Annotated in this window: 117 protein-coding genes (1 of these 117 running past the window's edge); 72 read left to right on the forward strand and 45 right to left on the reverse strand. The window is 46.8% G+C overall.

The window, feature by feature from the left end:
- Window positions 1-217: 217 nt before the first annotated feature.
- Entirely contained in the window at window positions 218-1,279 is a 1,062-nt protein-coding gene (locus QTP81_RS15385) for an energy transducer TonB (RefSeq protein ID WP_289366724.1), read from the forward strand.
- A 51-nt stretch (window positions 1,280-1,330) separates the two neighbouring features.
- Here QTP81_RS15385 and QTP81_RS15390 read toward each other — a convergent pair whose 3' ends face one another.
- Complete coding sequence (locus tag QTP81_RS15390) at window positions 1,331-1,516, reverse strand: hypothetical protein (RefSeq protein ID WP_289366725.1); 186 nt, start codon at window positions 1,514-1,516, stop codon at window positions 1,331-1,333.
- A gap of 157 nt (window positions 1,517-1,673) precedes the next feature.
- Between QTP81_RS15390 and QTP81_RS15395 the strand changes: the two genes are divergently transcribed.
- On the forward strand, window positions 1,674-5,573 hold the full coding sequence (locus QTP81_RS15395) for an ATP-binding protein (protein ID WP_289366726.1): 3,900 nt from the start codon (window positions 1,674-1,676) through the stop codon (window positions 5,571-5,573).
- A gap of 77 nt (window positions 5,574-5,650) precedes the next feature.
- The gene (locus tag QTP81_RS15400) at window positions 5,651-6,703 is read left to right on the forward strand and encodes a serine hydrolase domain-containing protein (RefSeq protein ID WP_289366727.1); all 1,053 of its coding nucleotides are present in this window, start codon (window positions 5,651-5,653) and stop codon (window positions 6,701-6,703) included.
- Window positions 6,704-6,809: 106 nt separating this feature from the next.
- Here QTP81_RS15400 and QTP81_RS15405 read toward each other — a convergent pair whose 3' ends face one another.
- A complete protein-coding gene (locus QTP81_RS15405; RefSeq protein ID WP_289367205.1) occupies window positions 6,810-7,673 on the reverse strand; it encodes a YicC/YloC family endoribonuclease in 864 nt (287 codons plus the stop codon).
- Window positions 7,674-7,842: 169 nt separating this feature from the next.
- On the opposite strand from QTP81_RS15405, the gene QTP81_RS15410 reads away from it, so the two are divergent.
- The 4 genes from QTP81_RS15410 to tusA all read left to right on the forward strand — a co-directional run bounded on the left by QTP81_RS15410 (window position 7,843) and on the right by tusA (window position 11,511).
- Window positions 7,843-9,783, forward strand: a complete 1,941-nt coding sequence (locus QTP81_RS15410) for a S9 family peptidase (RefSeq protein WP_289366728.1) — start codon at window positions 7,843-7,845, stop codon at window positions 9,781-9,783.
- 117 nt (window positions 9,784-9,900) lie between these two features.
- Window positions 9,901-10,614, forward strand: a complete 714-nt coding sequence (gene rph, locus QTP81_RS15415; protein WP_289366729.1) for a ribonuclease PH — start codon at window positions 9,901-9,903, stop codon at window positions 10,612-10,614.
- 8 nt (window positions 10,615-10,622) lie between these two features.
- Window positions 10,623-11,261 (forward strand): orotate phosphoribosyltransferase, encoded by a 639-nt coding sequence (gene pyrE, locus QTP81_RS15420; protein WP_289366730.1) that lies wholly within the window; start codon window positions 10,623-10,625, stop codon window positions 11,259-11,261.
- Entirely contained in the window at window positions 11,251-11,511 is a 261-nt protein-coding gene (tusA, locus tag QTP81_RS15425; RefSeq protein WP_289366731.1) for a sulfurtransferase TusA, read from the forward strand. Before pyrE ends, tusA begins: the two co-directional genes overlap by 11 nt.
- A gap of 34 nt (window positions 11,512-11,545) precedes the next feature.
- Here tusA and QTP81_RS15430 read toward each other — a convergent pair whose 3' ends face one another.
- Window positions 11,546-12,319: a class I SAM-dependent methyltransferase gene (locus QTP81_RS15430; RefSeq protein ID WP_289366733.1), complete on the reverse strand. Its 774-nt coding sequence runs from the start codon at window positions 12,317-12,319 to the stop codon at window positions 11,546-11,548.
- A gap of 17 nt (window positions 12,320-12,336) precedes the next feature.
- Window positions 12,337-13,614 carry a metal-dependent hydrolase family protein gene (locus QTP81_RS15435; protein WP_289366734.1) on the reverse strand — a complete coding sequence of 426 codons (1,278 nt, stop codon included), beginning with the start codon at window positions 13,612-13,614 and terminating at the stop codon, window positions 12,337-12,339.
- Between the two features lie 128 nt (window positions 13,615-13,742).
- Between QTP81_RS15435 and QTP81_RS15440 the strand changes: the two genes are divergently transcribed.
- Window positions 13,743-15,290 carry a methyl-accepting chemotaxis protein gene (locus tag QTP81_RS15440; protein ID WP_289366736.1) on the forward strand — a complete coding sequence of 516 codons (1,548 nt, stop codon included), beginning with the start codon at window positions 13,743-13,745 and terminating at the stop codon, window positions 15,288-15,290.
- Here QTP81_RS15440 and QTP81_RS15445 read toward each other — a convergent pair.
- Together QTP81_RS15445 and QTP81_RS15450 are read right to left on the reverse strand one after the other, a co-directional pair.
- Window positions 15,287-15,826, reverse strand: coding sequence for a DUF1285 domain-containing protein (locus tag QTP81_RS15445; RefSeq protein ID WP_289366738.1), 540 nt, complete (start codon window positions 15,824-15,826; stop codon window positions 15,287-15,289). The two genes, QTP81_RS15440 and QTP81_RS15445, sit on opposite strands and share 4 nt — an antisense overlap.
- Window positions 15,813-16,691 (reverse strand): DUF3014 domain-containing protein, encoded by an 879-nt coding sequence (locus QTP81_RS15450; protein WP_289366739.1) that lies wholly within the window; start codon window positions 16,689-16,691, stop codon window positions 15,813-15,815. The genes QTP81_RS15445 and QTP81_RS15450 overlap by 14 nt, the downstream gene beginning before the upstream one ends.
- A gap of 176 nt (window positions 16,692-16,867) precedes the next feature.
- On the opposite strand from QTP81_RS15450, the gene QTP81_RS15455 reads away from it, so the two are divergent.
- Window positions 16,868-18,076, forward strand: a complete 1,209-nt coding sequence (locus QTP81_RS15455) for a sterol desaturase family protein (protein ID WP_289366740.1) — start codon at window positions 16,868-16,870, stop codon at window positions 18,074-18,076.
- A gap of 38 nt (window positions 18,077-18,114) precedes the next feature.
- Entirely contained in the window at window positions 18,115-18,417 is a 303-nt protein-coding gene (locus QTP81_RS15460) for a DUF6482 family protein (protein WP_289366741.1), read from the forward strand.
- 2 nt (window positions 18,418-18,419) lie between these two features.
- Here QTP81_RS15460 and QTP81_RS15465 read toward each other — a convergent pair whose 3' ends face one another.
- From QTP81_RS15465 to QTP81_RS15480, 4 genes are all read right to left on the reverse strand, one after another.
- Complete coding sequence (locus QTP81_RS15465; protein ID WP_289366742.1) at window positions 18,420-19,733, reverse strand: ABC1 kinase family protein; 1,314 nt, start codon at window positions 19,731-19,733, stop codon at window positions 18,420-18,422.
- Window positions 19,734-20,087, reverse strand: a complete 354-nt coding sequence (locus QTP81_RS15470; RefSeq protein WP_289366744.1) for a hypothetical protein — start codon at window positions 20,085-20,087, stop codon at window positions 19,734-19,736.
- 102 nt (window positions 20,088-20,189) lie between these two features.
- Window positions 20,190-20,675, reverse strand: a complete 486-nt coding sequence (locus QTP81_RS15475) for a DUF6702 family protein (RefSeq protein WP_289366745.1) — start codon at window positions 20,673-20,675, stop codon at window positions 20,190-20,192.
- Between the two features lie 22 nt (window positions 20,676-20,697).
- Window positions 20,698-23,139, reverse strand: a complete 2,442-nt coding sequence (locus QTP81_RS15480; RefSeq protein ID WP_289367207.1) for a M1 family metallopeptidase — start codon at window positions 23,137-23,139, stop codon at window positions 20,698-20,700.
- 251 nt (window positions 23,140-23,390) lie between these two features.
- Here QTP81_RS15480 and proB point away from each other — a divergent pair, with 251 nt between their 5' ends.
- The 8 genes from proB (at window position 23,391) to QTP81_RS15520 (ending at window position 31,396) form a co-directional block, all read left to right on the forward strand.
- The gene (gene proB / locus QTP81_RS15485; RefSeq protein ID WP_289366746.1) at window positions 23,391-24,491 is read left to right on the forward strand and encodes a glutamate 5-kinase; all 1,101 of its coding nucleotides are present in this window, start codon (window positions 23,391-23,393) and stop codon (window positions 24,489-24,491) included.
- A 24-nt stretch (window positions 24,492-24,515) separates the two neighbouring features.
- Window positions 24,516-25,775, forward strand: a complete 1,260-nt coding sequence (locus QTP81_RS15490; protein ID WP_289366749.1) for a glutamate-5-semialdehyde dehydrogenase — start codon at window positions 24,516-24,518, stop codon at window positions 25,773-25,775.
- A 21-nt stretch (window positions 25,776-25,796) separates the two neighbouring features.
- Complete coding sequence (locus QTP81_RS15495) at window positions 25,797-26,762, forward strand: D-2-hydroxyacid dehydrogenase (protein ID WP_289366750.1); 966 nt, start codon at window positions 25,797-25,799, stop codon at window positions 26,760-26,762.
- Window positions 26,759-27,646: a DMT family transporter gene (locus QTP81_RS15500; protein WP_289366751.1), complete on the forward strand. Its 888-nt coding sequence runs from the start codon at window positions 26,759-26,761 to the stop codon at window positions 27,644-27,646. Before QTP81_RS15495 ends, QTP81_RS15500 begins: the two co-directional genes overlap by 4 nt.
- A 131-nt stretch (window positions 27,647-27,777) precedes the next feature.
- Complete coding sequence (locus tag QTP81_RS15505; RefSeq protein WP_289366752.1) at window positions 27,778-28,965, forward strand: YjgN family protein; 1,188 nt, start codon at window positions 27,778-27,780, stop codon at window positions 28,963-28,965.
- 4 nt (window positions 28,966-28,969) lie between these two features.
- Window positions 28,970-29,992, forward strand: coding sequence for a M48 family metallopeptidase (locus tag QTP81_RS15510; protein WP_289366753.1), 1,023 nt, complete (start codon window positions 28,970-28,972; stop codon window positions 29,990-29,992).
- 14 nt (window positions 29,993-30,006) lie between these two features.
- A complete protein-coding gene (locus tag QTP81_RS15515; protein WP_289366754.1) occupies window positions 30,007-30,948 on the forward strand; it encodes an SPFH domain-containing protein in 942 nt (313 codons plus the stop codon).
- Window positions 30,949-30,952: 4 nt separating this feature from the next.
- On the forward strand, window positions 30,953-31,396 hold the full coding sequence (locus QTP81_RS15520) for an NfeD family protein (RefSeq protein WP_289366756.1): 444 nt from the start codon (window positions 30,953-30,955) through the stop codon (window positions 31,394-31,396).
- A 63-nt stretch (window positions 31,397-31,459) separates the two neighbouring features.
- Here the strand turns inward: QTP81_RS15520 and QTP81_RS15525 are convergent, their stop codons facing one another.
- Window positions 31,460-32,068 (reverse strand): hypothetical protein, encoded by a 609-nt coding sequence (locus QTP81_RS15525; protein WP_289366757.1) that lies wholly within the window; start codon window positions 32,066-32,068, stop codon window positions 31,460-31,462.
- 197 nt (window positions 32,069-32,265) lie between these two features.
- Between QTP81_RS15525 and QTP81_RS15530 the strand changes: the two genes are divergently transcribed.
- The 3 genes from QTP81_RS15530 to QTP81_RS15540 all read left to right on the forward strand — a co-directional run bounded on the left by QTP81_RS15530 (window position 32,266) and on the right by QTP81_RS15540 (window position 36,344).
- Window positions 32,266-33,468 (forward strand): ABC transporter substrate-binding protein, encoded by a 1,203-nt coding sequence (locus tag QTP81_RS15530; protein WP_289366758.1) that lies wholly within the window; start codon window positions 32,266-32,268, stop codon window positions 33,466-33,468.
- On the forward strand, window positions 33,465-33,752 hold the full coding sequence (locus tag QTP81_RS15535; RefSeq protein ID WP_289366759.1) for a hypothetical protein: 288 nt from the start codon (window positions 33,465-33,467) through the stop codon (window positions 33,750-33,752). The genes QTP81_RS15530 and QTP81_RS15535 overlap by 4 nt, the downstream gene beginning before the upstream one ends.
- 87 nt (window positions 33,753-33,839) lie before the next feature.
- Window positions 33,840-36,344 carry an ATP-binding protein gene (locus QTP81_RS15540; RefSeq protein WP_289366760.1) on the forward strand — a complete coding sequence of 835 codons (2,505 nt, stop codon included), beginning with the start codon at window positions 33,840-33,842 and terminating at the stop codon, window positions 36,342-36,344.
- A 20-nt stretch (window positions 36,345-36,364) separates the two neighbouring features.
- Here the strand turns inward: QTP81_RS15540 and QTP81_RS15545 are convergent, their stop codons facing one another.
- The 3 genes from QTP81_RS15545 to QTP81_RS15555 form a co-directional block, all read right to left on the reverse strand.
- On the reverse strand, window positions 36,365-37,894 hold the full coding sequence (locus QTP81_RS15545) for a general secretion pathway protein GspF (protein WP_289367209.1): 1,530 nt from the start codon (window positions 37,892-37,894) through the stop codon (window positions 36,365-36,367).
- Window positions 37,895-38,046: 152 nt separating this feature from the next.
- A complete protein-coding gene (locus QTP81_RS15550; RefSeq protein WP_289366761.1) occupies window positions 38,047-40,494 on the reverse strand; it encodes a LamG domain-containing protein in 2,448 nt (815 codons plus the stop codon).
- Between the two features lie 2 nt (window positions 40,495-40,496).
- A complete protein-coding gene (locus QTP81_RS15555) occupies window positions 40,497-41,729 on the reverse strand; it encodes a hypothetical protein (RefSeq protein ID WP_353059728.1) in 1,233 nt (410 codons plus the stop codon).
- Window positions 41,730-42,515: 786 nt separating this feature from the next.
- On the opposite strand from QTP81_RS15555, the gene QTP81_RS15560 reads away from it, so the two are divergent.
- The 15 genes from QTP81_RS15560 (at window position 42,516) to QTP81_RS15630 (ending at window position 58,244) form a co-directional block, all read left to right on the forward strand.
- Window positions 42,516-45,224 (forward strand): HzsA-related protein, encoded by a 2,709-nt coding sequence (locus QTP81_RS15560; RefSeq protein ID WP_289366762.1) that lies wholly within the window; start codon window positions 42,516-42,518, stop codon window positions 45,222-45,224.
- A 10-nt stretch (window positions 45,225-45,234) separates the two neighbouring features.
- Window positions 45,235-45,999: an SH3 domain-containing protein gene (locus QTP81_RS15565; RefSeq protein ID WP_289366763.1), complete on the forward strand. Its 765-nt coding sequence runs from the start codon at window positions 45,235-45,237 to the stop codon at window positions 45,997-45,999.
- Window positions 45,969-46,670 carry an outer membrane beta-barrel domain-containing protein gene (locus tag QTP81_RS15570; protein ID WP_289366764.1) on the forward strand — a complete coding sequence of 234 codons (702 nt, stop codon included), beginning with the start codon at window positions 45,969-45,971 and terminating at the stop codon, window positions 46,668-46,670. The genes QTP81_RS15565 and QTP81_RS15570 overlap by 31 nt, the downstream gene beginning before the upstream one ends.
- Window positions 46,671-46,680: 10 nt before the next feature.
- Window positions 46,681-47,208, forward strand: coding sequence for a TlpA disulfide reductase family protein (locus QTP81_RS15575; protein ID WP_289366766.1), 528 nt, complete (start codon window positions 46,681-46,683; stop codon window positions 47,206-47,208).
- A 4-nt stretch (window positions 47,209-47,212) separates the two neighbouring features.
- Window positions 47,213-47,464, forward strand: a complete 252-nt coding sequence (locus QTP81_RS15580; protein WP_289366768.1) for a DUF4266 domain-containing protein — start codon at window positions 47,213-47,215, stop codon at window positions 47,462-47,464.
- Entirely contained in the window at window positions 47,464-48,597 is a 1,134-nt protein-coding gene (locus tag QTP81_RS15585) for a DUF3570 domain-containing protein (protein WP_289366769.1), read from the forward strand. Before QTP81_RS15580 ends, QTP81_RS15585 begins: the two co-directional genes overlap by 1 nt.
- A gap of 33 nt (window positions 48,598-48,630) precedes the next feature.
- Window positions 48,631-49,221, forward strand: coding sequence for a hypothetical protein (locus QTP81_RS15590; protein WP_289366770.1), 591 nt, complete (start codon window positions 48,631-48,633; stop codon window positions 49,219-49,221).
- 9 nt (window positions 49,222-49,230) lie between these two features.
- A complete protein-coding gene (locus QTP81_RS15595) occupies window positions 49,231-51,243 on the forward strand; it encodes a coiled-coil domain-containing protein (protein WP_289366771.1) in 2,013 nt (670 codons plus the stop codon).
- A 5-nt stretch (window positions 51,244-51,248) separates the two neighbouring features.
- Window positions 51,249-54,305 (forward strand): tetratricopeptide repeat protein, encoded by a 3,057-nt coding sequence (locus tag QTP81_RS15600; protein WP_289366772.1) that lies wholly within the window; start codon window positions 51,249-51,251, stop codon window positions 54,303-54,305.
- Window positions 54,292-54,984 carry a tetratricopeptide repeat protein gene (locus tag QTP81_RS15605; RefSeq protein ID WP_289366773.1) on the forward strand — a complete coding sequence of 231 codons (693 nt, stop codon included), beginning with the start codon at window positions 54,292-54,294 and terminating at the stop codon, window positions 54,982-54,984. The genes QTP81_RS15600 and QTP81_RS15605 overlap by 14 nt, the downstream gene beginning before the upstream one ends.
- Complete coding sequence (locus QTP81_RS15610; RefSeq protein WP_289366774.1) at window positions 54,962-55,348, forward strand: hypothetical protein; 387 nt, start codon at window positions 54,962-54,964, stop codon at window positions 55,346-55,348. The genes QTP81_RS15605 and QTP81_RS15610 overlap by 23 nt, the downstream gene beginning before the upstream one ends.
- Before the next feature lie 106 nt (window positions 55,349-55,454).
- Window positions 55,455-56,126: a MotA/TolQ/ExbB proton channel family protein gene (locus QTP81_RS15615; RefSeq protein ID WP_289366775.1), complete on the forward strand. Its 672-nt coding sequence runs from the start codon at window positions 55,455-55,457 to the stop codon at window positions 56,124-56,126.
- Between the two features lie 5 nt (window positions 56,127-56,131).
- Window positions 56,132-56,683 carry a biopolymer transporter ExbD gene (locus tag QTP81_RS15620; RefSeq protein ID WP_289366777.1) on the forward strand — a complete coding sequence of 184 codons (552 nt, stop codon included), beginning with the start codon at window positions 56,132-56,134 and terminating at the stop codon, window positions 56,681-56,683.
- Window positions 56,680-57,222, forward strand: coding sequence for an ExbD/TolR family protein (locus QTP81_RS15625; RefSeq protein WP_289366778.1), 543 nt, complete (start codon window positions 56,680-56,682; stop codon window positions 57,220-57,222). The genes QTP81_RS15620 and QTP81_RS15625 overlap by 4 nt, the downstream gene beginning before the upstream one ends.
- On the forward strand, window positions 57,219-58,244 hold the full coding sequence (locus QTP81_RS15630; RefSeq protein WP_289366779.1) for an AgmX/PglI C-terminal domain-containing protein: 1,026 nt from the start codon (window positions 57,219-57,221) through the stop codon (window positions 58,242-58,244). The genes QTP81_RS15625 and QTP81_RS15630 overlap by 4 nt, the downstream gene beginning before the upstream one ends.
- Window positions 58,245-58,294: 50 nt before the next feature.
- Here the strand turns inward: QTP81_RS15630 and QTP81_RS15635 are convergent, their stop codons facing one another.
- Window positions 58,295-59,251: a glycine betaine ABC transporter substrate-binding protein gene (locus QTP81_RS15635; protein WP_289366781.1), complete on the reverse strand. Its 957-nt coding sequence runs from the start codon at window positions 59,249-59,251 to the stop codon at window positions 58,295-58,297.
- 87 nt (window positions 59,252-59,338) lie between these two features.
- Here QTP81_RS15635 and QTP81_RS15640 point away from each other — a divergent pair, with 87 nt between their 5' ends.
- The gene (locus QTP81_RS15640; RefSeq protein ID WP_289366782.1) at window positions 59,339-59,761 is read left to right on the forward strand and encodes a hypothetical protein; all 423 of its coding nucleotides are present in this window, start codon (window positions 59,339-59,341) and stop codon (window positions 59,759-59,761) included.
- A 16-nt stretch (window positions 59,762-59,777) separates the two neighbouring features.
- On the opposite strand, the gene QTP81_RS15645 is transcribed toward QTP81_RS15640, so the two are convergent.
- Window positions 59,778-60,191, reverse strand: a complete 414-nt coding sequence (locus tag QTP81_RS15645; protein ID WP_289366783.1) for a DUF2177 family protein — start codon at window positions 60,189-60,191, stop codon at window positions 59,778-59,780.
- A gap of 138 nt (window positions 60,192-60,329) precedes the next feature.
- Between QTP81_RS15645 and lexA the strand changes: the two genes are divergently transcribed.
- The 5 genes from lexA (at window position 60,330) to QTP81_RS15670 (ending at window position 65,704) form a co-directional block, all read left to right on the forward strand.
- On the forward strand, window positions 60,330-60,956 hold the full coding sequence (lexA, locus tag QTP81_RS15650) for a transcriptional repressor LexA (protein WP_289366785.1): 627 nt from the start codon (window positions 60,330-60,332) through the stop codon (window positions 60,954-60,956).
- A gap of 479 nt (window positions 60,957-61,435) precedes the next feature.
- The gene (gene coxB, locus QTP81_RS15655; protein ID WP_434533000.1) at window positions 61,436-62,557 is read left to right on the forward strand and encodes a cytochrome c oxidase subunit II; all 1,122 of its coding nucleotides are present in this window, start codon (window positions 61,436-61,438) and stop codon (window positions 62,555-62,557) included.
- A gap of 9 nt (window positions 62,558-62,566) precedes the next feature.
- Window positions 62,567-64,189, forward strand: a complete 1,623-nt coding sequence (gene ctaD, locus QTP81_RS15660; protein WP_289366787.1) for a cytochrome c oxidase subunit I — start codon at window positions 62,567-62,569, stop codon at window positions 64,187-64,189.
- Window positions 64,190-64,201: 12 nt separating this feature from the next.
- A complete protein-coding gene (locus QTP81_RS15665; RefSeq protein ID WP_289366788.1) occupies window positions 64,202-64,798 on the forward strand; it encodes a cytochrome c oxidase assembly protein in 597 nt (198 codons plus the stop codon).
- 12 nt (window positions 64,799-64,810) lie between these two features.
- Window positions 64,811-65,704, forward strand: coding sequence for a cytochrome c oxidase subunit 3 (locus QTP81_RS15670; protein WP_289366789.1), 894 nt, complete (start codon window positions 64,811-64,813; stop codon window positions 65,702-65,704).
- A gap of 41 nt (window positions 65,705-65,745) precedes the next feature.
- Here QTP81_RS15670 and QTP81_RS15675 read toward each other — a convergent pair whose 3' ends face one another.
- Window positions 65,746-65,955, reverse strand: coding sequence for a DUF2909 domain-containing protein (locus tag QTP81_RS15675; RefSeq protein ID WP_289366790.1), 210 nt, complete (start codon window positions 65,953-65,955; stop codon window positions 65,746-65,748).
- 18 nt (window positions 65,956-65,973) lie between these two features.
- Here QTP81_RS15675 and QTP81_RS15680 point away from each other — a divergent pair, with 18 nt between their 5' ends.
- Genes QTP81_RS15680 through QTP81_RS15705 form a run of 6 tightly spaced genes read left to right on the forward strand, consistent with a single transcriptional unit; the run spans window position 65,974 to window position 70,450 of the window.
- Window positions 65,974-66,693, forward strand: coding sequence for an SURF1 family protein (locus tag QTP81_RS15680; RefSeq protein ID WP_289366791.1), 720 nt, complete (start codon window positions 65,974-65,976; stop codon window positions 66,691-66,693).
- Window positions 66,680-67,234 (forward strand): redox-active disulfide-containing membrane protein, encoded by a 555-nt coding sequence (locus QTP81_RS15685; protein WP_289366793.1) that lies wholly within the window; start codon window positions 66,680-66,682, stop codon window positions 67,232-67,234. Before QTP81_RS15680 ends, QTP81_RS15685 begins: the two co-directional genes overlap by 14 nt.
- An 11-nt stretch (window positions 67,235-67,245) precedes the next feature.
- Window positions 67,246-68,223 (forward strand): COX15/CtaA family protein, encoded by a 978-nt coding sequence (locus QTP81_RS15690; protein ID WP_289366794.1) that lies wholly within the window; start codon window positions 67,246-67,248, stop codon window positions 68,221-68,223.
- 16 nt (window positions 68,224-68,239) lie between these two features.
- Window positions 68,240-69,166, forward strand: coding sequence for a heme o synthase (gene cyoE, locus QTP81_RS15695; protein ID WP_434532995.1), 927 nt, complete (start codon window positions 68,240-68,242; stop codon window positions 69,164-69,166).
- Window positions 69,163-69,834, forward strand: a complete 672-nt coding sequence (locus QTP81_RS15700; protein WP_289366795.1) for an SCO family protein — start codon at window positions 69,163-69,165, stop codon at window positions 69,832-69,834. The genes cyoE and QTP81_RS15700 overlap by 4 nt, the downstream gene beginning before the upstream one ends.
- A gap of 7 nt (window positions 69,835-69,841) precedes the next feature.
- Complete coding sequence (locus QTP81_RS15705; RefSeq protein ID WP_289366796.1) at window positions 69,842-70,450, forward strand: GNAT family N-acetyltransferase; 609 nt, start codon at window positions 69,842-69,844, stop codon at window positions 70,448-70,450.
- 4 nt (window positions 70,451-70,454) lie between these two features.
- On the opposite strand, the gene QTP81_RS15710 is transcribed toward QTP81_RS15705, so the two are convergent.
- Window positions 70,455-71,528 carry a polysaccharide deacetylase family protein gene (locus QTP81_RS15710; protein ID WP_289366797.1) on the reverse strand — a complete coding sequence of 358 codons (1,074 nt, stop codon included), beginning with the start codon at window positions 71,526-71,528 and terminating at the stop codon, window positions 70,455-70,457.
- 95 nt (window positions 71,529-71,623) lie between these two features.
- Between QTP81_RS15710 and QTP81_RS15715 the strand changes: the two genes are divergently transcribed.
- Entirely contained in the window at window positions 71,624-72,943 is a 1,320-nt protein-coding gene (locus QTP81_RS15715) for an MATE family efflux transporter (protein WP_289366799.1), read from the forward strand.
- Here the strand turns inward: QTP81_RS15715 and QTP81_RS15720 are convergent.
- Together QTP81_RS15720 and nfuA are read right to left on the reverse strand one after the other, a co-directional pair.
- The gene (locus QTP81_RS15720) at window positions 72,909-73,184 is read right to left on the reverse strand and encodes a hypothetical protein (protein WP_289366800.1); all 276 of its coding nucleotides are present in this window, start codon (window positions 73,182-73,184) and stop codon (window positions 72,909-72,911) included. The two genes, QTP81_RS15715 and QTP81_RS15720, sit on opposite strands and share 35 nt — an antisense overlap.
- A gap of 13 nt (window positions 73,185-73,197) precedes the next feature.
- The gene (gene nfuA / locus QTP81_RS15725; RefSeq protein WP_289366801.1) at window positions 73,198-73,776 is read right to left on the reverse strand and encodes a Fe-S biogenesis protein NfuA; all 579 of its coding nucleotides are present in this window, start codon (window positions 73,774-73,776) and stop codon (window positions 73,198-73,200) included.
- 169 nt (window positions 73,777-73,945) lie between these two features.
- On the opposite strand from nfuA, the gene QTP81_RS15730 reads away from it, so the two are divergent.
- The gene (locus QTP81_RS15730; RefSeq protein WP_289366803.1) at window positions 73,946-76,543 is read left to right on the forward strand and encodes a M14 metallopeptidase family protein; all 2,598 of its coding nucleotides are present in this window, start codon (window positions 73,946-73,948) and stop codon (window positions 76,541-76,543) included.
- Here QTP81_RS15730 and QTP81_RS15735 read toward each other — a convergent pair.
- Window positions 76,526-77,077 carry a ComF family protein gene (locus QTP81_RS15735; RefSeq protein ID WP_289366805.1) on the reverse strand — a complete coding sequence of 184 codons (552 nt, stop codon included), beginning with the start codon at window positions 77,075-77,077 and terminating at the stop codon, window positions 76,526-76,528. The two genes, QTP81_RS15730 and QTP81_RS15735, sit on opposite strands and share 18 nt — an antisense overlap.
- Before the next feature lie 178 nt (window positions 77,078-77,255).
- Between QTP81_RS15735 and bioH the strand changes: the two genes are divergently transcribed.
- From bioH to QTP81_RS15760, 5 genes are all read left to right on the forward strand, one after another.
- Window positions 77,256-78,077, forward strand: coding sequence for a pimeloyl-ACP methyl ester esterase BioH (gene bioH, locus QTP81_RS15740; protein ID WP_289366807.1), 822 nt, complete (start codon window positions 77,256-77,258; stop codon window positions 78,075-78,077).
- A gap of 126 nt (window positions 78,078-78,203) precedes the next feature.
- A complete protein-coding gene (locus QTP81_RS15745; protein WP_289366808.1) occupies window positions 78,204-78,536 on the forward strand; it encodes a hypothetical protein in 333 nt (110 codons plus the stop codon).
- 12 nt (window positions 78,537-78,548) lie between these two features.
- Window positions 78,549-79,517, forward strand: coding sequence for a putative metalloprotease CJM1_0395 family protein (locus tag QTP81_RS15750; RefSeq protein WP_289366809.1), 969 nt, complete (start codon window positions 78,549-78,551; stop codon window positions 79,515-79,517).
- Between the two features lie 78 nt (window positions 79,518-79,595).
- Window positions 79,596-79,919: a hypothetical protein gene (locus tag QTP81_RS15755; RefSeq protein WP_289366810.1), complete on the forward strand. Its 324-nt coding sequence runs from the start codon at window positions 79,596-79,598 to the stop codon at window positions 79,917-79,919.
- Window position 79,920: 1 nt separating this feature from the next.
- A complete protein-coding gene (locus QTP81_RS15760) occupies window positions 79,921-80,427 on the forward strand; it encodes an RNA methyltransferase (protein WP_289366811.1) in 507 nt (168 codons plus the stop codon).
- Between the two features lie 14 nt (window positions 80,428-80,441).
- On the opposite strand, the gene QTP81_RS15765 is transcribed toward QTP81_RS15760, so the two are convergent.
- The gene (locus QTP81_RS15765) at window positions 80,442-80,648 is read right to left on the reverse strand and encodes a YheV family putative zinc ribbon protein (RefSeq protein WP_289366812.1); all 207 of its coding nucleotides are present in this window, start codon (window positions 80,646-80,648) and stop codon (window positions 80,442-80,444) included.
- Between the two features lie 162 nt (window positions 80,649-80,810).
- Between QTP81_RS15765 and QTP81_RS15770 the strand changes: the two genes are divergently transcribed.
- The 6 genes from QTP81_RS15770 to QTP81_RS15795 all read left to right on the forward strand — a co-directional run bounded on the left by QTP81_RS15770 (window position 80,811) and on the right by QTP81_RS15795 (window position 85,820).
- A complete protein-coding gene (locus QTP81_RS15770; RefSeq protein WP_289366813.1) occupies window positions 80,811-81,461 on the forward strand; it encodes a DUF418 domain-containing protein in 651 nt (216 codons plus the stop codon).
- A 103-nt stretch (window positions 81,462-81,564) separates the two neighbouring features.
- Window positions 81,565-82,053, forward strand: coding sequence for a DUF418 domain-containing protein (locus QTP81_RS15775; protein ID WP_434532996.1), 489 nt, complete (start codon window positions 81,565-81,567; stop codon window positions 82,051-82,053).
- A 123-nt stretch (window positions 82,054-82,176) separates the two neighbouring features.
- Window positions 82,177-84,093 (forward strand): ATP-binding cassette domain-containing protein, encoded by a 1,917-nt coding sequence (locus QTP81_RS15780; protein ID WP_289366815.1) that lies wholly within the window; start codon window positions 82,177-82,179, stop codon window positions 84,091-84,093.
- Window positions 84,094-84,096: 3 nt separating this feature from the next.
- Complete coding sequence (locus QTP81_RS15785; RefSeq protein ID WP_289366816.1) at window positions 84,097-84,567, forward strand: TIGR02444 family protein; 471 nt, start codon at window positions 84,097-84,099, stop codon at window positions 84,565-84,567.
- 12 nt (window positions 84,568-84,579) lie between these two features.
- A complete protein-coding gene (locus QTP81_RS15790) occupies window positions 84,580-85,617 on the forward strand; it encodes a hydrolase (protein ID WP_434533001.1) in 1,038 nt (345 codons plus the stop codon).
- Window positions 85,614-85,820, forward strand: a complete 207-nt coding sequence (locus QTP81_RS15795) for a YheU family protein (RefSeq protein WP_289366817.1) — start codon at window positions 85,614-85,616, stop codon at window positions 85,818-85,820. The genes QTP81_RS15790 and QTP81_RS15795 overlap by 4 nt, the downstream gene beginning before the upstream one ends.
- Window positions 85,821-85,851: 31 nt before the next feature.
- Here the strand turns inward: QTP81_RS15795 and QTP81_RS15800 are convergent, their stop codons facing one another.
- The 3 genes from QTP81_RS15800 to nudE are packed head-to-tail and all read right to left on the reverse strand — an operon-like array spanning window position 85,852 to window position 87,821.
- The gene (locus QTP81_RS15800; RefSeq protein WP_289366818.1) at window positions 85,852-86,415 is read right to left on the reverse strand and encodes a YceI family protein; all 564 of its coding nucleotides are present in this window, start codon (window positions 86,413-86,415) and stop codon (window positions 85,852-85,854) included.
- Window positions 86,416-86,433: 18 nt separating this feature from the next.
- A complete protein-coding gene (gene cysQ, locus QTP81_RS15805; protein WP_289366819.1) occupies window positions 86,434-87,255 on the reverse strand; it encodes a 3'(2'),5'-bisphosphate nucleotidase CysQ in 822 nt (273 codons plus the stop codon).
- A complete protein-coding gene (gene nudE / locus QTP81_RS15810) occupies window positions 87,255-87,821 on the reverse strand; it encodes an ADP compounds hydrolase NudE (RefSeq protein WP_289366820.1) in 567 nt (188 codons plus the stop codon). The genes cysQ and nudE overlap by 1 nt, the downstream gene beginning before the upstream one ends.
- Window positions 87,822-87,936: 115 nt before the next feature.
- Here nudE and yrfG point away from each other — a divergent pair, with 115 nt between their 5' ends.
- Both yrfG and yjjX read left to right on the forward strand, forming a co-directional pair.
- Window positions 87,937-88,623: a GMP/IMP nucleotidase gene (gene yrfG / locus QTP81_RS15815; protein WP_289366821.1), complete on the forward strand. Its 687-nt coding sequence runs from the start codon at window positions 87,937-87,939 to the stop codon at window positions 88,621-88,623.
- Window positions 88,624-88,641: 18 nt separating this feature from the next.
- The gene (yjjX, locus tag QTP81_RS15820; RefSeq protein WP_289366822.1) at window positions 88,642-89,169 is read left to right on the forward strand and encodes an inosine/xanthosine triphosphatase; all 528 of its coding nucleotides are present in this window, start codon (window positions 88,642-88,644) and stop codon (window positions 89,167-89,169) included.
- 9 nt (window positions 89,170-89,178) lie between these two features.
- Here the strand turns inward: yjjX and QTP81_RS15825 are convergent, their stop codons facing one another.
- From QTP81_RS15825 to gspC, 12 genes are read right to left on the reverse strand one after another with little or no spacing between them, the layout of a single operon-like run.
- Window positions 89,179-89,934 carry a type II secretion system protein N gene (locus QTP81_RS15825; protein ID WP_289366823.1) on the reverse strand — a complete coding sequence of 252 codons (756 nt, stop codon included), beginning with the start codon at window positions 89,932-89,934 and terminating at the stop codon, window positions 89,179-89,181.
- Window positions 89,931-90,410 (reverse strand): type II secretion system protein M, encoded by a 480-nt coding sequence (locus tag QTP81_RS15830; RefSeq protein ID WP_289366824.1) that lies wholly within the window; start codon window positions 90,408-90,410, stop codon window positions 89,931-89,933. Before QTP81_RS15830 ends, QTP81_RS15825 begins: the two co-directional genes overlap by 4 nt.
- Window positions 90,411-90,416: 6 nt before the next feature.
- Window positions 90,417-91,610: a type II secretion system protein GspL gene (gspL, locus tag QTP81_RS15835; protein WP_289366825.1), complete on the reverse strand. Its 1,194-nt coding sequence runs from the start codon at window positions 91,608-91,610 to the stop codon at window positions 90,417-90,419.
- The gene (gene gspK / locus QTP81_RS15840; protein WP_289366826.1) at window positions 91,611-92,612 is read right to left on the reverse strand and encodes a type II secretion system minor pseudopilin GspK; all 1,002 of its coding nucleotides are present in this window, start codon (window positions 92,610-92,612) and stop codon (window positions 91,611-91,613) included.
- The gene (gspJ, locus tag QTP81_RS15845) at window positions 92,602-93,243 is read right to left on the reverse strand and encodes a type II secretion system minor pseudopilin GspJ (protein WP_289366827.1); all 642 of its coding nucleotides are present in this window, start codon (window positions 93,241-93,243) and stop codon (window positions 92,602-92,604) included. Before gspJ ends, gspK begins: the two co-directional genes overlap by 11 nt.
- Window positions 93,236-93,607 (reverse strand): type II secretion system minor pseudopilin GspI, encoded by a 372-nt coding sequence (gene gspI, locus QTP81_RS15850; RefSeq protein WP_289366828.1) that lies wholly within the window; start codon window positions 93,605-93,607, stop codon window positions 93,236-93,238. Before gspI ends, gspJ begins: the two co-directional genes overlap by 8 nt.
- Window positions 93,604-94,221 carry a type II secretion system minor pseudopilin GspH gene (gene gspH / locus QTP81_RS15855; protein ID WP_289367213.1) on the reverse strand — a complete coding sequence of 206 codons (618 nt, stop codon included), beginning with the start codon at window positions 94,219-94,221 and terminating at the stop codon, window positions 93,604-93,606. The genes gspI and gspH overlap by 4 nt, the downstream gene beginning before the upstream one ends.
- Window positions 94,222-94,242: 21 nt before the next feature.
- Complete coding sequence (gspG, locus tag QTP81_RS15860; RefSeq protein ID WP_289366829.1) at window positions 94,243-94,668, reverse strand: type II secretion system major pseudopilin GspG; 426 nt, start codon at window positions 94,666-94,668, stop codon at window positions 94,243-94,245.
- A 13-nt stretch (window positions 94,669-94,681) separates the two neighbouring features.
- A complete protein-coding gene (gspF, locus tag QTP81_RS15865) occupies window positions 94,682-95,902 on the reverse strand; it encodes a type II secretion system inner membrane protein GspF (RefSeq protein ID WP_289366830.1) in 1,221 nt (406 codons plus the stop codon).
- A gap of 1 nt (window position 95,903) precedes the next feature.
- Window positions 95,904-97,463 carry a type II secretion system ATPase GspE gene (gene gspE / locus QTP81_RS15870; protein ID WP_289366831.1) on the reverse strand — a complete coding sequence of 520 codons (1,560 nt, stop codon included), beginning with the start codon at window positions 97,461-97,463 and terminating at the stop codon, window positions 95,904-95,906.
- On the reverse strand, window positions 97,463-99,514 hold the full coding sequence (gene gspD / locus QTP81_RS15875) for a type II secretion system secretin GspD (RefSeq protein WP_289366832.1): 2,052 nt from the start codon (window positions 99,512-99,514) through the stop codon (window positions 97,463-97,465). Before gspD ends, gspE begins: the two co-directional genes overlap by 1 nt.
- Before the next feature lie 10 nt (window positions 99,515-99,524).
- On the reverse strand, window positions 99,525-100,433 hold the full coding sequence (gspC, locus tag QTP81_RS15880) for a type II secretion system protein GspC (RefSeq protein ID WP_289366833.1): 909 nt from the start codon (window positions 100,431-100,433) through the stop codon (window positions 99,525-99,527).
- Window positions 100,434-100,634: 201 nt separating this feature from the next.
- Between gspC and hslR the strand changes: the two genes are divergently transcribed.
- The 6 genes from hslR (at window position 100,635) to QTP81_RS15910 (ending at window position 106,080) form a co-directional block, all read left to right on the forward strand.
- The gene (gene hslR / locus QTP81_RS15885; protein ID WP_289366834.1) at window positions 100,635-101,024 is read left to right on the forward strand and encodes a ribosome-associated heat shock protein Hsp15; all 390 of its coding nucleotides are present in this window, start codon (window positions 100,635-100,637) and stop codon (window positions 101,022-101,024) included.
- A 34-nt stretch (window positions 101,025-101,058) separates the two neighbouring features.
- Window positions 101,059-101,970: an Hsp33 family molecular chaperone HslO gene (gene hslO / locus QTP81_RS15890; protein WP_289366835.1), complete on the forward strand. Its 912-nt coding sequence runs from the start codon at window positions 101,059-101,061 to the stop codon at window positions 101,968-101,970.
- Window positions 101,971-102,485: 515 nt separating this feature from the next.
- A complete protein-coding gene (locus QTP81_RS15895) occupies window positions 102,486-104,072 on the forward strand; it encodes a phosphoenolpyruvate carboxykinase (RefSeq protein WP_289366837.1) in 1,587 nt (528 codons plus the stop codon).
- Between the two features lie 129 nt (window positions 104,073-104,201).
- Window positions 104,202-104,462 (forward strand): Rho-binding antiterminator, encoded by a 261-nt coding sequence (locus QTP81_RS15900; protein ID WP_289366838.1) that lies wholly within the window; start codon window positions 104,202-104,204, stop codon window positions 104,460-104,462.
- A gap of 68 nt (window positions 104,463-104,530) precedes the next feature.
- On the forward strand, window positions 104,531-105,772 hold the full coding sequence (locus QTP81_RS15905) for a hypothetical protein (RefSeq protein ID WP_289366839.1): 1,242 nt from the start codon (window positions 104,531-104,533) through the stop codon (window positions 105,770-105,772).
- Window positions 105,769-106,080 (forward strand): helix-turn-helix transcriptional regulator, encoded by a 312-nt coding sequence (locus QTP81_RS15910; protein WP_289366840.1) that lies wholly within the window; start codon window positions 105,769-105,771, stop codon window positions 106,078-106,080. Before QTP81_RS15905 ends, QTP81_RS15910 begins: the two co-directional genes overlap by 4 nt.
- On the opposite strand, the gene QTP81_RS15915 is transcribed toward QTP81_RS15910, so the two are convergent.
- Window positions 106,077-107,294, reverse strand: coding sequence for a cyclic di-GMP phosphodiesterase (locus tag QTP81_RS15915; RefSeq protein ID WP_289366841.1), 1,218 nt, complete (start codon window positions 107,292-107,294; stop codon window positions 106,077-106,079). The genes QTP81_RS15910 and QTP81_RS15915 overlap by 4 nt on opposite strands.
- An 86-nt stretch (window positions 107,295-107,380) precedes the next feature.
- On the reverse strand, window positions 107,381-107,722 hold the full coding sequence (locus QTP81_RS15920; protein ID WP_289366842.1) for an MGMT family protein: 342 nt from the start codon (window positions 107,720-107,722) through the stop codon (window positions 107,381-107,383).
- Between the two features lie 186 nt (window positions 107,723-107,908).
- Here QTP81_RS15920 and QTP81_RS15925 point away from each other — a divergent pair, with 186 nt between their 5' ends.
- Both QTP81_RS15925 and QTP81_RS15930 read left to right on the forward strand, forming a co-directional pair.
- Window positions 107,909-108,439 carry an outer membrane protein gene (locus QTP81_RS15925; protein WP_289366843.1) on the forward strand — a complete coding sequence of 177 codons (531 nt, stop codon included), beginning with the start codon at window positions 107,909-107,911 and terminating at the stop codon, window positions 108,437-108,439.
- A gap of 120 nt (window positions 108,440-108,559) precedes the next feature.
- A complete protein-coding gene (locus tag QTP81_RS15930) occupies window positions 108,560-109,669 on the forward strand; it encodes an SMP-30/gluconolactonase/LRE family protein (protein WP_289366844.1) in 1,110 nt (369 codons plus the stop codon).
- Here QTP81_RS15930 and QTP81_RS15935 read toward each other — a convergent pair.
- Together QTP81_RS15935 and QTP81_RS15940 are read right to left on the reverse strand one after the other, a co-directional pair.
- Window positions 109,666-110,055: a DUF1801 domain-containing protein gene (locus QTP81_RS15935; RefSeq protein WP_289366845.1), complete on the reverse strand. Its 390-nt coding sequence runs from the start codon at window positions 110,053-110,055 to the stop codon at window positions 109,666-109,668. The two genes, QTP81_RS15930 and QTP81_RS15935, sit on opposite strands and share 4 nt — an antisense overlap.
- Before the next feature lie 14 nt (window positions 110,056-110,069).
- The gene (locus QTP81_RS15940; RefSeq protein ID WP_289366846.1) at window positions 110,070-110,585 is read right to left on the reverse strand and encodes an HAD family hydrolase; all 516 of its coding nucleotides are present in this window, start codon (window positions 110,583-110,585) and stop codon (window positions 110,070-110,072) included.
- An 85-nt stretch (window positions 110,586-110,670) separates the two neighbouring features.
- Between QTP81_RS15940 and QTP81_RS15945 the strand changes: the two genes are divergently transcribed.
- Window positions 110,671-110,964 (forward strand): YebG family protein, encoded by a 294-nt coding sequence (locus QTP81_RS15945; protein WP_289366848.1) that lies wholly within the window; start codon window positions 110,671-110,673, stop codon window positions 110,962-110,964.
- A gap of 8 nt (window positions 110,965-110,972) precedes the next feature.
- On the opposite strand, the gene QTP81_RS15950 is transcribed toward QTP81_RS15945, so the two are convergent.
- From QTP81_RS15950 to QTP81_RS15965, 4 genes are all read right to left on the reverse strand, one after another.
- Window positions 110,973-112,913 carry a sensor histidine kinase gene (locus tag QTP81_RS15950; protein ID WP_289366849.1) on the reverse strand — a complete coding sequence of 647 codons (1,941 nt, stop codon included), beginning with the start codon at window positions 112,911-112,913 and terminating at the stop codon, window positions 110,973-110,975.
- Entirely contained in the window at window positions 112,906-114,084 is a 1,179-nt protein-coding gene (locus tag QTP81_RS15955; protein WP_289366850.1) for a sugar ABC transporter substrate-binding protein, read from the reverse strand. The genes QTP81_RS15950 and QTP81_RS15955 overlap by 8 nt, the downstream gene beginning before the upstream one ends.
- A gap of 177 nt (window positions 114,085-114,261) precedes the next feature.
- A complete protein-coding gene (locus tag QTP81_RS15960; protein ID WP_289366851.1) occupies window positions 114,262-115,269 on the reverse strand; it encodes a fumarylacetoacetate hydrolase family protein in 1,008 nt (335 codons plus the stop codon).
- On the reverse strand, window positions 115,266-115,343 hold the 3' end of the coding sequence (locus QTP81_RS15965; protein WP_289366852.1) for a VOC family protein. It continues 471 nt past the right edge of the window; 78 of the gene's 549 nt are visible here — the last part of the coding sequence; the start codon falls outside the window, past its right edge; it ends in the stop codon at window positions 115,266-115,268. The genes QTP81_RS15960 and QTP81_RS15965 overlap by 4 nt, the downstream gene beginning before the upstream one ends.

The following is a 115,343-nucleotide window of genomic DNA, read 5'->3' on the forward strand; positions in this document are numbered from 1 at the left end:
GCGGCGATGGTAGTGTGGGGCTTCCCCATGTGAGAGTAGCACATCGCCAGACTCCCAATTCGAAGAAGGGCTATCCGGGTGGATAGCCCTTTTTTATTGTCTTGAAGAAAGTTCAAATGAAAGACGATGATTTGTCATTGACACTCAGACAAGAAACGGCAAACTAATCGCGAATGTCTTAATGGAATACTTCTGAAGTTAGTAAGGAACACTATCAGTGAACATTATTGCGCAAATCCTCCAACTATTAGTTATTTCAATATCCCTATTTTTAGCTTCTGTAGTTAAGTGCGAATCAAATGATGAACCTTATGAATTCGTCGCGTCAAAGTTAATAAGCTATAACGATGACCCGGTATCTCGTATTGCTTACACTGACTTAGAGGGCTGGACTTGGGTTAACTATGCGATTGATATCGACGGCAAGGTCAAAGATATATTGCTGATTGATCACAGTGAGAGAACGCGTTTCCTCGACGAAGCTATCGAGTACATTGAACAATTTGAGTTTACACCCGCAACTCTTAATGGTCACCCAGTCGAGTCCAATCGATTCCTTTTTCTGCGACACATGAGTAATACGGGGATGGATCAAAATAAAAAAGCGGGTGAAACTTTTGCTGAAGAATACGGTGAAGCGCTTGGTTTGATTGCGCGTAATGACTTGGTGGAAGCAGCGCAAGCTATAAACGATTTAAAGGATGATTTTAGTTTCAACTTAGCCAGACAAGCTTGGGTTTCTTGGTTGAGTGCGATGCTTAACTATCGCCATAAAAACTACCCCGAGTATCTGCGTCAATTGACAATCGGTTTCCATCTTGCAGATGCGCATTTGAGTAACAACGTCGCAGCAAAACTTTACATGAATCTGTTTGAGATGCAGATGTATGCCAACCTCTATGTCGATGCTAACGAAACACTAGAAAGTATGATTGAGTCGGATAAAGTTGAGATAGGTGACGAATTAATAGGACTACTCTCCAGCCGAATCGATGAGAAATTTGCAAGCGCTACACCTTATTCTGTCGAGTTAACACTAAGAGAAGGTAAGTGGCAGTTTTACCGGCTACTCGATCACGCATTTGAGATCCAATTTTCACCTGGTACGTTACAAGGCCTCAATCTTCGCTGTGAGGGATCTAATACCGACTACACGACGCGCATTGATAGCACAACAGAGAAATTAAAGGTCGAAACCGATGATGTGGTTTGTACATTGTTTGTAAAAGGTGATGAAGGTGCTACCGCTACATTGTTGATTACACCGGACTTATTGTAATAGATTAAGGTGTCCCGCAGTGTATGCGGGAACCACATCACGCATAGTCTCTCAGCCCCGGGGTCTGGTCTTTTTATTCTTTGGATCAGGCTGCAAATGCCATTCTCCATGGTAGGCATATTTATCGTAGTCTTGATCGTTCATATCTTCTTCAGAATCGTCATTTCCACCAAAGACTTGATGCGTTTCTTCTAAACTCAGTTGTCGAATCGTGTTTTTTTGTATTTGACTTTTCATAATACATCCTAGTAATAATTAAAAAGGCAGATTAATTTCTGCACAATTTCAAGTTACTAGTTGCTGTTTATAAACAGTATTAGAAAAAGGACATTCGTTCATAGATATGGGACATCTAAGAAGCATACTGTTAGTTATTTACATGCTAGGCTCAAGCGTGACAGGGAAGCCGCTAGAGGGTGAGTTGCCGCGCATAAGTACTGCTGACGATCAGTCGTTGGGTATCATTCACAGTTTGTTTCAAGGTCGTGATAAGTTATGGATCGGCAGTGAGAATGGGCTTTATTACGTTGCCGGTGATCAGATCGAACGCTCACAAATTCTACCGAAAGAAATATCCGTTCCAATTACGGCAATCGCGGAAACTACCGATAGTTTAGTTGTTGCGACTCTTGGGCAAGGGCTACATCTATATAATTATGAGACTCAACGTATACAGCGCTTTGATACTAGTCAGGGCTTAACATCAGATTTTATCTATGACTTTGCGAAACTACCTAGCGGTGAGTGGGTGGCTGCAACCTTTGACGGGGTGGATTTAATAGACTTTAATCTTCTGCCTGCTGGAAAAGTAACACCTATTCTGGCCAGCAAGAACGTCTTTAATGTGGTTACCCAACAAAATCAAATTTTGTTTACGTCAGATGAAGGACTTTTTCTGATTGACGTAACGGGCCGACAAATTGCGTCAACTTTATTACCTATACCTCCCAACAAAGCCAGTTTAATAATCAATGATGTCGATTTGATTACACCAAGCGAGATCGCTGTTGCAACGGATCAAGGCTTATATCTATATGAGCTTGAGCAACAGGTTTTTAAATTGAGGGCTCACCTTTACGCCGCAGAAAATGTAACAACAGCCGTATCTTTTGACTCTGAATCGATATTGGTATCCGGAACGAGAACGCGATTTTTGTCAATAAGCACTTTGCAGCCAATGACGAACCATCCTCAACAGGATTATTTCGACCTACACCGTATCGCACATATCGAGGATATCGCGAGAACGCCTTCTAATCACATAGTGTTCTCAACCCCCCTCGTGGGAATGTCATGGTTAAACAATTTGGGTCATGCGGTAGATAGGATGGAGGTTGTTGCCGCTGACGGCCTGCGTCAGCGGGTTGATAAGATGATTGACTTAAATACTTCTGTATTGGCGATATCCAATCACACTCTTTATTTGAAGAAAGGTTACGGCACAGAGCCATTCATCCCGGTATTTGAGGCATTTGAGCCTATAGAACATGTGGTAGCAATTGGTGAGCAAATGATACTTGCTTCAACTGGCAACATACTTCATGTGTTAGACGTCGTTGCAGAGCAAGTCGTGACCACATTGTCTATTCAGGCCGACGTTCAGCAATTAACTGTTATTAATCGAAAGCCAGTGGTACTAGATGCGAGCAATGGCCTTTATGTCATCACTGATGATTTTCGCGTCCAGCCTCTGCCAACGCATTTTAACGCTGATTATATTACCGCAACGGCTAATCGTCTTTTCGCAGTGGACTACTACAACGGCGTATTTAGCTCAAGAGAGGGTCAAAGTTGGCAGGCGCATGATCATTCGCTCCTGTCAGAGGACATTCCAATTGATTGCGTTGCACAATCTCAGACTGACGCCTATTACTTCTGTACGAGTGGCAATGGGATAATGGTAACTGACCCAGAAACTGCGCGACTAGTTCCGTCTAAATTAAACGATTTACTTAACGCAAACTACATTCGCTCAATGGCCGCCGATGCAAGTGGTCATCTTTGGATTGCGAGTAACATCGGACTATATCGCGCGCACCCGAGTGAGTTATGGATCCAAAGAGTTGACGCTCGTTTTGGCATTCTCGACAGAGACTTTGAATACGATGGGCTTTCAATGGACATGATTGGAAGCACGCTCAACTTAGTTGGAGATAGCTACGCCTATCAGCTCTACTTGCCATCTCTAAACGCGTTACTTGACCAGCAGCTAAACCAGTCGGCTCGCGTCCAATTTGATAATATCACCAGTTACATTGGCAGCGGACAAGACCAACGTACAGAAATTTCATCGACGATAGAGGGCGGTGTGCGGAGTTATTTTGTGCCAAATTCTGCATATTTGTCGGAGTTCTCGTTTTCTGCAACTGACATTATCGATCACCAGTACCTGAGTTTTGAATACCGATTATTGGGTTTAACTGAAACATGGAAGACTCAGCCTCACGGGTTTTCCAAAGCAATTTTCTCGGCGTTGCCCTACGGAGAGTATCGATTTCAAGTTCGCGCAGTGAATAACCTGTCTAACCTTGAACAGCCAATTACTGAAGTGGCAATCAATGTTCTACCGCCGTGGTATATGAGTTATCAAGCCTTTATTGCTTACTTCTTAAGCGCGTTAGCCCTGTACTTCAGTTTCCGCTATTGGCAGCAATATCGAGCCGAGGTTAGACGTCAACAGCTTGAGGCATTTGCTGCTGAGAAAACTAACGCACTGCAGCGTGAATATGAGGCGATCAAGCAGCGGCTAGATAAGACAAAAGGTTTGTTCACCAACATTTCTCACGAAATTCGTACGCCGTTAACCCTAATCATTGCTTGGCTAAATGAAGTCGCCAATAGTGACGCTTCAGAGCGAGATGGAAGGAAAATCCAAGCGGCGTTAAATAATACTCAACGCTTACGGTTATTGGTTGACCAGTTATTAGAGTTAGAAAACCTTGAGTATAAAGAGGCCGCCGAGAGAGAACATATTGATGTCGTTGCATCACTGAGGCAACTCGTGGATTCGCTACAACCACTATTCAAACACAAGCGCATAGAGCCAGTCCTAACAGGAAGAGAGAAGATATACGTGGACGTGATCCCTGACAGCTTTGATAAAATCTTTTCGAATATCATCGTTAACGCAATTAAATACTCTGCAACTGATTCAGAAGTAAGGATGCGCGTGCGAGTAAAAGGACATTGTGTGGAAATAACGATTGAAGATAGTGGAGAAGGTATAGCCGAAGATGATGTTGCAACCATATTTAAGCGATTTTCGCGTTTGAAAGAACATCAAAATACTCAAGGAAGCGGTGTAGGTTTAGCTATTGTAAAAGAGTTTGTTGAGCGCAACAGAGGTGATATTAATGTCAAAAGTCGCAAGCGACACGGCACAGTCTTTACAATTTCATTGCCATTGAGCAAGGAGAGCCAGCAAAGTACCGCAAGAATTAATCTCGATGAGCAATCGTTCAACGCCGCTGCAGTAGACAAGTTACAGGCGAACACCGGTCGGAAAACCGTGCTAGTGGTTGAAGATGTCGAAGAAATGCGACGCTTCATTGTGTCTCTGTTAGCGAATGAATATCACTGCTTGCGCGCGGCCAATGGCAAAGAAGGTTTAGAAATGGCGTTAAAGTTACAACCAGATGCCATTGTTGCTGATGTTAACCTCCCTTTTAAAAACGGGATTGAATTGACCCAAGTTGTTCGCGCTAATCAGCAAACTGCACATATTCCAATTATTTTAATTTCCGCAATGGCAGACGAAGCCTCTAAGATCGCGGGTCTAAAGGCTCAAGCCAACGACTACATAGCAAAGCCGTTTAATCCTGAAGAACTTAAGTTTAAGCTCGCGCGATACACAGCAGTGGAGCCTACTACTGACAGTACCGTCGAAGGTAGTGAAGTACACGCAAAAATAGATTTGATTGATATAGAGTTACCAGAGTTTAGCAGCGAAAAAGATCATCGGTTTATGATGAAGTTGTTACTCACTACGCAAAAACACTATCAAAGTGAAACATATAATCGCGAAATTGCCGCAACAGCGCTAAACTGCACGGACCGTCAATTAAACCGCAAATTGAATCAGCTAATAGGTAAGAGTTTTACGGCTTTTTTACGTCTATATCGACTTAAGAAGGCAAAGCGTTTGTTGCTCGAATCTAGTAATATTACCCATGTAGCATTTGATGTTGGATTTACTTCAGCTTCTTATTTTGGCTCCTGCTTCAAAGAAGAGTTTGGCATGACACCCAGTGAATATATAGAAAGCGCTAAACAACCTTTTTCAGAGCCAGTTTAACTCAATTAAAAAAGTAACGGTTTAGGTTTATGATTCACCTACCCTCTGTTTTAATTTAACCCTAATCGACGAGTAAAATGGCGCATTTAAAGTACGATAAAAAGTTGTTGTTGAGACTAGCGGTGTTGGCCATTGGTGTGTATGCCACCATTGTGTTGCCACCTTGGCGCCTTACATTTTTGCAGATAACACCTCTACCAGATTCACTGGGAGAGCAAGTAAAGAGCATCACAGAATACGGCTTTGACAGCGCCATTGTGTATATCCAGCAAGGAGATGATGTCGCTGAATTTTACACCGCTGGGCAACAAGAGCGCCGTTCCACCACTGCGGTAAAGCCCGGTGCTTTATTTAAGATTGCCAGTATCGGCAAGCTTTACGATGTGGTTGCAGTGACAAAATTGGCTGCTGATGGTCGATTGTCCTTGGATAAGACCTTGGCTGAATATTTACCAGAATTGGCAGCCTCAATTGCCAATGCCGAATCCATCACGTTGCGAATGATGGTTCAACATCGAAGTGGTATTCCGAATTTTACCAATGCAGCCGGGTTTTGGGGGGGGCCAAGCACAACGACGGCTGAAGCTCTTGCCTTGATTGCTGGTCTCCCTGCTACATTTGAGCCGAATCAGGGCTATGAATACTCGAATACCAACTACTTACTTATCGCTGAAATTATCAAAGCAGCTACGGGTTTGGACAAGCGACAAATCATTAGCGATGAGATTCTGTTACCTTTAAACCTCAGCAATACATTTTTTCACTTAGCTGACATTGATGTAAATGCACTGGTCAGTGGTTATCATGTAAACACACCTGGTGATATGAAAACAGTAAACTACGGGTCGATGATTGCTACCGCACAGGACTTGGGTAAGTTTATACGCGCTTTAAATACAGGGCAGATACTCGATTCAAAAGAGGATGAAATCTACACAACGCTCTACCCACGCAGCCATACAGGACTTATTCCAGGATATCAGAGTATTGCCCGGTATCACGCAGAAAGTGACAGCGTGATTGTTATATTCGTAAACACAACAGATTTTGCCGATTATCAGCACTGGGCCATCTTTGAGGCACTGTATAGCCGCATTCTAACCTTACACACACAACGAATAGATACATAAAACCCTACGTGTGAACGTTGGTTGTCGACCTTAAACTCACGGCCTAAATTTGGCTGAAACTACGGCAGCCTCGGATCATTCTTAACGAATTAGTACAGTAGCGAAATTACTCAATATTCTGGATCTGCTCGCGCATTTGCTCGATTAGGACTTTAAGCTCTACCGCAGATTGGGTGATTTCAGCATTTATCGACTTACTGCCAAGGGTGTTTGACTCGCGATTAAACTCTTGCATCATAAAGTCTAAGCGTCGCCCCACAGCGCCACCTTTATTGAGAATTTTTTGTGTTTCGCTAACGTGAGAGTGTAAGCGATCCAGTTCTTCCGCAACATCAATACGCTGAGCCAGCATGACCATTTCCTGTTCGACCCGAGAGGCATCTAACTCGACTTGCGCTTCTGCAAAGCGCGTTTTAATGCGCTCTCTTTGCCACTCAATTATGTTTGGCATTTGAGTGGCAACTTTATCAACTTCAACGGTGATCGCACTCAGCCGCTGCTCGATCATCACTTTAAGATTTTTACCTTCAGTTGCACGCGAGTCTTTAAACTCCTTGAGGGTTTTATCGAACCCCTCTAACAGAGCTGATTGAATAGAGTCCATATCGGCTTCTTCCGCAGCAATCACACCTGGCCAACGTAGAATATCCACAGGGTTCACACCCGTAGATTGACCATGGGATTGCACCCAGTCAGCAGCGTGGAGCAATTGTTTCGCAAGCTCTTCATTAAGCGCTAATTTTCCAACCGCTGCGTCGTTGGCGGTATAGCGTAAATTGCATTCAACTTTGCCGCGCTGGAGCGATTTGCGAAATCGTTCACGTAGAACAGGCTCTAGGCCTCTAAATTGCTCCGGTAAACGAAAAAATGTTTCTAGGAAGCGCTGATTGACCGAACGGATCTCCCATACAGCAGTGCCCCATTCGCCTTTAATCTCTTGGCGTGCGAAACCTGTCATACTGTAAATCATCACTGTTCTCCTGCTGTTCTTGGGTGTTGCGCAATAGTTATCGGGGGAGTTTACCTTATTTTGTGTATCGACCCGAGCAGCAATTTCATCTATGCTGAGCATCGCAGTTTTATTTGTAAGCAAATATTACAGATAAGTTGGATAAAAAAATAACAAACGGATTGAGAAGATGTTGAAGTACCTCGCACTCGTACTACTGATCTCAGTAGTGCCTCACTTTTCCTATGCAGAATCTATTTCACCGGCAGAATTCGCAAAGAATGACATTTATGATACTGCTGAGCTTTCACCCGACGGCTCAAAGCTAGCTGTGCGAATTATCGTTGATGGAAAGCGACAACTCGCAGTTTTCGATGTGAATACATTTGAAACAATTGGCGGTGCTCGCCTTGGCGGCAATAATGAGGTGGGACGATTTTTTTGGGCCAATGATGAACGCATTGTTATGCAAATATGGCAAAGTCGTTCTTGGTCACCACAACCTGGTTATTACGGCGAGCTTTTTGTCGTTGATTTTGATGGTGACAATCAAGAATTGATCTATGGCTATCGAGCCGGAGAAAATCAAGTTGGCTCCAAGGTAAAACGCAAGGAATACGTTCGCGGATGGGCGCGTATCATTAGTACTTTACCCGAAGATGATGAGCACATTTTAATTGAAAGCGAGCCATGGTCGGACGGCGGTGAGAAAATCTCAACGGTGCACAAGTTAAATATTTATAACGGCCGTATGTCTAGAGAGATAACCAAGGCGCCAATTAATTACAGTACTTTCATTGCGGACCGCCAAGGCGACTTGCAGTTCGTAACCGGTACTGACGAGTCAAATACACAACGCACTTTTCGATATGTTGATGAGGAATGGGTCGAAATCTCGAGTCAATTGGGCGATGCATTTCAACCTATCGCAATGAATAATGCTGGAACAGAACTTATCTTTGTAGATGACTATGAACAAGACAAAGAGGGTTTGTTTGCCTTTAATCTTGAGACCGGCGACCGTCGATTAATTTATACCGATGAGAACGTCGATATTACTAGCGTGTCGCTCAATAGTGATCGTTCAAGCGCTTATGCTTTGCGTTTGGATGATGGCTATCCAACCTATGCAATTTTTGACGGCGAAAGCGAAGAGGCACAGATTTTTAAGGCGCTACTGGGGACTTTTACGGGTTACAGTCTTAATATTTTAACGCGTGCTGACAAAGGTCGATTATGGTTGCTCTACGCATACAACGACATCGATTCCGGTACTTTTTACTTGTACGATAGAGAAGCCAATAAACTACAATCATTATTCAGTAATTTTACGCATGTTCCCAGAAGTGCGATGTCTGAATCGATCCCTATCTCCTTTGCTGCTCGAGACGGTTACCAGGTCAGTGGATATATTACTTACCCAGTAAGTGTGCCTGAAACGCAAAATGTGCCGCTGATCACTCTGGTTCACGGCGGCCCGATTGCACGCGACTATTGGGTATTTGATCGCGAGGTGCAAATGCTTGCAGCCCAAGGCTATGCTGTCTTGCGCGTAAATTTTAGAGGTTCAAGCGGTTACGGGAAGGCGCATCGTAACGCCGGTTATAAACGCTGGGGCGATCTGATCCAACACGATATCATTGATGCGACCAAGTACGTTATTTCCCAAGGCGGTATTGCCGCGGATAAAGTGTGTATTATGGGTGCAAGCTTTGGCGGATATTCTGCAGTAATGTCGGCAACCATTGAGCCCGATTTATTTAAGTGTGCCGTTGCAACTGTTGGCGTTTACGATCTTGAGATGATGCACTCTGAAGGTGATATCCCTGAAGCACTTTGGGGCAAGAGCTTTGTCGATATGGCCATCGGCTCTGATCCAGAGTTGTTGCATGCTTTTTCACCCGTCAATAATGTCAGTAAACTCAAGGCGCCTGTTTTGATCGCTCATGGTGAGGAAGACAGACGTGTACCTTTTGAGCATGCGGAAGCTCTCAGGGCGGCCATGGAAGCAAACGGAAAAGAATATGAGTGGTTTGTTGAGTCAACCGAAGCCCACGGGTTCTATAAAGAGGAAAGTCGCGCGCGTTATTACGAAACCGTAGCCGCTTTCCTTGCTAAACATTTGCAATAGTAATCTTTGAAGAGAGGCTAAATCAGCACACAGATTTAGCTTACCTCTCCCTTAACAGCGCGCAGTCATGTATACTGCGCGCTTTCATTTACGCTACCGTAAGTTTAGGAGAGCCGCATGCGTCCAAGCGGAAGAACCGCCAGTCAAATCAGACCTGTAACCATCACTCGTCAATTCACATGCCACGCTGAAGGCTCAGTGTTAATTGAGTTTGGCAATACAAAAGTCATTTGTAACGCCACTGTAGAAGAAGGTGTTCCGCGCTTTATGAAAGGACAAGGAAAGGGTTGGATAACCGCTGAATACAGCATGTTACCGCGCGCGACTCATACTCGCTCTGCGCGTGAGGCAGCGCGTGGCAAGCAAGGTGGTCGCACACTTGAAATTCAGCGTTTAATTGCCCGCTCATTGCGGGCTGCGGTCGATCTGAGTATTTTGGGTGAGAACACTATTACGGTTGATTGCGATGTTATCCAAGCGGACGGTGGTACGCGTACGGCGTCTATCACCGGTGCGTGCGTTGCCTTAGTTGACGCACTTACGCATATGCGCAGCAAGGGTATTATTAAAGCGAACCCCCTAAAGCACATGATTGCCGCATTGTCGGTTGGTATCTATGAAGGCAGCGCGATTGCGGATTTAGAATACGTAGAAGACTCTGCTGCCGAAACAGACATGAATGTGGTGATGACAGAAACCGGTCAGTTGATTGAAGTGCAAGGTACCGCAGAAGGCGAGCCTTTCAGTTTCGATGAACTTAACGAAATGATGACGATCGCCAAGGCTGGCTTAATGGAGCTATTTGAAGCGCAGAAATTGGCGCTAAGCTAGGTTAAAAAATGCAAGATTATCAACGTCAATTTATTCAATTTGCCATTGCGCGCGGCGTCCTTAAATTCGGTGAGTTCACGTTAAAGTCAGGTCGCGTGAGCCCTTATTTTTTCAATGCTGGCTTGTTCAACAGTGGGGGCGACCTAGCCCAGCTTGGACGTTTTTATGCCAGCGCGCTGGTGGCCGCTAATATCGATTTTGACTTGCTGTTTGGTCCCGCGTACAAGGGCATTCCGATTGCGACAACAACGGCCGTAGCACTCGCCAATGACCACCAACGCGATGTCCCTTATTGCTTCAACCGAAAAGAGGCCAAAACTCATGGTGAAGGCGGCAATTTGGTGGGTAGTGAACTCAAAGGCAAAGTCATGTTGGTTGACGACGTGATTACCGCTGGCACTGCGATCCGCGAATCCATGCAACTTATTGCTGCGCACAACGCTGAGTTAAGTGGCGTATTGATTGCCTTAGACCGCCAAGAAAAAGGTCAAGGCGAATTATCTGCAATTCAGGAAGTTGAGCGTGATTTCAATACTCAGGTAGTCGCTATTGTTACATTAAATGATGTGGTTGAGTATTTAGTAGAGCAAGGCGAAGATGACGCTGTTGCCAAAATAAACGACTATCGCGAGCAGTATGGCATCTGATTTTGACACCGAATTTGCCAAAACTGACGTGGCGTTAGACGCAATAGGTTTACGCTGCCCAGAGCCGGTGATGATGGTGCGATTAAACATCCGCAAAATGGCTGATGGTGAGACGTTAGGCGTCGTTGCCGATGATCATTCCACAACGCGTGATATTCCGAGTTTTTGCCGGTTTATGCATCACACGCTGGTTGCCAGTGACATACAAAAAGCCCCTTACCGATATATCATCCGGAAGGGGCTCGAATAAGTTCTTGAATAGTTTCTGGTTAGTATTGTGAAGCTTATGGCTTCACAAACTTGAGTGTCCAACGGTCAGAGTTGCCACGGACACTTTTGGTACCTACTTCATATTCCAACTCGTCATCCTCGCGATAATGGATAGGCGAGTAATCCACCAAGACAAATCCTGCAGCTTGGATCTCTAAGATTGCTTTAACTGGGTCGAAGCGGCGACGATTTGAATCATTTAGTGGTTCCATATGTCGTGCAGTATGATCAACAACGGCATATATGCCCCCTGATTTAAGTGCCTCAAACGCGGCTTTATTCATAGCTGCGCGGCCGTCCTCGGCAAAGTTGTGATAGTTTCTAAACGTTAACACCATGTCTACATCAGACACGCCAAGTGAATTCAATTTCATCGAATAAAAGCGCGAGCCGTCTTCGCGCCACAATTCGGCATCTTCAGCAACAATATTCATACTTTCAAAGCCCGGCTCACCACCTAGCGTGCGTTTGACCGTTCCAGTGCCGATCGCTGCGTAATATTCACCGTGTTCCGCGACAGTTGGTACCAATAACTTGGTATACCATCCTCCGCCCGGCAACAACTCCACGATTTTCATATCGTGCTCTAGGCCGAAAAACGCCAATGTCTCAACCGGACGGCGGTTGCGGTCACGCTCTTTTTCAGCGTCGGAGCGAATATCGGCCTGCATCGCAGCTTTAATCTTGTCTTCTGTCGTGTGATCAGCGTGTTCATGCGCGACAGCGCTGGTTGCTGATAAACCAAGCACTAGCGTCGACGCTAGTATGGCAGAGTATAGTTTTTTCATTGTCGTTCCTTTGGGGGCTATTGTTTAAATACCTGACCGTCTTTCATGACGAATTGTACGTTCTCTAACAAACTAATATCGCTCAATGGATCGCCTTCAACGGCAACAATATCAGCCTTTTTGCCAACGCTTACCGTGCCAAGTTCATCGCTAACATTGAGTAAGTCAGCAGCGTTTTTGGTCGCGCTGATTATGGCGTCAATAGGCGCCATACCGGCCTCGACCATATAGCCGAATTCTTTGCCATTATCGCCATGAGCAGATACACCTGAGTCAGTCCCAAACGCAATTTTTACCCCAGCTGCCTGCGCGCGTGCGAATGTATCTTGTATAAGTGGACCAATGGCGGCTGCTTTGGGCCTAACTAGAGCCGGGAAATAACCGTCAATCGCGGATTTTTCTGCCACAAACTTTCCTGCCAGGATGGTTGGTACGTAATAGGTTCCGTATTCCTTCATCAGTGCGATAGTCTCTTCAGTCATGTAGGTACCGTGTTCGATCGAGTCTACACCTGCTCGAATGGCGCGCTGCATACCTTCAGTTCCGTGCGCATGCACTGCTACCGTCATTTCATAGTCCTTGGCTGTCGCAACGATCGCTTCTAGCTCGTCAACCATAAATTGTGGGTTTTGACCGTTCTTTGCGACACTTAAAACGCCGCCAGTCGCGGTTATTTTGATAAGATCTGCGCCGTCTTTGTAACGCTGCCGAACGGCTTTACGCGCTTCATCAGGACCATTAATTACGCCATCTTTCGGACCTGGGTCACCGCTTAACGTGGCGTTGAAGCCATTAGTCGGGTCCGCGTGACCACCGGTGGTCGCGATCGACTTGGCGGATGTGTATATACGTGGGCCAATAAAGCGGCCACTATTTATAGCATTCCTAAGTGCGACTGTTTCGTTGTAGCCGTCGCCGAGATTTCGCACAGTAGTGAAACCTGACAATAATGTGGTTTCTGCGTATTTGGCCGCTGCCAGTGCATAGTCGGCTTCGTTTTGAGTAAAGCGCTGCAAATATGTCGCCGGTCCACCGTGCTGCATGGAAAGGTGAACATGCATATCCATAAAGCCAGGCATTACCGTAGAATCGCGTAAATCAATGACAGTATCGCTCGCATCACCTGATTGATAGCCAGCTTGGATGGCAACAATCCTACCTTCATCTATCACGATGGTTTGCTGTTTGAGAACATCCTTGTCTTCAGCGGTTATGAGATTGCCTGCGTGGATCAAAGTCTTGGCGTTAGCCGCCGATACACAAAGCAGACTTAACATTATTATTGTTCTAATCATAGTTACTTCCGACGTCGTAAGGAGCTATCACCTTAGTAGAAGTCTAATATATTGGCAACAACCCTAGTCGCTTGAAAACAGCAATTCATGGGCTAGGCTTAACAAGCGAGTATTATCACGAGAAGCATATGCGTAGAAATCAATCCGTAACCAACAATGAAGTGACATTTGCCGCTAACGAGGAACTAGTCTCAACCACGGATAAACGCGGTGTTATTACCTATGCAAATGAGGTTTTTTGTCGCGTTGCCGGTTTTGATAGTGATGAGTTACTCGGTAAAAATCATAACATTGTGCGCCATCCCGATATGCCCAAGGCGGCGTTTAAAGACATGTGGGACCATCTTGAGCGCGGCAATGCATGGCGCGGGATAGTAAAGAATCGCTGCAAAGATGGCAGTTTTTATTGGGTTGACGCATTTGTCACTCCCATATTTAAACATGGCCAGTTAACGGGTTATCAGTCGGTGAGAGTAAAGCCCGATGCCGCAGCTGTTGCTCGTGCTGAAAAACTCTATGCGCAAATTAATGCAGGCAAATTAGGTGGATTAAATGAGCACTCGTTTACGCTGCGCCTAAATGTATTTTTAGCTGTGTTAGTGATTGCTTTATTGAGCATCGGTTTTACTGCTGGTTGGGTGTATGCCTTAGCTGTTGCACTAATCGCTGCCAGCGGTTTTTGGCTATTTAAAAACGAGCTGGTGGATTTTCCTAAACAAGCCCAACAGTTGCGCGAGGGTCTGGATAGTGTGAGCCGGTTTGTACTTTATGGGCGTGGTACGAAAAGCGTATTCGATTTCCACTTGGGTATGCAAAAAGCAATGCAACGAACAATCCTCGGGCGCATATTAGATGCGACCGGCGAGCTCCAAGCGATAGCCGAACAATCATTGCACAGTGTCGAGCGAACGACCCATGAGATCGCATTGCAAAAGCAAAAGGTGCACAGTATCTCAGTGGCTATTGAACAAATGGCACTTTCTAACCACGCTGTTCTGTCAAGCGTTGATCAAACGTCAGATAAGATCACACAAACAAACGAAAAGTGTGGTGATGCCAAACAATTAATTATCAAAGGCCGCGACAGCGTTAGTCAGCTTTCAGGGTTCGTTACACAGGCTGCTGCAACAGCAGATGACCTTATGGAAGCAGCTGATAAGGTATCTTCAACGATGGGCGAAATCGAAGCGATTGCGGAACAAACGAATTTGCTTGCGCTTAATGCTGCAATAGAAGCCGCGCGGGCAGGAGAGAGCGGACGTGGCTTTGCTGTTGTTGCCGATGAAGTTCGCGCGCTTTCAACCAGAACTCAGCAGTCTGCGGGCAACATCGTTGAAAGCCTTACACTGATGCGTTCAACCTTAGAGCAGTGGGTGAGCACGATGCACTCCTCTAGTGAAAGTGCGCAACTGAGTGTCGATCAAGCGAACGAATCAGCGGCAATCATTGAAGCAATCTACACCATGATTGCTGATATCAATGAAAACTCCAGCAGTATTGCCAACGCTATTAAAGAACAGGAACAAGCCTGTGGTGATATTGACAGTAGCGCAAGAGAAATCGAGGCGGCGGCGGAACAAAATACGCAGCTGGCTAACGATATGACAGCCTCGAGTCAAAAGCTGACCGACAGCGTGGTTAATATTGCAGGCTTAAGTGATACGTTTAAACGTTAAACAGAACCTATCGAAAAGGTGTAGTCACCGCTGTGCATGACCGCTGATTCGGTGCCGTTAAACTGGGTAATTTCAGCCTCTTGTGCCCATTGATAAAATACATTTTGATGCACGCGCCCCCAAAGATTTCGGCGTACCTTTACATAGGGTATGAACGAATCACTTATTGCGTCGTGACGAAGCTCTACGGGGTGATTTTGACCGAGTAGAACCCAGTCATCAGTTTGAGTTTTGACTTTTATAACGCCAGACACCCGTTGCCACTGCGTGATAACGAAGGGCACATCGTCAACGCAGATCCCCACTTTTTCGACCGGCGTTACTAAGTAATACTTATCGTTTTCGAATTTAATAATACTCGCAAATAGCCTCACCAACGCAGCACGACCAATTGGCGAACCATTATAAAACCAGTCACCATTGCGCTTAATATGAATATCAATATCACCACAAAAAGCAGGGTCCCACTGTTCTACAGGTGGGATTTTAGTGGCCGATGAGTCGACCAGTGATGCTTGGAGTTTATTCAGATCCATTGGCTAAGCTATCTCGCAATGCACGCAATTTAGCTTTCACTCTGCGCATGTTGTCTGGCCCCAAACGCAGCATTTGCTTTTGTGGCAAACTCAATGCTTCAAGTCTTTCGTCACTGTACTTGTACATCACACTGTCCCGATATACTTCAACTGGCGTTGGTACTTCTGGCGTGTTGAGCAACACATCAATGGCATCGATAAGCGCACGGTCGAAGGATTGACCTGGTAGTGCAATTTCGGCAAATGTGGCATCAATTTCATCTTCATATAATTGATACAACTCTAAAAGATCGTCATTACTCATCGTTTCTAACGCATCTACATAAGTGGTGTAGCGCTTATAACTAGCCGCATCTATCCATTCACGGTCGGCTTGACGGTAGACTTTAAAGCTTTGCGACGGAGGATTAACCAGTTGATGGTTTGGTGCTATATCTTCGTCCGCTAGGTTGGAAACTGTAACGACAAAGCGTTGTAGCAAACTATCGTTAACTAATAATCGTCCGACAACAGGCGTTTTAGCAATTTCAAGCAGAGCACTGGTAATAGCCGCGTCTGAGGTATCAACCATTACCTCTGGCTCGACGGGTGAAACTACTTGCGGTTCTGGCTCTTCAACAGGGTCTATAACCACTTCTTGGATTTCCGGTGGTGGCGTAAACGCTTGAGGCTCGGGCTCTTCAATTTCGGGCTCGGTTGTGACAGGAGCAACCATTTCCACTTCAGGCAGGGTGACTGGCTGAGGCTTCGGAGGCTCAGGTTCACTTGAAGGCCACAACAACACCACAGCGATAATAATAATAAAAATCACTGCTAATATAATATGGGGCTTCAAGTTCTTCGCGGTTGCCTCTTCACTACTCATATTCGATCCTATTTACGAAACACACGTTATATACAACGACATAGTTACAAGCCTATGAAAATCAAGAGTCCGAAGATACAAATTAGTTCAGTTTATTATCACTGTCAGATTGGCAAACTTTGAGTTTCAAGTGTGCTTGCATTAGGATTGAGTGCAAAGGTTTACGATAGTTTTCGATGCAAATAATACTCTACGCGATACCGGGGTTCTTTATTTTGATGGCGCTTGAACTCGCTATCGATCTGAAGCGTAAGACCGGCTACTACCGATTAAATGATGCCATAGCGAGTTTGAGCATTGGTATGTTAAGTCGTGTCGTTACGGTGATTAAAACTCTGATCCCATTGAGTATTTACGGGATTTTGGTCGAAGATGTCGCTGTGTATAGCTGGCCAGACTCTTGGCTGTTCTGGGTCGGTGCCTTCGTTTTATACGATTTTCTCTATTATTGGAATCACCGTTTAGGCCACGAAATGAGTGTGCTGTGGGCAGCCCATGTAGTGCATCACAGCAGTGAAGAATACAACTTAACCACCGCACTGCGTCAGACCAGTGGGTCTGTTTTAAATTGGTTGTTTTTCATTCCCTTGGCCTTTTTAGGAATTCCGTTGGAGTTGATGTTGTCTATCGCCGCGCTGAACCTGGTGTATCAATTCTGGGTGCACACCCGGCATGTAGGTCGCCTGGGTATACTTGATGGTATACTTGTAACGCCTTCCAACCATCGGGTTCACCATGCGCAAAATGATATCTATATTGATAAAAATTACGGTGGCGTGTTTATTATTTGGGACCGCATGTTTGGCACCTTTCAACCGGAATTAGATGAGCAGCCACCCATTTATGGGATCCGTACGCCCTTGCGCAGTTGGAACCCAATCTGGAGTAATTGGCATGTGTATCGCCAACTGATAAGCGATAGTCGCGCAACGGTTCATTGGCGTGACAAACTCAAAGTGTGGTTTGGTCGCACGGGTTGGCGCCCTGATGACGTGTTAGCTAAGCTGCCACCGAAAAAGCCATTTAATCCAGATACCTTTAGCAAATTTGATGTTTCACTCTCATTCACAACAAAGGGCTATGCCTTGCTGCAGTTAGCGCTAGCGATTTGTTTAACCTTGAGTTTACTCACGCAATTCACAGTGATGAGCTTTATCGAACAGTTGTTCGCTTGTTTAGCCTTGGTTGTAACCTTATCTGCGCTAGGGGGCATATTGGAAAACAAAAGCTGGGCGTTCAGTGGTGAAGTATTCAAATGGTTTATGGTATTGGCAATGAGTGTTTTGTTGCCTGTAGAGGCTTGGGCCCAGTGGTCCATCATTGGATTGCTGCTTACCAGTTTACTCTGGCTTGGTACTCGCAGAGGCGATCCAATCGACGCCTAATCACGTAAATTAAGGCTACATTAATGAAGAGGCCGGCCATGAAGTTTATCTACTCAAAACTCTCTACGGAAACACTGATAGATTTACTCGAAGTGCATTCTTTTGAGATGAATGTTTATCTTGTTCAGCTCAATATTGGTAGCGAGCAAGGTATGGTCTATGATAACAGCGACAAGCCAATGCGTTTTTACAGCTCTCAACAGATCCGTGAGTTGTTCGCTGAGTTTGATGTGGAGCAGGCTGTAATGGTGCACGACACACCCTATGATGAAATGATCGGCAATCCGCCGAAGGCTAATGAGCGAATGGCGTTGCCTTTCTCAATGGTGCAGCCGTACTAAACTTAGTCGTTGACGTGTCGACTGGCGATGGAGTGAACATCGACGCGCGCTTTTAGATTACTGGCAAGTAAAAAAATGCCACCCAACTTGCGATGCAAAAAGACTGAGTTTGCTGGTGGTACATGCCAAAATGCTTCATTGTTGCTAAGTGACATCCCTTTTTCTTGCAGCCGCTTACCTAAATCTGAGGTACCGAAGTCGTATTCACCGGCGGTAACTAATGGCTCACAAGCGTCGAAACACATACTCACAATAAAGTCCTGTAACTCTGGTGCTAAGTCTTTACTCATTAACCCGATATTGAGCACAGCGGTACGTACACGTTCGGGGTCCGAATGAACAACACCGGACATCAACTCTCGGTATAAATGGATAAAATCTCGGGAGTATTCGCGCGTAGCGCCGAAATCAAGTAGCACAACCTTGTCATCTTGTGGGTCATAGCGATAGTTGGCGAAATTCGGGTCTGTTTGGATCAGATGATGCTCAAATGTCTCGGTAAAAAATAGTTCAAACAATGCTGATGCAATGTTATCGCGAGTGGTTTGATCGGCATCGAGCTGAGACTCTATTGGCTCACTGGGCATAAAAGTCATAGCCAAAACGTTATCACGGGTGAACTCTCGATAAACATCGGGCACCGCAAAGCGCTTATCTTCAGCGACGAGCGCTTTATACCGCTCTAGCATATCGGCTTCAGCAATGTAATCGGCTTCAGTGTGAAGCTGGCGTTTGGCTTCATCGAGCAGGGGTTTAAAGTCCACCCCTTTAGGCAGCAGGCCGGTGATAGAGAGTAGTGTGGCCACGTTATCAACATCGCTATCGATACTTTGTTTTACGCCGGGGTACTGAATTTTCAGCGCCAGCATTTCGCCAGTTGGAAGAATTACTTTATGTACCTGACCAATAGACGCGGCGGCGATCGGCGCATAACTGAAGTAAAGAAATTGGTCAGCCCAATCAGCACCGAGTGCTTTCGATAATACGTCATTGACTTGCTGTTTGGGCATGGGATCGGCGTCGCTGCGCAAGCGAGACAGAATTTCCGCCAATGGGGGTGGAAGAATATCACCTGCATCCATGGACATCAGCTGACCTACTTTCATCGCTGCGCCGCGCATATTGGCAAGCTGGTCTGCAATACGACCGACATTCCCGGGGGTTAACAAGAGATCTTTGAGAACTGGCTTTTCGCCTTTTAACAGCTGTCCTGCGCCACTGGTCAACATGTTACCGGCAACGCGAGTTGCCAGAGAGCCGAGCATTCCAAACCGGGTAAAACGTCCGGTGGGAACCGCGCGATGTTTCTTGTCCATTTAAATGATGCTCGCCAGGATATTTAACAACACGCCGAGCACACTGCCTATGGCAAAACCCAGCCAGCCATTTTTGTTTAGGTAACGGGCCAATGCTGCGCCAAAAATGCCTACCCAAAGCATCGCACTATACACTGACGTCAAACTACCTAAGGCAACTACACCGGGCATAAACTGCGAAGTCATTACCGTAATAGCCATGCCAGCAGCGAGAATCACCCACAAGATATTCTTGCGATTTTCAAACGAGTCTGTGCTGTCAGCTTCCGGGTTGTCAGTCGAATCTTGGCCCAGTTCAGCGTCCGCTTGTTTGGCTTTTTGTGAGGCTTTTTGTTTGGTGCGTTGTTGGCGCATAGCGTTCTTTCTGCAGCAGTTGCGTATGCACTTATCATTGCCGTTTAACCCGCTTAGGTCAAACCCAAAGAGCGACAAAAAGGTGTATTTATACGGCCGACTTTAGTCGAATCTAATCGATTTTGCGCCGTCACCAGCATTGAATGTCAGGGTGCGCAGTGGCCCTCGCCCCTCGATATTGACTGTATTGGTTTGCTTCGGCCAAATCTCTTGCATTGCTGCATGAATGAGCGTTAGACCTGTCAGTGACTCTGGGATAGGCGTTTCTTGATAGACCCACAGGTGTTTACCGTCGATTTCGAAACCAACAGTCGTTAGCTGTAGTTGTCTTTGTTCTAAATCGCCTATAGCGAAGCGAGACAATACGTATGTAACAAACGCTTGTTGAGTATCGGCATCAGTATGTATATCGCCCGCCTCAGGCAGTAAACGTTTGGCGGCGTGCTCGGCATCATGCAAGATGAAACGGTGCATAAGTTCGATATTACCGGTGCGCTCATTGAACAACACTGTGCTGATGGCAGCCTTTTGTTGGTGAGCACTTACACCCATTGGGGGAATTGCAATCAAGGCTAACACTACAAGCATTAGCCTTGATTGTAGGATTGTACTATTCAGTCTCATCATCACCTTCAGCAACGTTCAGCTCGGTCTTGCTGTCGTGCATGATATCGCGATAAACCTTACCTTCACGCGGCTTAGACTTGTAGGCTTCTATCCGCGACGGGATAATTTGACGTGGATAGTGATTGTTGTGTACATCGGTATCAGCTGTTTCCCAGTATGGGTCAACCGTGACCGAGGCAAGCTCTTTGTCTTTGTCGGTTATGATCAGCTTACTCACTGCTTTTGGCGAGCGACGCCAGATTTCAGCGGGGATGCGCATCATTTCAGTACTGCCATCAACAAACGTCAGCTCTAAGATGATAGGCATTACTAAGCCGCCAAGATTAGAAAACTCAAGTACATAATAGTTTTTGTCTTCTTCGACGGCACGCTCAAACGCAACGCGCTCATGCGGCTTTAAGCTGGCCATATAATCTTGATAGGCATTGCGCTCTTTATTCGTGACAGTAAAGCGATCGTTCTCATCGTAGTAATCGGTGATATCCGGGAAGCGCTCAACCCACAGCTGCATACCTTCGTCGCGATTGCGCGTATCCGTTAGGGACACCGGCTTATCCGCTTCAGCCTGACGCTCTCTGGCGAAATCTATATCGGGGTTTTCCGTGTCCAAACGAAGCTTATAGATGCGGTCTAACGAAATATCGACATGATCGGTTGAATAAAACCAGCCGCGCCAGAACCAGTCGAGATCGACACCACTGGCTTCTTCCATGGTGCGGAAGAAGTCGGCCGGCGTCGGACGCTTGTATTTCCAACGCTGCGAATATTCTCGGAATGCAAAGTCGAATAATTCACGGCCAAGAATCGTTTCACGCAGAATATTCAGTGCTGCGGCTGGCTTGGTATAGGCGTTCGGACCAAGACTCAATACAGAGTCAGATTGGGTCATGATTGGTACCTGAGTTTCTGACTTCATGTAATCAACGATGTCGCGTGGCTCTACTCCCCAAGGAATACTTGGATCCCATTCACGCCCTGCAACGCCGTCCAAGAAGCTGTTCAGGCCTTCATCCATCCAAGTCCATTGACGTTCGTCTGAATTCACGATCATTGGGAAGTAAATATGGCCGATTTCGTGGATAACGACGCCAATTAGGAAACGCTTTTCCGCTTGTGAATACGTGCGACTACCATCATCGCGCAATTCAGTTCGCGGTCCGTTGAAGGTGATCATTGGATATTCCATGCCGCCGACAGGGCCGTTAACCGATTGCGCAACAGGGTATGGATAATCAAACGAAAAGCGCGAGTAGACTTCCATCGTGTGGATCACAGATTCAGTTGAATACTTCTTCCACAAGTCGCCGCCTTCTTTGGGATAGAATGACATGGCCATGACTAATGGTTGGTCATCACCACCTTGGTGATAGCCGCGCGCATCCCACATAAATTTGCGCGATGATGCCCAGGCAAAATCACGCACATTTTCCGCTTTAAAACGCCAAGTTTTAAGCTCGTCTGTACCTTCTTTTTCGTTCTCGAGCGCTTCTTCTTCGGTCACGATAAAGACAATACGCTCGGCATCTTCCGCTTCTTTAAGCCGATTGCGTTGCTCTTTGGTCAGCACATCGCGAGGATTATCCAAGACACCTGTAGAAGAAACAATGTGGTCAGCAGGAACCGTGATGCTAACATCGTAGTTACCGAATTCTAGAGTGAATTCACCGCGGCCAATAAACTCTTTATTCGTCCATGCCTCGTAATCGGTGTAAGCGGCTAAACGAGGAAACCACTGAGCGAGTAAGAAGATATCATTACCGCCTTCACGCGCATCATCGGGGAAGTGTTCATAACCCGCACGGGCAGATACAGCATCTTCTTCGACGATATTGAAGCCAAAGTCGATATCGAATTCAAAGCTTTTTCCCGGTTTTAATGGCGTGGGCAAGTCAACCCGCATCAAGGTACCTACAATGACGTATTCAAGTGCATTACCACGTGAATCTTCGACCGCTTTGATTTGGTAACCCAGCTCATTGTCGTCGACAAATTGCTGACGACGCAACGCCGCAATACTCATTTGCGCAGGTTGTGAACCACTGGCAGATTGCGTTGCTGGGCCTCGATTGCCAATGCCACCAAAGGTGGTGGTCAATGCTGACATGGAGTCTTCGCGGAACTTGTTTTGATCCAATTGGATCCACAAATACTTCAGCGTATCAGGTGAGTTGTTGGTATAAACGATCGACTGCTCTGCATCGAGTCGGCGCAGCGCTTCATTCAAGCGAACGTCAATTTGATAGTCGACTTGTTGTTGCCAATATTCATGGCCGGGTTCGCCCGCGGCATTGCGATAAACGTTCGGTGTGGGTAACACTTCATCTAATTGACGAAATTTATCTTCAAAATCACCTTTTGTTTGTTGAATGGCTGCTTGTAATGGCATTACAAGGCCGAAAAGGGCTGCTGCGAGAACGGGGCGCATTATTTTTTTCATCATTAACCTGCTCAATTCCAGTTAAATTTTCGAGTTAACTTGGAATTTTGGTGCGTTTTTGCGGAATAAGCATTATAAACAGTTTTTCTGCAAACTAACCAGTGATTGGTCTGACCGATTCAGCCATCCAACTTTACTGGCTGTTTAATAATCGAGCTAGCTAAGTTAGTTGATTCAGTTCTTGAGTATTAGCTAATTATTCGTATGCTCAGGGTTTTAGTCTGGGAATTCCACAAATCATGAGTGCCTTTGAATGGCAGCGCGCCGTAATAAAAGTTGGCAGTGCTTTAGTTGCGCCTGATGGTGAGCGCTGTAGTGCCGAGTTTTTATTGCCGTTGGCCCGGTTTATTAGCGCGAGTCGTCAACGTGGCAAAGAAGTGATCGTAGTCTCTTCAGGTAGTGTGGCGGCTGGGCGCAAAGCCGTGCCTGTCACTCATACGCCGAGTATTGCCGAAAAGCAGGCTATGGCAGCGATAGGGCAGACACAAATGATGGCCAATTGGGCGCGTTTCTTTGATTTTCCCTGTGCACAGGTGTTACTCACCGCCGATGATTTGCGCGACCGAGTGCGGTTTATCAACATACAAAACACATTGCGAGAGTTACTTAAGCATGGCGCGTTACCGATTGTGAACGAAAATGACACGGTGGCGACCGCTGAGCTCAAAGTCGGCGACAACGACAACCTAGGCGCCTATGCTGCTTTGGTCGCCCAAGCTGATACCTTGATCATGTGTTCCGATATTGACGGATTATTTACTGCCGATCCGCGCAAAGAACCAGATGCGAAGCTGATCCCTGAGGTAAACAAGATTGATAACACCATACATCAATTGGCAGGTGGCGCTGGCACTGCAGTAGGAACTGGTGGTATGAAAACCAAGATCCAAGCTGCTGAAAAGTGTGTGCAAAGCGGTATTCAAACCCTAATTGTGAATGGCCGTAAAGGTGAGGTGTTTGATGCACTTGCGAGTGGTCACTGTCCGGGAACTTTGTTTCGTCCATTAGTCACCGCGCAAAAAGCCCGTGCACATTGGTTAAAACACACATTGTTGGCGAAAGGGCGTATCACTGTTGACGATGGTGCTATGCGGGCGCTAACTGAACGCAATGCGTCTTTACTACCAACCGGTATTATCAGCATCGAAGGGCAGTTCAGTGCCGGGGATGCTGTAACGATCTGCTTCGCTGACAGACCGATAGCCCAAGGTATTGCTCAGTATGCCAGTCACGAATTGGCACAAATCAAGGGCTTACAGAGTCAACAAATTGAAGAGTTATTGGGTTACAGCTCGGGTGACGTTGCCGTCCACCGCGATGACTTAGTAACGCTAAATTAAGTTTTTATAAAAGGGATAGACCCAATGTCTACAGCCGAATTTTCGATTTCACTTGCTGCCCAGCAGGCTAAAAAAGTTGCTCCGGTGATTGCTCAATTACAGCATAAAGAGAAGCGCAATGTGCTATTGGCTGTGGCGGAACAACTCAGGGAGCGAGAAGAAGCAGTGTTGTCTGCCAATGCTATTGATATGCAAAACGCTAAAGACAGCGGCCTAGATGCTGCCATGTGCGACCGACTGTTACTCGATCCCCAGCGCTTAGAGTCGCTGGCTCAAGCTGTAGAGGTCATCGCAAATCAGCCAGATCCGGTAGGAAGCATGAGTGCCAGTGAAACTATGGCGAGCGGTATTCAAGTCGCGAAGATGCGTATTCCATTGGGCGTTATTGCGATGATTTACGAGTCGCGACCGAATGTGACAATTGACGCAGCAGCCTTGTGTTTTAAAGCCGGAAATGCGGTTATTTTGCGCGGTGGTAAAGAGGCATTGCATTCCAACTTAGCGTTGGCTGAATGTTTTCATGCCGCGCTCGCCAGCTTTGATTTGCCAGACCAAGCGGTTACCGTTATCCCTGATCCTGACCGCGCAATTATGAATGAGCTTTTGACCTTGAACGATTCCATCGACTTAGTTATTCCACGCGGTGGCGAGGGGCTGATTCGATTTGTTTCTGAGCATAGTCGGATCCCTGTTATCCAGCACTTCAATGGGGTGTGTCACTTATTTGTGGATCGCGATGCTGACTTGAGTAAAGCGCTTAACATCTTAGAAAATGGTAAAACCCAGCGAGTAGGCGTGTGCAATGCGCTCGAGACATTACTGGTGGATAAAGCGATTGCCGCTGAATTTTTACCGCGCGTGCAAGCCCTGTTTGCGCAACATTCGGTCCGCGTGCACGCCTGTGAACAGTCATTGCCTTACTTTCCCGAGGCAGAAGCCGCTACCGAGCATGACTGGCATGCGGAGTATCTCGCTATGGAGATCGCAGTTCGGGTCGTAGATGACATGCAAGCCGCAATTGCTCACATTAGCACTTATGGATCAGGCCATACTGAGGTCATCGTAACTGAGCATTTATCGCGTGCGCAGCAGTTTATACGGGTAGTGGATTCGTCAGTTGTTATGGTTAACGCATCATCGCGTTTCTCTGATGGTGGCGAATTAGGGCTAGGTGCAGAAATCGGTATATCAACCAGTAAACTACACGCTTATGGGCCTATGGGCGCGGCAAGCCTTACAACGGAAAAGTTTGTTGTAACCGGTTCGGGCCATATTCGGGCCTAGTCAACACATCAGGGTGCGCATATGCAAAAGCTGCAAGGTGTAATTCTCGATCTCGACTCGATGGGGCCGGAATCACTGGATCTAAGCTGCTTACTCAATATTGCTGAAATCGATTGGCAAATCTTTGATGCAACTACAGCGCAGCAGGCCGCGCTGCGGGTCGCGGATGCTGATATCGTATTAACGAACAAAGTCGCATTAGACCGCGAGATAATCGCTTATGCTAAAAATTTGCGTTACATCGGCGTATTAGCCACTGGTGTGAACAATATTGATATGCATGCATGTGAACAGGCGGGGATTACGGTTAAAAATGTTTCTCGCTATGGAACTGCTTCGGTCGCTCAGCATACCCTAATGCTAATGCTGATGCTGGCCACATCGGTCAATCATTACAACAAAGCGGTGAAACAGGGGGCTTGGCAACAATCCGAACAGTTTTGTTTGCTCGACTACCCGATCATGGAGTTAGCCGGCAAACACCTAGTAATTGTCGGCTATGGAACCTTAGGCAAGGCAGTGGCTAAACTCGCCGAAGCCTTCGATATGCGCGTTACTGTTGCGTTACGGCCAGGCGATACAAGAGCCGGAACTCAAAGCCGACGGCCTGCGTTAGAGGATGTGCTACCTCGTGCCGACTTCGTGTCTTTGCATTGTGCTTTATCGCCAGACACTGCGCAGATGATTAACGCTGAGCGTTTAGCATTAATGCGATCATCAGCTTTTCTTATTAACACTGCGCGCGGTGGCTTAGTCGATGAAGATGCGCTGCTTCACGCGCTGGAGCATAAGCAAATCGCTGGCGCAGCCTTGGATGTGGTAAGCACTGAGCCACCGCCACAATCATTAGCCATAGTAAAAGCGCAATTGCCCAACTTGTTGATAACTCCTCATGTGGCTTGGGCAGCCACTGAAGCGCGACAGCGGCTATTAAACATTGCTGCATCGCATTTAGACGCATTCATTCAGCAGTCTAAACCACAATGAACGCGCTATTATTTATCGTTTGCGTCATTATTTGGGGTTCAACGTGGATAGGTATCACCTTTCAAGTCGGTCACGTTGAGCCTGTGGTTGCAGTCGCATGGCGATTTAGTATTGCGGTAGTTTGTATCGGTTTGTGGATGCTGGCGACACGACGTTCATTCCGCATGCCAGCGCACATGCACGTTAAAGCGCTCAGTGTCGGTCTGATTTTGTACACCTTGGATTATTCATTTCTGTACGCTGCCCAGCAGTACATTGTCAGTGCCTTATTAGCAGTACTCAGTTCCAGTGTTATTTATTTTACAGTGCTGTTCCGGCGCGTTTTCCTGAATAAACCGCTGCGCCGCGAAGTACTTGTTGGGGCCACCTTGGGTCTACTCGGGATAGTGTTGATCTTCTCGCCAGAATTTACGCAAATGACTGCTCAGCAGGGGTTAGTGCTCGGTTTACTATTTGCTCTTGTGAGTTTCGTCAGTGCTGCCATTGGAAATATTCTCTCGGAAAACATGCTGGATGAAGGTGTGCCTGTTATGCAAATGAACTTTTATGCAATGGGGTACGGCTTATTCTTTATGTACGGCTATGGTTTTATGTCAGGGGCGTCCTTTACCTATCCTGATCATTTGGAGTTTACCCTTGCGCTGCTTTACTTGGCACTGTTTGGGTCGGTACTTGCCTTTGGCGCCTACATGAAGCTTTTGCAGCGCATAGGGTCGGATAAATCCACTTATGTTGTCTTGGTCTATCCGATTGTGGCCTTGGGCTTGTCGACATTATTTGAAGGCTATCAATGGACGCTTGCTGCAGTATTTGGCGTTATTTTGGTTCTAATAGGCAATGCTATCGCCATGGGAAAGCTCAATCGACAACTGAAGATTTCATAGCAACTCACTTAATGTCCGTGTGAACTAAAGAAAGTTATTCGTCGTTAAAGATTGCTCAATTGTCGATTTTCTCGTATGTTGGCGTGGCGAAAAAGTCGCATGGATTAGAAGGGATAGTATTACGAGGGCTTATGGAATCTACAATCGATTATTCAAACTACTCTTTAGATGAACTCATTCAGGCACGTCAAACGATTGATACTGATACATATCCAGCACGCGCTGCTGAGTTAGATCGTCTTATCGCTGAGCGACAAGCAATCGTCGCCACTACAACTGCTGAAACTCAAGCACAAGAATTGCGTCGAGTTGGTGTAAGGTTTCATGGTAACGCAAAAGAGTTTTTCTCAATTTGGATTGTTAACTTGTTACTTACATTGGTGACGTTGGGCATCTATTCGGCATGGGCGAAAGTGCGCACCAACCGCTATTTTTATGGCAACACTGAAATTGATGGACATCGATTTGCGTATTTGGCCGAACCATTGCAAATCTTAAAAGGGCGAATTATTGCGGCAATTGCGTTTGCAGCCTTTGCTGTCTTGCAAATGATCAACCCTGTTTTCGCATTAATCCTTATGCTTGTATTCGCAGCATTTACACCTTTAATCGTTGTATTGGGATTGCGTTTTAAAATGCGAATGACCGCTTATCGCAATGTTCGATTCCAGTTTCACGGTAGCTATGGTGACGCGTTTTTAGTCTTCGTTGTTTGGCCATTTTTGAGCATTTTCACATTCTATTTACTGATGCCTTGGGTGCTAAAAAAGATTGACCAGTACATCATTGACAACACCAGCTTCGGTGACAGAAGTTTCGACACCGGAATTAAAACCAGTGAATATTATGCTAACTCTATAAGTGCCAGTCTTCTGTTCGTTCTGGTTTTTATCGTTGGCGCCTTAGTGTCTGCGTTTGTCCTTGCTCCCTTGAGTGCTGTCGAGGGATTCGATTTGTCCGTATTAGGTATTCTTGCTTCTTATTTAATAGGTTTTGCGGTCGCTTCCAGCTTCTATCAGGCGCGCATTCGCAATCACTTGTTTGGCAAGACTAAAATAGATAGTGTTGCGAGGCTTAGCTCTCAGGTGGAAACTTTTGGCCTAGTAAAGTTGCGGGTTGTAAATACATTAGCGATCGTGTTTACCCTTGGCTTGGCAATTCCTTGGGCCAAGATTCGTGCCGCTAAGTTTTTCGCTGATGCCACCCAAATCACGGTTTTATCTGGCATTAACGAAGTTCTCGCAGGAGATAACGGTACTGTGGGAGCAACGGCTGAAGAAGCCGCAACATTATTTGACGTTGACTTAGCTGTAGGTTAGCGCCGTGTGGTCAGCACAATTTTACCATGACGGGGGCTCCAAAGCCTCCGCTGTAATGATCTCCCTGGAAGGTGATAAGCTCATAGTCACCAGTCCAGAAAGCGAGTTTGAATCGCTTAGTTTTGACAAAGATTTGATTCAGGTAAAGTCCAAATTAGGGGGGCTTCCGCGTGAGATAATTCTCCCCACCAAAGATTTGATCATCGTCGATGGCGATAGAGAGTTAGACGCTTGGCTTGACGGTGATTTTGGCGGCCGCCTGAATAAGTGGGAGACCAATCGTCGCTGGTTGATCACAAGCGTCCTTGGCGTCCCCATTCTGGTCTACTTGGTCTTCGGATTTGGTATTCCGTGGTTTGCCGTCCACCTTGCTGATTATGTCCCGCAATCGGTGAAGGCTATTAGTTCAGAGCGCACCTTAAGTGCTTTAGATTATTCGGTATTAGAGCCGTCAGCTTTATCAGAAGATACTCAACTGTCGATTCAACAGGGTTTTCGCGAGGTCGTGCGCGCTATCGATACTGACCTTGATTCTTACAATGTACAGTTTCGACAGTCCGAGACGTTTGGGCCTAACGCATTTGCATTACCCGATGGCACTATTGTTTTCACTGATGCGCTCGTTGACTTGTTAGAGCGAGAGCAACGCCTATTGGATGCAATCTTTCTCCACGAAATCGGTCATGTGGAACAGAATCATTCAATGCAGATGGTCGCTGAATCAATTGTAGCTACTATTGCGATCAGCTATTTTGTTGGTGACGTAAGCGGTGCAGTAGAGGCGTTTATGGGGGTTGGCAGTAGTGTTTTGCAAAACAGATTCTCCCAAGCACACGAGTGGCAAGCAGATGATTACGCCATTATGCAGTTGCGAGCAATGGGCCGTAGTCCTCAGGATTTTGCCGACGCCATGTTGGCATTTGCTGAGTTTGTTCCGGCGAGTCCTGACGTGGTATCGTGGTTTGAAACGCATCCGGGCACAACTGACCGGATTGAAAATGCTGAACGCGCAGCAGAGCAACAATAATAGGAAGTTAATAGATGGAAGTTTTACTCGATTATATCTTTACCGCACAAACATTCTTGTTGATTTTTGTTTTGGTACTTATCAAGCAATCTGTGAAGTTTGTCCCGCAGAACCGTGCTTTTATTATCGAGCGATTCGGTAAATATACGCGCACTTTGGAAGCGGGCTTGAACTTTATTGTACCTTTTATTGATAGTGTTGCGGCGGATCGCTCGCTCAAAGAACAAGCGGGAGACGTGCCAGAACAAGCGGCTATTACACGTGACAACATTACATTAAGTGTTGACGGTGTTTTGTATTTTCGGGTTGTTGACCCCTACAAAGCCACTTATGGGGTAGAGGAGTACGTGTTCGCCGTTACTCAGTTGGCGCAAACCACGATGCGTTCTGAGCTCGGTAAGATGGAGCTTGATAAAACCTTTGAAGAACGTGACCAATTGAACGTGAATATTGTTTCATCGCTCAACGAAGCTGCAGCGCCTTGGGGCGTACAGGTTTTACGTTATGAGTTAAAAGACATTAAACCGCCAGTGAGTGTTTTGGATGCGATGGAGCAACAGATGAAGGCTGAGCGGGTCAAGCGTGCTCAGATCTTAGAGTCTGAAGGTGATAGACAAGCCGCTATTAACCGTGCAGAAGGTGAAAAGGCTGCTGTCGTGCTTGCTGCCCAAGCAGAAAAAGAAGAACAAATTTTGAAAGCCGAAGGTGAAGCTCGGGCGCTCATCCAAGTCGCCGAAGCGCAAGCAGAAGCCATCCGTAAAGTCGGTGAGGCAGCGGCTACCAGTGAAGGTCAAAAAGCCGTGCAGCTCGAATTGGCGAAAGGTGCAATCACTGCTAAAGAGAAAATTGCCAAAGAGTCTTCAGTTGTATTACTACCAGATGGCAATACCGAAATAGGTTCTGTTGTGGCACAGGCAATGAGTATTATGGACAAGTTCTCCAACAAAGCGGGATAACGCAATGGATACAATGTTGAACAATATGCCGCACTTCCTGCTGGGAATCGGTATAGCTCTTTTGATTGTGGAAATATTGCTGGGCTTCACGACAATCCTACTTTTCACGCTCGGCATTTCGTTTATATTGACCTCGGGCTTGATGTACTTCGGCATCATTGACGAGCAAATGCTCGACGCGTTTATCGCCGTGGCCGTTTTAGATACTATCTTTACTGCATTGCTTTGGCGCCCGATGCGCAAATTACAAAAAAACGTGGATTCAACGCCGGTCACTTCAGATCTAGTCGGTATGACCTTTAACTTGGAATCTGATGTAGCACCTGGTATTGACGGTGAAACGCGATACTCGGGAATTACCTGGAAGGTTAAGTCAGCACAGTCACTTAAAGCCGGCACTGAAGTCAAAGTGGTGCGCGTTGAGGTGGGTGTATTGTTTGTTGAGTAAACAGTCGGGTCAGCCCAATAATACTGTGCTGACCCAACTTTTGCTTTTCGTTGTCGATTTTTTCTAAGCCGCAATAAACGTCTCTATTGGCACGCGAACAAGTTTTCCTTCCTGCTGCATTTCCTGAATAAAGTTTAGCAAGACTTGTTCAACAATCACGCCAAATGCCGATGCTGGAGACATAGGCTCAGCATTCTCAAACGGCGCATCTTTATTGCCGATAGTGGTGTGTAACGCGTGTTTGTATTCCTTGGTGGTCAGTTCACCGTCTTCGTCGGTATAGGTGATAAACACTTCGTAGTAATCAGTTACCAGCGTACCGACTGCGCCAAACGTTAACCCTGTGCCAAAACCTTTAGCTGCAGCGTCACCTAAGTCAGCAACATTGTTTACCGTTACCTTAATGCGCTTTGTAGTGCCATCGGTTGCTGGCGCGATCACGCCGCTGGCTCTCAACGTGCGCTCAACATGCGAGCGAACTTCCGCGTTTGCATCAGGGAACGCTTCACCGTTGCGCTGAAACTCGATATCCACCAACATGGCGTGTTGGTCGTCCACTTTTTGAATGTCATCATAGGTCGCTTTACCAAAGCTGGGATCGACATAGGATTTCGACGAGATACAGCCGGTCATAAAAAGTACTGCAAATGCGGGCAATAATAGTTTTTTCATACTTGTTCCAATTGTTATATTTTTTTCCTAAGTAATTGATACTCAATGTACCAAACACGCTCCAGCATAACGTAAAAAGTTGCTTTGTGGTAAGCGGTTTTTATACCTAAGAACTCATCCAAATTAAGCAAAAAACGTATAAATCTTCTACACTTATTTTGCCCCGCTTAGTCGTGTGCACGATCGAGAGATTCAATATGCAAAAATCACTGTTTCGCATGTCTCTATTTGCTTTTAGTTTCTGTCTAGGAGCGGCTTTTCTTGTGCATGCGGAACAACAAGAACCCTTCATCATTGGTCTCGACGCTGACATGTCTGCAGTAGCGGCAGAAGGTGGAACCGCAATATTCCGCGGTGCCTCATTAGCCATTGAAGAGATTAACCAAGCCGGTGGCCTATTGGGGCGGCAGATATCATTGGTCGTGAAAGATCATCGTGGCAATCCGGCTAGAGGCTTGCGCAACTTAGCGCAGTTAAGCGAAGAACCAAACTTACTAGCGGTGATTGGCGGTGTACATACGCCGGTGGTATTGCAAGAGTTAGATTTGATTCATCAAAAACCCCTGATTTTTTTAGTTCCTTGGGCAGCAGGAACTGCAATTATCGATAACGGTTTTGAACCCAACTACGTATTTAGAGTTTCTGTTCGAGACTCAGAAGCCGCATCAGTGATTTTAAGCAATATCAAACGACGGGGCGTTAAGCGTGTTGCATTAATACTGGAGCGCACTGGCTGGGGGCGTTCGAATGAAAAGTCTATGGAGCAGGTCGCCGCAAAACTCGGCATTGATATAGTTGCCACAGAATGGATAAATTGGCGCCAGCAAGCGTTCGATGAGGCGGTAACGAGAATCGCTGACTCTGATGCAGAGGCAGTGGTAATGGTTGCCAATGCGCCAGAGGGTGCGGTTGCTGCAACCAGCCTATTTAACAACAGAAAAACTCAGCAGTTGCCGATCGTATCTCATTGGGGGATAGCGGGTGGAAAATTTGCCGAGTTACTGGGCTTAGATATTCTCACGCAACTGGACTTAAGCGTTCTGCAAACCTTCCATTTCCAGCAAGCCAACAATCCTCAGCTAGCGGAAAGTCTGCTAGCGCGTTATAGGAGTAGTTTTGATGCTGAAGCATCGCCCAAAAGTATCAAAGGGCAAGTCGGCTTAGCCCATGCTTATGATCTAATTCACATGCTCGCGCAGGCTGTGGAAACTGCTCAAAGTTCAGAGCCTAAAGCGGTGAGGGATGCTTTGCAGAGTCTTCAAGAACATCAAGGGTTGATTAAAACTTATGTTCAACCTTTTGTGGAAAATCAAGACGCGCTGTGGGCTTCGGACTATATTCTAACGACGTATGATGTACAAGGCGATCTCATACCAAGACCAAGGAACGAAGCTGAATGAGTCAGTATTTTAGCCTCAAACAGTATTTGTTTCGGCGCGCATTACCAAGTCAGTTAGTCATCTTAATCTTACTCTCAGTATTATTGTCGGCGTTGTTTTATATTTATTCCAAGCCACAGATTGATCAAAGGCATCAAAACAACGCAGAACACTTGGTCGCTTCTGTGGAAAGTGGTGTTGGAGATATTATTGAGCAATTGAATAATCTTGCGGCCAATGACTTTGTAACCAATAGTTTGATAGATAAACGCCAACAGCAATATTATTTACCACTATTCTTTTAATCGTTCCGTATCAGTGGCGTCGAGAAAGCATCGATTGGTCTATTCAGTTTTGATGCACAAGTAATTTCCGGTAGAAATCTCAAGCCGATGAACGCCATCTTAGACACTCACCAATGGCAGCAAATAGTACTCGAAGAGGGACAGGTCTATACTGAAATTCGAGACGATGGCGTGACCATCGCTGTGCCGGTTTTTTTCTCTCCGGGATTTGTAGAAGGCGCTATTGTGTTCTATTCGCAGTCGTTGAGCGCTATCATTCGATTATACGAAACGAACTCGCATTTGTTGCTACTTGATAGTAAGCGCAGAGTCATATTTGCTTCTGACGACTCCCCGTTTACGCCTGGTCAACGAATAGTCGAGCATGAATTCGATGACTGGGTTCACAAGACCATAGTAAAGTCGGGTCTAGCCTATGTCAGTTTTGAGTCCTACCGAGATGCGTATTCAACCGTTTTGTATCTGCTGCCATTTATTTTCTTAACCCTATTTTTAACTCTTTTTGCTTTATATCTAAGCACTAACTTAATCGCTGATCGCGGTTCAGAAACCTTATCGCAATTAGCGAATCAATTGTGGTCAGGTTTCACCGGGCCGACAAACGACAACACTGCTCACTCCATCAAAGAGCTTAGTGATATCAGGCAGGCGTTTAATAATCTTCGGGAACAAGTCGACACTTTATCGTTGTCAAATGCTCGAGTGAATAATGTCATCAATGCCCTGTATGAATACTTGATCGTGCTTGATGCGAATTACGCGCCTCTGATTGTGAATCAAGCAAGCCGAGATTTTATGCACAGAGCGAATTTTAGCGAACATCAACTTGAGCAATTGGTGAGCGATTTACAGAAGTTTGCCAAAAGCGGCTCGAATCTAGAGCGATTTGAAGCGACATACATTGATTCAGAAACCGAAGATACGCTTTTTGTTTCTTGGTATACAACACCATTGACAGATGAGGCGGGTGAACAGGCTGGCTTGGTTATCGTCGGCGAAGACCAAACGCGACGTAAGTATTTAGAGTCGCAATTACGCTTGAAAACACAAGCTGTCGATCGCGCTAGCACATCAATCCTTATCTCCGATATCACTCAACCGGGTGAGCCGATTATCTACACCAATAGTGCATGCGAGCAATTAACGGGATACAAGGTAGAGGACTTCTTAGGTAATAATTGCCGATTTCTTCAAGGTCCTGACACAGACAAACGGGATACGCGTCGGATCCGTGACGCAATAAACAAGCGCGAACCAGTTGATGTCACCTTAGTTAATTACAAAAAGGATGGTTCACCGTTCTACAATCACTTAACCCTTACACCTATTATCAGTGATAGCGGTGAAGTCACTCATTATTTGGGAATACAACAGGACGTCACTGCCGCGAAGGAAGCCGCAGAGTACTTAGAACAGGCTCGTGTTAAAGCTGAAGAATCGTCGCGAATGAAAACCGATTTTTTAGCCAACATGAGTCATGAAATTAGAACACCCATAAATGGGATTTATGGATTTTTGCAGTTGCTTAATGAAACAGGTTTGAATAAGAAGCAGCGTCAGTTTGTTGAAATGGCGTCAACAAGTACACAAAACCTATTGCACATCATTAATGATATTTTGGACTTGTCGAAAATTGAAGCGGGCAAATTGAGTATAGAGAAAATTTATTTTGACCCGCTGGCATTTTTTGAAGAAATTATAAGCACTTACCAGACGCATGCGCAAAGCAAGGACCTCGATTTTGAAGCCAAGATAGATATACCTGACGAATTATTACTGAATAGCGATCCGACACGTATTAGACAAGTAATTGTTAATTTGCTCAGTAACGCGATCAAATTCACCGAGCATGGCAAAGTCAGGCTCTCTGCTGCTATCAAGTCAGTGGATGATGTTTACATATTGACCGTTGCCGTTAAAGACACCGGCGTGGGGATTTCCCCTGATAAGCAGGCCGCAATATTCGAACAGTTCTCGCAAGAAGATGTTTCGACTACTCGTGAGTTCGGAGGGACAGGTCTTGGACTTTCTATTTCTCAACAACTGTGTCAATTGTTAGGGGGGGAGATAAAGGTTGTCAGCCAAAAAGGTCAAGGCAGTCAATTTCGCGCAACCTTCGCGATTACAACAGCACTGCGCAGCGAACAACCTATACAAAAAGTTGAGCAACACACGTCCGTTGACCTTTCTGAACATCGAGAATGCAAGGTGTTACTCGTAGAAGACAATCATATCAATCAAGTTGTTGCACAAAATCAACTTGACGAGCATCGGGTCGAGATTGCCGATAATGGTCTAAAGGCAATTGAGCACTTGCGCGACTCAACTGCGCATTACGATGTAATTTTAATGGATTGCCAAATGCCTGTTATGGACGGTTTTGAGGCGTCTGAACGAATTAGGGCCGGAGATGCAGGTAATGCAAATCGCAAAATACCGATCATTGCATTAACCGCAAACGCAATGAAAGGTGATAGGGAACGCTGCTTGGCTGCCGGCATGAACGATTACATTAGCAAACCATTCGACGCCACCGTGCTCAATCAAAAAGTACGCTTTTGGGCCGGAAAAAACGAAGTGGTGGCAGAGTAAGTGTACTCTACCCCACTGCTCTAACCTATCGTGCCGTTAACAATCGGCTCGAACGCGGTTAACGTATCCATTAATGACGCATTACCCAATCCGTGCGCTGGGAATAGTTCTTCAAATCGGCTTTGCTCACCGTGTAACGCTAGATAATTTAAGATCACCGTTTCTACCAACAAATTGACGTTGTTTGCCGCTGGTGTAGCGGCTGTTTCTACCGAGCCGTCGCGACGCATAAAGCCAAGCTGCTGATGACGCGCCTGTTGCTCTGGTGTTGCGCCAATCAATTGCGGCGTTCCGCCTGGGTTATATACCAAGAAGAATGAGCCCGCGGTTGAGGAATTATCGCCCGTCCAAACACCTTTGCCGCGACCATTCACTGAATCGTCAATCATGCCGTTACTAAATACCGAGCCATCACTGTAGACATACATCATTAATGGCATACCAACACGCGCCGCGTACTCCAAACACGCGCCCATGCAGCGTCCGGCGCGTAAGTCACGGACTTCACCTGTTGCGCGGTTGCCAACGTGATAATCATAACCACCCATGGTAATGGTGCCGGCACCTGCGAAGCCGTTAATCACAAGCTTCATGACTGACGCGGTTTTCTGGAATTCACGATCGCTGTCAAACTCTTCTTGCGTGAAAATGCCGTTCGGACCGACAATATCAGGATCGAGAGTGGGGTCTAATGTGCTTGGGTCGCCGAAGCGGTCAGTGATATCGGCACTTTTCACATAACCACAGCGAACGAGATCTTTTAGTACTTCATCAGAGGTGATTTGCGTATCTACTTGGCCGAGTTTCATATCGCTGATGCGCTGGATAGATTCCATTACAGCTACCGAATCTTGTTGGCTTAACAAGCCAACTAAATCACCGGTATCCACCAAGCCAGTTACATCCGAAGGTCGGTCGACTTTCGTTGGGCGCACCGCTGGGTCAATCATATTGAATGGTGCCATTGAATTTGCGCCTGAGTCACTGGTGCGCGATCCAATTAAGCTCAACAACGAGCCATCAGCACCGCCTTTAAAGATCCCATACATCGGGTTGTGCGGATTGTTGCCGGTATCGTTTTCCGATCGAGCGGGGATGACAGCACCATTGATGTTGGCGCGATTAGTCACATTAACCTTATCTAAAATGCCGCGTAAGAATGCACTATCAGAATGGAAGGCAAGGCCCAACTCATTGTTAATGAAATCACTTAAGCCAGTATCTGGGTTGGCAATACTCGGTAGCATATCGCCGGGCAAGCCTTGACGGTTGTAGCCCTGAGTACTCAAGAAATCGAGCTGGCCACCTTGGCCACCAATTAACACGTTTGAACCGGCAATATTGGCACCACCGGCTAGGTCAAATACGATAAATGGAATTTTGCCGGCCCCTTGAGTGGCAATACCGCATTGCGATTTCAATGCTTCTAGATCGGACGATAAGTCTGCATGCGCCTGGCGCGGTGCGGCAAACATACTGAGCAGCGAGGTACCTACCACGGTGCCGACACCAGCGGTAAAGCCTTGCGAAATAAAGTCGCGACGCGTCATTGGCTTGGCGTGATCGTTAAGTTTAAGCGGCGCATCGCAATCGAGCGGCGCATCTAAGGGGTCAACTTTGCTCGTGGTGCGGCGCGCGAAGCTGTAAGTAGTTGTCGATTGTTTTGGCTTAAATGGATTCATCTTGTTCTACTCCTTAACGCCTATTGGATTGCCACTACAGCACTGCCGAGCACCGCTGCACAGCTGGCTTTTGCGACATTGCGCGTGGTGCTCGCTGAACAACTATTCGTCTGTGTACATTGGGTCAATCGGTCAACCAAATTGTTTAATTCAGTCGTGACATTAGTGGTACTTGGTTGCGAGCCAATATTATTGCCTAGCATGCGAGTGGTAAGCGGTGAAAACAGCGCATTGCGCCCCGCGCTATCAAACGCTGATTGTGGTGCCAGAGCAAAATCGAAATCTGGGAAATATGCACTGCGCAGTGAATTATCTTCAACTAGCGCATCACAGTATTTGATTGCTAACTGGGTAATTGCCATTTGATTTGATGCCAGGAAGCTACTCATATCGGTGACGCTAGGCAACTGTTGACGTAGTTGATCAAAGGTTGCTTTTACGCCTGATTGGTTCGCCGCAACTGTAGTCAAGGCTGCCATGCTGGCATTGATTTCAGCAAAGTTGCGGATACCAATCTCTGGCTGCGGCTCCAAATCGATCGGCGCAGCCGGCGTAGGTGGCTCTGCTGGAACGCGAACATACTGTTCATCACCGAGTCGGTCGAAGGTCAGGAAGAACTCATCTTGCTCTGGACCTTTTTCAAGACCAATAATCGTACCTTGCGATGATAATTGCTGGCCCAAATCAGGCACGTATTGAGCGCCAACAATCTCGGTAACCAGTGGTGCGAACACTTGTCCGCCTTGCGCTTCTCGGCCATTGATACCAATACGCATGCCTTCTATAGCAATGCCGTCGACATTGACTCCTTCGGCAAGGCTAACAAAGAATGGCTCACTGAATAGGTAGCTGTAGCTGTCAAATTGACTAACTTCAAACACGACATAGGCTTCAGGGACGTTAATAATGTCAGATATCGCGAACAGCAAGAAGAACTTCTGGCCCACACCAACATCGAAGTTTTGCATGATTTGCTCGGGTGACAAAATTCGATTGTGTACCGCGACCATACGAATCGTTCCGGCCCACGGCACATCACCTGACGCTTCATTGCCTAACACAAATGCAAAGCTTGGATCCCACTCATTGAGGTTGCCCGGAGCAACATCATCAAAGTCATCAGTGAACACACCATTTACGTAGATTTGACGTCCATTTACCGCGTCGTAGTTAAACACGACATGTTGCAATGCGGCTTGTAAATCTTCGTCGGCATCGGCTGTGGAAAGGGCAGGCATACCATTGCCATCAGTATTATTGGTGCGCAATAGCGCATCATAGTTGTACAAGGTTTGCCCTAAGGTGAAGTTACGACGATCGCGCCCCCCCGAATAGCTTACTATACGTGCAGGCCCTTCTTGGGTGACATTTGCTGGCGCGACCCAAGCTTCAATACTGAACTCACCAGTGGCAGTAATCAGATCGTGCATTTTTCGACTAGCACTCGTCGAGCCTTGGGCTTTGCCGTTGCGCAATTGCACACCCCAGCCACCAACCCAGTCAAACTGACCGCTCAGCGTGAGATCCAGCGCAGGTTCAATACCACTGGTATCAAATGCAATGTTGCCAAAACCGGTTTTAAACTCCCATTTACCGATCAGGTTGGTCTCAAAGCGACCGCCGCCACTGGCCAAAGTACCTTCGAATAAAGTTGTGGCCGCCGAGTTGATTAAATCACCATCGAGCTGAGTCGCTTCAATCGTGTCAGAGAATGCTTGTATAGCATTGGTCAATTGCAACGCATCGGCTTGGCAATCTGACCAGCAATTGTGAAACTCATCGCGGATCCGAGCGACCAAACGAGAGTCACTTGGTGTGTCTAAATTAATTCGGCCTTTCGATGCTTGGTAGGCTTCATCCACATCGTCCGACGCAAAATACGGTGCAATCGGAATTGCCGCTGAGCTGGTATGGCAATCTGCACAGTACTGGTTCACGATAGGGTGTACGGTGTTGGCAAACTCTGTTGCATCAGCGGGAAAGTTTTTGTTCGCGCCAGGCTCGCGTAGGGCTGGTGCTTGGAGCTGAATGGTCGTCGCTTCCTGTTCTTGATTGGCCCAGTTACCAATCCACGTCGTCATAATGTCGGTACACGCGGAAGTACTGCTTAGCCAACAGTTGTGACCACCAGCGACTTTGCTGATTAGCTCTGAATCACTGGGTTGTGAGAAGTCGATATACGGGTTGATATCTGCATAAGCTAAGTTGATATCATCGTTGCGGGCAAAGGCTGGAGATTGCTGTCCTTGGACGTGACACGCGCCGCAGCGATCAGCGGTAGCTAAATTGTCCCATACCGATAATTTGAAGTTTTGTACATCGGCTGTTGCAGGTGCAGGGCCGTTGTAATTGATTACGGGTTGCTCAAGCGGCGGTGGTAAAGGCGTTTGCTCAACTACAGTGTCGCTGCCGCCACCACACGCACTCAACAGTACTACCGAAAATGAAGTTAGGAGGAATTTTTGCATGATTATTCTCCCATACAATATTCGGCTGTTTGCGCGAATACTTGTTTTAAACGATAACCGTCTTGTTGAAAGTCTGCGGTGATTTCATCGATTATTGCGCGATCATCGGCATCTTGTGGAGCGCGTAAACAGACATTTTCAAAGACTTTTTTAACTTGACAGGTGGCAAATGTCTGACTTGAGGCTAGCTCTTCTCCCATAGACTTAGCGCCATAGCCAAAGCCGTCGAGTTGCTCAGACCAACCGAGGAGCTGATTGCTGCCATGTCGCCAATAGTTATCCCATCGGTCGTCTTGGGTGACATAGCCATATGGGAAATTACCTGAGTTGATCCAATACTTAGCCTGAACGCGCAAACCGGTCTGCGCATCAGTTTCACCCACTCGGTTATACACGATTTGACCGTTCTCTCCTTCAGGGTCGGCATCAACATTGTATTCGTAGTTATAGTAAGCGAAAGATTGCGCAAGTGGGTCCATACCGGAATGACAACCAACACAACTGTTGATAAATATTCGTGAATCACCGCCGGGGCTGCGGCTTAAGTCTTGACGAATGCGATCAGGCGGCAAACTGGTATCTTTTAACCCTTCTAAATCAGTACACATATGATTCATTAACGTGAAGCGCAACATGGCGCGATTCGTACCGTCTTTAAAGAAGGATTTGGCTGCTGCGCGGGTGGTCATAACCCCAGCGGTAGCATCCGCGGGTAAACCAATGACCTGCGATTGCGAGGTGGCAACTAGCGCCGAGCTTAAATCAACCCCTTGCGCTTCCATCGCTTCATAATGCGCATTGTTGGTGTTCTGATAAGCGGGCAAACCAAGACCGCTATCGCCCACGTAGAGTATGTCGCCAGATAGTACCAAGCGAAAATCAACATCATCACGTACCATGCCGATCACCGTCGCGGTGTAATCATTCAATGGCGCAAACACGTCAAATTCCTCGTTGGTCCAGGGGGTAACAAATTGCTTGAGTGTGACATTGTAAAACGCTGGATTCTGCATCGCGATTTCGGCGGCACCTTGAGCATCACCGGCTTCAATCAGGGCGCTCATTTGTTGCAATGTCTGCGCATCACCTGGGACACCAGCGAGCCGGTCATGCATGCGCTTGCTTTGTTCTAGGGGGCCCGCATAAACTGAAGGACTGCTCAATAGTATTGTGACTGCAGCCATTGCTATTAGCGGTTTACAGCCACTGCGATTGTTATTGTGTATTAACCGCATATTCTCTCCTTTAATACGTCAATGAAGAGTGTGAAAAGACGTATTCTGCCGAAACTATAGAAAGCGTTTAGTGATCAATAAATAGTCACTCACGTGTTTGCGTCTAATTTTTCATACCAAAGCATTGTTGCTACTTTGCGAAAACGATATCCATTATGTTGACAACTATCCGATTAGATTGCAGGTGACCAATTTCGATAAATGACGCTAAAGCAGCGCATTTCATTTTTCGTGCCTACATAGAAAAAAACTAAGAAATCAGACGGTTAGTAATTGGAAGGAAATAGTTCACCAGACTGACTATTATTATAGATGCCAATTCCGTTCCCAATCAAAGACATTCTGTGTTTTACCACCGTTTAGTAATCAGTCTTTAAGGTTTTACTAATTCAGTTAAAACCGAGTTTTCGTAAGGAATTGCACGTAAGGTTATAGATAAATGAGAAGTGTGGTTTTAAGTCTACATAGCTAATAAACCAGAAGCGATGGGAAAAAATATCTAAATTTTTTCTGTACTGAAATCAGTAATATAAGATACTTGAACGGATACCTTAAACCACTGCTTAAGGTATGGTTTTTTATTACTTTGTTCAAAAAATAACATTGCTGCTCGCGCGAGGGTGTGTGATTTTCCGCTACCTGTGGTATTGCCATGTACTTTTATGGCACCTGACTTACGAGTCAAATACGAGTGATTGTCGATACATTGAGACACTTTCACAATTTATTGAGCAGAGTATTCTTGTTCGACACGATTAACATACGCAAGTAACAACCGAGGCCTGTATGAACGCACAACTTAACATGCAGATAAACACCGCGAAGATTCGCCTAGGGGTTGTGATCGTGTCTACACTGGCGCTATTTTCCTGTGGCGAAGACGTTTTACCAAGCGAAGAAAATCAAGCACCTGATCCGGTTGTTGTTGATGTTCCTGTGGCGTTTATTAAACGCGATTTGACCGTGGTAAATGAAGACAATATGGCCAGTGTTCGAGACCTTTCGCGACCTGCTCAGTTCGTCCCGGGTAGCGCACTGTACATAAAGTCTCGGGCATCGACGTCCGCGGAAGAACGCAACCTCACGGACAGTTTATTTATTCCCGCTGATGTTGAAGATCCCACGGCTGTAGAAATAGCTCCCTATGATGTTAAAGACTTAAGCGCTTCTTACGATGGAACTCGACTCATCTTCGCTTTGCGTGCACCAGAAACGGAAGAAAACCCGGACCCAACTTGGGATATTTACGAGTACTCTCGTGAGACTGATGAAATCCGACGTGTAATCAGTTCCGACATCGTTGCTAACGCGGGGGATGATACGGGGCCGGTGTATTTGCCGGACGGTCGCATTTTATTTAGTTCCACCCGCCAGCGCGCCAATCAAGCAATTCTATTGGATGAAGGTAAGCCACAGTATGCAGGCCTTGAAGAAGGGCTAGATGTGCAAGCTTCGGTGTTGCACGTTATGAATAGCGATGGCAGCGAAATTCAGCAAATTTCGTTTAACCAAAGCCACGATCTCGACCCAATCGTTGCGCCGAATGGCAAGGTCGTATTTAGCCGCTGGGACCAAGCTGTTGGTGACAAAGGCGTGCATCTATATCAAATGAATTCAGATGGCAGTGATTTAGAAATCCTCTACGGGAGGCACAGTCATAATCAGGGCGGTCGCGAAGTGCAGTTCACGCAAACGCGGATTACGCCTGATGAACGGATGTTGGTGGCACTTACTGAATTTGAACCCGAGCGCCTCGGAGGCGACTTCACCATCGTCGACGCACAAGGTTTCTCTGATTTGGACGTGCCAACAATAGGTAATCCTGGTGGCAGTGGTGCCGCGCAAACGCAAGCGCTGTTTGACAATGTTGATGCGAGTGCAGAGTTTTCTTTAGGCGGATTATTCGGGACATTGTATCCATTGTGGGACGGTACGGGGCGATACATTTATACTTGGAGTCAATGCCGCGCACTGGAACCGTTACCGGAGGGAAGTGCTGAAGGTACGCCTCAGCGCGTGGTTCCATGTAGTGAAGAAATTATTGCCGACCCCGCTTATTCGCCAGCCCCACCGTTATTTGGTTTGTGGTTTTACGATCCTAATGACAATACGCAATTGCCGCTGACCGTACCAGAAGAAAATGTTGCATATATGGAAGTTGTCGCGATGGAATCACGCCCCTTTCCCGCTAATCCTGAATTACCAGAGCTAATCCCCGAGCTAGTTGACGAAAACCTAGGCGTTGTCCATATCCGCAGCATTTACGACTTCGCTGGTAGCGATGCCAGTGCTCAGGGCATAGATGCTATGGCTAATCCTACGCTGGTACCCATCAATGGACGCGCGGAACGCTTTTTGCGAGTCATTAAAAGTGTTTCCATCCCCAATGAGGATACATTGGAGTTTGATAATAGTGCGTTTGGCCGTAGCCGCGCTAACCTAATGCGCGAGGTGCTCGGGTATACGCCAATTCAACCGGATGGCTCAGTCATGGTAACCGTGCCCGCCAATGTACCATTTGCGATCACTATTTTAGATGAGAACGGCCGCCGCATATCACCACAACACAATAATTGGTTGCAAGTGATTCCCGGTGAAGTCAAAACCTGTAATGGGTGTCACACGAATGGCAGTACCGCACCTCATGGACGCATGGAGGCCGAAGCTGCCTCAATTAATTTGGGCGCTCCAACGAATGGCGGAGCATTCCCCGGCGCAAATCCTGCGATGTTTACTGACATCGGCGAGACCATGGCACAAACTTATGCTCGCGTTTTAGGGCTGCCTCGTCTAACCCCTGATCTGGTCTTTGCCGACGTATGGAGTGATCCAGCAACAACGCCACTGGCACCTGCGATTAATGTGCAATATGCCGATATGGGCACACCATTACCTATCTCGCAAGCGTGTGCACAAAACTGGACGTCATTGTGCCGAATTGAAATCAATTATCCTGAGCACATTCAGCCAATTTTTGAGCGCGTGCGCCAGACGTTAGATAGCGATGGCATGCTGCTTACTGACAATACCTGTGTAAGTTGCCATACCAATACCGACGCCGAAGGCATGACTCAAGTACCCGCGGGACAGCTTGAACTCACTGCGCAGGCGTCGCTTGATGACCCGGATGTGATGACCAGTTACCGTGAATTGTTTTTTGGTGACAATGCCCAAGAGTTAGTTGAAGGCGTATTGGTTGATATCTTGGAATTAGTGTTCGATGAAAATGGTGATCCGGTATTTTTGCGAGACGAAGACGGGGAGCTGATTTTAGACCCCAACGGTAACCCCATTCAGTTAACCGAAACCGTACCGGTTCAATCGACTATGCGGGTCCGGGGAGCCGTCGCGAGTGACCGATTCTTTGAAATATTTAACAATCCAGAGTCGAGCCATTACTTATGGTTAGAACCGGTCGAACAAAAATTGATTGCAGAGTGGCTTGATGTGGGCGCGCAATACTACAATAATCCGTTTGCCATCCCACAAAATTAACATGGTAGTTATGTCCAAATACCGGCTTAGGTTGCCCGTTTATCAATCAATTGTCAGTGCGACGCTGTTCTGGCTTGTATGTTTCACTACTGCTGCAGATGAATTGCCGGTGGTTATTGCAGAGCCTTTTGTGGAGTTACACACGGGCCCAGCATCTGAATACCCAGTGTTTCACGTTGCGGAAAAGGGTGAGCAAATAGTGATTTTGAAGTCGCGCGCAGGTTGGTACAAAGCGCGCACTCGCAAAGGTATAGAGGGCTGGATTTCAGCGGATGCGTTGAATCAAACCTTGCATTTAGACGGTGAGGCTGTACAGGTGTTTACCGGCACCTTTGAAGATTATGCTCAGCGCGATTGGGAAATGGGAGTGAGTGTCGGCTTGCTCGAAGATGTTACCGCGATGAGTGCTTCAGTGGCGTGGGTTGCCACACCGAACTTGGTCACCGAGTTAACTTACTCACAGGCGCTGGGTGACTTTGCAGAAAACAAATATTGGACAGCTCGTATCGTACACTACACCTTCCCAGAATGGCGATTAACGCCTTACTTGTCGATTGGTGCAGGGCAGTTGCGGACTAACCCGCGAGCAAACTTGGTCGCCTCAGGCGACGACTCTCGAACCAGTGACATTTATGAAATTGGTGGCGGGCTACGCTATTACCTCAGTGGGAATATGGTGATGCGTTTGGAATACAAAAGCGTACTGGCTTTAACCCAGCGCGATGATCAAGAGGAGTTGGAAGAGTGGAAACTCGGCGTCACAGTGTTTTTCTAAGCAAATTGTTGGGTATTCGCCAGCAATGGATAGGTTGTGTAATGTTGTGCGCAGGCATCAGTCTGACGATTGCACCAGCGGCACATGCGCAACAAGTCGGTGCAGCGCAAAATACCCCACCGCCTATTATTGATCCGAATGTACAGCGTCGTACTGTTGACGAATCTGATATAGATTCGGAAAACTTTGAAATCACGCCGTTTGCCGGTTTCCAAACCATTGAAGACTTTGGCAACGACGTGGTTTACGGCGTCCGCTTAGGTTATCACGTGTCAGAGAGTTTCTTTGTTGAAGCGGCCTATGGGGCGGCTACGGCGGGCACTACGAGTTTTGAAGAACTGTCGGGCGGCGCCCCGTTTTTAACTGACGAAGAACGCGATTTTGTGGTTTACGATTTATCCCTGGGTTACAACTTTAATGGCGAAATCTTCTTTGCCGATGGTGTAGCCTTCAATACCGATTTTTACGTCTTGGCAGGTGGTGGCGGTACCGACTTTGGAGGCGATGAGCGCTTCACACTGACATTAGGGGCCGGTTACCGCGTGCTCCTAACCGATTATTTATCGCTACGTTTGGACGTGCGCGATCATATCTTCAATAGCGATTTGATTGGCGAAGAAAAATCCACGCATAACATGGCATATACGCTCGGCGTGAGCGTATTTTTCTAGGAGTTCGATTATGCAACCTAAATACAATATTTTTACTGACTTCCCCAAATTAGCCATGCTTTTAGCATTGTTATTGGTGCTAACTACTCTGACAACGGAAACTCAGGCAAACACCGCAAGTAGCGAGGCGCCAGATTTCACGTTGCCGAGCCGCGATGGCGATAATCGACGACTCGCTGAAGAGCGCGGCAATATCGTGCTAGTTAACTTCTGGGCGAGTTGGTGTGGTCCGTGCCGTGAAGAGCTCCCAGAAATGGAGGCTCTACAACAAAAATACGAAGACATGGGCTTTACCGTATTGGCTGTTAATGTAGACGACAAACCAGAGAAGGCTGACGTGCTTCTGGATGATATTGAAGTGACGTTCCCCGTATTGTTTGATACCCAAGGTGAAGTCAGTGAGCTTTACGATGTAAGTGCAATGCCCACGACGGTTATTGTTGACCGCAATGGTATTGCTCGGCTAACTCACAAAGGCTATACCGCGGGCGACGAAAAGAAATACGAAAAAGCGATCAAAATCCTAATGCGGGAATAATGTTATGCGTAAATTGATTCGACTACTCTGTGCGGCAACCGTTGTCGCATTAACGACGGGCTGTGTTTCTACTGATGAATACGCCTTTAACATTGAGCCTTGGGTGAAACCCTATGAACGTTCAAATTTGGCAGACCCAATTATGAGTATGAACCGCAATCCAATAGCGCGTTCATATGCCAAGCACGTGTTTGAGTCACGCGAGGGAGCTCGTGGGGCAGACGGTGGTGCTGGTGGCGGCTGCGGATGCAACTGATGGCTAATTGTCGGCTATTTATAACGGGTGTTTTACTGCTGCTAAGCACGTCTAGTTGGGCGGCAGTATTACCCGAAGACCGCTCAGATGTGATGTATCACTATTACTCTGGCGATGGTGTAACTATCGATGGACCGTCTATCTTACTGCGCAAAAAAATTGGTAATCGCGTTTCATTATCTGCCAATTATTATTTGGACACGGTGTCTGGTGCGTCAATTGATGTGCGTGCGACAGCGAGTCCGTATGTTGAAGAGCGTGAAGAAACGACATTGGGTGCAGACTTTCTGCACAATAAAACGCTAGTGAGTATGAGTTACACCAACAGCAGCGAAAATGACTTTGAAGCAAGCTCTGCATACATCGGAATTAGTCAGGATTTTTTTGGTGACCTGACCAATATCAGCTTGAGCTACGCTAAAGGCTGGGATGAAGTTGGCCGTCGCGGTGATGAGAATTTCTTAGAGGAAGCCGACCGCAACAAGTACGGAATAGGCATTACCCAGATTGTTACGAAAAGTATGATCGTGGGGTTTTCCGCTGAACACATTTCTGACGAAGGCTATTTGAATAATCCGTATCGCTCGGTGCGTTTCTTAGATGACAGTGCCGCGCGCGGCTTTAGTTTTGCAACCGAGATCTATCCTGAAACTCGCTCGAGTAACGCGGTATCACTCAACGCCAACTATTACTTGCCTTATCGAGCCGCAATATACGCTGATGTGCGCTGGTACAATGACACCTGGGGAATTACCGCGAGTAACGGTAAGTTAGGGTATATCCACACCATCGGTGACGATTGGATCATTGATGTCTACGCGCGCTACTACAGCCAAGAAAGCGCCGATTTCTATCAAGATTTATTTGGTCGTCCGAATGAATTTAATTTTATGGCCCGCGACAAGGAAATGAGCACCTACAGCAATTTCACTGCTGGGATTAGCGTGGCTTACGAATGGCAGTTTTCAGCGAGCGCCATGATCAAGAAATCCAGTATTCAGTTCGAATACGACTACATGCAGTTTGATTACGATAATTTTCGGGATGTGACCGCCGATGCCCCCGTCGGGGAAGAGCCGTTATTTGGGTTCTCGGCCAATGTTATCAAAGTTTACGCATCCATTTGGTATTAAGTACTGATGCAAGCGGTGCAAAGGAGTTTTCATATGTGGCAAGAATTTAAACGCGTAGGATGGGCCAACGTAGTGATGTTGGTATTACTGTGTGTCGCTGCGGGCTTGTCTTTTGTCGCGCGAGCGCAAGATAGTGACGTAGATGATTTGGGGTTGCTAGCGCCGCCTCCGGCTGCCACTGAGAGTGAATTAGCGGAACAAATCGAAACCCTGCAACAGTCATTGGTCAAGTTGAATCGCGACCTGTTTATTTTGGAAGAGGATTTACTTTTCCCGTCGAGCACACAAGTCGTGGTGTACCTGTCCATGGATGTCGGCACTTATTTCGATTTAGATTCGGTCGAGATTAAAATTGGCGATGAGACCGTGACCCATTATTTGTATACCGCGAAACAAGTTGATGCACTTGTTCGCGGCGGAGTGCACCGCGTCTATATTGGTAATATTGGCCAAGGTGAGCACGAGTTGAGCGCCTTTTTCCATGGCACTGGCCCAGAGGAGCGTCCGTATAAGCGCGGTGTAACCTTGGCGTTTGAAAAAACCGATGACCCAAGCGCAATAGAGCTACAAATCGTCGATTCGACTATGGCGCAACAACCCGAATTCATAGCCACTGCGCTGTAGGGAACACGCGTGAAACTCAAATACTTTCCATTAAAACTTGGGCTGGTTTTAGTGCTTATCGCATTGGTGCTGGCTGTGACTACGCCTTTGCAAGCACAAGACGAGCAGGACGTGCCCTCGCGGCTTGAGCAGTTGCGATTTGGCCAAGTTTTATATGAATACTTTCAGCAGCAGCCTTTGGCCACTTTGCATGCCATCGAGTTAGCCAAGCATAATGGTTACCCGGCAGATGAGCAGGCGCGCTTGCAATTGATCGAAGGCGGAGCGAACTTGCAGCTAGGGATGACCCGCGCAGCAACACAGCACCTCGAAGCGCTGTTAGCAGAAACACAGCCACCGGAAATTCAGGCGCAAGCCTGGTATTGGTTGGCGAAAACCGCCTTTCAGCAAGGTGCCTACCAAGTGAGTGAACAGGCGCACACCTTATTGCAAGACGAAACCCTCGAAGATTATATTGAACTCAGCCAGCGCAATGAATTGGAGTACCAGTCTGCGTACTATCAATTACAAACCAACCCACAGGCGTGGCAGCAAACGCTGGGCGTTATTGACACAAACAGTATTTGGTTTCCTTACCTTGTCGCTAATGCCGGTATCCAAGCATTCAACAGTGGCGACTATGAACTCGCGACAGAGCTATTTGTTGATGCGATAAAATCTGCGAGCACACCACGACAAAACGCCTGGGACTGGTCATTTGATTGGTTTAAAGTGCCGACCGTTTCGTGGTGGCCTTGGTCTGAACCCGAAGCGCAAACACCGCAGATAGATACCGAAACCTATGAGCGCAATGTTTTATTAGACCGCCTTTATTTGCTATTAGGCCAAGCCTTTGTTCAACAGAACAACTTCCCTGCTGCCTTTAATGCGTTTAAGCAAATCCAAGCCGACAGTTTATACGCCGAACAGGGTTTGTTGGCCTATGGTTGGGCGTTAGCCAATGATTCGCGTTGGTCTGAAGCTATGGCAATTTGGCAATATTTACAGCAATCCGGTAAAGGACTTCCAGCATTACAGGCGACGCATGCCTTGGCCTATGGTTATGAGCAGCAAACAGATTATCAACAAGCGTTTGCGATGTTAGGCACGTCTTTAGAGCAATTAGAATCGGCGCGGATAAGTTTGAACGCGATCGTCGAAAACTCAGCATATACCGAGTTTTTCTATCGCTTGGCGACTGAAGAGCAAATTGAGTCGAGTAAGCAATGGCCGCGGATCCATCAAGATTTGTTGGTTGATTTACTCAGCGGTGACAATCAAACCAACACTGCAAAACAGTTGAACGGCGTATTGCAGTTACTTGATGTCAATCGCTTGATTGCACAGCAACAACAAACGTTGAACTACTTAGAGCAATTGCTCGATGAACGCACAGAGGCTCTAACTGGGCGCGCAGCGCAATTACAACTAGCTGCTACAGAGCTTACGATCAGTGAGAGTGAACAGCAGTTACAGCAATACAGCGAGCGAGTTGCTGATGCCGCAGTAAACCCGCAAAACCTAGCTAATGCAGAGCAGCGAGAACAACTGGAGCGGGTGGAAGCGGCACTTAAGCGCCTCAGCAGCATTCGCTCAAATCCTGATTTACCCGCACGCAGGGCTGCGCGTATCGACCAGCGCTTGCAGCGCCTGCGTGGCATCCTCATGTGGGATTTACAAGAACAGCAAACAACGAGTCAGTTTGCCCATGAAGCCAAAATTGCCCAAACACGTGCAATCCTTGATGAAACGCTCGCGCGTTTTAACGCGCTTCAAGGGCTGACGGGCGACCGCCAGGCATTAACGGCAACTGTAGGCGAGCAGTATAAGCGTTTGTTTGCGCTACGCGAACGCTTCAGCACCAAATTAGAGGAAACAATGGCATTGCAGCAACAGCTTATTGCGTCGTTGCGCAATCACTTAATGGTAGCTGTGGCACAGCGCGATGCAGTGTTGCTCGAACAAATAACGGCTACTCGGCTCGCCATGCTGCGGATGCAGGATATCAGCTACTCTCGTCAACAACAGCGAGGGGGTGACTAATGTCTATGCGTCTTAGAAAAGTAGCGGTTGCGGTTAGTTGTATGTGCGCTTTAAGCGCGTGTAGTTGGAATCGCGCTGAGGTAGTTTTAGCGCCATCAAACAAAGTCGCAGCTGATAGCACGACCCGAGACAATGCACTGGTTAACCTAACATTGGAGCCGATCCAGGCTGAGCCTTCGACGTTGCCAGCGACTACTTTGAGTGATTTGCGCGACCAGTATCACGCGTTGATGCCAATGGTTGAAACGTTGACTGAACAACCAAGTACTGAGTTGGCTTGGCAGGGCGAGCTGAGTCAAGATATTCGCAATCGACTAGCCGATATTGAAATGCTCCTTGCTGAAGAGGCTCAGGCCGAAGGGACAACTCAACCTGCAGACGGTAATTATTACACCGTTGCGATTGAAGCCTACGAAGCGTTGTTAGCAACCGAACAAAGCGCAGCAACGCCACTATCGCCTTTGGCCAAAGAAAATGTGCTGTATCAGCTCGCGCGGGCTTATGCGTTGCAGGGTGACGATCAACAAGCCGTGCAATATTCAAAGCGTCTATTAAAGCAATTTCCCCACAGCGACTTTGCTGGGGAATTATATTTCCGCGAGGGCGAGTACCATTACAACAATGGTAACTATCCAGCAGCCATCACTGCCTACGAAAAAGTATTACAAGCCAAAGGTGAGGTAACTTACGCATACGCCCTAGAAAATGACACCTTCTACGCCATGTCAGCGTACATGAAGGCTTGGAGTCACTTTAAATTAGAACAATATTCGCGCTCGATAGACGCCTTTATCACGATGCTAGAGGCAACGTTAGCGACGCAAACGTATGCACAGGCACACAAACCCATTGATGAGCTGGGTTTGAGCGAGCAAAAGCTGGTGGAGGATGCATTGTCGATGACGGCTTTAATGTTCCGTTCACAAGGCAGCGCTGATGCTATTGTTGATTATTTTCGCTTTGCCGGTGAAAAACCGTTTACCTATCTTGTTTACGATACGCTCGCGCAAAAACTGCTGGACGACAGTCAGTATCGCGACTCTGCGCGTGTGTATTTAGCATTTGCCCAAGAGTATCCGCTGCATGAAAGTGCCATTGACTCGTTCATTAAACACATTGATGTGTACATTATTGGCGACTTCCCCTCGGACGTGTTACCGGCCAAACAGCGCTTTATTGAAGCCTACGGTATTAACGGGCCACACTGGCAAGGGTTTACTGCCGAGCAGTTTACTCGAGCAACGCCATACCTGGAACAGTATCTACAGGAGCTTGCGCAGTTCGAGCATTCACTCGGTCAGCAAAGCATCGCAGCATTAACTGAGCTGCAAGCTGAAGCGACTGTTGATGCAGAGCGCCAAACCTATTTAATCGAGACGCGCGACCAAGCCTACGCGTTGGCCGAGCGCTGGTATCGCGAATTTATCGCGACCTTTGGGCCAGGGGAGAAGGTGGCAGATACGCAGTTTTTCTTGGCTGAGAGCTTGTATGAGATTGGTCGTTATGCCGCGGCTGTGGCTGAATATGAAGCCTTTGCATACACCTTTATTGATCATCCACAGGCGTCTGATGCGGCTTACACGGCATTGTTAAGTTTGACCGAGCTGGCAAAGGAGCCAGCGTCGTTAGCGCTAAACGATCAAGCTAGCGCTATGGCATTCACGCCATTGCAGCGCAGTCAAGCGCGGTTTTTGCAGTACTTTGGTGACGATCCAAGAGCGAACAAGATCGGCATGAGTTTGGCGCAATCATTATTTGATGCCCAGCAATACCTCGATGCGATGACGTGGGCGCAGTGGTTATTGGCGCGTGATATCGAACCAGATGCACAGCAAACTGCGCGTCTGGTGTTGGCTCAAAGCCAGTTTGAAGTTGAAGATTACGCCGCTGCACAGGGCAACTATCAAATACTGTTAACCTTACTTAATAGTCAAGACCCTTTGCATGGCGAGTTAACCGATAAGCTCGCAGCGACTTTTTATCAACAAGCACAACAGGCACTAGCCAGTGCTCCCGTTCAGTCAGATCCGTCAATGCCAATCAGTCCAGAGCGCGCACAAGCGCTGCGAAGTGCGGTAAGCCAGCTGTTACAGGTAATTGAACAAACGCCAAGCTCAGCAATAGCCGTAAACGCGCAATACGATGCCGCGAGCTATTTGATGCTGTTATCAGATTGGCAGCCAGCGATTGATTTGTTGGTCGATTTTGAGCAGCGTTACCCGCAACACGAACTAACCCGTTCAATACCCGAGCGACTCATTGTGGCTTATGAAAATAGCCAGCAATGGTTAGCGGCTTCAGCGCGACTCATCACCCTATGGCAAAGCGATAAAGCCAGTGAGAAAGGGCGTGAGGCGCTATATCTAGCTGCTGAGTATGCGGACAAGGCCGGTGCTGTAGATATAGCCTTACCGCATTTTAGAACCTATGCGCATAGTTATCCTTCACCATTAGCACAAGCCAATGCTGCGCGTTATACACTGAGTGAGTACTATCGCGAAAGTGGAGAGGACAGTAAGCGACGTTTTTGGCTCAACAAGTTGATCGAAGCAGATGCCCAAGCAGGCAGCGAACGCAGTAACCGCTCGCGCTATCTTGCGGCGATGGCCTCGAGCGTGTTCGCCGATGATGCCTTTTATGCTTTCAAACGCATTCAATTGACCTTGCCTTTGCAAGATAGCATTCAGCAAAAACGCGATGCAATGCAGGCCGTAATAAAAGCTAATCAGAATATCATTGATTATAAGGTCGCTGAGTTCACGACTAAAGCCGGTTACCGTTTAGCCGATGCATACGCTTCATTAGCGCAAGCCTTGTACGATTCAGAGCGCCCAGAAGGCCTTGATGCGCTTGCCTTGGAGCAATATGACATTCTCTTGGAAGAGCAGGCTTATCCGTTTGAGGAACAGGCCATTGCCATCCATGAGTCTAACGCCCAACGCAGTTGGCAAGGTCTATACGACGAATGGGTCGCACAGAGTTTTGCTGCTTTGGCGCGATTAATGCCTGCGCAGTACAACAAGCAAGAGCAGCAAACGGAGGTCGATTATGGCGAATTCTAAAATCGTATTTAAGTATTGCGCCTTAGTGATATACCTCGCTGTACTTTCAGGTTGTGCGACTGTCGAGCAGTGGTTGCCACAGACTGAAGACGTCGCCGAAGTGCCAACCGCTGAAACATCATCCACATCGCCAGAGCCAACTGTGGTGAATCGTTTTCGCAGCAGTGCTAGAGCGCTATCAACGCAGCAAAAGGCTTGGGTAGGCACGTTAAAATCCCAATTGGATAGTGATGATCACGCGGGCATCAGTGCGACATTGCGAATCATGGCTGATAGCTTAGGCGCAGGACAGAATGAACCGTCGATGTTGCTAGTTGCAATGGGCGATGGAGCACAGCGTATTGGCGAGCAACAAGATGCTTTAGCTTATTGGCAACGTGCGGTAGAAATAAATTCAGATAATTATTTTGCCCACGATCGTTTGGCAACCCATTACCGAACGACAGGCGATTTTGACCTAGCGAAAACCCATTACGGCCAAGCCCTGTCTGCATGGCCTGGGTTCACCAATGCCTACCGTAATCGCGGTATTTTGTTCGACCTATACATGGGCGACAAGGCTGCGGCGCTTAACGATTACGTGCGCTACAAACAATTATTGGAGCAAGACGGACAACCTACCAAAGAAGTTGACCGCTGGATAAGGGAGATGCAACGTGCAATTGAACAAAATGCTTAAAGGGCGCCGCCAATTTCGACGGGGTCGTAAACTCATTACGGCTTATTTGGTCGTTACTGCGTCGGCTGTCATGATTGCTGATGTGAAAGCGCAACAAAACGCTGCCGATACCGACGGGGTTATCCGCCTTGAAGAGACTATTCGCGGTGATCAGCAACAACCTCGAGTGTTGTCGATTGTGCCGTGGGATTCACCTGCTCACAAGCGTATTGGCCGAGTTGCATTGACCGGCGATAGAACGGCGTTTATGGAACCCCTCGAACGGTCAGCGTTTTTACAGCGTGTTGCGCTTCACCAGGCTTTGCTTGGTGCTGCTACATCTGAAAATACACAAGATAGCGCAGCCAACGAAAATAATAAGTAGGGATAAGTACTAATACTCAACAGCAGTTTTTTTTCTGTACACTGCTTCACTCATATCAATCAATCTGTGGCTGAGCACAGCTAAAACGCATAATTCGGAGACCATTATGGATGTTATGCAAACTATCGTTCGTTTCTTTCAAGAAGGCGGACCTTTCATGTTCCCCATTTCTATAGTGCTCGCACTTGGCGTCGCCGTAGCACTCGAGCGCTACGTGTTCTTGTCGATGGCCAAGCGCACCAATAAAAGCGCTTTTGCACAGATTGAACCTTTGCTCGCGTCGAGCCGATTTGACCAAATCTTAGAAATTGGCAAAAGCAGCAGCGCACCCATCGCCCGCGTAGTTGCGGCCGGTGTTGCACGTTTGAGCATTAGCCCACGTCGTGAAGATATCGAATATGCAATGGAAGAGGGTTTAATGGAGTCTATTCCTCGCTTAGAAAAACGCACGGGCTATTTAGGTACGCTGGCAAATATCTCAACGTTGTTGGGATTACTAGGTACGATTATCGGCCTGATCGCCGCTTTCTCAGCGGTAGCAAATGCCGACCCAGCAGAAAAAGCCAGTTTGCTTTCACAAAGTATTTCGGTAGCGATGAACACGACAGCCTTCGGTTTGATTGCTGCTATTCCGCTGCTAGCATTTCACTCGGTGTTGCAAACCAAAACTACCGAGATCATCGATAGTATGGAAATGGCTGGCGTTAAGTGTTTAAACACTCTGGTAGCCAGCAACAACATCCGTCCGCAAACTCGCTCTTCAGATAACAGAGATTAATCACTATGTTAGGCCGTCGCGGGCGACATAAACACACCAAGGCTGATGCTGAGCTCGACATCACGTCATTTATGAATTTGATGATCGTACTTGTACCTGTGCTGTTGATGATGATGGTATTTTCTCGAATCACGGTAGTCGAGTTACAACTACCGGGCTTGAGTGAAGCCATTGCCAACAATGAGCCGGTCGAAAATCAGAAGCTAGAAGTGTTGGTCACGAATACACAGCTTGAAGTGTATTTCCCACAAGGTTACTTGGTGAAAGAAATACCTATGATAACCAGTGGTGAAGAAGAGCGTTATGTGCACGATTATGCGTCGTTGCAAACGACACTCAAGCAAGTTAAACAAACCCTGTTAGCTAAAGAAATTGAAAAAGACGACCTCATCCTGTTGTTGGACGACGATGTGCCTTATCAAACCATCGTCACCTTAATAGATACGGTAAGAGCTTACCCCGAAGTGGTGGCAGCATCGGTAGTCCCAGCTGAGTTGTTCCCTAACGTTTCAATGGCTGATGCGCCGTTGCGCCGTCAAACTGGAGGCTCACAATGAAGCAATCAGTTCGCGCCAAGCGTATGGCTCGCAATCATCGTCGTAACTCTGCGCAAGGCAAGCTAAGTCTAGTATCCCTGATGGATATCTTCACCATATTGGTATTTTTTTTAATGTTAAATGCCTCTGATGTCCAGGTACTGCAAAACGACAAATCACTAACGCTACCAAAATCATCGACAGAAACCGCCGCTGAAGAGCAGCTGTTAATGACGGTTAGTCAGCAGCGCATTTTAGTTGACGGCAAATTAATCATGACCATTGATGATGTCTTAGCTGACCAAGATGGTGAATTAGATGCACTGGCCAACGAGCTGCGCTTGCGCAATCAATTCCGCGCAGCAAATCTAAGTCCAAGAGATAGCGAAGACGGCGTGTCAGACGCATTTGCCATAACCATCATGGGTGATCATGAAATTGAGTATCAAGCGCTTAAGAAGATAATGAAGACTTGCGCGCAGTTGGGGTATACCAACATTTCACTCGCGGTTGAATTTGTTGAAGGTGAGTCGCCGTTACCTGCTGAGGGGGCATTATGATTGCGGTGACGCCTTACTACTTTTCGACCCTGCCGTGGTCAAGTGGTGAAGATGAAAATCGCCGCTTTAAACGCTTTGTTCTGATCACGCTGATCCTTACCGTGGTGTTAACGGCCTTGGTATTCTTCATCGACGTACCAGAGCAGACCCGTGAAGAAAAAGCCAAAATTCCGCCGCAGTTAGCAAAAATCCTTGAGGCCGAAGAGCCGCCAGTGGTTGAGCTACCAGAGCCGGAACATGAGCCAGACCCAGTGGTTGAAGAACCTGAACCCGAGCCGGAACCTGAGCCAGAGCCAGAGCCAGAGCCAGAGCCAGAGCCAGAGCCAGAGCCAGAGCCAGAACCTGAGCCAGTAGTGGAAGAGACGCCACCACAACCTGAAGTGCCTGAAGTAACTGATGAACAACGCATCGAAGAAGCACGTGAAACGGCCTCACAAGCAGGTGTAATGAATTTTGCGGATGATTTAGCGAGCCTTCGCGATTCGGTTGATGTAGGCAATTTGGCTGATACTGATCTCACCGAGGGTGCCGGAGAGCAAGAGCAAACCCAGCGCAATCTGATTGGGCAGGTGGTTGATCAAACCAGCGGTGGTATCGATTTAGGTGAATTATCTACCAATGTAGGTGCGAGAGGATCACTTGAAGGGCGCAAAACCACTGAGTTTAATGCGCCTACCGAGGGGACTGCTGCATTGGCTACGCAGCGCGTCAATAGTGAACCGACAGTGGTGGGTGATCGCAGTGTCGAAGAGATTCGCAAGATCATGTCGCAGAACAATGGGGGATTGTACTCATTGTATCGCCGTGCTTTGCGCAGCGAGCCTGAGTTGCAAGGTAAACTTACTGTTCGATTGGTCATTGAGCCAAACGGTCAATTGAGTGCCGTAACATTAGTGGGTACAGACCTTGACTCAACTGAATTAGTGGAGCGTCTACTGGCGCGGATCAGATTAATCAGTTTTGGTGCACAAGACGTCACAACTACGGAAATCGAATATACTTATAACTTCTTCCCATTTTAGTTGCTTTGCATCACGCAGGGCTGGCACTCCGGTCAGCCCTGACTTTATTCTCAATGTTGGGCTAAACAACTCGCATTAATCCATCGGTTTATTTCATTTGCGTATTTGAGTCGCCACATTTGTGCCGCCTGATCTTCGTCCAATCCGTCAATAAATACCATCGCTGGGGTGTCGATTAGCATTTCTTCGGTGAAGCTTACTTGCTTCAAGAATTGATAAATGCACGGTTGCTCATCTACCAATTTAGGCCAAATTATCTTTTGTATCCAAACACCTAGTCGGTTTGCACAATCGTGCGTCATTTCTTTATTCAGTCCCCAATTTGGGTTGGTTTCGCATTCAGGCTGAAATGCGGGGAATTGAACGAAGCTTCCGGGTATATGCTTGTCTGTCCAATTGGGCGTCCAATTGTGTAAAACGATAGGTATTTTATGCTCGGAAAATAGCCTTAACGTTGACCAAAGCTCATTTGAGTCAGAAACGCGTTCTATTTTGAAATTTAATCCCAGAGAGCGAATGATTTCGGCTTCATGATTATCCCACCCGGCACTAAAAAACGTTCCGATTGGTGCCGGACCATCGGAGTCCACGTCTTTAACGAATATGCTCGAACACAAATTAAATGCCTGCCAATCGGGTAGGCCCGGGCATAGCTCCTCGACGTAACTTGGATACCACCACTCTTCTCTGGCTTGGACTTGGTGCCGACCAATAATCAATATTTGTTCCGCTTGTACTAATCGGTCAAAAGTCTCCGATCGGTCTGGCTCCCATGCTTCAATCTGTACGTGCGCCAGCCCTGTTCTCAACGCTCCAAACTGCTCGGCATATCCCAATTCAGCATATTCGACTTCAAAACCATATTCTTCTAACACTTGAGCAACGACTTTTGTATGGACGCGCTGTGAGGCCCAGTCATTCAACACAAAAACGATAGGTTCAGCCTTTACAAGAGACATGCTTGTTGAGAGATAGACGCTAACAATAAACAGTACAAACTTCGTCATATTTTGATTCGCAATTGAACTACAAAAACTAGGTGTTTTTCTAAAAGATAGTATATTCTCAAGATAAAACCTCCTCAGCCATTGCTTATGTATACAGCCAAAACTAAGCACTATCAGATTTGGTGCGAAAACAATGTCTTGATCGCAGTGATTCGCGGCCAATGGGATGCCATTGAAGCTGAAGCCTACGTTCAAGACTTTCAAGCAGTCGCTCGAAAACTAATTAACGAGCCGTGGGCTCATATCACCTACTTAGATGATTGGCGGCTTTCTACGCCAGACGCGTCAGGACCTATACAAGAACTAGAACGCTGGTGCATGAACAACAATCTGCACTGCGACGCTGTTGTGTACGCTGAGCATGCAATAAAAGATTATGTTTTAGAGAATGCCTTACAAAACACTAGTCGTAATCCCGATGTTTACCGCCACTTCACATCTTCAAAAGAAGCCATCGACTGGATTACCCGGAAGGGATTTTTGCCTACCAGTGAAAGAATTGTCGGATAAACAGGCGCCGTGCACTTTAGTCTGACTGTTGCATCCACTTACTGTAAAACACTCGGTAGCCGCAGTAACTAATCGCGCCAGAGACGAAGGTTCCCCATACCCAGTCTTTGATGGTAATACCGATAGGCCAAGTGGCTAAAATGGCGTAATTGGTCATGTTGTAGGCGCCGTAAGCGGCCAATCCCAACAGACAACCATGCAGGGCGGCCCTAATAGCGGCGTTTGGGGGCAACACTGAGATAATTATCTTCACGACAACGGCTGAATACATGAGATAGAACATTGCCCAAGGCCAAACGGGGAAATTGTCGCGCATTAAATGGCCGATCGCGGCCTGGTAGGCCTGTAGTGAAACTAAGCCTAGCCAAATGTAATCAAGCAGCAAATAACTTAATAGAGTGGCTAAATACGCGAAAATATAACGCTTCATCGTGTAAACTCGTGATTGATGTGTGACTGTATTACGCTGCCATACGCCTTTCAGATTGACAAATTCACAGTAAAGTTCTTGTTTCCAACGAATAACTGTATATACTCACAGTTAACTGTATAGAAAAACAGGCTGGTTATGCGTCCACTAACACAACGACAAGAAGAAGTCCTTACACTGGTAAAGAACACCATGGCGGCAACTGGAATGCCTCCGACGCGGGCAGAAATTGCCCGTGAGTTGGGCTTTAAGTCTGCTAATGCTGCTGAAGAGCACCTCAAAGCGCTAGCACGCAAAGGGGTAATCGATATTCTGCCAGGCACATCACGGGGTATTAAGCTCAATATTCCACTCGATGAAACGGTTGAAGAGGACTTGGGTTTGCCTTTGGTCGGTCGTGTTGCAGCTGGTGAGCCCATTCTTGCTCAAGAGCACGTTGAGTCTCATTACAAAGTCGACCCAGCCTTGTTCCACCCACAAGCTGACTTTCTGCTGAGAGTTAACGGTATGAGTATGAAAGATATCGGCATATTAGATGGCGACTTACTCGCAGTGCATCGCACTAGCGATGTTCACAATGGTCAGGTTGTCGTGGCTCGCGTAGATGAAGACGTCACGGTTAAACGCCTAGAAAAGCGCGGCCGCGAAGTGCTATTGCATGCAGAGAACGAAGAGTTTCAACCGATCAAAGTGGATTTAGCGTCACAGCCTTTCGCAATCGAAGGTATCGCTGTTGGGGTTATTCGCAACGCTGATTGGATATAGGCAGTAATACAACCAGATACAAAAAGCCGTGTTTAACACGGCTTTTTTGTTGCAAACGATTCGCTCATTTCTCTTTGTCATACTTTTCGGTTTTTCGCGTAATCAAAGCGTTAATCTATTTGGCATCACTACACAACCGCATTATCTGATATAGATTTCTATCGATACTCACTCGCTGTGAATTGCAGTTTTTTAATGTTTAGTTAGTCAATCATCAATGATCGTCACTGAAATGTTTAAAAAACAACCTATTGGTAAAAAAAAATTGAGAAAACACTAGACTAAGCCTACCTATCCGAGTAATTCTTATACACTTCTTAACAAAAGAATAACAATAACTTGCAGGGCCATTTACAACAGGTGCGCTATTATCCCTTTTCGGGGACGGTATTCATCTGCTTTTTTTGCGCCTAAAGCATTATTCAGGACTAGCACGGAGGTGTTGAGTGAAACCGCTCTTCAAAAAGGCTGTCGCCGCTATCAGCCTATTTGCATCAGGCGCTGCATACGCAGAGACCGCAAGTAAAGGCGATCCTTACCAGCTTAATTTGACTAACGGTGTTACTGATATTAGTAACCAAGTGTATGACTTACACATGTTGATGTTTGGCATTTGTGTAGTCATAGCCGTGTTGGTGTTCGGGGTCATGTTTATCTCAATGTATTTACACCGCAAATCTCGCGGTGTAAAGCCCGCTACTTTTCACGAGAGTTTGAAGGTTGAGATCGCATGGACAGTTGTCCCTTTCTTGATCCTCATCGGTATGGCAATCCCCGCAGCGAATACCCTTATCGCGATGGAAGATACCAGTGAAGCGGATATGACGGTCTTGGTGACCGGCTCACAGTGGAAATGGCATTACAAGTATATGGATCGCGAAGTTGAGTATTTCTCGTTGCTTGCAACCCCACAAACACAAATTACTAACCGCTATGAGAAGGGCGAAAACTACCTGCTCGAAGTGGATCGTCCGTTGGTTATTCCAACCGGTCAAAAAGTGCGCTTCCTGATCACATCTGACGATGTCATTCATTCATGGTGGGTACCTGATTTCGCTGTGAAAAAGGATGCCAACCCGGGCTTTATCAACGAAGCGTGGACGCAAGTTGATGTACCGGGGATCTACCGCGGTCAATGCGCGGAGTTGTGCGGTAAAGATCACGGCTACATGCCAGTTGTGGTCATCGCAAAAGAGCCAGCAGAGTACGAAGCATGGATCACTGAACAAGAAACGGCGCAACGCATTGCAAAAGAAGAAGAACAGCGCCTTCTAGCACTGAGCATGAGCATGGAAGAGTTAATGGCTGAAGGTGAACGTGTTTACATGGCAGCTTGTGCTGCTTGCCACATGCCTAACGGTGAAGGTATTCCGGGTGTATTCCCTGCACTTAAGGGCAGCCCCATGGCATTGAATGATATTCCAGCCCACATTGATATTGTATTGAACGGTAAAACCGGAACAGCGATGCAAGCCTTTGATAAACAGTTGACGCTATCTGAAATCGCAGCGGTAGTGACTTACGAGCGTAATGCTTGGGGTAACAATACTGGCGAAATGGTTCAGGCTAAAGACGTCAACGACATCGCAACTGGTCAATAGGAGAGAGTTATGAGTTCTGCAACTGAACATGCGACTACAGATGTCGCGCATGGCCATGATGAGCATGCACATGACGATCATCATCATGCCATACCGACCGGTATAAAGCGCTGGTTGTTTACCACAAACCACAAAGACATCGGAACATTGTACCTGTGGTTTGCATTTATTATGTTCTTGGTTGGCGGCGCCATGGCGATGGTTATTCGCGCGGAGTTGTTCCAGCCAGGTTTACAAATAGTTGATCCTAATTTCTTTAACCAAATGACCACGGTGCACGGTTTGATCATGGTATTTGGTGCAGTTATGCCGGCATTTACTGGCTTGGCGAACTGGCTAGTACCGATGATGATCGGTGCACCAGATATGGCATTGCCACGGATGAATAACTGGAGCTTCTGGATCCTGCCATTCGCATTTGCAATTCTACTTGCTTCGTTGTTTGTTGAAGGTGGTGGTCCTGCTTTTGGTTGGACGTTCTACGCCCCGCTTTCTACAACCTATAGTTCTGACAGTACAGCGCTATTCGTATTCTCTGTGCACATTATGGGTATCAGCTCAATCATGGGCGCGATCAACGTTATCGTAACCATTTTCAACATGCGTGCGCCTGGTATGACATGGATGAAAATGCCGCTATTCGTGTGGACTTGGCTAATTACTGCATTTCTACTGATTGCCGTTATGCCAGTGCTTGCGGGTGTGGTAACCATGGTGCTCACAGATAAATATTTCGGCACTAGCTTCTTTGACGCGGCTGGTGGTGGTGATCCAGTATTATTCCAGCACATATTCTGGTTCTTTGGTCACCCAGAAGTGTACATTATGATCTTGCCGGCATTCGGCATCATCTCGCAAATCATACCCACGTTTGCACGTAAGAAACTGTTTGGCTACGCCTCCATGGTTTACGCCACGGCGTCGATTGCATTGCTGTCGTTTATTGTATGGGCACACCACATGTTTACCACGGGTATGCCGCTGGCTGCAGAAATGTTCTTTATGTTTGCGACTATGCTTATCTCGGTACCAACGGGTGTTAAGGTGTTTAACTGGGTTGCTACCATGTGGCGCGGCTCTATGACCTTTGAGGTGCCAATGCTGTTTGCGCTGGCCTTTATTGTGCTGTTTACCATTGGTGGCTTGTCAGGTTTAATGCTAGCGATTACACCGGTTGACTTCCAATACCATGATACTTACTTCGTAGTGGCTCACTTCCACTATGTATTGGTAACGGGGGCAGTGTTCTCCATCATGGCTGCGGTGTATTATTGGCTACCGAAATGGACAGGTAAGATGTTCGACATCACGTTGGCCAAATGGCACTTCTGGTGTTCACTGATTTCGGTAAACGTGTTGTTCTTCCCTATGCACTTTGTCGGTCTGGCCGGTATGCCACGTCGTATTCCTGACTATGCACTGCAATTTGCTGACTTTAACAAGTGGATATCAATTGGTGGCTTTGCCTTTGGTTTGTCACAGCTTATCTTCCTTGCTTTGTTGATAAAGGCGTGTCGTAAGCAAGGCGAACCGGTGTCTGATCAAGTATGGGAGGGCGCAGAAGGTCTTGAATGGGAAATCCCTTCGCCAGCACCGTATCACACATTTGATACGCCACCGGTAGTGAAGTAATAGGTTACTACCATGGCATCTCATGATCCTCAAAATGCAAATGGCCGATTAGTTCTAAAGCTAATCGGCATTACGCTTGGCATGTTTGGTTTTGGCTTTGCGCTAGTGCCACTCTATGAGGTGTTTTGTGATATCACCGGTATTAATGGCAAAACTGAAGATGAGGCTGCAGTATACACAGCCGTCGAGGTCGACACTTCTCGTTGGGTCACTGTTGAGTTTTTAACCCGCACCAATAGCGGTATGCCCTGGGAATTTGAAGCGCGAACTAAACGCATCAAAGTCAACCCGGGAGAGCTTCATACGGTCGAATTTTACGTCCGAAACCCAGCGCGTCGAGACATTGTCGCCCAAGCCATTCCATCAGTTTCGCCGGGAACTGCCGCACTTTACGTAAATAAAACCGAGTGTTTTTGCTTTAATCATCAGCCCTTAGGCGCAGGTGAGGAAGCGTTAATGCCGATGCAGTTTTACGTCGATCCGCAGTTACCAGAAGAAATTGAAGTCTTTACCTTGCAGTACACACTTTACGATGTAACAGAAGAGGCCAAAGAAGCCTCAGAAACTGCTGCATTGCCGACGCTTGATGCAGTCGCAGTTGGCAGCTAAAAGGAGAAATTCATGTCTCAGCAAGAAACACCAGCTACTTACGAGAAATACTACGTTCCAGAACAAAGTATTTGGCCTATCGTCGGCGCCGTTGCGTTGTTCCTGATAGCCGTTGGCGCTGGGAATTATGTAGTTGAAGTAACGCGCGCAAAAGACGGTTACGGCAGCTATATTCTAGCGGCTGGTATTTTTACGTTACTCATCATGCTTTTCGGTTGGTTTCGCGACCAAATCAGAGAGTCAATGGGCGGCTTGTATTCAGCCCAATTGGGCCGCTCTTACCGTCAGGGAATGATGTGGTTTATTTTCTCAGAGGTTATGTTCTTTGCGGCATTCTTCGGCGCTTTGTTCTATGCGCGAATGATTGCAGTACCGTGGTTAGGTGGCGCTTCTAACAATGCCATGACTAACGAAGTATTATGGCCGACGTTTGAAGCCATGTGGCCGCTGTTGTCCACCCCTGGTGGTGTGCAAACCACTGAAATGCCGTGGCAAGGATTGGCGACGTACAACACTATTATTCTTTTGATTTCTTCGGTCACGTTGCATTACGCACATGTTGGATTGGAGAAGAATAAACGTAGTCAACTCAATGTAATGTTACTCGTAACTATTTTATTGGGCTGTATATTCCTTGGCTTGCAAGCCTATGAATATGTGCATGCGTATCGCGATTTAGGTTTAACGCTACAAAGTGGTATTTACGGTAACACCTTCTTCTTGTTAACGGGGTTCCATGGTTTACACGTAACCTTGGGAACAATCATTTTGATCGTGCTTTACCTGCGTGTGCTGAAAGGTCACTTTACGCCAAAAGAGCACTTTGCTTTCCAAGCGGGTAGCTGGTACTGGCACTTTGTTGACGTTGTGTGGGTTATGTTGTTCTTCTTTGTTTATATTATTTAAGACTGACATTGAGGGGCTTAGCCCCTCAAACTTTCTAGGCCTCAGACGGGTCTTGGATTAGGAGTGATTAAACCGGTGGCAACAGCCACTAAGATAATGATAACGATAATGGCAGAGGTAAGTACTCGACGACCAATGTACTTACTCATAGGTTCGCCATCAGGGTCGTGATTCATCATTACCTTCATCGCCATAAATAAGTTGTAAATCATATAAATCAGCAAGCCGCATAGTATTATTTTTATTAGCATTTTTTTTCCAGGTTAGAGATGGTTGCTGCAAACAAAACGGTTCCAGTATTAGCTACTCTAGTAACATTTGTAGCAATTGTCACCATGCTTCGCCTGGGCTTCTGGCAGTTGGAGCGGATGGACTACAAGCAGCAACGTCTAGCCGACTTAGCCGATCGACAAACACGCGAGCCGGTCGACTTAGTTACCTTAAACTCATATCCATACGAGTTGGCCGATATCCCAGTTGCCTTCGTTGGCACACCTGATGAAAACCGTTTACTGCTGTTAGACAATCGCATAGTTGATGGGCAAGTGGGTTACGAGGTTTTAGCGTTTGCTGAAACCAATGTCGGTTCGGTGTTAGTGAATTATGGCTGGATTAAAGCGCCAGCTACTCGCGACCAGTTACCTGTAATCGATATTGCCGCCGGGCAACAGGTGTTTGAGGGTAATGTCGTCATTCCCAACATCAATCCTGTGGTACGTGAGACTGCGACGCAAAACAGTGAGTTTCCACTGCGCATTCAACAACTGGATTTAGATCGCATTGCGCAACTTACCAATACCAATTTACAGCCGTTTGTTATCGCATTGGCACAGCAGAACTCTACGTTTATCAATAACTGGCGCCCCGTTGTTATGGCGCCAGAAAAGCACCTCGGCTATGCCATTCAATGGTTTGGTCTCGCGGGGGCTGCATTCATCATTTTTACAATTGCGCTTTTCAAAAGGAAAAAAACCAGTGACCAAGTCTAATCGCATCACCATTATCTTGTTAGTTGTCGTATTTGTTTTACCGGTGATCCTCGCCAAGTTTGCATTGGAGAATGACTGGTTTAATCGCGGTTCAACTAATCGTGGTGAATTGATGGAGCCGCCGCTCGATTTATCTGCGGTTATGACAGAAGCGCAACCGAGTTGGCGGATCTTATATGTAATGCCCGAAACCTGTGATGTTAAATGCAGCAACGCACTGTACAGTTTAGAGCAGGTATGGGTGGCTTTAGGGCGCCAAGCTGAACGTGCACAGGCCACTGTCTTGCTAACCGAAAGTAGTGATGTGGCATTTCTTAGTTCATTATCTGAACAAAATCACCTGCACTTGTTAACGGCGGATCAGCAAAATGTTAATCAAGTGTTTAAAGATGTAGCTACTGATGGTATTTTCATAGTCGACACATTGAATAACGCCATGTTGCGTTATCCACTACAAGAACAACAAGAACAAGCTGTCATGGACAGTCGTGATATGTTGGCTGACTTGAAAAAGCTATTAAAGCTATCACGCATCGGTTAGGGGTTATAGCAATGAAAAAGCTGGTACTAGTGAGTATTCTACTGGCTCTGGTCGTTATCGTTTTGGGGGCATATACGCGCTTGACGGACGCTGGACTTGGCTGTCCAGACTGGCCGGGTTGCTATGGACACTTGACCATCCCGCAAACTGAAGAGCACATTGCTAAGGCCAATGAAGCTTTCCCTGAACGACCTGTCGAGGCTGAAAAAGCCTGGAATGAAATGGTGCACCGTTATTTCGCTGCGGCACTGGGTTTCTTTATTCTGGTTATCGCGATTATTGCCATTACCAAGCGCGGCTATAACCAGCCGCTGAAACTGCCACTGGTGTTACTTGGGCTAGTAATTTTTCAGGGCATGCTGGGAATGTGGACCGTCACACTTAACCTGTTGCCCGCCGTGGTAATGGGCCATTTGCTGGGCGGTTTTACGGTTTTATCCTGTTTGTTTTTGCTCTACCTGCGCATGTCGCATTTCCGGGTTCCCGGTGGTGATCCACAATTAAAACCATTAGCAAAATACGCTGCGTTGGGCATTGTCATACTCGTTTGCCAGATTGCGCTAGGCGGATGGACGTCAGCTAACTATGCCGCTTTAGCTTGTACAGAATTTCCGCTGTGCCAAGGTAATTGGACTGAGCGCTGGGACTTCGCTGGCGCCTTTAGTATTCCAGATGCTGACAACTACGAGTTTGGCGCACATGATTACGATGAACGCATGACGATGCACGTTATGCATCGCATTGGCGCAATAGTTACTTTTATCTATTTGTGTTGGCTCGGTATTGCCGTCTACACCCGCGCTGCTTCTCAGGCAGTGAAAAGTTTATCTGTATTGATGGTACTTGTGTTGGGTGTGCAAGTACTGCTTGGTATCAGCAATGTTGTTTATAGCCTACCGCTTACAGTGGCTGTGGCGCACAATGCGGTTGCCGCGTGTTTATTATTAGTGATGGTCATGTTGACCTACACGCTTTATCGCAAGATCTAATTTTTAGGAGAAAATCGTGGCTCGTACAGCGTCTATTCCCGCTACCGCAAAGACTTCTCAGGTAGCTACGCAACGCGCAACATGGCGTGATTATTACGAATTAACCAAACCACGGGTAGTGATGTTATTACTACTTACCGCATTAGTGGGTATGTGCTTAGCCAGTGATTCTTGGATTGCCTGGCAAACGCTTGTGGCGGGTATTTTCGGTATTGGCGCATTGTCTTCAGCTGCCGCAGTAGTTAATCACGTTGTAGACCATCGAATCGATAGTCAGATGGCACGTACCTTCAATCGTCCCGTAGCACGTGGCAAAGTATCCGTCGTCAAAGCGCTGGCTTTTGCGTTTGTGCTGACGGTGGTTGGTATGGCAACTTTGCTGCTATTTGTAAATGCCTTAACAGCATGGTTAACCTTTGCCAGCTTACTCGGCTACGCAGTGGTTTACACAATGTTTTTAAAACGCGCTACGCCGCAGAATATCGTGATTGGTGGATTGGCCGGTGCTGCACCTCCGCTACTTGGCTGGACTGCTGTCACAGGTGAGATGCACTCGCATGCCTTACTACTAGTCTTGATTATCTTTACTTGGACACCGCCGCACTTTTGGGCGCTGGCAATCCACCGTGAGAAAGACTACGCCAAAGCGGAAATACCCATGCTCCCTGTTACGCATGGCGTGAGTTTTACCAAGACCTCAGTATTGTTATATACCGTGCTCTTATGTGTGATCTGCTTGCTGCCGTACCTCGTGGGTATGACAGGCATTATTTATTTGGTCGGCTCTTCATTGCTCAATGCAGGCTTTTTGTATTACGCTTGGAAACTCAAATTCGGCAAAGACCCCAAAACTGCCATGCAAACCTTTAAGTTTTCTATTGTCCACTTAATGGTGTTGTTTGTGGTTTTATTGGTTGATCATTACGTTTCTATCGGGCTATGACGCAAAAAAAAATCACTGGAATTGTTGCCTTTGTTGCATTAGTGGTGGGGATTTATGTCGCTACCATTATTGCTCCACCGGGTGTGCAAACCGGATCTCCGGATGCTGAGCAACAGACATTCAACACTGAATATGTTCAACTTTTTCCGCAACCGCGAGCACTGACAGACTTCGCTCTCATCGACCACAATAATCAGCCTGTCGACAAATCGGTGTTTACTGGCAAGTGGTCGCTGCTGTTTGTTGGCTATACTTATTGCCCAGATGTGTGTCCAACTACAATGGCGGCGATAAATTCCGCTTACAAAGATTTAGTCAGCGCGACGCCTGCTGAGCCACAAGTGGTGTTTTTGTCCGTCGACCCTAAGCGCGACACCATTGAGCGTCTCAATGAATATATGAATTTCTTCAATCCGGCATTCATTGGTATGACGGGCGAGCACAAAGAATTATTCCCTCTGGTGCGCAGTATGGGAATGATGTACGCAATGACCGAAAGCACTGACACACCTGATTATTTAATTGATCACAGTGCGTCTATTGTTGTCATTAATCCACAAGCTCAAGTTGTGGGCCGCTTCAAACCTCAACATACGCCGGGGCAACTAGCGATCAGTGATACAGACCAAATTATCGCTGACCTGCCAATACTTATGAGTCAAGGTTAAACGTTCCATGGCATCAATAGCGCGGGTTGTTGATGCTACCGCCAGTGATGCACAGACCCTCAGTGAGCTAGTTTTTGCAGCAGCTCCTGCGATGCTGACGGAACTGTTTGGCGCGGGTGATAGTGGCATTGTTAAGCAATTTTTGGCCGACGGTTTTAGACATCCTAATGGCCAATTCGGGTATGCCAACCATCGAGTTGTGCGCTCAGGTAGTGACACCATAGCTGTAGCCTGTGGTTGGCATGACACATTGCCGAAAAACTTTGATAGTGCGACCGTAAGCCACATCCACGAGTTTTTTGGATTTGAACGGAGCATTGCAATATTGGAGCGCAATCGCCTGATAAGCCACTGGATAAGACCACCAGAATCTCACGAATACGCAATTGGTCATTTAAGCGTTGCACCTGAGCATCAGCGGCAGGGAATAGCAAAATTACTGCTTTCTGATTGCGTGAAAGCCGCTCAAGCACTAAATAAACCTCAGATCATTTTAGATGTCGAAACCGATAACCATGCCGCTATTGGCTGTTATCAATCATTCGGTTTTACATCGTTGCCTGTGGCTAGCGGCTCACCCTATGTCAGGTTGGTCTTCTCTTTGGCTGCCAGTTAGCTTGTTAGTCTGGGTAGTGACCATTTTCATCAGCGACAAAAAACGGCTGGGAATACCAGTGAAAACGACCCGGTACAGTGCTTGGCGCCGTGCAGTTAACGCGGCTTCGCCCCGCCTCAAGCGGTTCAGGAACGGTAAAGCTGAGTATTTGGCCCTGGGTAGTCGTTGTGATCACTTCGTTCCTGTAAAAACAGGTTACTTGACTCGCTTTGGGTTGCGTTTGGTTGAGTTCAAGACTTATCTCGGGTTGTGCGCCTAGGGCGAACATCGGATCTGAAGGATTTGAGACGTTTAGCGCCATGCTGTTGAGCTTGGTTTTTAAAGTGTTTAAATTGGCGTAGATACCCGCAGACGGGAAACGTGGAATAGCGCCAAAATCACTACTCGATGAAACCGCACCTGAATGCTGGGCAAAACCGATATAACCGTCAGCCAACAAAGCGTCGCGAAGCTTGAAATTAAATTCACCAAAGGGATAGGCCAAGTACTTAAGCGAGTAGTCTAGTTGTTCAGTAATCATAGCCTCTGCCGCTCGAATATTCTGCATGGTGCGCGTTAGCCATTGCGCTTCTGTTTCATTTTCCTTGCGGCTGAGTAAGTGTGCGTGATCCATCGTGTGATTGGCAAACAATACGCCTTCTTGACTCATGCGCTTAACTTCTGACCACGTTAATTGATCACGCCGAACACCAATCTCTGGTGGATTAATAAAAATCGTGTACGGCATATTGTATTGCTGCAACAACGGGTGAGCATTCTCTAAGATGTTTCGGTAACCATCGTCAAAGGTAATTGCAATGGCTTTATCTGGGAGCACTTGACCTGTCTTTAGGGAATTGACGAGCACATCTAACGGCAGTACTACGTGATGCTCATTAATATGCGCAAGGTGTGCGGCAAACTGCTCAGGACTGATACTGGTTGACGGCGGTGTCTGTGTAGAAACGTGATGGTACACCAGGATAACGGCATTATCGCGCTCTTGAGCTTGCACAAATGTACAGCTCGGGAGTATCAACAATGTGACTACAACGCAGCACAGTAAGCGGCGTAAATGCGATATGGTTTTCTGGTTCATAAGCGATTTGACCCTTTATTCTGCTGCGGGATATTACCATTTTAAGGTACTCTTACGCTTTGTTTTAGCGAATCGACCTGTCACTCAACGAATTTATGTCTGTAATCTCTGCTCAGGACAAGCGTTTATTGTTGCTGGCTGCACCAATGATTCTTGCGAATATCACTACGCCGATATTGGGCATGGTGGATACTGCAGTATTGGGGCACTTGCCATCTGTAGAGGCTTTAGCCGGCGCTTCTATTGGCGCTTTGGTCATAACGCAAATTTATTGGGTTTGTGGTTTTCTGAGGATGTCGATTACCGGCCTAAGCGCACAGCAAAAGGGTGCTAAACAACCTTCCGAGCTCGACTATGCAAAGCCATTATTACAAGGCGCGTTGCTCGCAGTCGTACTTGGGCTACTCATCATCACAGTGCATCCGTGGGTTGTTCAAGCCACGCAAAGCGTTGCGCAAACCACGGGCTTAACTGACCAATTCGTTGCTGATTACATCAGCATACGGGCATTTGGTGCGCCTGCGGCGTTGTTAAACCTAGTCGTGATTGGCTGGTTAATTGGACAGCAGTACACGCGCCAAGTACTAATCTTGCAGGTCGCCGGCAATGTGTTAAACATCGTTTTAAGCATTACATTCGTTTGGCTGCTCAGTTGGGGCGTTAGCGGTGTCGCAGCAGCAACTGTAGTAGCGGAATGTTTTATGGCGGTTGCAGGGTTTTTTTGGGCAACACGCGGTTTATCGCTAAAAACCGCTCAGCGTGGCTGGTTTGCAAAATCTGCAATGGTACGTGTTTTCTCACTCAATGCTGCGATGTTTGTACGCAATTTAATGCTGCAACTTTGCCTTGCTTTCATTACCTTTCAGGGCGCAAGATTAGGCGCACAAACTGCGGCTGTTAATGCGATTTTGATGCAATTCTTTGTATTGATTTCGCTTGGTCTGGACGGTATCGCATATGCAGTGGAAGCGTTAGTGGGTGAGGCAAAAGGACAACGAAATAGCGCGCGCATCGCGCAGTACACGCAAAGAGGACTTGTTTGGTCTTCAGTTTTTGCAGTTGCTTATAGTACTTTTTTTTGGGCCGCCGCTGATTTTATCGTCAGCTTGTTAACCAATAAGCCCGAACTACAGGCCGCTACATCACCTTTTTTGGTTTTGATGGTTGCATTGCCGTTAATCGCACATTGGTGTTTTCTGTTTGATGGTGTATTCGTAGGTCTTAGCCAAGCAAAGGCGATGCGAAATACCATGGTACTGAGTGCGTTAGGCGTCTTTTTCCCCATTTGGTGGCTAACCGCCGAATATCAAAATTGGGCTTTGTGGCTGGCTTTTTTGGCGTTTCTAGGGGCTAGAGGGTTAAGTTTGGGATGGCTTTATTTCAATCGTCAGCAAAGGGATCATTTATTTGATTAGCATCGCGTTGCTCTAGCACCCGAGCAAAGCGATTGGCAAAAATCCCCCAGTAGCCGCGCATGGAAACTACAAAACCACTAAGCACGACACCTACAGCGGGCCAGTACAAAGCAACTAGGTAACGCTGTGAGGCAATCAATAATAAAACGCCAACAACAAAAATGACCATGCCCAAACGAAACTGCAACCAGCTTCGCTTGGGGTTTTGACCTGCTCGATAAAGCCGGTTGCGGAATGACATAAGTGAGTACTAACTAGTAGTAAGAATGCTCGCCAGCTTGATGTTCGGTCGCATCTTTCACGCCAGTTAGTTCACCCGCGAATTGCGCGAGCATTTGTTTTTCTATGCCTTCTTTTAAGGTTACATCAACCATTGAGCAACCGTTACAGCCGCCACCAAACTGGAGTACAGCCACACCGTCTTCGGTGACTTCGATCAGAGAAACATTACCGCCATGACTCGCAAGGCCAGGATTGATTTCAGATTCAATCAAGTAATTAATGCGCGCAATTAAAGGGGCATCGTCATCCACTTTACGCGCTTTCGCGTTAGGTGCCTTAAGGGTTAATTGAGAGCCCATTTGGTCGGTAACGAAGTCAATTTCCGCTTCTTCTAAATAAGGCGCACTTTCCTTATCAACAACTGCATCAAAGCCTTTGAAATTCAGAGTAATATCATTTTCCTCGACGGCGTCTGGCGGGCAATAAGAAACACCGCATTCCGCGCCAGAAGTTCCCGGATTAACGACGAAAACGCGAATATTGGTACCCTCAGCTTGTTTAGACAGCAACTTAACGAAGTGCTCTTGGGCTTGTTCAGAAATCGTGATCATAATATCCACCTTAAAACTGCAATACGCACATAATAACAAAATTACCTGAGTAAACCACTCGGGTATTAATGCTTTTTGCCATATTTTATGCACAATCGGCGATCCAAGTTATAGTACTTGCAATTATAAGAACCAATCAGCCGACCGACTTGAAGAATTTGGGATGTTTATGAAGTCACTACAGACCCTTCGCAACTGTTGCGCGTACAGCCTTTGTGCGTTAGCACAAATTACACTATTCACTACCCTGGCACTTCACAGTGTTGCCGCACAAGCTGGCAAACCCGTACACGAATACCTGCCACAAGGTATCGAATACAATAGTGATGTGCCAGTGCCTTCGAGTGTGTTAGGTGCTCATGTCGGCGAATGGCACGTACGCCCTGACCAGTTGGTCGCTTATATGTACGCGATTGCTGAGGCTTCTCCACGCGTCACTGTGGTTGAGTATGCCCGCTCCCATGAAAACCGTCCGTTGTTACTATTGCAGATTACATCCCCAGACAATCATGCGCGATTGGATGAGTTGCAGAAGACGCATATGGAGACGTTGTTAGCTGGCGAAAAGCCAGCGCAAGACGCGCCGCTGGTTATGTACATGGGGTATAGTGTCCACGGTAACGAGCCGTCAGGCGCAAATGCAGCTTTAGTGATTGCCTATTATTTAGCAGCGGCTAATTCAACCGCTGTCGACACGCTGCTGAATAACAATATTGTACTGTTGGATCCGGTTCTCAATCCCGATGGCCTTGCACGATTTGCGCATTGGGCGAATATGCACCGCGGCCAAACTTTGACCGCCGATCGCGATCACCGTGAGCATCAAGAAGGCTGGCCTTCTGGACGGACTAATCACTATTGGTTTGACTTAAATCGCGACTGGCTGTTGCTGACGCACCCTGAGTCACGGGGCAGAATTGCACAGTATCAAGCATGGCGCCCGCATGTACTGACTGATTTTCACGAGATGGGTACTGATAGCACTTACTTCTTCCAGCCGGGTGTACCAAGCCGTAAAAATCCACTGACACCACAGTCGAATGTGACGCTCACTGGTGCATTAGCTGAGTTTCACGCAGCGGCGCTAGACGCGCAGGGCGAGTTGTATTTTACTGAAGAGAGCTTTGATGATTTTTACTTTGGTAAGGGTTCGACCTATCCGGATGCACATGGCAGCATTGGCATCTTGTTCGAACAAGCCAGTAGCCGCGGACACTTACAAGAGTCTATCAATGGTGAATTGGCATTTGAGCAAACGATTCAAAATCAGGTGACGACCAGTTTATCGACTTTTGCTGGTGCGCTGGCTAACAAGCAAGCGCTATTGGCCTATCAACAGCAGTTCTACAAAGAAACGCAAGACTTGTATAAAGACGATAAAACCACCGGTTATTTAATCGCTGCGAGTGCTGATAACACGCGGATGCGCAAAGTCGCTGAGTTTTTGTCGGCGCACAAGATCAACTTTCAGTATTTGCGTGACGACTTTTCAGTTGCTCAGCAACGCTTTGCGAGTGGCAGTATTTTCGTACCTACCGACCAAGCGCAATACCGCTTGTTGAAGTCGCTGTTTTCGACGCGTACCAGCTTTGCAGATAATACCTTCTATGACGTGTCTACATGGAATCTGCCGTATGCATTCGATTTAAACTTTGCCGGTATTGAGCGCAGTGAAAGACGACGCTTGAAGTTAACCGAAGAAGAGCCCGCGTTCAGTCCTCAGCCGTCGTTAACTGACGCCTATGCCTATGCTTTCGAGTGGCATGACTATCAGTCACCCGCATTGCTGACGCAATTGTTGCGCAAAGGTATCGATGTGCGAGTTGCAGGTGCGGGTTTCACTGCACAAACCACCGTTGGTATGCACATTTTTAAGCCGGGAAGTGTTGTTGTGCCAATGGGTTTGGAACAGCCGGATGGCGCTCGCCAAATGCTCACCGAGTTAGCTACTGAGTATCAAATACAAGTACATAACATAACCTCTGGTTTAACGCCTTCGGGTATCGACCTAGGTTCAAGGCAATTGCGCAAACTTGAAATGCCGCGCGTGGCAATTGTGGGGGGCTTAGGCACTTCTGAAAATGAAGTAGGGGAGATCTGGCATTTTCTCGATACTCGTTTGCACATGCCAGCTTCAATCATCGAAGCCCAGCGCCTTGAGCGTGTCGATCTGAGCCAGTACACGCACCTTATATTTGCTAACGGTAACTATGCCAATATGTCTGGGTTACTCGCGAGTAATATCGACAAATGGCTCAATGCGGGTGGAGTTTTGATCGGCCAAAAAGCTGGCGTTGATTTATTGATTGAAAGAAATTGGTTAAACGCGGAGCTGATGCCTGCCACTGAGGTGGATAAATTGTTCGCCACTAAAGGGTTACAATACAGTGATCGCGAAGCCTTGCTAGCGCGCAAGCGCATTGCCGGTACGGTATTTATGACTCAAGCGGATTTAACTCACCCTCTCGCATTTGGTTTGGATGATACGCAAATGCCGATGTTTAAGAATAGCAGTCGCGTAGTTAGACAGCCGCAAGAGCCGTTTTTGGTGCCTTTCAGCTATGTTGAAGCGCCTCTAGCTGCGGGTTATGCAGATCTTAAAATGGCGGATCTAGTCGCAGAGACTCCGGCGGTAATTGCGCATAGCTTTGGTCAGGGGCAAGTCATCGGTTTTGTTGATGACATGAATTTTCGCGGTTATTGGTACGGTACCAGTAAGTTGTTCGCCAATGCCATTTATATGTCGAGCTTAATCCAGACTCGCTAACGCTATACAGATAGCCCAAATTTCGATGATGAGATTTGGGTTAGCGGCAAGAATTGCTTTACGCATGGCATGCATGGTTGCACCCGTGGTGACAACGTCGTCAAACAATGCAATATGCGTAATGTGCGAGGGTAATACAGCGCAGCTAAACGAGTCTGCGACGTTTGCAAGCCGCTGATCGCGTCCAAGTTGCACTTGTGCCGTGGTGTGCCGAACGCGTTGTAGGCTGTTCAGGCGACACTCTAGTTCTAGTTGGTCAGCAACGCTTATTGCTATTTCAACCGTTTGATTGAATTGACGCTGTAGATAGCGAGTAGGGTACAATGGCGTAGGGATGATGCATTGGGGTAATGCGTGTTGGCGTCCTCTCAGGCTGTCGCTAAAACAATTGGCCAGCGCTTCAGCGCAGCTAAGCCGTTTCTGAAATTTTAATTCAGTGATCATTTTTGCCAATGGGTATTCGTAGTCACCAATCGCGTGAACACGATGAAAACTATGCGGCTTTAATGCACTGGCTACTTTCGGCCAACGCATCAAATTAAAGCCGTATGCGCGATGAGCAAACTTAGCTATTGCGTCTCGACAATGTGAGCAGGGGAGTTGCTGACAATTGCACAGGCAAAGCATGCACTGCTGGGGCACCAGCTTAGCCAGTTTGTGACCGAGTTTTGCTAATCGAAACACTTTGAAAACACCAAGGAAATTGTTAACTGTGATTTTTTATGAATCTTCGCACAGTCAGTCGCCGCTAATCAGCCGTACATATGGTGCAGAAAATCCGAATGCAGTGGACACTGATAAACCCGTCCTTGTGATGCTTCATGGTTGGGGGCTAAATAGCGGGGTTTGGCACTCGGTGATCCCGCTTTTAGCCGAGCACTTTACCGTTATCTCCATTGATTTACCGGGCTTTGGGACAAACAGCAGACAGCTTCCAAAAGACTATAGTTTGGCGCATATCAGTGAGTGGGTCAGTGCCTGTATTCCAATGGCGAGCATAGTGTTGGGATGGTCGATGGGCGGGCTTGTTGCTCAGCACATAGCCTTACAAGCACCCGAAAAAGTTAAACGTCTAGTAACGGTGGCATCAACACCGTGTTTTGAACAAAAGGCTGACTGGCATGGAATAAAGCCTAACGTGCTGAATGCTTTTGAACAGCAGTTAGAAGCCGATTTTGGTAAAACGCTTGCGCGTTTTTTGGCTATTCAAGCACTTGGTAGCCCAAGCGCCAAAGCTGATATTAAACAGATCCAGCGCCATGTACGTAAATTTTCGGCGCCCTCGCCCGTGGCGTTGTTAGCGGGGTTGCAATTGTTGTCTAGCGTTGATTTGCGCCACACAATTGCTTCGATAAGCTGTCCGACACTGCGTATTTATGGGCGTCTTGATTCACTTGTTCCTGCCGATGGTATTCCTCTAATTCAAGCATTACAGCCAGATTGTGTGTCGAAAATCATTCAACACGCAGCGCATGCTCCGTTTATTTCTCATCCGCGCGAGTGGGTTGAGCTGATCGTTGAGTTTGGTACTTAGGCGTTTGCTGGCTATAGCGTACGGTTATAAAAAGTTACTACTTCATAGCCAATCAAACTTGCTTGAGGGTTTAAAAATTAACCAATTTACCCGATAATGTAATAGAGGTAGCGTGAGGGTAAATGTATGCCAATTGATACTGGGTACAATGTTAATTCTGCAATTTTGTCAGGCCAGTTTGGGTTGCAGCGGGCGTCTGAGGGGATCACTCAGGCTTCCTTAAATCTTGCCCAGCGTGTGGCGCAGCAGGATGTTGCTGAAAATGGGCCGGCGGGTGTGTTGTTAAACGCCGCAGAACAACAGATCGGCAACACGCGCAATTTACTCCCATCAGGCGGAGATTCCGTCACCACCGATTTATTGTCGCTGCAAATCAACGCGCGCAACGCTCAGGCGTCTGCCGCCGTTGTTGATCGTGCCGATGAAACGGTCGGTCGAATCATCGATATCTTCGCCTAATGGAAATCTAGAATGAATATCGTGACGCCAATTCCCACCGGTATCGTGTTTACCAACACGAACCTCAACACCGAGTCCGCTCGGCGGGAGAATTTGGCGCGCGAAACGATTCCGCAAACCTCAGCCAATGAAAATTCTGAGGCAAAAGCGGGTTTAGGGTCTGAGTCTGATCGGCTGCGCAATCCGGGGCAGCCAGCGAGTCCTTTGGTCTACGAGCGTCCTCAACCAAACCAAAATCCCACTGCGCAGATTTTCGGCGACAACTCTAATGCTAATCCAGATAACGCCAACCAAGAAAGCGCTGGACGCGAGAGTGCGGAGCAGCGTCAACAAGAGCAGCAAGAGCAGGCTGAACAGCTTGAAATTCAACAGCTACAGCAGCGCGACCAAGAAGTCAGATCCCATGAACAAGCTCACGCCTCTGTGGGCGGGCAATATGCTGGTTTGCCGGTTTATGAGTATGAAACAGGCCCAGACGGCAAGCGTTATGCGGTTGGTGGCGAAGTATCTATAGATATTGGCGAGGAAATTACTCCTGATGAAACGTTGCGCAAGATGTTGCAAGTTAAGGCTGCAGCTTTAGCACCGGCTGAGCCTTCACCACAAGATTTGCGTGTAGCCAGTGAAGCGAGTCAGCGCGCATTTGAAGCGCGTAGTGAACTCAACGAACAACGTGCCGAGGAACTGCAACAAGCCGTTGAACAGCGCCGTTCAGGCGAGTCATCAACGCCGGGTGTAGAACCCGAAATCCCGGATTTGGACGATATCGTCGACGCAATCGATATTACAATTCCAGAGCGCTCGCTCGACGCCAATGGGCTTGGCGCTAGCGCTGCAGTGGAAAAAGAACAGCTAAACGAAAATCCTGAGACTGCACAGTTGCAACAGTCTGAAGCAATACTGCAGCGGGTGAATGTGATTCAAAATACCTATCAGAATATAGCCACGCCCACGGCGCTTAATTTTTCAGCTACAGCCTAGTCTCGCAACTAGCATTGCCGTTAGATAGCGCTCGGTTTACACTACCGTCGCTATTCAGTAATGAGCGCAAGGACAGCAATGGGTTTTGAAGTGAGTTTCTTTTTAATTGATGTGTTTTTCACAACCATTACCTTGTTTATTGCCTCCAAACTGTCTTTTATCAAGATCGAGTTCAAAGTACTTATTCCGATCGTGGCCATTGTTACATTAGTGTCCCTGCTTCCCTACATCGGCTGGATACTGAGTATTATTGCGTTCTGCTATATGGTTATACGCGTCAGTGATGCCGAGTTAATCGATTGTTTTTGGGTTGTGTTGTTCGCCAAATTAGTTGCCATTGGAGCGGCATTAATCTTGGGTGTGCTGGGCGTGAATGTCAGTATCTTTTTAGGACCTCAGTAGCGTGACTCAACACTGTGTATCGATTGGATTGTGTAACCCAAAATCTGCAACTAATGTCGCATCGATTTTACGTGCGTGCGGTTGCTATGGCGCCTCATCGGTGTTTTATACCGGTCAACGGTTTGGCTACGCCAAACAGTACAACCCCGACACTCAGAACATGCGCGCGGTAATACCTACCGTAGGTGTGGATGATTTGCTGGCCTATAAACCTAAAGGGGCAAGCATTGTTACCATAGAGCTTGTCGACGGGGCTATTCCGCTGCCCGAATTCACCCATCCAGACAATGCGTTTTACATCTTTGGGCCTGAAGATGGTTCGGTTGAACAAGAGGTTATCGACGCTTCAGACCATGTTGTTTACATCCCTACGTTTAACAGTATGAATTTAGCGGCGACGGCAAATGTGGTACTGTATGACCGCTTGGCTAAGTCTCAATTTGATCGGTCTTCAGCGCTAATAGCCAGCAGTAAAGATAATAACAACAACCGTCAATGGCGGGGTTGATCCAATACCCGAAACTACTCGGGTTTAAATACGCCTATCACGTCAGCGCTACCTTTTGCAGCGACAGAAACTTCGGACTTAGCTTGTGATTGATGATAGCCACACTTAACGCATTCCATCTTTTCTACGTTGTGTTCAAAATAAAGCATAAGCGTGTCTTGAGCACGACACTTGGGACACGTAGCGCCAGCGATGAAGCGCTTTTTGGTTTTTTGTGACATTAAACTACACACCTCTTTGTTGGCTCGATATTGTACTCTTACTGACAAAATTAACATAGCGATCGATTTACAGTAGAAATCGAAAAAGGAGATTTCTGCGCGAGTTCGCCTATATCTTCTATACTTAGGCCTAATCTCTTCAACAAGGAAGCGGCGGCATACATGGATACGCCGAGTTCAAACTCCCCCGTTGAGCACAGTCAGCGCCATGATATCCTCGATGCATTACGCGGTTTTGCACTATTTGGCATTTGTCTTGCGAACTTGACCGTGTTCAGTGGCTGGGTCGCGACTCCGCCGCCCATTAAAGAAAGCATTGCTGGTGCTCATGTGTTTGATTTCATGCAAAGCTTACTCATAGACGGTCGCTTTTATACACTGTTTAGTTTCCTGTTCGGCCTGGGTTTTGCGCTGCAACTGTCGAGACTCCAGCCATCAAATGGCCATTCTGGTATGGCAATTTATCTGCGCAGACTGGCTATCTTGTTGTTGATAGGGCTACTGCACATCTTCCTACTCTGGCACGGTGATATCCTTGCTCTGTATGCCATATTAGGCTTTGTGTTGGTGTTGTTTCGCAACCTCAGTGACAGGACTGTGCTGCTGAGTGCGCTGGGGTTCTTGTTAATGCCTATTGGTGGTTATGCACTGTTTTGGTATTTGGGGTTAGACCCTGACGGCGGCTTTTACGAAGCGACTAGTTTGGCCTTGGGAGGGGATGGTAGCATACGTTTTTCTCTTTCAGGGGTTTTCGTTAAACCAAACCACAACGGATTTCGCGGTCTTCTACGAGACCCTTGCCGCGTTATCTAATTTCCGGGTTGGATATCTAATCGAAACTTGGCGTGTGCCGAAGGTGCTCGGTATTATGCTGATAGGTCTTTGGGCCGGCAGAAAGTTGATCGCCGGAACACTCATGACTGACAAAACACTGCTCAAACGCACGCTAGTAATTGGACTCGTGATTGCCTTTCCCGCGAGCTTGTGGCTAAAGCAACTCGGCGGCCTAAATGTGTTTAGTGATTACAGTGCCAATGGCCTATATTCTGTGATCGCCTATTCATTGGCAGTATTTCCTATGGGATTAGCCTATGCTGCTGGGTTTGCGTTGCTGTGGTTCAAAAAATCGTATTGGTTCATTATTTTCGCAGCACCTGGTCGCATGGCTCTGACTAATTACTTAAGCCAAACATTAATAAGTATCATCATTTTCTACGGTCTTGGTTTTGGCTTGGGAATGCGGGGTGCGCCGATGAGCCTACTTTTTATCGCCCTGATAATTCTCGTCTTGCAAATCGGCTATTCGGCCTTGTGGTTGAAGTATTTTCGCTTCGGGCCGGTTGAGTGGCTTTGGCGCTGTATGACTTATGGTAAGCTTATCCCGATCAGATATGTCAATCGTTGAAACTCATGATTACGCTGGAGTGACAAGAAGGCGCAATCCCCCAATTTGATCAAACAACAGCAATGCCCATTTTGATGGTTATTTGCTATCATCCCCGGCGATTTTTAGCTGAGTTGTACATCCATGATTAAACTGACCGATATATCCCTCATGCGCGGCACCAAAGTGCTGCTTGAAAACGTGTCGGTCGAAATTTCTCCCCGACAAAAAGTCGCGCTAATTGGTGCAAATGGATGCGGTAAGTCCAGTTTGTTCGCCATGTTACGTGGCGAGCTTGGCACCGAATCGGGTGAGCTTCGGATCCCAAAAGCATGGCGAATTGTCGCGGTTGCACAAGAAGTTGAAGCTAATGACAGGGCCGCCATCGAGTATGTCATTGATGGTGATACTCACCTGCGAAACTTACAACAGCAGTTAGCACAATATGAACAGTCGGAAAATGGTGCCAAGGTGGCAGAGATACACACTGCGCTGGAAGAAGCCGGTGTTTATGAAGTTGAAGCTCGCGCCGCGACTATTTTGGCGGGTTTAGGCTTTAGCCAAGCACAACTTCGCCAGCCCGTTAGTGCGTTTTCTGGCGGTTGGCAAATGCGTCTGAATTTGGCCCAAGCTCTACTCTGCCCCTCGGACTTGTTGTTACTCGATGAACCGACCAACCACTTGGATTTAGACGCAGTCATTTGGCTTGAAAAATGGTTACAGCGCTACACTGGAACGCTATTGCTGATTTCGCATGACAAAGCGTTTATCGATAATTGTGTGGAGAAAATTTTAAGTGTTGAGCAACAGCAGCTAATTGGCTACACCGGTAATTACAGTGCTTACGAAAAGCAAAAAGCAGAGCGAATACGTTTGCAAGCGTTGGAGTACGATAAACAGCAAGACAAGATTGCTCACCTCCAGTCTTTTATTGACCGTTTCAAGGCCAAGGCGTCGAAGGCAAAGCAAGCGCAGTCACGGATCAAGCAGCTCGAACGCATGGAAACACTTTTACCCGTGCACAGCCAGTCGCCGTTTAATTTTAGTTTTGCACCGCCAGCGAAATTGCCGAACCCGTTAGTCAGTATGGAGCAGGTTAAAGTCGGCTACGAACAAACCGTCATTCTCAATCAGGTCAAGCTTAACTTAGTACCGGGCAGTCGTATCGGTTTGCTAGGCCGCAATGGTGCAGGTAAGTCGACATTGATCAAGCTGCTAGCTGGCGACAAACAGCCGATGTCGGGGCGATATGATTTGTCGGCAGGGCTAAACGTCGGCTACTTTGCTCAGCATCAGTTGGAGTACTTGGATTTACAAGCGTCGGCGTTAACCCATATTCAGCGTCTAGATCAGAAAGCAACTGAGCAGTCCATACGCGACTTTCTCGGTGGTTTTAATTTCCATGGTGATAACGCTTTGAGCCCTGTTGCGCCGTTTTCGGGTGGCGAGAAAGCGCGCTTGGTACTGGCAATGATTGTGTATCAAAAACCCAACCTATTGCTGCTCGACGAACCCACTAACCACCTCGATTTAGAGATGCGTGAAGCTCTGAATCTTGCCTTACAGAGCTTTGAGGGCGCTATGATCTTGGTATCGCACGATCGCTCATTGCTCAATTCGGTGTGCGAAGAATTTTACTTAGTTAATGCTGGAACCGTCGAACAATTCAACGGTGATCTAGAGGATTACCGCCAATGGCTAGCTGATGATGAGAAAGCGACAAAAGCTGATACTGTCGATAATCAAAAAGAGGAAAAGTCGCCAGCTCAAGATCGCAAAGTGCAAAAGCGCCTTGCTGCTGAGTTTCGTCAAGCCACCGCGCCACTGCGTAAACGAATCGCTGCGGCGGAGCAAAAAATGGCCAAGCTGCAACTTGAATTAGAGCAGTTGCAAACGCAGTTGGCTGATCCCAGTTTGTATCAAGATGACCAAAAGCAAACTCTTAAAGATCTTATTACTGTTGAGTCTCAAGCCAAGCAAGCGCTCACAAACCTAGAAGAGGCTTGGCTACTTGATCAAGAAGAGCTGGAACAGCTGAGTGCTGAGTTTGACGCGGGGTGATCAGTGACATCTCATTTGCTGACTATTGATACCGCATGGCAAGAAGCGCTGGCGATTTATGCCCTGCCAGGTGCGGCCGATCACCTCATTAAACTGCAAGATAACTACGGCTGTAATGTAAACCTCATTCTGCTGTGTATTGTGCTTGGGAATCGACAGTTTTCGCTAGAAAGAATGCATATTGAACAGTTGATCAGTGGGATCGAGCAATCAGAACGCCAGCTAGCGTTACATCGAGAGTTACGACGTGCGGCAAAACTGGGAGCCGCAAAGGCATATGAGCGGCTTAAGCAGCACGAACTGATATTAGAGCAGCGGCAACACACATTATTGCTAACAACTTTGAACCAATTTAACTTAACGCGTGTAAACACAGACGCAAAGTCTATGCTAGGTTTGGTATTGGAGTACTATGCGGTACCACAGTCAGAAATTGAAGCGTCGATGGTTTGTTTAGCAGACGCGCTAAAGTAAGGATAACTAATCATAGTGAGCGACAAACACATTGAGCGAAATGCTCATGGCCGGATAAAACGCAGCGACTTTTCACCCGCGTTTTGGGCGACTAATCGTCATGTACAGACTATTTGGCCGCGTTTTCTCATGCGTCGCCCAAAAGTCGAAGTCCGGCATGAGAAAGTGACAACACCGGATGGTGATTTTGTCGATCTCGCATGGTCCTCAAAGCCTGAACAAAGTAAAGGTTTAGTGGTGATTTTCCACGGCCTTGAAGGCTCCATTCGCTCCCACTATGCCAATGATACTATGGCTGCGTTGTACAAACAGGGCTGGCAGGTCGTGTTAATGCATTTTCGCGGTTGCAGCGGCGAGCCCAATCATACTACCCGTACCTATCACTCGGGTGATACTCGCGATGCGCGGTTTATATTAGAACGTCTGCGCAAACAGTTTCCGAATGATTTTATGGTTGCGATTGGTTTTTCATTGGGGGGCAATATGCTGCTCAAACTGCTGGGCGAAAACCCGCTACAGAAATGGCTACACAGTGCTTGCGTGATTTCCGCACCACTAAAGCTGGCAGAGTGTTCTAGCAGTATCAATCAGGGATTTTCACGCGTTTACCAAAAGTATCTGTTGGCCAGTATGCGTCGCACACTGCTGACCAAAATGCGCACCTTGGATTACTCAGCAGAGCCGCAAATTACCCAAGCGAAGATCCGCGCATTAAAGACATTTCGCGAGTTTGATGATTTGGTTACTGCACCACTCCACGGTTACCAAGATGCGATTGATTACTATGAAAAGTGTAGCGGATTTAACTTTTTACAGGCGATTCGCACACCAACGCTTATCTTGCACGCTAAGGATGACCCATTTATGAATGAGAATGTCATACCCGAGGAAGTCGATCTTGCGCGTGCTGTAACGCTTGAGCTCAGTGATCGCGGCGGGCATGTTGGCTTCATGCAAGGCACGCCGTGGCGTCCAGTCATCTGGTTTCACCAACGCGTATTAACGTTTCTTGAAACGCAGCGTGGGCAACTACTAGCAAAGTCGCGATGATTATTCCGATAGAGGAACTAGAAGCAGAGACGTTGAAAAATATCGTCGAGTCAGTTGTGTTACGCGAGGGCACGGATTATGGCGAAGAAGAATTGAGTTTTGCGACTAAGGTCGAGCAGTTGCTGACCCAGTTGCGCAGCGGTGAAGCCGTGTTGCAGTACTCCGAACTACACGAAAGTGTCGATATAGTGCCAAAGGCGTGAGTCGCGCTTGGCACTGTTATCCAAGTCTTGTTTAGCGCACAAATTGTACTGAGAAAGACACAGGTACTGCGTAACTGATGTTGGCTAGTCCCGCAATTTTCTGCAAAGCATCTACACCACCGGCTAAGCCAAACTGACTCGCATTAATCATGCTGGGTTTAGTGGTGTAAGCGATAAACACATCTTCGCTCACGCGTACAACTTTCACATGCACGGGTACTTTAGATGTGGCACCGTGCAATGCTAACTCACCATTGGTCATTAGTATTTGTTGCTCGCCAACCGACATGCTGAAGACATCGTCAGATAATTTTGCAGTGAACGTTGCTTGAGCGAATTCACTGACGTTGAAAAGTAATTCTTGCATCCGAGAGTCGCGGATCGGGATCATAGTATTAACTGAGGTAAGATCAATGCTAACCGACACCTCACCGGCATCATTTAGGCTGCCGCTGAAGCGATCGAATTGGTGAATTTCACTGATGTGCGTGTTTTTGGTCGAGATAAAATTAATCGAACTGTTAGCTAAATCTAACTGCCAATTGGCAAATGCCGATGAGCAGCACAGCAGCATGCTCAAAACCATTAAGCGCATGGTAACTCCATTGTTAAATTAGTGATATTGGACGATGTCTCGCCAGTCGACGCGCTGGTCGCCAAGCACTACAAAGTCTGGATTCTCTACAGAATTACGTTGATTGTAGGTTAATGGCTCAAAATCGGCGGCTAAAATCTTACCGCCAGCTTCGGTCACGATACATTGTGATGCGCCGGTATCCCATTCTCCGGTAACGCCCAAACGCATAAATACGTCGGCTTTTCCTTCGGCAATAAAACAGGCTTTTAACGAGCAACTACCCAGAGGTAGTGTTTGATAAACACGCTTAGCGCTCATCCGAGAGAACACTTTCTCACGCGACTGACGTCGACTAATAGCGATTATCACCACGCTATCTTCGGGCTTGTCGAGCTTGCGGACAGAGATGCGTTCAGTGCCTTCTGGAGACTCTTTATACGCACCTTTCCCCTTTGAGGCATAATACAAGGACTGCCCAGGAGGCCAGAAGATCACCCCTATCTTAGGCATGTTATTTTCGATTAACGCTATATTGACCGCGAAGTCACCGCTGCGGGCAATAAATTCTTGCGTACCGTCTATCGGGTCAATCAGCCAATAGCGTTGCCAATGAGCGCGGTCAGCTAAGGTTCCTTGCTTGGTTTCTTCTGACATGATGGGAATATCAGGCGTTTCGGTGCGCAGCATATCCATAATGATTTCGTTGGCGTGATAGTCAGCACTGGTTACTGGCGACTCATCGGCTTTGGCATAGCTTTCATAGTCACCAGAGTCATAAATTTCTAGTACGGCGGCTCCGGCTTTCAGTGCTGCTCGTTTAGCGATGTCCAGCAAAACCTCAGTGCTGTAATCGGTCATTATGATTGTTCCTTTAACCAACGTTGCGTTAAAAATAATGCGGCGATTCCGCGGGCTTCTATAAAATCGTCCCGTGCTAGCAATGCCTCTGCATCAGCCAGCGGCCATTTGATCACCTCAAGCGGTTCTGGCTCGTCACCCTCTAATTTCTGCGGGTACAAATCACGTGCAATAACGATATGCATCCGCGCATTAAAGAAAGTCGGTGCCATCCCTACAGTATGAATATCATGTAATTCATTAGCAGCATAACCGACCTCTTCTTGCAGTTCGCGATTGGCAGCTTCAAGTGGAGATTCACCGGGGTCGATCAGACCTTTGGGAAAACCGAGTTGATAAGAATGCGTACCCGCACCATATTCACGAATGAGTAATAGGTCATTGTCAGCGGTTATGGGGACAATCATTACGGCTCCACGCCCTTGACCCGCCATGCGTTCGAACTGCCGAGTAGCGCCGTTAGAGAACTCTAAATCAACGCGCTCAACCCGAAAAAATTGGCTTTTCGCAACAATTTCGCGGTTGTGAATAGTTGGCAAAGGTTTGTTCGGATCTATTTTACTCATCTGCTGAACCAGCTAAACTTGATTATCAAATCTATACTATCAAATCACACTTAGCGATCGGTTAACGTGTGATTTATGGTTTTTCTATAGCTTACTGTAAAAGAAGGATAATCGCTTGCCTAATCTTGCATGGGATCAAATTGAAACAGTGTTGCTCGATATGGACGGCACGCTATTGGACCTGCATTTTGACAATCACTTTTGGATTGAACATTTGCCGAAAAAAATTGCTGAGAAAACCGGTAAGCCTGTCGCTGAGTGTCGTGCTGATATGCTTGCTCATTACGAGCGCGTGATGGGACAAATTGAATGGTACTGTCTTGATTACTGGGCTGACTATCTAGATATGGATATCGTCGCTGCCAAGCGCGAAGTCGAACACTTAATTGCCATGCGCGATGATACATTGCCATTCCTTGACGCGCTCCGGGATACGGGACGTCAGGTGATTTTGGTTACCAATGCACACCCTGGCAGTTTGTCGTTAAAAGTTGAACATACCAAGCTCGATAGTCATATTGATACCTTGGTGTCGACCCATGTATACGGGGTAACCAAAGAATCACAGTTGTTGTGGCAAAAGTTACAGGCCGACTATAACTTTGATCCGGCAAAAACATTATTTGTCGATGATAGCCTCACCATTTTGACGGCAGCACAAACGTATGGGATTGCCCATTTGTTGGCGGTAGAGAATCCGGATAGCAAACTGCCAACGCGTGAAATTGAAGGCTTTGAATCGGTAAGCGATTATCGCGATTTACTCGAAGTCATTCGAGCTAACCCAGTAACGGCAGCATAAGTTGATTGCGGAGTTTATATGTCATTAAAGGTAATTGTCGGCTCGCAAAACCCAGTAAAAATTGGTGCAGGTCAACGGGCAATAAGTCAATGGTTTGATAATGAGCACGTGGTTGCAGAGGGGATGAGTGTGCCGTCGGGGGTTGCTGATCAACCCATGACTGAGGCGGAAACTCGCTTGGGTGCCGTCAATCGTGTGCGTAAGTGTTTGCAACAGCTGGCACTAGAAAAACGCAGCGCTGATTGGGTTATCGCTTATGAAGGTGGGGTGGATAAATTTATTGATGGCCCGGCGACGTTTGCTTATGTTGCGATCAGTAATGGCAAGGACATGGCCGTAGGCCGCAGTGCTAATTTACCGCTACCACATGCCGTATACGCGGATTTACTCAAGGGTGTGGAACTGGGTGATGTGATGGATAAACACTTCAACACCGAAAACATTAAACAAAAAGGTGGAGCTATAGGTCTACTGACTAAGGGGCTAGCCACGCGCCAAAGTGTTTATGTCACGGCAACCATAATGGCGATGGCGCGGTTCCTGTAGGCTAATAATTTACAGGTTGATCAAGCGATAGCCGTCAGCGTCAACGTCTGTAAAGAACAATGCTGAAGCTTGATGGACTTCTTCGTGCAAGCTTGGATCGGGTTTAAATTTGCCGGTAACCGCAATATTGCGAAACGAACTAATTCGCGCGACCAAATTAAGACCAAGTAGATTTGGCTCTGCCACATTGGCAACTATCACGCCGTTATCACAACTGAGCTCAGCGTTGTAAACACCCATTGGAATGTTCTCCGTTGTACCTGCGACGCTGGCATTCAGCCATTCACCGCGGCCGACTAGAACGGCGCATTGTTGATCAAAATCCAGCTCATTGATGGTAACGCGAAAGCGACCACCGGCAATCACTGGAATAGGTAATTGAACGTTGGCTAAGACTTGATCGGTAGGCAAATATAGAATGAAATTATCGCTGGACAGCACGGGCTCACCACTGAAGTCAGTGGTCAACTCACCCGCAAATGAAATCTCATCGGCACGACGCTGATTGCCGGCGTCTAGGTCCAACGCTACTGAGCCCCACAGCAAAGGTAACGCTGAAAGACTCCAATTGACATCTTTGATAGGTAAACCGTTAACCACAACGTTACGCGCCTTGCCATTCCAAAACGTCCCCGATACGCCACTAACGCTTATGTTTTTGGGTAACTCAACGCGGCTCAATACTTGATTGGCAGGCACATATGCGACTAAAAAGACTAAGAATAAAACTGTGGCTAATACACCTATGCCGATTTTTGACTTCATGGTTTTCCTAACTGTAAACGGCGGATCTTAATTTGCCCAGGCGACTCTGCTTCGGTGACATCAACTTGTAGCACAACAACGCCCATATTCTCCAAAGCATTAATCCAATCTAACATGGCGTCAAACGGTACTTGGTCAACCCACACTTGTAACTCTTCACCTTGTGGTTGCATCCGCGAGATCACGATATTAAAGCGATTAGTTGTAGAGTTGACGGCTTGGGGTAACGAGCCATTGAACGTGCGCTGACCGCCATTAGAACGGCGTAATTGCGTAGCGCGCTGTGCACTTTGTTGCACCCACGCGAGTAAATCTTGATCGCGCTCTATTTGCGCTTGGCGCTGCTCAATACTCGTGACTAATGGCGACCAAATTACAAAATAAAATAAGCCAACCACGATAAACACCGCTGCGATCATGAGGATAATTTGTTCGCGTTCAGTCAGTGCTTTGTAACGTTCTATCAATGCTTGCATGTTGACTTACCCTTTGATGATCACTGAACCGATGACTTGGTTGTCACGGTTGTTGATGGCGCCTTGCTCAACGGTGAAGCCAGCTTGCTGAGCTTGATTGCCAAACTGTTCTAGGGCTTCAAATGTGCTCGCAACCGCCTGTAAACGCAGCTCCCCGCGTTCACCATCAAAGCGAATCGACTGCGGCTTAACTTGGGTTTGGGAAAACGCTGGCGAGAGTTGGTCGAGCATTGCTAGCATCGTCAACCCATTGCCGCCCTGTTCCAGCTTTGCCAACTCACTATTGACCTTGCGACGTACGTCGCGGTATGCCCCAATATCGGGGAATCCGCGTTTGATTTCACTATCGATTGCCGCACTTAGCTCTTCGTGTTGCTGATTTAGGCTACTCAGTGTTATCACTCTGTCGACGACAGACAAGGATAGTGCAATAAGTGCTAAAGACGCGGCTAATCGCCATTTTTTCCATGCAGCGTTGGTTTGTTTCTTTACCTTGTACTCGTTTTGCAGCAAGTTGAACGTGGCTGTTTGGCTACCCTTCACTAGCACATGCATTGGCAGCTCGAGGGTCTGTGTTTGCCATTCAACGTTGGCCAGAGAGCCCACTTCGATACCGCTGTAGTCGTGAATGAGCAAAGGGTCTTCCTGCTGCTTAGCATAATGTGCCACTGCAGGCATAAGCCATGCTTGTTCACCTTGCATACCGCTCCACTGGTCTTGACGTATGAGCCATTCACTGCCGACTTCAAGTAAGCTCCAGCCAGCTTCATTGTGTGGCAATGCCAAAACATCGGGAATTAACTTGTCACAGAACAAACCGGCTTCTGCGAGAACGGCCGACCAAAAATCCATTTGACTGCGTTTAACAATGGCAACTGCTTGCTGATTGCCATTCTTCGGCCCAAGGGCGAAGAATTGCTCGCTAACATCCGTTGATATCTCATCTTCGAGCATATAAGGGATCGCCGCAATGGCTTTGCGACCAGCGCGAGGTGGCAAGGTCACCCATTTCAATAATATGTCGCTACTTGGCGCTAAAGCCGTGACTGGACGCGAGCCAGCGCGTTCAGCGAGCGTCGCTAATTCAGCCGCATTGGGTAATTCACCGGATGCGATGATCTCTTGCTCAGCATCTGACCAGACGATCCAAAAGACTGGGCTTTGGGTGTCTGAGCCTAACCTGACTATCAGTTGCTCCATTTAGTATCGGCCTCCGAATTCGCGTCGTACTACACTGACTTTGTTGTCGTCACCAACGAAAAATACCGATGACATTGAAAAAGTCGCGTTATTGTAACGGGTCTTTGTGTATAGAATAAAATATTGTGTGGTTACTGAAAACCACTGTGATCGCTCTTCGTCGAGCTCGAGTGCCGTAATATCGGGCTCGGCCAAGAAGGTTGCCACGTCGTCGTAACCATCCGCGGGGCGACCGGCAATCAGTCTTGCGGCCTGCTCAGTATCTAAACTGGTAACGGCAGCTAACACGGGGGCTAGTTCCTCAGTCAGCGTATTCACATTGATTTTCATGCGTGCATCGTTAGGTATCGCACACACATAAGGTAATAGCTCGTTAATCCATTCAGGTGATACGCCGTTGACCATACGTAACTCAGTCTTATTCAGCATTAGCGTATTTGCCGCTAAATAAGGATTGGGTAAGGATTCATAATCAATATCTTCAGCACCGTAGCTACGCAACGAATCATCTTCATCGAGCCAATCAGCCAGAGAGTCGCGTACCGTATCGGCGGTAAATGAATCTAATTCGGGCAATAAGTCACGGGTTAGCATTAAGCGGTGAAACGCCTCCATGGTAGCCGTTACTTGTTCGCGATTGTTGGTGTTGTTGCTTTGTGAGTTAGTGCGTAGACTGTTGAGATTAAAACAGCTTTGCAAATCGACCAGTTGCGCTTTGATGCCACCATTGTCCAAAGGATAAATAAACTCTTGTGACCAAGGTTGGTCGAGGTGAATTTTATCGTTCGATTGTTCGAATAACAACTCAATGGATTTGCGTGCATACTGCTCTGCACCCAAGGCATACCAATAGGCCTGGTTACTATCCTTAATGTTGGCAGTACGCTGGGCTTGCAATTGCAGTCTCGCAACCATTTCAGTCCCGACAATAGCTACCAAGGCTACCACCAGTAAGACGATTAAAAGTGCGACGCCTCTGGCGCGGGCGATTCTAGTTTTCATCGACTTGTGCCAGGCTACTGGTGACAAATTCGCGACGGATTTCGCCGAAGGCTTGGGTGGTAATAATCAGTGCTACTGCGCGCGGCAGGACACTGCCATTATAGTTTTCATTCCAGTCACGTTCTGACTCTGGCGCACCTTCGCGTTTCACAAAAAACTCAACTTGGAAGTCCTCTACACCTTCGAGCAATACCCGCACTTTTGGCTCATAGCCAATGACATTGTCGACAAAATTACCGTAAACCCGTTCTAGCCGGTTATCTTGTAATCGATAGGCGACTAGTTGTAAATTGCTTCGTGGTAACATCAGCTGTGGGTTGTGCCAACCGGTGCGCACAAACGCAATACCATCGGCATCACTGTCTGCGCCAACACCACCGATCATGACCGACTCTTGTAAGTCGCCCTCAACCCGTGCTGGGCGCGGCACTGCTTGAAGTAAATCACGTTCGATAATCAATAGCGCCCGTTGCAGTTTCTCCAACTCTGCAAAGCGTTCATCAGATACATCATTAGCATCTATCATACGACTTAGCAGTGCGGAGGAGGCGACGCCTATCATCGCGAATATCGCGATGGCGATTAAAATTTCAAGGAGTGTGAAGCCGCGCGTGCGGTGCCAGTTATTCATTGGGCTTAGCCACAAAGCTGGTGACGCTGGTGATTGAATCGGCGAAGGTTGGATCGAGTCCAACAGCGATTTCAATTGCGCGCAGATCGTCGTCATTGGTTTTGCTGACAACGCGCTGCCAGTGCCAAGTGCGTCCAGCCATTTCTACACTGCCGCGGCGATTATTCGCTGGTGGCCAGCGATTATCTAGGTGTGTGCGGGTCAGTTGATTATTCGCGACCCAAGTTGCCAATGTTATTTCTTCCAATAACTCGACGTTGCGTAAATGATCCGTTGCGGTTTTCATAATAGCTGTTCCAGCCAGTGCAAATATCGCTATCGCGACCATGACTTCGAGCAATGTCATACCGGATGTGCGCGTCATAAGTCCTCATCCGGTCGCAACAGTGGACCTAAGCGTTGTAATGGTGCGGATTCTTCACCCTCTAGACGAAAATACGCGGGTTCATCATCTCCGAACTCCGGTTCGTAGCTAAACACCAAGCTGAAAGGCGTGATGTCGCCACTGGATAAAATCAAAATCTGGGGTGGTGGGGGTGGCTTATCATCCTCGCCTATTTCAACGCCGTCTTCAGAAACCGAGAGACTCTCATCAAAAACACCGCGGTCAAACAAACTGTCTTCGTCATTCCAAGGTAAATCGTCGAGATTGAGTTCCATGCTGAACTCGATAGGTAATTCATGCTCGGCGAAGGTGGGTACATCACTGATTGGTTGCCACTCATCGTCGTCATCGAGCATAGCAAAATGATAAGTACCTTCGTCTTCGTTGATGTAGAGGCCTAATTGCTGTTGATTCAAAATAGCGAAGTCTGAGGCCATATCAAAAACAACTTGTAGGCGTTTGACGTGTTCCTGCAGGCGGTCCGACTGGCTGGCTGAAAACGCATTATACATCACAACCGCCGCAGCAACGCCAATCATAAATAGCACCACCATCACTTCTAATAGTGTAAAGCCCTTTCTATTTGAGGTGATGAAGGTGGTAAGCACTTACTTTTAATTCAAATATTCGTTGATATTCCAATTGCCGATATCGTCGTCCGTGCCGGGCTCTTGATCCGGACCATTTGAGAACACATCTACCAATCCCAGCTCTCCGGGACTGATTAATGTGTAAGGGTTACCCCACGGGTCCTCAGGTAAACGCTGAATAAAACCACCCACGGGGAAGTTGCGTGGTAATGGTTCAATCGTCGGCTCTTCCACTAAGGCTTCAAGGCCTTGCTCAGTGGTAGGAAACACATTATTGCGCAACTTATACATCTGTAGCGCACCTTCAATATTTTGAATATCAATAGCGGCTTTCTTTAGCTGCGCCTCTTCCTGGCTGCCGATAATATTCGGTGCGACTATTGCTGTCATAATGCCGATGATCAAAATCACCACCATTACTTCAATCAAACTAAATCCTTTGGTTTTCATAAAACATCTCCAATTAGATCATATTGTTGAGAGATATGATCGGTAACAAAATTGCGATTACGATAAAAAATACAATGGCTGCCATGGTTAAAATTAGCACCGGCCCTAGTATCGCTAATGCAATATTGACCTGCATTTCAAATTCACGTTCTTGGTTGAGCGCTGCACGGGCGAGCATATCTTGCAACTCTCCACTCTTTTCACCTGAGGCAATCATATGAATCATCATGGGTGGAAAAACCTTGGTGGCCTCAAGCGAGCCGCGCAAACTGGTTCCGCCCTGGACTTTGCCCGCAGCTTCCATGACCAGCTGCTTTATATAAGTATTCTCCAATACATTACCCGCAATCCGCATACCTTCTAGTACCGGAATTGCACTGGCAGTAAGAATACTCAGCGTACTGGCAAACCGTGATGTATTGATACTTTTTATGACCTTGCCTAATACTGGAAAGTTTAATCGCATTTTATGTGATTTCAGACGAAAACGCTCATTGCGCATTAACTGACGATAGCCCACATACAAAAGTACAAGCCCGATTAACACCAGTAGTCCGTAACTCTTGGTGGCATCTGACAAAGCAATTAGAAACTGCGTAACCCCAGGGAGTTCTTGCCCCATATTGTCAAACTGTCCAACAATTTTAGGCACTACATAAGTCAATAACAGGCTAACAATACCTACAGCCACAACCAGCATAATGATGGGATAAATCAACGCTTGGGTAATTTGGTTTTTGACTACGTTACGGCGCTCAGTGTAATCAGCTAAGCGATTGAGCACCGTATCTAAATGACCTGATTTTTCACCAGCGGCAACCATCGAGCGATAGAGATTATCAAATACACTGGGGAACTCTCCTAACGCATCAGCCAGTGCGAAGCCCTCTACAACTTTAGAGCGAATGGCCATCATCATGTTCTTATGACGCGGTTTTTCACTCTGCTCGGCGACCGCTAATAGCGCCTCTTCAATAGGTAGCGCAGATTCAATAAGGGTAGCGAGTTGACGCGTTAATAATGCCAAGTCCGAAACGCTAATTTTGGGCGCAAATAGGTTGAATGTATTGCCTTTACCAGCGGCAGATTTTTTGTCGCTAACTTCATCCACATTGATAGGGATCAGCGCCATATCGCGCAATTGCTGACGCACTTGACGCGCATTGTCAGCTTCTAACACGCCTGACTTATTTTTCCCTGCTTGGGTTAAGGCTTTGTAGGCATAGGCTGGCATGTCAATCCTCGCGAGTAACGCGCAGTACTTCTTCTAATGCAGTGAGGCCTTGTAAGACTTTTGCACAACCATCTTCGCGAATACTTGGAGTCGTTGTACGCACGTACTTTTCAATACTTTGCTCACCTTTACCTGCATGCATCAGATCGCGGATGTTTTCATCAACGACTAATAATTCATGAATACCAGTACGGCCGCGATACCCTGTTTGATTGCATTCTGCGCAGCCTTTTGCACTGTAAATCGTCGTTGTAGCGGCGGTTTGGGCATCTAGCCCTAATATTGCTGCTTCTTGACTACTCGGTGCGTGAGGCTGTTTACAGCTAGGACACAGTGTTCTCACCAACCGCTGCGATAATACTGCCAGTAGTGAAGAGGATAATAAAAATGACTCAATACCCATATCTTCTAGCCGCGTGATCGCGCCCGCTGCGGTATTGGTGTGTAATGTTGAAAGTACTAAGTGGCCAGTCAGTGACGCTTGCACCGCGATTTGCGCTGTTTCGAGGTCACGGATTTCACCCACCATAACGACATCTGGGTCTTGTCGTAAGATAGCGCGTAGGCCTCTAGCGAAGGTCATATCAACACGCGGATTAACTTGGGTTTGACCAATACCTTGGAGATCGAATTCAATCGGATCCTCTACCGTAAGGATATTGCGATCTTTGCTGTTGATCTCGCTCAAGCCTGCATACAAAGTAGTACTTTTACCTGAACCTGTAGGTCCAGTGACCAGGATTATCCCGTGTGGCTTGCGAATAAGGCCTGAAAACAAACCGCGATTGACCTGCGTCATGCCGAGATCTTCTAGATTCAAACGTGCATTGTTTTTGTCTAGCAAACGCAAAACTACTCGCTCGCCATGACTGGCGGGCATGGTTGAAACCCGCACATCCACCGCTCGACCGGCTATTCGCAAGGTAATTCGACCATCTTGCGGTACGCGCTTTTCAGCGATATCAAGCTTGGCCATGACTTTGATCCGCGAGACCAACATGGACGAGAGTTTACGATTGGGGCGCAGTATTTCGCGCAATACGCCGTCAACCCGAAAGCGCACCACCAATTGGCTCTCAAAGGTTTCGATATGAATATCTGACGCCCCTTCTTTAATCGCTTCACTGAGCATGGCATTGATCAGTTTGATGATCGGCGCGTCGTCTTCACTTTCGAGTAAGTCTTCGGTGTCTGGCAATTCTTCGGCCAGTGAAAATAAATCACTTTCATTGCCCAAATCTTCCATCAACTGTTTAGCGGCCGATGAATCGCGCTGGAATGCGTTAGTAAGTACTTGCTCAAAGCGGTCGTCACTAATTTCTTCGAGTACAAATGGGGCACCAAAGAAGCGACGCACTTCGGCAAAGATATGAAACGGGGTCTCTGCGGTGTGGTAAAGCACGGCGGGTGTGGTATTTGTCTCTAATATGACTTTGTGGCGCTTGGCGAAACTGAACGAAAGCTGTGCGGGTTTTTCTACTGCCGATGCTTCTTCGGTATCGACCGCTTCAACCGCAGCCTCTTCAGTAAGCGCATCTGGATTGGTTGATAGCTCGCTCATTAATCATCCTGTCCACGCTCGTCGCGCTCTTTCTGCAATAAGTACTCTTCGTACGAAGGTGGCAAGGTTAACGCATCATTCCACTCAGGAATTAATGGACCTTCTTCATTAGGCATCAAGGGAACGCCTTCAGACTGGCGTTGCAATTGTTGGGCGCGGATATAGTTGTATTTGCGGTGTGAAATCTCATTCATTGTAACACCGTCGCGGACAATCTTAGGGCGCAAGAAAACCATTAGGTTGCGCTTGCGTTTCGACGTAGATGTCGTTTTAAACAGGTGACCTAAAAACGGGATATCACCTAATATTGGTACTTTTGAGACACTCTCTTGCACGTCTTCGTCAATCAAACCACCCAGTACAATGGTGCCGCCATCGTCAACGATAACTGTGGTTTTAATTTCGCGTTTGTTGATAGAAATATCAACTGATGTAGCACCACTTACACTTGATACTTCTTGTTCAATCAACATTTGCACGGCTGTACCTTCGTTGATTTGTGGTGTGACTTTTAGCTTGATACCGATTTCCTGACGATCCACGGTTGTGAATGGGTTGGAGTTATTTGCACCGGTCGTGGTACCAGTAATAACCGGGACTTCTTGACCAACTATAAAAAAGGCTTCTTCATTATCCATTGTGGTCAGATGCGGCGTAGCAAGGATATTGGAATTGGTATCATTGCTCACTGCTTGAACAACTGCACCCCATCCATCTTCGATAATGCCCGCAATCAGGCCGTTTGCGCCACCCAGTAAGTTTGCCAGCGGTGTTAGATTGCCTTCAATTGTTCGGGTGCTGGGAACTTCGGTGCCGTCACCTAACGTTCTTATCTCATTAACTTCTCGGTCTTCAGCTTGTCGCAGTGCTACACCAAGCGATCCAACAGGAACAACACCATTAGTAAATTGTGTTCCACCACCACTTTCTGAAAGCCATTGCACACCTAATGTTGTGCCGTCACCTTCAAACACCTCAACAATAATGGCTTCCACCTGCACCTGAGCACGACGTACGTCGAGTTGACGAATAACTTCATCAAGCGAACGCATCATATCGGGTTCAGCAGTAATGACCAGAGAGTTGGAGTCTTCGTGTGCGTCAATACTGACTTCGCGATTGCTTGAGCCTCGACGACTAGAGCCACTGCTTTGTTCTTCGGCTTGGATACTGGCAGATACCCCTTGGAGTACCTTTACCAAATCTTCTGCTTTGGCATAATTTAGAAAGATAACACGCGTATTACCGCTGGTTTCAAGTTCTTGATCCATGCGCTGGATAAGATTGATCAGACGTTGACGCGCTTTAACATCACCACTAACAATCACGCTATTGGTGCGGTCATCAGCGACAACTCGAGGATCTGATTTAGCACCTGTTCCAGCTTGTTTACCTTGTGATTTGTTGATGCTTTCAATGATGCGCACCATTTCTGATGCCGAAGCGAATCTAAGCTTAACGATTTCAACTTCTTCGTCACCGGCGCGGTCAACGCGTTCAATGATTTCAACTAAGCGGTTTACGACGGCTGCACGGCCTGTCAGCATCATTACGTTTGAAGGGTCATGACTAACCACATTACCGCCGCCAGCTTGGTCATTTAACTGACGCAAAATCGGCGCCAATTCACGTACAGGCACGTTGTACACCGGCACTACGCGAGTGATAAATTCGTCACCATTCATCAAGGCGCCTTCAACGACTGGAATGTTTGAAGCTTTAGCGTCTTTTGAGCGAACGACTTTCAAGATACCGCTAGGCATTTCTACAACAGCGTACTCATATACCTGAAGAACATTTAGGAAAAATTGATAATATTGTTCTTCGGTAAGCAAATCGTAACTGCGCACAGAAATTTTGCCGCGGACATTGGGATCAACAATAATTGTCTTTTTTAGGTTCTTACCAACGATGTTAATAAATTCGCTAATTTCCGTGTCTTTGAAGTTCGGTTGGTATTGTTCAGCGCTTACACCCACAGTATAAGTCAAACCAAACGATAAGCTTGCTACCAATAAGAGCCTTAGTTTTAGACGGCGCATAAAGCCCATAGTAATCTTCCTATTCCTCATCACTTGTTTCTGGTAAATCCAGATACAACGTCAAAAATTGTTCGTCACGTAAAACCGTTAACTGCAATGCATCAGCGGTGCGCAATTCACCCAAGGCTTCACGTGCTTGTTGCGGATCTGTTACGTCAAAACCATTAATTTCGGTGATCACATCACCAGCAACTAAACCGGCGGCTGTAAATAGTGCGGGGTTTTTACCTGGTTGCACTCGGTAGCCTAGCAGTTGCCCATCAACTTGTACTTGTGAAATCGATATAAAGTCAGTAAAGCTCGCTGGTTGTTCGCGTAACTGCTGGGTTGCTTCTAGCGCCTCATCACTTAAGCGAGGTTGCGGTGTGGGTTCTGAGCGTTGTGGTTGAGTGCGCGCGGTTTGACGACGACTGCGGTTTGCCTCGTCAAAATCAATACCATCTAGCATTAGTGTTTCGTTGCGTGCGCCATTACGAATGATAACGCGATCGCTGAAGACTTCGCGTAATGTCGCGTTGGTACCTTCAATTTTCTCACCGATACCATACGTTTGCTGATCACCGCGATGTTCAATAATTGCTGCGCCATTTGATTCTTGTGTGGAAGCAACCACACCGGTTAAGACTAAGTTCAATGAGGTTTCTGGTGCATCTGTAACACTCTCTTCTTCCGTTACAGTAACCTGTTGATTGAACTCGCCGAATAGATTGAGACGCTTAATCGCGGTCAGATTGATTTGGCTGCCATCTGGGCGCGTCGACCGGTCGACTTGGCGCTGTGCAGTGTTGCCTGTCGCTGATTCAGGCGCGGGAATTAGTCGCCATGTAAGCTCTGCTAAATATGCAATGAGATATATCGCCAACAACGCAACGATCACTGAATTAATCAATGACTGTCGTTGGTTAATAAAAGAAATAGCAGCTTGCATAGTTGATTTTATACTGTCTTTTTATCGTTATTGAGTCGGGTCATAAAGCAGAGGGCGAAGGCACAGACTGCAAATTGTGCGACTTTGTATTCTTGAGTAATTAGTAACACACCCCATAATAGCCCAGAGTGCGATGCGGTCACAACACTAAAGCATAGGTATGATACAATTATGACAACACAAAGGGCGTTTTAATTCCCTATGGATGAGACGAGTACGGTAGTTCGACTAGATAAATGGCTTTGGGCCGCTCGGTTTTTTAAAACTCGGGCGCTCGCGCGTGATGCCGTTCAAGCCGGTAAGGTTCACTATAACGGCCAACGCAGCAAACCGGGTAAAGCAGTAGAGCTCGGTGCAACGCTGCGGATCCCTGCAGGATATGACATTAAGGAAATCGAAGTCCTGGAGTTATTTGATAAGCGTCGTGCAGCACCACTCGCTCAAAAAATGTATCGCGAAACTGCACCGAGTATGCTGAAGCGTCAACAAAACGCAGAAGCGCGTAAAGCACAAGCGTTCCACAATCCTCGTCCGGAACATCGGCCAGATAAAAAGCAGCGTCGCGAGCTGATTAAATTTAAACATCAATGATTTTGGCTGCCAGCGTTCAGCCGTTTGGAACTATATGAATAACGATCAACTACAACGATATACATTCCCTGATGCAAGTGTACGTGGCGAGCTTGTTCAACTGAGCGACAGCTATGCGCGCTTGGTGGGATCACATAATTACCCTCTACCTGTCCGCCAGTTATTAGGTGAACTAGTAGCCGCGGCGACCTTGCTCACCGCCACACTTAAATTCAAGGGCGAAATTAGCCTACAAATTCAAAGTGAAGGATTGATCAAATACGCTGTAGTTGACGCTACCGACAAACAACAAGTTCGCGGTATCGCTCGGTGGGACGAGAATGTTGAAAGTTGGCCTGAAAACTTTACTGATTTGTTTCACAAAGGCGTATTGGCTATCACGATAACACCGGCAAAAGGTGAGCGATATCAAGGTTTAGTGGGCTTAACCCAGACAACATTAGCTGAGTGTTTAGAAGATTACTTTACCCAATCTGAGCAATTACCTACCAAAGTAAAGCTGTTCACTAGTGCGAACAGCGAAGCACCGAAAGCGGCCGGATTGTTACTACAAGTCTTACCGCGTGACGCCAGCGCGACTGATTTAACGCAGCATCGTGCCTTCAATGACTTATCGGTGCTTACAGATACGATGACTGAGTCAGAAATTTTAACGTTGGATGCCAAAACCGTGATGCACCGTCTGTATCACGAATACGATATTGAATTATTTGCGGCGCAGCCGGTGGAGTTTAAATGTACCTGTTCGCGAGAGCGCAGTGCTAATGCATTACAAAATATCGATAAGCAGGAACTCTTAGCGGTTATTGCAGAAGAAGGCCAGATCAAGATGGATTGTCAGTATTGCCATGCGCAGTACATGTTTGACGCACTAGACGTGGAATCAATTCACGCGGGCTTTGTTGCGTCGGTAAATAGCGATTCAAATACAAAAAATTTATCCTAGCTTCCAGCTAGATGAACTGAGCAATAAGGGTGACTAACCAGTTAATCGTCACTCTCTTTCTATGCAGCCCAAACATCGCGCTCTCACATTTCCACCATCAATGAAAACTTATTTCGACATAATCTGTATTAATAACACACTCAACAATCTGCCGAATGTTAAGGTCTACTCGACGTTATTTATGCACGGCTTTATGAACCCTCGTTCAACTAATTATTCGTCTGTAGCCGCGCACCAGTATTGGCTTGCAATCAAATCGCACTGGAAGAGTCTGTAATAAAACTACAGGCAAATTGAAAATGTATTCAATTTTCCATACGGGCGATCATTCTTTTTACTGCTGTGGACCGGTCGGCTTATATTTTTTCATGAATGATAACTATATGCTCAAAGCTATATTAATCAGCGCTTGTGGCGCTTTTAGCTTGCGTAAAGTAGATAACATCTGTATTGTCGCGGCGCATAATAACAACACATGAAAGTTATCCTGTAACCTTACGAAACGAGATAGTGTTATGACCCTTGTCGCAGAGTTAAATCCCTCTAAAAATTCAATCGCCAATCAGACTACATCAAATTGCTACACCAGCTTGCCCCCCGCGCAATTAATCGAACAAGCATTACTGCGCGGTGAAGGCGTTTTGGCTGACAATGGCGCATTGGTTGTCAAAACGGGAAGTCGAACTGGCCGTTCACCCGCTGACCGCTTTATTGTTGATGAACCTTCAAGTAGCAGCGAGATAGACTGGGGTAAGGTTAACCGTCCTTTTGATGCTGAAAAGTTTGACCAGCTATGGACCCGTGTCGAAGATTTCATCAATGCACGCGATCGATTTAATTCGATGATGCAGGTCGGAGCTTGCGAAGAGCACGGTATTCCAGTCAGTGTAACGACTGAAACCGCATGGCAGCATTTATTCGCACACAACATGTTTATCCAATCTACTGCAGCATTAGATAACGGCCGTCCAACTTGGCAGATTTTGAATTGCCCAGGTTTTGAATGTGTACCCGAGCGTGATGGCACCAATAGTGATGGCGTTGTCATTATTAACTTTGCTCAGCGCAAAGTGTTGATTGCCGGCATGCGTTATGCGGGTGAGATGAAAAAAGCGATGTTTTCGGTACAGAATTTCTTATTGCCAGCGTCTAAGGTTTTGCCGATGCACTGCAGTGCAAACGTCGGTGAAGAAGGTGATGTAACTCTATTCTTTGGTTTATCTGGCACGGGCAAAACGACGTTGTCGGCCGATCCTAAGCGATTCTTAATCGGTGATGATGAACACGGTTGGGGAGTGGGTCGTGTATTTAATTTCGAGGGCGGTTGTTATGCTAAGTGCATCGATCTCTCTCAGAAGAACGAGCCGGTTATTTGGGATGCGATTAAATACGGCGCTATTTTGGAGAATGTTGTGCTCGACGAACAGCGCCGTGCTGATTACGCTGATACTAGCCTTACCCAAAACTCTCGTGCAGCGTACCCTTTACAACACATAGACAAGCGTATTGAAGAGAATCGCGCTGGCGAGCCGCGCGCTATTGTGTTTTTAACTTGCGATGTCAGTGGTGTATTACCGCCAGTATCGATGCTAGACGAACAGGCTGCTGCTTATCACTTCTTAAGCGGCTATACAGCGAAGGTAGGTTCGACAGAGATTGGCTCTACTGCGGAGATCGAATCGACTTTTAGTACCTGTTTCGGCGCACCATTCTTCCCTCGACCCGCACGTGTTTATGCTGATTTGCTGATTGAGCGGATCAAGACTTTTGGCACCAAGGTATTTCTAGTCAATACAGGATGGACTGGCGGACCTTATGGTATTGGTCAGCGTTTTGATATCCCGACAACGCGAGCAATCATTGATGCAATCGTAAATGATCAATTAGACATTGCTGATACCCGTTTGATTCCAGGGTTAAACCTGCGCGTGCCGAACGCCATTGATGGGGTTAACGCGCAATTGCTGAATCCTCGTGACACTTGGGCCGACCAAGAAGCCTATGATATTTATCTTGGCAAGCTGGTAGCAGAGTTCCAAGCTAACTTTGAACAATATGACGTAGATGCAGCTATTACGGCGGCAGGTCCACAAACACTATAATTTAATACGCGAAATGTAACGTCTAACAAACGGTAGCCTTTAGCTGCCGTTTTTTTTGCGTGAAATTTATTAGAGTAACCAACGGTATTATTAAGAGTCTACTGTACTGATAATTACCGGAGCTTATGCATGCCACCACGCATACCTTGCCAAATACACGATTATTTTGAAGCGGCTTGTGTGCGCAATTACACCCTTGATGTTGAAATTTACTCGGCACAGCGGATCACGGCAAAAGCCGTCGATATTCGTTATGACAAAGACAAAAATGAATACCTTGTGCTCGCAACTTTGGGTCGACAGAAATTCATTAAATTGACCGATATTCGTTCAGTAAGCGTTTTGGATAGCGACGCTGATTTTTCAGAAATCCCAATAAATGATTTATAATTTGAGCATATTTATGCGCATTGTGTTATTTTTAGTGTATATTTGAGCAAAAAAATGCGCAAGATTTGATGTACAAAATTTTTTCTTTTGTAGCGGATGACTGGCAATTCACGGCTGAATTACAGTCGCTGATCACTACAAATTGGTCTTCTCAAGGAAATGTGAACACTCAAATTCAAGAGTTAGTGTTGGCTTACAATGATGAGTTTGTGATAGCCAATTGGGGTGTTGAAAAGTCGGTTTCACTTTCTTCTACAATGCCGCTACAGCTTATGGAAGTATTTCGACATACTTCAATATCGAGTTGGTTAGAACAATATAAGCCGCTGCGACCACAACAGATAAGTCCACAATATACGTTTGGCAATATTGCGATTGCACTCTCTTCTGAACATGAGCTGAGAGTCGCAAGTAATGAACCAGTGACGCCGATGGAACTGTCGCATGTCACTGAAGAACAATTTACCGTTGCTGGTACCCGTCTGACCGGGTGGTACGCAGGTTATCAGTTTCTATTTGCCAAGTTGACTAATAATAGTTTATATCCGCTTGATTTTACTGCTCAAAAGCCAAATGAAAGCTGGGTCTTCATGCCCTTTTACAGTTGTGTAGAATTGCAACATTTGAGTACAAGTCGAAAACAGCTTAATAGCTATTTGCATGCACAATCACTATTTTTCATGCATCTAAATCGTTGTGCTGGTGGTGTGGAACAAAAAGGTACAAAGCAGCTCAACATACACAACGGTCTCCTTACGCGTTTCGATATCCACAACAATTCGCTATGTAAAGTTAACCATTTATCTTTAGTCTTAGGTTGTGATTGTCGAGAGTCTAGTGATTTTCTTGAGTTTATTAAAATGTGTGTAAGTGCCAACAAACATTTAGAAGCCCTTGATCTCGCTGCGAGTGAACTCATCTTACTACTGCTGGTGCGCGATTTAATTTGTCGTCTGTTTACTGATGCGTCGCATCGGTGTTGTTTTAATTTGGTATATGGTGACGACTGGGCGCTATTCGCACCCATCGTTTGGGACCAAAACTCGCCCGCTGAAGCACACCCAGTGCTGCAGTGGCCAATTCAATTTATGCTTAACGATAGACCTGACTATGCTGCCATATGTGCTGCACTTTCCGACTATGCTGAGCCTCATGAATTATTATTCAACTTAACTGAAAGTGCTGAAAACTTGATGAAAATTAATTCGCTTCTGCTTGAGGATGATCCTGAAGCAGGCGCAATTGTGGGCCAAATGTACGGCTTGCCAAACGTTGCCCAAAAGCTCCATCATTTGGAACTCATCCTATGAAAAGTATCTTGCAATCAGCAACCGAAAGAGAAAAGCTGTTACTTGAAGGCTACCGTAATTTTATGCTTGGCAAGCTAACCCGAGGGCAATTATTAAGGCAACTACGCAAGTCAGTACTAGGTATGAATCAAACTGCTTTTGCCCAATTAGCAGGAGTGAGTAGGCGCTCACTTACACAGATTGAAAATGACGCTTGCGATTTCTCAGAGGAAACCCTAAATCGGGTGTTCAAAATTTTTGGGTTGCGAGTCGGCTTACAATTACGTTCTGAGTATCAGGTGCGTAAACTACTTGAGCGGCAGAATTAGATCGCGATTTTTTCTTCAAAGAACGTATTGAAATCAATTTTATAATCACTGGCAAGTACAGCTTTTTCTACTGTCACTTTTGTACCCCTGGACAAATCTACGTCTTCCGGGGCCATGTAGTGTTTACCTTTAGTGTTATAAAAAACTTTAACTACCGGTTTAAGAGGGGCGTCTTCATTGTGCTTGACCACCATGGCAATGGTTTCGTCACTCAGTTTGACCAGACTACCAACGGGGTAAATACCAATACACTTAATGAACTTCTGAACTAAATCCCGATCGTATTTGTCGGGCGTATCTTTGAGAAGTATTTGTAGCGCTTTCTGACTCGGCATTCCCGCTTTGTAAACGCGATCAGCTGTTAGTGCATCGTAGACATCGACAATAGATATCATTCGACCGAAAAAGCTGACCTCATCATCGCGTTTCCCTTCTGGGTAACCGTAACCATCAAGTCGCTCGTGGTGCTCGCCGACGGTGCGGATCATACGTTCGGGAATTTGCATTTCCTCAAGTGCTTCAATGCCATACACGACGTGATCACGCATAATATTCATTTCTTGGTCGGTCAAGCGTCCGGGCTTGTGCAATATTTTGTCTGGGATTTTTATTTTGCCAATGTCGTGAAGGAAACCTGAAAGCGCCAATTCTTGAACAATTTCTTCTTCTAACCCGATATATTGCGCAAAGTTAGCTAAAAGGATTGCTACATTGAGTGAGTGTTCGAGAAGATAGTCGTCCTTCTCCCTGATTTTGGTTAAGCACAAGAGGGCGTTCGGGTTGCGATCTATCGAGCCCACCAAATTACGTGAAAATTCCTCGGGAACTGAAATATCGGTGGGTAAGCCTTTGGCGACGCTGTTCAGCAATTGCTTTTGAATGGACTTGCCTTTTTTGTGAAGCTTATTGGCAACGGCTATTTCTTGATCGAATTTGAGCTTTTGCTTCTTTTTCTCAGGTTCAGGCTCGGGCGCTGGCGCAGATTCAACAGGAGCTTCTTCTTCAACTTCTTCAGGAGCTGGTTCAAATTGCTTTGAGGGATCGATAATCACCGCGAGTACGCCGCGACGTCGCAATTGGCCAACGATAGCTCGACTGGTCACTTTACCGCGACTGGCGACCTGTAAGTTGCCTTTTTGCTCAGCAATACTATCAACATACATGCCTGGCTTGAGGTCATCTATGGATATTTTAGTTAACGAATCTGACGACATTAGGAATAGTTCATTGACCCATAAATGAAAACTAATCGAATCGTCGTCAATTCTCAAGTTTTTAACATTATCTATTGAATAATTGATTAAAAATCCAGCTGGTATAACAAGGTATTTAGATCCGGTTGCCAGCGATATAGGTTCATATCGACTCGCATAGACCTTACAACTACGCCTTCTTCGGTAAGTAAGCTGTGTTGCAGAGTGGCGTTTTCGTGACCTTTGGGAAACGCAATATGTCCACTAGAGCGCAATATTCTATGCCAAGGTAACTGCAACTCTAGTGGGGCAGCACCAAGTGCCTTAGATGTCAGTCGGGCACGTCCCGGCAGTCCTGCAAGATCGGCCACCTGACCGTAACTTGCCACTTTGCCTATTGGAATTAATTTGGCAACCTGCCATATACGTTGTATCGACTGCGTAGTCACTACTGTCTTACACCATTGAACAAGATGTTTTTAGGGTAGCCATTTCAGCGTGATAAATCGACTGGCCTTATAGCTAAACCGTTGATTTATTTTCCATTCATCTTTCATTCAGCGTTTTGGCGCTTAAATACGTCCTGCATAAAGCAACACTTTCCGATAAATGGAACAAGAACAAGGAAACAAATTATGAAAAAGATTAAAACCTCAATGCTGGCAATGGCTACAGCGAGCTTACTCATGGCAGGTTCAGCTCACGCTGATTGGAATTGGTCTGCGGGTTATACCAATATTTCTGATGATGATGACGGCATTGATATCTCGCTAAGTGCGGTCACTGTGGGTGTTGGTTATGAATTTGAGACGACGTACGACGCCTTTACTGTTATGCCGGAACTAAAAGTTGGTTTTGGGGTGGCTGATGATAACGTCCGCATAGCAGATACAAACATTAATGTTGATATTGATCGTTACACCGAGTTGTCTGTTCGCGCCAATTATCAGGTGAATGATTCATTCTTTATTTATGCACAGCCTGCCTATGCAAACCTAAAAATAGATGCAAGTGCCAATGGATTCAGTGAGTCGGAGGACGACTGGGAATTTGGTTATGGCGTTGGCGCAGGTTTCAAAGCATCAGACGACCTAGCGTTTGAATTGAGTTATCAAGACTTTGACGGTACCGATGTGGTTAGTGGAACCGTGCGATATTTCTTCTAAACCAATAACCTTTGTTACAGCCTCGATTCGAGGCTGTCTCTTCTTAATTTACCTCGACCTACTAATTGAATCGTTTACACTAAGAAGCAAACCAAATACTTCTTTAGAGTAACCGTTCAGATGCGTCGTATCTTGTTAAATGTCCTAATCCTGATTGGATTGGCTCTTGGCTCGGCAGCTGGTCTGCTTTACCTGTTACCCAATAAAATTTCGGCTGTCGCCTGGCAGGCCCCGAATAACAATGGTTTCAAAGGGGTGTTTGGCAATTATGAGTCGCTCACGCCAGTTCAGCTCATTGCTATGAATGGACAACATGGACCAGAGGATTTGGCGATTAGTCCAGATGGTGATGTTGTTGTACCTTCAGCGCAAGGGTATTTACTCAAACTCAATGTGACTAAAAATCAATTTGAACCCTGGTTGTATACTGGAGGATATCCATTGGGGATGCGCTATGCCGCAAATGGTGAATTGTGGGTAGCGGATGCGCGGCTGGGTCTCCTTCAAGTGTCCACTAGTGGTGACATCTCAATAAAAGCAAATGAACATGCCAACCAACCCTTCGGCTTCGTCGATGCAGTTGCTTTGGGCGGTGATGGTACCGTGTATTTTACTGATGCAAGTGTGAAGTTTTCGTTGCGAGATTACCGCAACCCAGACTACGCTAGTCATTATGATATTTTGGAACACGGCGGCCATGGTAGGGTTTATGCCTATCATCCAACCACAGGCCAAACCGAACTATTAAGTTCAGGTATTGTGTTTGCCAACGGTATTGCGGTTAGTCACGACCAGACTCATCTGTTGGTTGTTGAAACCGGTAAGTATCGCGTACTAAAAATTGATTTAGTCGGTGAACATCGCGGCAGAGTTACTTCACTTATTGATAACTTACCGGGGTTTCCCGACAACTTGAGTGTTAGACCGCAGGGTGGATATTGGCTGGGATTAATTGCGCCGCGTTCAGCGTTACTGGACGCTTTAGACAGCTGGCCAAGTGTGCGCAATATGATCGCAAAGCTACCAAAATCACTTCAACCGGCCCCTGAGCATTTCAGCCACGTTGTGCAATTAAACAACGCCGGTGAAATTGTTCTAAGTGTGCAAGACCCAATTGGCAGCATCCCTTTAACAACCGGGGCTGTGGAATATCGGGATAAACTTTATATCACAAGTCTCTCTACACCATTTGTTGCAATCAAATCGTTGCGGCCTAGCGAAGAGCATTAACTTATGCGTTGTCGCCAGTCATCAACGGTGGCCACCAGAAGCTGCTGAATGGTATCCGTTTGTGCCGCTTTGGTGCGTTTAATTCGCACACATGAGCGGCCACAATCGAACGTCTGGAAAACTGCACCGGTCGGGTCGACACGTTTTACATCACCGACATACACGCTGACATAGTTCTTCTGTGCATTCATACAACAAATCGCATCACCATCAACTTGTACCGCAGCTTCAGGTGTGCCAAAGGCTAGCATGCCATATTTTATAAAGGGTACTGAATCTGGTGCAAGCGAACGGATGCTAGCGCTGATGTCTTCAATTAAGGCTTTGCGCCAATCTTGATCTAGGCTCGCCATATAGGCTTGAGGCGATTCACAGTTGTGTTGCATTTCGCTCCTTTTCACTAACCAAATGGCGAATAGCAAAAGCGCATGTTGGCATTTGCCGCGGCCTGTTCGTCATAGATGTAATCACCTACATACAATAGTTGTTCAGTGGGGATTTGCCAACGTTCTGCTATCAACAAAAGCGCAGTGGGGTCAGGTTTGGCGGGAGCATCTTCTCGGGTCAGTACCAACTGAATGGGAATTGCGTTTTGGGTAATTTTACGTTGCGTTGCTGCCACACAATTACGCGTAACAATTGCCATTGGGATATTGCGCGCAACGAGTGACTCAACAAAAGACCGCGCGCCTGTTAACCAGCGAGCATGAATGGCATCGTCAAGTTCGTGCTGGAGCACAATACCGTGGGCTCGGGCTCTGGCCTCGGGGGTGGGAAGTGCATCGATGTAGGCTAAAAGGTCGACGCCGTCAGGGCATCCTACAGCCTGTCGAATAGCATTAAAATCTAGGTTGGATTCAACAAGGGTGCCGTCTAAGTCAAAAATAACGCCTTGTGCGCTTTGTATATCAATCATCAATTACTAAGCCTTAAAATACTGTTTATTTATACAGTTCAATGGTGTATGGTTACATCAACTGTTCACCAAGAGGGTGCCGAAAATGGCGATTAGCATTCAATACGTAGTTACTTACAAAGGGGTTGAGAAATTGGTCACAACGGATAAAAAAGCCGCCGATCAGTACGACAAGATGCTCGACGTTGCAGACAATTTGCAGCAATATTTAACCGCAAAAGGCGTTGCAATGTCGGAAGCAGAATTAGAATCTCTCACCTTCTTACTCGCTCAAGAAAAGCTGAACGTGAGTAAATTACTAAAGGGTAGTCCAGCGGATCAACTTCTGGCAGAAGATGCGGCCGAAGTGGTAGAGATTAACAGCGCAAAAGCGAGTTAAGGCGGGATTTAGGCCGATTCTAATTGGCTTGTTTGTGTCACTGGAAACTCGATAAACACGGTCAAGCCATCATCGGGTTCGCAGTAGCAATTGATTTTACCATTCAAGCGCTGGGTCGCTAAGTTGTACACAATACTTAAACCTAGGCCGCTGCCACCAGACTGTCTGCTGGTGGTGTAGAAAGGATCAAAGAGCTTGGGAAGCGATTCCGGTGGAACCCCTTGGCCATTGTCTTTGTAGGTTAAATCCAACTCACTATTGCCCGTGAGGTGAAATTCAATCGAGACTACCCTCTCTCCTTCATGCTCGTCTGAATAAGCGTGCTTTATCGTGTTTAAAATCAAGTTACCAAGAATCTGACTAAACGCCCCAGGGTAAGTTTCAATATAACAATCCGGTGGCCCTTCTAGCTCAACGGTAATGCTATGTCGATCTAGCTCTTTTTGCAGACTGCGCAGCACCAAATTGATGTACTCATGAACATTAATCGCCCGCTTTTGTTCGCTCGACTGGTCAACTGAAACCGCCTTGAAACTCTGGATAAGTTCAGCAGCGCGCTCTGTGTTTTTACTCAATATCTCCATGCAGCTGGTGGCATTGTCGATGAAATCTGACATCACCGAACGCGATAACTTATTATTGGCATATGCGTCTTTAAGTGTTGTTAGACTATTCTCAAGAATACTGGTGGCGGTCACGCAGACGCCTATGGGCGTATTTACTTCATGAGCAACACCCGCAACTAGTACACCAATCTGCGACATCTTTTCTGACTCGACCAGCTGATTTTGCGTTCTGATCAGCTCGCGGTTGATTTTCTTAACTTCAGTAAGTGCTTGTTCTAATGCTTCGGTGCGATTGGCCACTTTCGCTTCTAAGCCTTCTTGATGCTCGCGAATATCCTTACCCATCTCATTGAGTAACTGAGCGACGTTGCGAAATTCAATAAAAGGCAAATTGGCTTCAGTGTTTGAAAAATCACCTTGGTGAAACTTTCTGACTATTTGGTTTAATCCATCCAAAGGTTTTAGCTCTAGCCGAACAAACATATAACCTACTAACAAGAAGGCAATAACAATAATACCTGCATAGAGGCTAAACCGAGCGGTCAGTACATCGATGGGCGCAAGAGCGACATCTTCACGCAAATAAAAGTTAGCCTTTAGTTCAACTTGATTCTCAAATAAAGAAATGGAGGCCTGTGCATTGAGAATGTCGACATCCTCTTCCGCTGGATCAAATGTTAATGTCACATTATCACTGGATATCGATGCCAAAGATAATTCACCACTGCGTTGATAGATCAATCGAGCTACATCTTCGATCAATATTACTGCAACCAGAGCTCCGGTATAGGTAGAGCGTGAATCTAGGCGTTCGGTTTCGCTTAGATATAGTGGAATCGACAACACCAGCAAGTGGCCAGAAATTTCGCTACTTAACGGTACATTGCGTGTAATTTCGAATAACTCTCTTGCCAACTCAGGATGATATTTAATGCTCGCTTCGATTACTGATAAACGCTGGGGTTTATCCTTGGCGGACATTTCAGCGAGCCATTCAGAGGGTAAAGTAAGCGCTTCAGTTGGTGATGCTTCGACCACACCACCACGAGCATCTAACAGCATTGCAGATGCAACAAAAGGGTTTTGAAATTCAAAATCACTCAATGCATTGGCGGCACTGTAACCAAACAACAATGATTGACCTGCCAGTGCAACGTTCTTATCTCGTGCTAACTGTTCGAGTGAGATATAGGCTTTCTCTAATGCGAATTGCGCAGTACTCATTACCCGATCAGCTACGGCCCGTTGTTGCTCGACTTGCTGGTCGATTTGCAAAGTGCGGAAGCTAGAAATAAAAAATGCGCTGAGCAGCAATAACGGTACCAGAGCACAAAGCACAAATTGAATAATCAATGTGAACTTTAACGATACCGATTTAATCATCTTTATGCTCTATTTGGCGTTGTGCCTGTAAGGCAACAGTTTGCATGTAAACACGTGTTTCATCGACGGTTAGTCGATTGGCAAAAAATAAGCTTAAGCCTTTTCGCAAACTATTCCAAATCGGAACGAACGCACTGTCTGCTGGCATATGATAGGCATCGCTATGCATTTGCCAAAGCTGATAAACCAGGGGGGAATCGGTTAGGCGGGCTATATTTCCGGGGTTTGCCGGTACCATTGAAGTTGTTTCAATCAGGTAGGCTTGAGCATAGTCACTCAGCATGAAATCCGTAAATGTTCTAATTGCCTCGTGTTTGGTGCTATTCCAACTGTCTCCTGGATATGTAAGCACAACAGCTGATGAGAGGCTGCGCATCTTGTGTTGCTGATAGCTAGGAAGAGGTGAAATGCCTAAGTCTTCGCCCAATGCATTGCGGGCATCGGACAAAGCCCATGTGCCATTAATTGCATAAGCAACATTACCGGCGTAAAAGTCCACCGATACACAGTCATAGCCGCATTGTGAATCGGTTACACCTAGCTCACTTAAGTATCTATAGAACGTCAGTGCTGAAGCAACTTCTGGCGTATCTAAATTGGGCCTGCCATTCAATACAAATTGATTTTCAAACAAGGTCATAAAATGGGCAACCCAATAGCTTTCGCCAAAAAGCACGCCCACCGGTAAAATGTTGCGCGACTGTAAAACTGACGCTTGACCCAGGATTTGCTCCCAGGACGCTGCAGGCTCACGGATCAGGGACTTGTTGTAGTACAACACCAGTTGATTGACTAACTGAATGGGAACACTGTAAAGCTTATCGTTTACTAGTAGTGAATCTCTTATTGCGTCAGGCAAACTTTCAGGTAAATAGTCCTGCGGCACTTGAGATAATGCCAACTGCTCTGCATACACGGTATTGTCTGATGAGAGGATGGCAATATCCGGACTGTTGTTATTCAGAATGGTTTTGAAAATTGACGATTTTAAATCTTCGTTTGGAATATTGACGACATTAATAGAGATACCTTCATTCTGCGCACTAAACGTATCGGCTAAATGGTAGAGCGGCCCATTGAGCTGATCGGAGGCATACCAGATGTTGAGGGTAATAGATTCATCATCGGATTGAGCAAATGCAACTTGACTCGCTACGATTGCCCATATCAAATTTATTGTTGACCACTTGCGCTTGCAGATACATTTCATCATCACTTAGAAAAAATATAGGCATTTTGAACATTTTGCAAAGTCTCAGTGCTATTGAACTAGCCCGTTCGGTGTTCTTTTTACGGCAAAAAAAAGCACGCTTGAAGCGTGCTTTTTAGATCTTTTAACTAGCGGCTGTTACTGCTTGACTACCTGTTGCGCGATTTGACCAAAAATTGACTGGCCTTGTGAATCGAACATTTCGATGGCTACGCTATCGCCAAATTTCATAAAGGGTGTCGTTGGCTGACCGTTTTGTATAGTCTCAATCATGCGGATTTCCGCAATACAACTGTAACCTACACCGCCGTCTTTAACTGGTTTTCCAGGGCCACCGTCGAGTTTATTTGAAACCGTACCCGAGCCAATAATAGTGCCTGCCGCCAAAGGTCTGGTCTTGGCTGCGTGGGCGATTAATTGACCAAAATGAAATGTCATGTCAATGCCCGCATCGGGTTGACCGAATACTTCGCCATTAAGGTGCGAAACGAGTGGCAATTGCAATTTTCCACCTTGCCAAGCGTCACCTAGCATTTCAGGCGTGACACAAACAGGGCTAAACGCGCTTGAAGGCTTGGACTGGAAAAAACCAAAACCCTTCGCCAGTTCGCCAGGGATCAAGCCGCGCAGTGATACGTCATTAACGATCATGATTAAGCGGATGTAATCCAACGCCTCTTCAGCGCCTACACCCATGGGTACATCACCAGTCACTACTGCGATTTCGGCTTCAAAGTCGATACCAAAACCATCATCTTGTGGCATTACGATATTGTCACGTGGGCCAAGGAAGCTGTCTGATCCGCCTTGATACATCAATGGGTCAGTCCAAAAACTCGCCGGCATTTCGGCATTCCGCGCTTTGCGGACTAATTCTACGTGATTGACATAAGCGCTCCCGTCCGCCCACTGAAATGCGCGCGGTAATGGCGAGTGACAGTCTTCTTGGACAAAGGCTTCGCCGTCAATTTCACCGTTTTCTAATTGTGCGAAACGATGCGCAAGTTGCTCACTCACTGAGTCCCAATTGTCCAATGCATATTGCATAGTTGAAGCGATCCCCTGAGCTGATGTCATCTTCGTCAAATTAGTATTGACGATTACTAACTGACCATCACGGCCGCCTTTCAAACTCGCTAATTTCATGCTTTTGCTCCTGGAAAACCTTTACCATTGTGCAGCCAATCGGCGTGCTTCGGGGCTTTTTTAGTTTGCGCCCA

Source organism: Neoalteromonas arenosi, assembly GCF_030362855.1.
Taxonomy (GTDB): Bacteria; Pseudomonadota; Gammaproteobacteria; order Enterobacterales; family Alteromonadaceae; genus Alteromonas_E; species Alteromonas_E arenosi.

Excerpts from the sequence above, each read along its gene's own strand:
- QTP81_RS15390 (WP_289366725.1), bottom strand. The coding sequence starts at position 1,516 with ATGAAAAGTCAAATACAAAAAAACACGATTCGACAACTGAGTTTAGAA.
- QTP81_RS15400 (WP_289366727.1), top strand. The coding sequence starts at position 5,651 with ATGGCGCATTTAAAGTACGATAAAAAGTTGTTGTTGAGACTAGCGGTG.
- QTP81_RS15405 (WP_289367205.1), bottom strand. The coding sequence starts at position 7,673 with ATGATTTACAGTATGACAGGTTTCGCACGCCAAGAGATTAAAGGCGAA.
- QTP81_RS15410 (WP_289366728.1), top strand. The coding sequence starts at position 7,843 with ATGTTGAAGTACCTCGCACTCGTACTACTGATCTCAGTAGTGCCTCAC.
- rph (WP_289366729.1), top strand. The coding sequence starts at position 9,901 with ATGCGTCCAAGCGGAAGAACCGCCAGTCAAATCAGACCTGTAACCATC.
- pyrE (WP_289366730.1), top strand. The coding sequence starts at position 10,623 with ATGCAAGATTATCAACGTCAATTTATTCAATTTGCCATTGCGCGCGGC.
- tusA (WP_289366731.1), top strand. The coding sequence starts at position 11,251 with ATGGCATCTGATTTTGACACCGAATTTGCCAAAACTGACGTGGCGTTA.
- QTP81_RS15430 (WP_289366733.1), bottom strand. The coding sequence starts at position 12,319 with ATGAAAAAACTATACTCTGCCATACTAGCGTCGACGCTAGTGCTTGGT.
- QTP81_RS15435 (WP_289366734.1), bottom strand. The coding sequence starts at position 13,614 with ATGATTAGAACAATAATAATGTTAAGTCTGCTTTGTGTATCGGCGGCT.
- QTP81_RS15440 (WP_289366736.1), top strand. The coding sequence starts at position 13,743 with ATGCGTAGAAATCAATCCGTAACCAACAATGAAGTGACATTTGCCGCT.
- QTP81_RS15445 (WP_289366738.1), bottom strand. The coding sequence starts at position 15,826 with ATGGATCTGAATAAACTCCAAGCATCACTGGTCGACTCATCGGCCACT.
- QTP81_RS15450 (WP_289366739.1), bottom strand. The coding sequence starts at position 16,691 with ATGAGTAGTGAAGAGGCAACCGCGAAGAACTTGAAGCCCCATATTATA.
- QTP81_RS15455 (WP_289366740.1), top strand. The coding sequence starts at position 16,868 with ATGCAAATAATACTCTACGCGATACCGGGGTTCTTTATTTTGATGGCG.
- QTP81_RS15460 (WP_289366741.1), top strand. The coding sequence starts at position 18,115 with ATGAAGTTTATCTACTCAAAACTCTCTACGGAAACACTGATAGATTTA.
- QTP81_RS15465 (WP_289366742.1), bottom strand. The coding sequence starts at position 19,733 with ATGGACAAGAAACATCGCGCGGTTCCCACCGGACGTTTTACCCGGTTT.
- QTP81_RS15470 (WP_289366744.1), bottom strand. The coding sequence starts at position 20,087 with ATGCGCCAACAACGCACCAAACAAAAAGCCTCACAAAAAGCCAAACAA.
- QTP81_RS15475 (WP_289366745.1), bottom strand. The coding sequence starts at position 20,675 with ATGCTTGTAGTGTTAGCCTTGATTGCAATTCCCCCAATGGGTGTAAGT.
- QTP81_RS15480 (WP_289367207.1), bottom strand. The coding sequence starts at position 23,139 with ATGCGCCCCGTTCTCGCAGCAGCCCTTTTCGGCCTTGTAATGCCATTA.
- proB (WP_289366746.1), top strand. The coding sequence starts at position 23,391 with ATGAGTGCCTTTGAATGGCAGCGCGCCGTAATAAAAGTTGGCAGTGCT.
- QTP81_RS15490 (WP_289366749.1), top strand. The coding sequence starts at position 24,516 with ATGTCTACAGCCGAATTTTCGATTTCACTTGCTGCCCAGCAGGCTAAA.
- QTP81_RS15495 (WP_289366750.1), top strand. The coding sequence starts at position 25,797 with ATGCAAAAGCTGCAAGGTGTAATTCTCGATCTCGACTCGATGGGGCCG.
- QTP81_RS15500 (WP_289366751.1), top strand. The coding sequence starts at position 26,759 with ATGAACGCGCTATTATTTATCGTTTGCGTCATTATTTGGGGTTCAACG.
- QTP81_RS15505 (WP_289366752.1), top strand. The coding sequence starts at position 27,778 with ATGGAATCTACAATCGATTATTCAAACTACTCTTTAGATGAACTCATT.
- QTP81_RS15515 (WP_289366754.1), top strand. The coding sequence starts at position 30,007 with ATGGAAGTTTTACTCGATTATATCTTTACCGCACAAACATTCTTGTTG.
- QTP81_RS15520 (WP_289366756.1), top strand. The coding sequence starts at position 30,953 with ATGGATACAATGTTGAACAATATGCCGCACTTCCTGCTGGGAATCGGT.
- QTP81_RS15525 (WP_289366757.1), bottom strand. The coding sequence starts at position 32,068 with ATGAAAAAACTATTATTGCCCGCATTTGCAGTACTTTTTATGACCGGC.
- QTP81_RS15530 (WP_289366758.1), top strand. The coding sequence starts at position 32,266 with ATGCAAAAATCACTGTTTCGCATGTCTCTATTTGCTTTTAGTTTCTGT.
- QTP81_RS15535 (WP_289366759.1), top strand. The coding sequence starts at position 33,465 with ATGAGTCAGTATTTTAGCCTCAAACAGTATTTGTTTCGGCGCGCATTA.
- QTP81_RS15540 (WP_289366760.1), top strand. The coding sequence starts at position 33,840 with ATGAACGCCATCTTAGACACTCACCAATGGCAGCAAATAGTACTCGAA.
- QTP81_RS15545 (WP_289367209.1), bottom strand. The coding sequence starts at position 37,894 with ATGACGCGTCGCGACTTTATTTCGCAAGGCTTTACCGCTGGTGTCGGC.
- QTP81_RS15550 (WP_289366761.1), bottom strand. The coding sequence starts at position 40,494 with ATGCAAAAATTCCTCCTAACTTCATTTTCGGTAGTACTGTTGAGTGCG.
- QTP81_RS15555 (WP_353059728.1), bottom strand. The coding sequence starts at position 41,729 with ATGCGGTTAATACACAATAACAATCGCAGTGGCTGTAAACCGCTAATA.
- QTP81_RS15560 (WP_289366762.1), top strand. The coding sequence starts at position 42,516 with ATGAACGCACAACTTAACATGCAGATAAACACCGCGAAGATTCGCCTA.
- QTP81_RS15565 (WP_289366763.1), top strand. The coding sequence starts at position 45,235 with ATGTCCAAATACCGGCTTAGGTTGCCCGTTTATCAATCAATTGTCAGT.
- QTP81_RS15575 (WP_289366766.1), top strand. The coding sequence starts at position 46,681 with ATGCAACCTAAATACAATATTTTTACTGACTTCCCCAAATTAGCCATG.
- QTP81_RS15580 (WP_289366768.1), top strand. The coding sequence starts at position 47,213 with ATGCGTAAATTGATTCGACTACTCTGTGCGGCAACCGTTGTCGCATTA.
- QTP81_RS15585 (WP_289366769.1), top strand. The coding sequence starts at position 47,464 with ATGGCTAATTGTCGGCTATTTATAACGGGTGTTTTACTGCTGCTAAGC.
- QTP81_RS15590 (WP_289366770.1), top strand. The coding sequence starts at position 48,631 with ATGTGGCAAGAATTTAAACGCGTAGGATGGGCCAACGTAGTGATGTTG.
- QTP81_RS15600 (WP_289366772.1), top strand. The coding sequence starts at position 51,249 with ATGCGTCTTAGAAAAGTAGCGGTTGCGGTTAGTTGTATGTGCGCTTTA.
- QTP81_RS15605 (WP_289366773.1), top strand. The coding sequence starts at position 54,292 with ATGGCGAATTCTAAAATCGTATTTAAGTATTGCGCCTTAGTGATATAC.
- QTP81_RS15615 (WP_289366775.1), top strand. The coding sequence starts at position 55,455 with ATGGATGTTATGCAAACTATCGTTCGTTTCTTTCAAGAAGGCGGACCT.
- QTP81_RS15620 (WP_289366777.1), top strand. The coding sequence starts at position 56,132 with ATGTTAGGCCGTCGCGGGCGACATAAACACACCAAGGCTGATGCTGAG.
- QTP81_RS15625 (WP_289366778.1), top strand. The coding sequence starts at position 56,680 with ATGAAGCAATCAGTTCGCGCCAAGCGTATGGCTCGCAATCATCGTCGT.
- QTP81_RS15630 (WP_289366779.1), top strand. The coding sequence starts at position 57,219 with ATGATTGCGGTGACGCCTTACTACTTTTCGACCCTGCCGTGGTCAAGT.
- QTP81_RS15635 (WP_289366781.1), bottom strand. The coding sequence starts at position 59,251 with ATGACGAAGTTTGTACTGTTTATTGTTAGCGTCTATCTCTCAACAAGC.
- QTP81_RS15640 (WP_289366782.1), top strand. The coding sequence starts at position 59,339 with ATGTATACAGCCAAAACTAAGCACTATCAGATTTGGTGCGAAAACAAT.
- QTP81_RS15645 (WP_289366783.1), bottom strand. The coding sequence starts at position 60,191 with ATGAAGCGTTATATTTTCGCGTATTTAGCCACTCTATTAAGTTATTTG.
- lexA (WP_289366785.1), top strand. The coding sequence starts at position 60,330 with ATGCGTCCACTAACACAACGACAAGAAGAAGTCCTTACACTGGTAAAG.
- ctaD (WP_289366787.1), top strand. The coding sequence starts at position 62,567 with ATGAGTTCTGCAACTGAACATGCGACTACAGATGTCGCGCATGGCCAT.
- QTP81_RS15665 (WP_289366788.1), top strand. The coding sequence starts at position 64,202 with ATGGCATCTCATGATCCTCAAAATGCAAATGGCCGATTAGTTCTAAAG.
- QTP81_RS15670 (WP_289366789.1), top strand. The coding sequence starts at position 64,811 with ATGTCTCAGCAAGAAACACCAGCTACTTACGAGAAATACTACGTTCCA.
- QTP81_RS15675 (WP_289366790.1), bottom strand. The coding sequence starts at position 65,955 with ATGCTAATAAAAATAATACTATGCGGCTTGCTGATTTATATGATTTAC.
- QTP81_RS15680 (WP_289366791.1), top strand. The coding sequence starts at position 65,974 with ATGGTTGCTGCAAACAAAACGGTTCCAGTATTAGCTACTCTAGTAACA.
- QTP81_RS15690 (WP_289366794.1), top strand. The coding sequence starts at position 67,246 with ATGAAAAAGCTGGTACTAGTGAGTATTCTACTGGCTCTGGTCGTTATC.
- QTP81_RS15700 (WP_289366795.1), top strand. The coding sequence starts at position 69,163 with ATGACGCAAAAAAAAATCACTGGAATTGTTGCCTTTGTTGCATTAGTG.
- QTP81_RS15705 (WP_289366796.1), top strand. The coding sequence starts at position 69,842 with ATGGCATCAATAGCGCGGGTTGTTGATGCTACCGCCAGTGATGCACAG.
- QTP81_RS15710 (WP_289366797.1), bottom strand. The coding sequence starts at position 71,528 with ATGAACCAGAAAACCATATCGCATTTACGCCGCTTACTGTGCTGCGTT.
- QTP81_RS15715 (WP_289366799.1), top strand. The coding sequence starts at position 71,624 with ATGTCTGTAATCTCTGCTCAGGACAAGCGTTTATTGTTGCTGGCTGCA.
- QTP81_RS15720 (WP_289366800.1), bottom strand. The coding sequence starts at position 73,184 with ATGTCATTCCGCAACCGGCTTTATCGAGCAGGTCAAAACCCCAAGCGA.
- nfuA (WP_289366801.1), bottom strand. The coding sequence starts at position 73,776 with ATGATCACGATTTCTGAACAAGCCCAAGAGCACTTCGTTAAGTTGCTG.
- QTP81_RS15730 (WP_289366803.1), top strand. The coding sequence starts at position 73,946 with ATGAAGTCACTACAGACCCTTCGCAACTGTTGCGCGTACAGCCTTTGT.
- QTP81_RS15735 (WP_289366805.1), bottom strand. The coding sequence starts at position 77,077 with ATGCGTTGGCCGAAAGTAGCCAGTGCATTAAAGCCGCATAGTTTTCAT.
- QTP81_RS15745 (WP_289366808.1), top strand. The coding sequence starts at position 78,204 with ATGCCAATTGATACTGGGTACAATGTTAATTCTGCAATTTTGTCAGGC.
- QTP81_RS15750 (WP_289366809.1), top strand. The coding sequence starts at position 78,549 with ATGAATATCGTGACGCCAATTCCCACCGGTATCGTGTTTACCAACACG.
- QTP81_RS15755 (WP_289366810.1), top strand. The coding sequence starts at position 79,596 with ATGGGTTTTGAAGTGAGTTTCTTTTTAATTGATGTGTTTTTCACAACC.
- QTP81_RS15765 (WP_289366812.1), bottom strand. The coding sequence starts at position 80,648 with ATGTCACAAAAAACCAAAAAGCGCTTCATCGCTGGCGCTACGTGTCCC.
- QTP81_RS15770 (WP_289366813.1), top strand. The coding sequence starts at position 80,811 with ATGGATACGCCGAGTTCAAACTCCCCCGTTGAGCACAGTCAGCGCCAT.
- QTP81_RS15775 (WP_434532996.1), top strand. The coding sequence starts at position 81,565 with ATGACTGACAAAACACTGCTCAAACGCACGCTAGTAATTGGACTCGTG.
- QTP81_RS15780 (WP_289366815.1), top strand. The coding sequence starts at position 82,177 with ATGATTAAACTGACCGATATATCCCTCATGCGCGGCACCAAAGTGCTG.
- QTP81_RS15795 (WP_289366817.1), top strand. The coding sequence starts at position 85,614 with ATGATTATTCCGATAGAGGAACTAGAAGCAGAGACGTTGAAAAATATC.
- QTP81_RS15800 (WP_289366818.1), bottom strand. The coding sequence starts at position 86,415 with ATGCGCTTAATGGTTTTGAGCATGCTGCTGTGCTGCTCATCGGCATTT.
- cysQ (WP_289366819.1), bottom strand. The coding sequence starts at position 87,255 with ATGACCGATTACAGCACTGAGGTTTTGCTGGACATCGCTAAACGAGCA.
- nudE (WP_289366820.1), bottom strand. The coding sequence starts at position 87,821 with ATGAGTAAAATAGATCCGAACAAACCTTTGCCAACTATTCACAACCGC.
- yjjX (WP_289366822.1), top strand. The coding sequence starts at position 88,642 with ATGTCATTAAAGGTAATTGTCGGCTCGCAAAACCCAGTAAAAATTGGT.
- QTP81_RS15825 (WP_289366823.1), bottom strand. The coding sequence starts at position 89,934 with ATGAAGTCAAAAATCGGCATAGGTGTATTAGCCACAGTTTTATTCTTA.
- QTP81_RS15830 (WP_289366824.1), bottom strand. The coding sequence starts at position 90,410 with ATGCAAGCATTGATAGAACGTTACAAAGCACTGACTGAACGCGAACAA.
- gspL (WP_289366825.1), bottom strand. The coding sequence starts at position 91,610 with ATGGAGCAACTGATAGTCAGGTTAGGCTCAGACACCCAAAGCCCAGTC.
- gspK (WP_289366826.1), bottom strand. The coding sequence starts at position 92,612 with ATGAAAACTAGAATCGCCCGCGCCAGAGGCGTCGCACTTTTAATCGTC.
- gspJ (WP_289366827.1), bottom strand. The coding sequence starts at position 93,243 with ATGAATAACTGGCACCGCACGCGCGGCTTCACACTCCTTGAAATTTTA.
- gspI (WP_289366828.1), bottom strand. The coding sequence starts at position 93,607 with ATGACGCGCACATCCGGTATGACATTGCTCGAAGTCATGGTCGCGATA.
- gspG (WP_289366829.1), bottom strand. The coding sequence starts at position 94,668 with ATGAAAACCAAAGGATTTAGTTTGATTGAAGTAATGGTGGTGATTTTG.
- gspF (WP_289366830.1), bottom strand. The coding sequence starts at position 95,902 with ATGCCAGCCTATGCCTACAAAGCCTTAACCCAAGCAGGGAAAAATAAG.
- gspE (WP_289366831.1), bottom strand. The coding sequence starts at position 97,463 with ATGAGCGAGCTATCAACCAATCCAGATGCGCTTACTGAAGAGGCTGCG.
- gspD (WP_289366832.1), bottom strand. The coding sequence starts at position 99,514 with ATGGGCTTTATGCGCCGTCTAAAACTAAGGCTCTTATTGGTAGCAAGC.
- gspC (WP_289366833.1), bottom strand. The coding sequence starts at position 100,433 with ATGCAAGCTGCTATTTCTTTTATTAACCAACGACAGTCATTGATTAAT.
- hslR (WP_289366834.1), top strand. The coding sequence starts at position 100,635 with ATGGATGAGACGAGTACGGTAGTTCGACTAGATAAATGGCTTTGGGCC.
- hslO (WP_289366835.1), top strand. The coding sequence starts at position 101,059 with ATGAATAACGATCAACTACAACGATATACATTCCCTGATGCAAGTGTA.
- QTP81_RS15895 (WP_289366837.1), top strand. The coding sequence starts at position 102,486 with ATGACCCTTGTCGCAGAGTTAAATCCCTCTAAAAATTCAATCGCCAAT.
- QTP81_RS15900 (WP_289366838.1), top strand. The coding sequence starts at position 104,202 with ATGCCACCACGCATACCTTGCCAAATACACGATTATTTTGAAGCGGCT.
- QTP81_RS15905 (WP_289366839.1), top strand. The coding sequence starts at position 104,531 with ATGTACAAAATTTTTTCTTTTGTAGCGGATGACTGGCAATTCACGGCT.
- QTP81_RS15910 (WP_289366840.1), top strand. The coding sequence starts at position 105,769 with ATGAAAAGTATCTTGCAATCAGCAACCGAAAGAGAAAAGCTGTTACTT.
- QTP81_RS15915 (WP_289366841.1), bottom strand. The coding sequence starts at position 107,294 with ATGTCGTCAGATTCGTTAACTAAAATATCCATAGATGACCTCAAGCCA.
- QTP81_RS15925 (WP_289366843.1), top strand. The coding sequence starts at position 107,909 with ATGAAAAAGATTAAAACCTCAATGCTGGCAATGGCTACAGCGAGCTTA.
- QTP81_RS15930 (WP_289366844.1), top strand. The coding sequence starts at position 108,560 with ATGCGTCGTATCTTGTTAAATGTCCTAATCCTGATTGGATTGGCTCTT.
- QTP81_RS15935 (WP_289366845.1), bottom strand. The coding sequence starts at position 110,055 with ATGCAACACAACTGTGAATCGCCTCAAGCCTATATGGCGAGCCTAGAT.
- QTP81_RS15940 (WP_289366846.1), bottom strand. The coding sequence starts at position 110,585 with ATGATTGATATACAAAGCGCACAAGGCGTTATTTTTGACTTAGACGGC.
- QTP81_RS15945 (WP_289366848.1), top strand. The coding sequence starts at position 110,671 with ATGGCGATTAGCATTCAATACGTAGTTACTTACAAAGGGGTTGAGAAA.
- QTP81_RS15950 (WP_289366849.1), bottom strand. The coding sequence starts at position 112,913 with ATGATTAAATCGGTATCGTTAAAGTTCACATTGATTATTCAATTTGTG.
- QTP81_RS15960 (WP_289366851.1), bottom strand. The coding sequence starts at position 115,269 with ATGAAATTAGCGAGTTTGAAAGGCGGCCGTGATGGTCAGTTAGTAATC.